At 46.0% G+C, this 90,646-nt stretch carries 73 protein-coding genes and 1 pseudogene; 45 read left to right on the plus strand and 29 right to left on the minus strand.

What is annotated here, in order from left to right; genetic code table 11:
- Positions 1-1,739: hypothetical protein (locus Q0307_RS14660; protein ID WP_298661557.1), on the minus strand; the 1,739-nt coding region annotated here is incomplete at its 3' end.
- A gap of 40 nt (positions 1,740-1,779) precedes the next feature.
- Positions 1,780-2,586, minus strand: a complete 807-nt coding sequence (locus Q0307_RS14665) for a TatD family hydrolase (RefSeq protein WP_298661558.1) — start codon at positions 2,584-2,586, stop codon at positions 1,780-1,782.
- Between the two features lie 321 nt (positions 2,587-2,907).
- Between Q0307_RS14665 and Q0307_RS14670 the strand changes: the two genes are divergently transcribed.
- The 4 genes from Q0307_RS14670 (at position 2,908) to Q0307_RS14685 (ending at position 5,416) form a co-directional block, all read left to right on the plus strand.
- The gene (locus Q0307_RS14670) at positions 2,908-3,528 is read left to right on the plus strand and encodes a LysE/ArgO family amino acid transporter (RefSeq protein ID WP_298661559.1); all 621 of its coding nucleotides are present in this window, start codon (positions 2,908-2,910) and stop codon (positions 3,526-3,528) included.
- A gap of 149 nt (positions 3,529-3,677) precedes the next feature.
- The gene (locus Q0307_RS14675; protein WP_298661560.1) at positions 3,678-4,304 is read left to right on the plus strand and encodes a DUF599 family protein; all 627 of its coding nucleotides are present in this window, start codon (positions 3,678-3,680) and stop codon (positions 4,302-4,304) included.
- A 312-nt stretch (positions 4,305-4,616) separates the two neighbouring features.
- The gene (locus Q0307_RS14680; protein WP_298661561.1) at positions 4,617-4,979 is read left to right on the plus strand and encodes a hypothetical protein; all 363 of its coding nucleotides are present in this window, start codon (positions 4,617-4,619) and stop codon (positions 4,977-4,979) included.
- A 116-nt stretch (positions 4,980-5,095) separates the two neighbouring features.
- Positions 5,096-5,416, plus strand: coding sequence for a hypothetical protein (locus Q0307_RS14685; protein WP_298661562.1), 321 nt, complete (start codon positions 5,096-5,098; stop codon positions 5,414-5,416).
- Positions 5,417-5,429: 13 nt separating this feature from the next.
- Here Q0307_RS14685 and Q0307_RS14690 read toward each other — a convergent pair whose 3' ends face one another.
- The 3 genes from Q0307_RS14690 to Q0307_RS14700 form a co-directional block, all read right to left on the minus strand.
- On the minus strand, positions 5,430-6,197 hold the full coding sequence (locus Q0307_RS14690; RefSeq protein ID WP_298661563.1) for a DNA-binding domain-containing protein: 768 nt from the start codon (positions 6,195-6,197) through the stop codon (positions 5,430-5,432).
- Entirely contained in the window at positions 6,184-7,008 is an 825-nt protein-coding gene (locus Q0307_RS14695; protein ID WP_298661564.1) for a DUF692 domain-containing protein, read from the minus strand. Before Q0307_RS14695 ends, Q0307_RS14690 begins: the two co-directional genes overlap by 14 nt.
- A gap of 85 nt (positions 7,009-7,093) precedes the next feature.
- Positions 7,094-7,351, minus strand: a complete 258-nt coding sequence (locus Q0307_RS14700; protein WP_298661565.1) for a DUF2282 domain-containing protein — start codon at positions 7,349-7,351, stop codon at positions 7,094-7,096.
- Positions 7,352-7,810: 459 nt separating this feature from the next.
- Between Q0307_RS14700 and Q0307_RS14705 the strand changes: the two genes are divergently transcribed.
- Together Q0307_RS14705 and Q0307_RS14710 are read left to right on the plus strand one after the other, a co-directional pair.
- Positions 7,811-10,504 carry a DUF5979 domain-containing protein gene (locus tag Q0307_RS14705; RefSeq protein ID WP_298661566.1) on the plus strand — a complete coding sequence of 898 codons (2,694 nt, stop codon included), beginning with the start codon at positions 7,811-7,813 and terminating at the stop codon, positions 10,502-10,504.
- A 106-nt stretch (positions 10,505-10,610) separates the two neighbouring features.
- Positions 10,611-12,590 carry a lysyl oxidase family protein gene (locus Q0307_RS14710; RefSeq protein ID WP_298661567.1) on the plus strand — a complete coding sequence of 660 codons (1,980 nt, stop codon included), beginning with the start codon at positions 10,611-10,613 and terminating at the stop codon, positions 12,588-12,590.
- Positions 12,591-12,647: 57 nt separating this feature from the next.
- Here Q0307_RS14710 and Q0307_RS14715 read toward each other — a convergent pair whose 3' ends face one another.
- Together Q0307_RS14715 and Q0307_RS14720 are read right to left on the minus strand one after the other, a co-directional pair.
- On the minus strand, positions 12,648-13,358 hold the full coding sequence (locus Q0307_RS14715; RefSeq protein WP_298661568.1) for a response regulator transcription factor: 711 nt from the start codon (positions 13,356-13,358) through the stop codon (positions 12,648-12,650).
- Entirely contained in the window at positions 13,327-15,813 is a 2,487-nt protein-coding gene (locus Q0307_RS14720) for a cache domain-containing protein (protein WP_298661569.1), read from the minus strand. The genes Q0307_RS14715 and Q0307_RS14720 overlap by 32 nt, the downstream gene beginning before the upstream one ends.
- Positions 15,814-16,000: 187 nt before the next feature.
- Between Q0307_RS14720 and Q0307_RS14725 the strand changes: the two genes are divergently transcribed.
- The 12 genes from Q0307_RS14725 to Q0307_RS14780 all read left to right on the plus strand — a co-directional run bounded on the left by Q0307_RS14725 (position 16,001) and on the right by Q0307_RS14780 (position 29,827).
- Positions 16,001-16,771 carry an ABC transporter ATP-binding protein gene (locus tag Q0307_RS14725; protein WP_298661570.1) on the plus strand — a complete coding sequence of 257 codons (771 nt, stop codon included), beginning with the start codon at positions 16,001-16,003 and terminating at the stop codon, positions 16,769-16,771.
- The gene (locus Q0307_RS14730; RefSeq protein WP_298661572.1) at positions 16,768-17,484 is read left to right on the plus strand and encodes an ABC transporter ATP-binding protein; all 717 of its coding nucleotides are present in this window, start codon (positions 16,768-16,770) and stop codon (positions 17,482-17,484) included. Before Q0307_RS14725 ends, Q0307_RS14730 begins: the two co-directional genes overlap by 4 nt.
- A 30-nt stretch (positions 17,485-17,514) precedes the next feature.
- Positions 17,515-18,717 (plus strand): ABC transporter substrate-binding protein, encoded by a 1,203-nt coding sequence (locus tag Q0307_RS14735; protein ID WP_298661573.1) that lies wholly within the window; start codon positions 17,515-17,517, stop codon positions 18,715-18,717.
- Positions 18,718-18,794: 77 nt separating this feature from the next.
- On the plus strand, positions 18,795-19,682 hold the full coding sequence (locus tag Q0307_RS14740) for a branched-chain amino acid ABC transporter permease (protein ID WP_298661574.1): 888 nt from the start codon (positions 18,795-18,797) through the stop codon (positions 19,680-19,682).
- A 3-nt stretch (positions 19,683-19,685) separates the two neighbouring features.
- Complete coding sequence (locus tag Q0307_RS14745; protein WP_298661575.1) at positions 19,686-20,618, plus strand: branched-chain amino acid ABC transporter permease; 933 nt, start codon at positions 19,686-19,688, stop codon at positions 20,616-20,618.
- A 22-nt stretch (positions 20,619-20,640) separates the two neighbouring features.
- Positions 20,641-22,272, plus strand: a complete 1,632-nt coding sequence (locus Q0307_RS14750; protein ID WP_298661576.1) for an acyl-CoA synthetase — start codon at positions 20,641-20,643, stop codon at positions 22,270-22,272.
- Positions 22,273-22,400: 128 nt separating this feature from the next.
- Entirely contained in the window at positions 22,401-23,153 is a 753-nt protein-coding gene (locus Q0307_RS14755; protein WP_298661578.1) for an electron transfer flavoprotein subunit beta/FixA family protein, read from the plus strand.
- Between the two features lie 17 nt (positions 23,154-23,170).
- The gene (locus Q0307_RS14760; protein ID WP_298661579.1) at positions 23,171-24,100 is read left to right on the plus strand and encodes an FAD-binding protein; all 930 of its coding nucleotides are present in this window, start codon (positions 23,171-23,173) and stop codon (positions 24,098-24,100) included.
- A gap of 16 nt (positions 24,101-24,116) precedes the next feature.
- Entirely contained in the window at positions 24,117-25,781 is a 1,665-nt protein-coding gene (locus tag Q0307_RS14765; protein ID WP_298661580.1) for an electron transfer flavoprotein-ubiquinone oxidoreductase, read from the plus strand.
- 191 nt (positions 25,782-25,972) lie between these two features.
- Positions 25,973-27,616 carry a long-chain-fatty-acid--CoA ligase gene (locus tag Q0307_RS14770; protein WP_298661581.1) on the plus strand — a complete coding sequence of 548 codons (1,644 nt, stop codon included), beginning with the start codon at positions 25,973-25,975 and terminating at the stop codon, positions 27,614-27,616.
- An 18-nt stretch (positions 27,617-27,634) separates the two neighbouring features.
- Positions 27,635-29,404: an acyl-CoA dehydrogenase gene (locus Q0307_RS14775; RefSeq protein WP_298661582.1), complete on the plus strand. Its 1,770-nt coding sequence runs from the start codon at positions 27,635-27,637 to the stop codon at positions 29,402-29,404.
- A gap of 9 nt (positions 29,405-29,413) precedes the next feature.
- Positions 29,414-29,827, plus strand: coding sequence for a MaoC family dehydratase (locus tag Q0307_RS14780; protein WP_298661583.1), 414 nt, complete (start codon positions 29,414-29,416; stop codon positions 29,825-29,827).
- Between the two features lie 47 nt (positions 29,828-29,874).
- Here Q0307_RS14780 and Q0307_RS14785 read toward each other — a convergent pair whose 3' ends face one another.
- Positions 29,875-30,219 carry a cystatin domain-containing protein gene (locus Q0307_RS14785; RefSeq protein ID WP_298661585.1) on the minus strand — a complete coding sequence of 115 codons (345 nt, stop codon included), beginning with the start codon at positions 30,217-30,219 and terminating at the stop codon, positions 29,875-29,877.
- A gap of 148 nt (positions 30,220-30,367) precedes the next feature.
- On the opposite strand from Q0307_RS14785, the gene Q0307_RS14790 reads away from it, so the two are divergent.
- Positions 30,368-31,636, plus strand: coding sequence for an SUMF1/EgtB/PvdO family nonheme iron enzyme (locus Q0307_RS14790; protein ID WP_298661636.1), 1,269 nt, complete (start codon positions 30,368-30,370; stop codon positions 31,634-31,636).
- Positions 31,637-31,813: 177 nt separating this feature from the next.
- Positions 31,814-32,413, plus strand: coding sequence for a Uma2 family endonuclease (locus Q0307_RS14795; RefSeq protein ID WP_298661586.1), 600 nt, complete (start codon positions 31,814-31,816; stop codon positions 32,411-32,413).
- Here the strand turns inward: Q0307_RS14795 and Q0307_RS14800 are convergent.
- Entirely contained in the window at positions 32,406-33,272 is an 867-nt protein-coding gene (locus Q0307_RS14800) for a LysR family transcriptional regulator (protein WP_298661587.1), read from the minus strand. The two genes, Q0307_RS14795 and Q0307_RS14800, sit on opposite strands and share 8 nt — an antisense overlap.
- A gap of 102 nt (positions 33,273-33,374) precedes the next feature.
- On the opposite strand from Q0307_RS14800, the gene leuC reads away from it, so the two are divergent.
- From leuC to truA, 7 genes are all read left to right on the plus strand, one after another.
- Entirely contained in the window at positions 33,375-34,778 is a 1,404-nt protein-coding gene (leuC, locus tag Q0307_RS14805) for a 3-isopropylmalate dehydratase large subunit (RefSeq protein ID WP_298661588.1), read from the plus strand.
- Positions 34,779-34,790: 12 nt separating this feature from the next.
- Positions 34,791-34,937, plus strand: a complete 147-nt coding sequence (locus tag Q0307_RS14810; RefSeq protein WP_298661589.1) for an entericidin A/B family lipoprotein — start codon at positions 34,791-34,793, stop codon at positions 34,935-34,937.
- A gap of 11 nt (positions 34,938-34,948) precedes the next feature.
- A complete protein-coding gene (gene leuD, locus Q0307_RS14815) occupies positions 34,949-35,587 on the plus strand; it encodes a 3-isopropylmalate dehydratase small subunit (RefSeq protein WP_298661590.1) in 639 nt (212 codons plus the stop codon).
- 9 nt (positions 35,588-35,596) lie between these two features.
- A complete protein-coding gene (gene leuB / locus Q0307_RS14820) occupies positions 35,597-36,676 on the plus strand; it encodes a 3-isopropylmalate dehydrogenase (protein WP_298661591.1) in 1,080 nt (359 codons plus the stop codon).
- A gap of 97 nt (positions 36,677-36,773) precedes the next feature.
- Positions 36,774-37,790, plus strand: a complete 1,017-nt coding sequence (locus tag Q0307_RS14825; protein ID WP_298661592.1) for an aspartate-semialdehyde dehydrogenase — start codon at positions 36,774-36,776, stop codon at positions 37,788-37,790.
- A 249-nt stretch (positions 37,791-38,039) separates the two neighbouring features.
- A complete protein-coding gene (locus tag Q0307_RS14830) occupies positions 38,040-41,630 on the plus strand; it encodes a FimV/HubP family polar landmark protein (RefSeq protein WP_298661593.1) in 3,591 nt (1,196 codons plus the stop codon).
- Between the two features lie 60 nt (positions 41,631-41,690).
- On the plus strand, positions 41,691-42,476 hold the full coding sequence (truA, locus tag Q0307_RS14835; protein ID WP_298661594.1) for a tRNA pseudouridine(38-40) synthase TruA: 786 nt from the start codon (positions 41,691-41,693) through the stop codon (positions 42,474-42,476).
- On the opposite strand, the gene Q0307_RS14840 is transcribed toward truA, so the two are convergent.
- Positions 42,473-42,991, minus strand: a complete 519-nt coding sequence (locus Q0307_RS14840; RefSeq protein ID WP_298661595.1) for a hypothetical protein — start codon at positions 42,989-42,991, stop codon at positions 42,473-42,475. The genes truA and Q0307_RS14840 overlap by 4 nt on opposite strands.
- Before the next feature lie 163 nt (positions 42,992-43,154).
- On the opposite strand from Q0307_RS14840, the gene Q0307_RS14845 reads away from it, so the two are divergent.
- The gene (locus tag Q0307_RS14845; protein WP_298661596.1) at positions 43,155-43,682 is read left to right on the plus strand and encodes an NUDIX hydrolase; all 528 of its coding nucleotides are present in this window, start codon (positions 43,155-43,157) and stop codon (positions 43,680-43,682) included.
- Between the two features lie 69 nt (positions 43,683-43,751).
- On the opposite strand, the gene lon is transcribed toward Q0307_RS14845, so the two are convergent.
- The 8 genes from lon to Q0307_RS14885 form a co-directional block, all read right to left on the minus strand.
- Entirely contained in the window at positions 43,752-46,127 is a 2,376-nt protein-coding gene (gene lon / locus Q0307_RS14850; RefSeq protein ID WP_298661597.1) for an endopeptidase La, read from the minus strand.
- Between the two features lie 3 nt (positions 46,128-46,130).
- Positions 46,131-46,535, minus strand: coding sequence for an Hsp20/alpha crystallin family protein (locus Q0307_RS14855; RefSeq protein WP_298661598.1), 405 nt, complete (start codon positions 46,533-46,535; stop codon positions 46,131-46,133).
- A gap of 103 nt (positions 46,536-46,638) precedes the next feature.
- The gene (locus Q0307_RS14860) at positions 46,639-47,661 is read right to left on the minus strand and encodes a hypothetical protein (protein ID WP_298661600.1); all 1,023 of its coding nucleotides are present in this window, start codon (positions 47,659-47,661) and stop codon (positions 46,639-46,641) included.
- The gene (locus Q0307_RS14865; RefSeq protein WP_298661601.1) at positions 47,658-47,903 is read right to left on the minus strand and encodes a hypothetical protein; all 246 of its coding nucleotides are present in this window, start codon (positions 47,901-47,903) and stop codon (positions 47,658-47,660) included. Before Q0307_RS14865 ends, Q0307_RS14860 begins: the two co-directional genes overlap by 4 nt.
- 84 nt (positions 47,904-47,987) lie before the next feature.
- Positions 47,988-48,788 carry a hypothetical protein gene (locus Q0307_RS14870; protein ID WP_298661603.1) on the minus strand — a complete coding sequence of 267 codons (801 nt, stop codon included), beginning with the start codon at positions 48,786-48,788 and terminating at the stop codon, positions 47,988-47,990.
- A gap of 248 nt (positions 48,789-49,036) precedes the next feature.
- A complete protein-coding gene (locus Q0307_RS14875; protein WP_298661604.1) occupies positions 49,037-49,219 on the minus strand; it encodes a hypothetical protein in 183 nt (60 codons plus the stop codon).
- Between the two features lie 84 nt (positions 49,220-49,303).
- The gene (locus Q0307_RS14880) at positions 49,304-50,308 is read right to left on the minus strand and encodes a hypothetical protein (protein WP_298661605.1); all 1,005 of its coding nucleotides are present in this window, start codon (positions 50,306-50,308) and stop codon (positions 49,304-49,306) included.
- Positions 50,305-51,249, minus strand: coding sequence for a hypothetical protein (locus tag Q0307_RS14885; protein ID WP_298661606.1), 945 nt, complete (start codon positions 51,247-51,249; stop codon positions 50,305-50,307). The genes Q0307_RS14880 and Q0307_RS14885 overlap by 4 nt, the downstream gene beginning before the upstream one ends.
- Positions 51,250-51,613: 364 nt before the next feature.
- On the opposite strand from Q0307_RS14885, the gene Q0307_RS14890 reads away from it, so the two are divergent.
- The gene (locus tag Q0307_RS14890; RefSeq protein ID WP_298661607.1) at positions 51,614-53,329 is read left to right on the plus strand and encodes a proline--tRNA ligase; all 1,716 of its coding nucleotides are present in this window, start codon (positions 51,614-51,616) and stop codon (positions 53,327-53,329) included.
- A gap of 22 nt (positions 53,330-53,351) precedes the next feature.
- On the opposite strand, the gene Q0307_RS14895 is transcribed toward Q0307_RS14890, so the two are convergent.
- Both Q0307_RS14895 and mobA read right to left on the minus strand, forming a co-directional pair.
- Positions 53,352-55,145, minus strand: a complete 1,794-nt coding sequence (locus tag Q0307_RS14895; protein ID WP_298661608.1) for a bifunctional molybdopterin-guanine dinucleotide biosynthesis adaptor protein MobB/molybdopterin molybdotransferase MoeA — start codon at positions 55,143-55,145, stop codon at positions 53,352-53,354.
- Entirely contained in the window at positions 55,142-55,738 is a 597-nt protein-coding gene (mobA, locus tag Q0307_RS14900) for a molybdenum cofactor guanylyltransferase MobA (RefSeq protein WP_298661609.1), read from the minus strand. Before mobA ends, Q0307_RS14895 begins: the two co-directional genes overlap by 4 nt.
- A gap of 823 nt (positions 55,739-56,561) precedes the next feature.
- Here mobA and Q0307_RS14905 point away from each other — a divergent pair.
- The 10 genes from Q0307_RS14905 to Q0307_RS14950 all read left to right on the plus strand — a co-directional run bounded on the left by Q0307_RS14905 (position 56,562) and on the right by Q0307_RS14950 (position 73,398).
- On the plus strand, positions 56,562-58,976 hold the full coding sequence (locus Q0307_RS14905; RefSeq protein WP_298661610.1) for a leucine-rich repeat domain-containing protein: 2,415 nt from the start codon (positions 56,562-56,564) through the stop codon (positions 58,974-58,976).
- 128 nt (positions 58,977-59,104) lie between these two features.
- The gene (locus Q0307_RS14910) at positions 59,105-59,431 is read left to right on the plus strand and encodes a COR domain-containing protein (RefSeq protein WP_298661637.1); all 327 of its coding nucleotides are present in this window, start codon (positions 59,105-59,107) and stop codon (positions 59,429-59,431) included.
- A gap of 18 nt (positions 59,432-59,449) precedes the next feature.
- Positions 59,450-60,109: a TIR domain-containing protein gene (locus tag Q0307_RS14915; RefSeq protein ID WP_298661611.1), complete on the plus strand. Its 660-nt coding sequence runs from the start codon at positions 59,450-59,452 to the stop codon at positions 60,107-60,109.
- Positions 60,110-60,191: 82 nt separating this feature from the next.
- Positions 60,192-60,980, plus strand: a complete 789-nt coding sequence (locus Q0307_RS14920; RefSeq protein ID WP_298661612.1) for a BPSS1780 family membrane protein — start codon at positions 60,192-60,194, stop codon at positions 60,978-60,980.
- 265 nt (positions 60,981-61,245) lie between these two features.
- The gene (gene gfa / locus Q0307_RS14925) at positions 61,246-61,926 is read left to right on the plus strand and encodes an S-(hydroxymethyl)glutathione synthase (RefSeq protein ID WP_298661613.1); all 681 of its coding nucleotides are present in this window, start codon (positions 61,246-61,248) and stop codon (positions 61,924-61,926) included.
- Positions 61,927-62,074: 148 nt separating this feature from the next.
- A complete protein-coding gene (locus Q0307_RS14930; RefSeq protein ID WP_298661615.1) occupies positions 62,075-63,442 on the plus strand; it encodes an efflux transporter outer membrane subunit in 1,368 nt (455 codons plus the stop codon).
- 9 nt (positions 63,443-63,451) lie between these two features.
- Entirely contained in the window at positions 63,452-65,173 is a 1,722-nt protein-coding gene (locus Q0307_RS14935; protein WP_298661616.1) for an efflux RND transporter periplasmic adaptor subunit, read from the plus strand.
- Positions 65,170-65,892 carry an ABC transporter ATP-binding protein gene (locus tag Q0307_RS14940; protein ID WP_298661617.1) on the plus strand — a complete coding sequence of 241 codons (723 nt, stop codon included), beginning with the start codon at positions 65,170-65,172 and terminating at the stop codon, positions 65,890-65,892. The genes Q0307_RS14935 and Q0307_RS14940 overlap by 4 nt, the downstream gene beginning before the upstream one ends.
- Positions 65,879-67,087, plus strand: coding sequence for an ABC transporter permease (locus tag Q0307_RS14945; protein WP_298661618.1), 1,209 nt, complete (start codon positions 65,879-65,881; stop codon positions 67,085-67,087). Before Q0307_RS14940 ends, Q0307_RS14945 begins: the two co-directional genes overlap by 14 nt.
- Positions 67,088-67,320: 233 nt before the next feature.
- Entirely contained in the window at positions 67,321-73,398 is a 6,078-nt protein-coding gene (locus tag Q0307_RS14950; protein WP_298661619.1) for an alpha-2-macroglobulin family protein, read from the plus strand.
- Positions 73,399-73,457: 59 nt separating this feature from the next.
- Here Q0307_RS14950 and Q0307_RS14955 read toward each other — a convergent pair whose 3' ends face one another.
- On the minus strand, positions 73,458-74,312 hold the full coding sequence (locus Q0307_RS14955) for an alpha/beta hydrolase (protein WP_298661620.1): 855 nt from the start codon (positions 74,310-74,312) through the stop codon (positions 73,458-73,460).
- A gap of 161 nt (positions 74,313-74,473) precedes the next feature.
- On the opposite strand from Q0307_RS14955, the gene Q0307_RS14960 reads away from it, so the two are divergent.
- The 3 genes from Q0307_RS14960 (at position 74,474) to Q0307_RS14970 (ending at position 78,313) form a co-directional block, all read left to right on the plus strand.
- Positions 74,474-76,030, plus strand: a complete 1,557-nt coding sequence (locus tag Q0307_RS14960; RefSeq protein WP_298661621.1) for an ATP-binding protein — start codon at positions 74,474-74,476, stop codon at positions 76,028-76,030.
- Positions 76,031-76,138: 108 nt separating this feature from the next.
- On the plus strand, positions 76,139-77,134 hold the full coding sequence (gene moaA / locus Q0307_RS14965; protein WP_298661622.1) for a GTP 3',8-cyclase MoaA: 996 nt from the start codon (positions 76,139-76,141) through the stop codon (positions 77,132-77,134).
- A 117-nt stretch (positions 77,135-77,251) separates the two neighbouring features.
- Complete coding sequence (locus Q0307_RS14970) at positions 77,252-78,313, plus strand: alkene reductase (RefSeq protein ID WP_298661623.1); 1,062 nt, start codon at positions 77,252-77,254, stop codon at positions 78,311-78,313.
- 57 nt (positions 78,314-78,370) lie between these two features.
- Here the strand turns inward: Q0307_RS14970 and Q0307_RS14975 are convergent, their stop codons facing one another.
- The 8 genes from Q0307_RS14975 to Q0307_RS15010 are packed head-to-tail and all read right to left on the minus strand — an operon-like array spanning position 78,371 to position 87,925.
- A complete protein-coding gene (locus Q0307_RS14975; protein WP_298661624.1) occupies positions 78,371-78,787 on the minus strand; it encodes a RidA family protein in 417 nt (138 codons plus the stop codon).
- A 21-nt stretch (positions 78,788-78,808) separates the two neighbouring features.
- Positions 78,809-79,648 (minus strand): tryptophan 2,3-dioxygenase, encoded by an 840-nt coding sequence (gene kynA / locus Q0307_RS14980; protein ID WP_298661625.1) that lies wholly within the window; start codon positions 79,646-79,648, stop codon positions 78,809-78,811.
- Positions 79,645-82,464 carry a kynureninase gene (kynU, locus tag Q0307_RS14985; RefSeq protein ID WP_298661626.1) on the minus strand — a complete coding sequence of 940 codons (2,820 nt, stop codon included), beginning with the start codon at positions 82,462-82,464 and terminating at the stop codon, positions 79,645-79,647. Before kynU ends, kynA begins: the two co-directional genes overlap by 4 nt.
- Positions 82,464-83,630, minus strand: coding sequence for an acyl-CoA dehydrogenase family protein (locus Q0307_RS14990; RefSeq protein ID WP_298661627.1), 1,167 nt, complete (start codon positions 83,628-83,630; stop codon positions 82,464-82,466). The genes kynU and Q0307_RS14990 overlap by 1 nt, the downstream gene beginning before the upstream one ends.
- A complete protein-coding gene (locus tag Q0307_RS14995) occupies positions 83,631-84,443 on the minus strand; it encodes an enoyl-CoA hydratase family protein (RefSeq protein ID WP_298661628.1) in 813 nt (270 codons plus the stop codon).
- Complete coding sequence (locus Q0307_RS15000; RefSeq protein ID WP_298661629.1) at positions 84,421-84,891, minus strand: MarR family transcriptional regulator; 471 nt, start codon at positions 84,889-84,891, stop codon at positions 84,421-84,423. The genes Q0307_RS14995 and Q0307_RS15000 overlap by 23 nt, the downstream gene beginning before the upstream one ends.
- Positions 84,888-85,643: an SDR family NAD(P)-dependent oxidoreductase gene (locus Q0307_RS15005; RefSeq protein ID WP_298661631.1), complete on the minus strand. Its 756-nt coding sequence runs from the start codon at positions 85,641-85,643 to the stop codon at positions 84,888-84,890. The genes Q0307_RS15000 and Q0307_RS15005 overlap by 4 nt, the downstream gene beginning before the upstream one ends.
- Entirely contained in the window at positions 85,640-87,925 is a 2,286-nt protein-coding gene (locus Q0307_RS15010) for a bifunctional salicylyl-CoA 5-hydroxylase/oxidoreductase (RefSeq protein ID WP_298661632.1), read from the minus strand. Before Q0307_RS15010 ends, Q0307_RS15005 begins: the two co-directional genes overlap by 4 nt.
- A gap of 160 nt (positions 87,926-88,085) precedes the next feature.
- Between Q0307_RS15010 and Q0307_RS15015 the strand changes: the two genes are divergently transcribed.
- The 3 genes and pseudogenes from Q0307_RS15015 to Q0307_RS15025 all read left to right on the plus strand — a co-directional run bounded on the left by Q0307_RS15015 (position 88,086) and on the right by Q0307_RS15025 (position 90,593).
- Positions 88,086-88,892: an alpha/beta hydrolase gene (locus Q0307_RS15015; protein ID WP_298661633.1), complete on the plus strand. Its 807-nt coding sequence runs from the start codon at positions 88,086-88,088 to the stop codon at positions 88,890-88,892.
- 81 nt (positions 88,893-88,973) lie between these two features.
- Positions 88,974-89,432, plus strand: a pseudogene (locus Q0307_RS15020) (Rpn family recombination-promoting nuclease/putative transposase); the annotation flags it as partial.
- Between the two features lie 99 nt (positions 89,433-89,531).
- Positions 89,532-90,593, plus strand: a complete 1,062-nt coding sequence (locus Q0307_RS15025; protein WP_298661635.1) for a transposase — start codon at positions 89,532-89,534, stop codon at positions 90,591-90,593.
- Positions 90,594-90,646 lie beyond the last annotated feature (53 nt).

A 90,646-nucleotide genomic window follows, 5' to 3' on the forward strand; every position in this document is an offset into this window, starting at 1 on the left:
TCATTGGCGAATTCATTAATCAGATGTTTTTCAACTCTTCTGGTGCATGACCCAAGATTTCTAAACATTTCATGCTCTAAAGTAGTTAAGCCTAGCAAATTACTTAGTTTTCTATTTGCTCCCATCATATATGCAGCAAGCTTTTGAGCTTGGCTACTTTCATGCAAAAAACTTAAGCGGCGGGTAAAAGAAAGTGCCACTCTTTCACTAGCTCGCACGATAAGTCGCTCATAGAAAAATTCTGCAGGTAAAGGCTCTAGCATCTGTTTAGCTAAGGTATTAGCAATAGCATGGGGTAATAATGCTCGCCATTGACCACGCTGTTGCAACAGTCCACGTCGTTTTAACTCTACTAAATACCTTGAAAAGGTCTGTATACTAACTTCAGCAAAGTTAGCTAATAATGCTAACTCTCCATCTTCTGCAAAGTTTTCTCCGTCAAATGAATACAACAAACTTGCTACTTGAGCACATTTTAGTAGCTCATCATTTTCTTGGTGCTTCTGATGAAAAAGGCGCGTGAATAAGGCTACATCACGCAATTGTGCAAGCTCACCACCACGTTCAGCGGTATCCGCAACTGCCAAAGCAACACGTGCGTTACCATCAGAAAACTCGACTATCCGATCTACATCAGTTACAGATAAAAGCCCGTAACACTTTTTAAGTAGTTTTTTAATAACATCTGGCGAGGCACTTTCTAAGCGATAACAACTAGTGCTTTCTGGAATGTCATCACGAATATCATATTCAATTGTGATTAGCCTCAATCGATTGCTTTGACGCTCAATGATATTGGTAAGGCTTGCATGTGTGTCTGAGCCGCAATTGTCAACAATGACCACTAAGTCAGCATTTTGGGCTTGCAAACTTTCCAGCATTTGTTGAGGTGTTGGGTTTGGCTCATCTGCTAGGTCTGTATAGATTACATTTTCTGGGGTTGGATATGCATATTCAGGGCAAACCTTAGCATCAAACAAGGCTTGTACTAGACGCGTTTTGCCTACACCCGATAAGCCAACTAAACGAATGGAGCTAGGTTGCTTTAGTTCTCCGCGCAACTGAGCAATAGCATGGGTTATATCAAAGCAATTAGTATTCGAATACGGTGTAAAAACTCTTGCCTTGTTATCAATGAAATATTCAGAAGTACTATCCTCTTCACGATAAGCCCAAGCGCCGTAAGGTTTCCACGCTTTAAATGGCTTGCAAATTTTATCTCTTAACCAAGTAGCGATAGAGGGATGATTCTCAACCCAATCAGCAATGCGGCGCGAGTCATAAAAATCCACCAATATATGTTGTTCAAGATTATGCTTTTTGAGACATTCACGCATTGTCTCAATGCGCTTCTGTAAAAGCTTATCAGTTATATAGTCTTTCGTGGATACTATGATGTAAGCACCATTCACCGCTCTGAGTTCAGCAATAATCTCCCGAATTTTTCCCTTTGGCTCCATTTCTTCATAAATCTTGGCTGGTCTGTAATTCTCAGCCTTAACTTGAAAAATAGTATTTTCTGCTTTGATAAAACCTTTTTTGAAAATTAATTCAGAATTAGCAAGTCGTATGTCGACCCCACCATCAGTGGCTGTATGTTCGCCACCCCATGTTACATGGACTTCAGATATACTTTGACTACGTAATTCTGCACGACATAATCTAGCTATAAGATTTTCTGCATCTCTACTGCTAAGTTCTTGAATAAATGAATGATCAATATCGAATATGATTGTCATAGCTAGCCCATGAGGAATTACTAGCTATTTTACCAGAATTTTAAGAATGCTCCCAAAACACCCGCAAACTATTCCCCCAAACTTGCGGTAATAAAGCTTCCACCGCTAAGCCTTTTACCCGCGCCACTTGTTCAGCAATAAATGGTAAGTATTTCGGTTCATTCTTCTGTCCGCGATAGGGTACTGGGGTTAAATAGGGTGCATCGGTTTCAAGCAGAATCTGCTCAACGGGTGTTAGGCTAATAATTTCGCGCACATTCTCAGCCGGTTTGAAGGTGCTAATCCCATTAAAGCCTAAACAGAAACCCTCCGTTAAACAGTATTCAGCGAGTACTTGGCTAGAGGTGAAACTATGAATCACACCGCGTTGTTTCATTAATCCAACAAAATTTTGCAGAATAGCTTGGGTGTCTTCGTCGGCTTCACGGGTGTGAATCACTACAGGCAGATTCAAATCAATGGCGATTTGCAATTGGCTTTCAAATACTTGGCGTTGCACCGCACGGTCAGAGTGCTCATAGTAGTAATCCAGACCAATTTCGCCAATCGCAAGCATTTTCGGGTGTTGGGCATTGGTGCGAATTTGTACGTCGACAGCGGGTGAGTATTCTTTCGCATCGTGCGGGTGAATCCCTTGAGTACCCCAAACTTGTTCGTGGCTTTGGGCGAGTTGCATGACTTTTTCGAGGTTGTCGGGTGACACGCCAATAGTAATAATTCGTTCAATATTCACCGCTTTGGCTGACTCCAACGCAGCTTGCAAAGCCTCACTTTCGAGGTAATCTAGGTGGCAGTGGGTTTCGATAATCGGGTGATGAAACACGGGGATTGCAGGTTTTTTCGACATTTCAATAGGTTCATTCGCGTAACATGACGCAGCGTATTGTAAAGCTTCAGGCTGAGATGGCAAATAAACGCCTTGGGATGAGCTTAGTTAATTTCTGTGTGACAATGAATTATTTGCCTAATTGGAATGAGGGTGCAATTTGGAGGAATCGACGTTAAACCAAGCTCCATGCCTAACTCAGGCTACCGCACGAAGCTTTCTGAAGAAAATATGAGGTACTGTGCTAAAGCCGTCACCCGCTAACGCAAAAAAGGTTTGAATTTACTTAATTTAATTCAGCTTGCATAGTAGGTGCAGTGAATTCAGCGACGGATTAGAGTCATGGTAACAGCAGTATTAAAAGGCTTTGGCATGGGTGCGGGTTTGATTGTGGCAATTGGCGCACAAAATGCCTTTGTGTTGAGTAGTGCTCTACGCAATCAGCATGTATTTATCGTCGCTGCCTTATGCATCTTAATTGATGCCGGTTTGATTGTGGCCGGTGTATGGGGTTTGGGTGCTTTGATTCAACAATTCCCCGCCTTATTACAAGTCGCTACTTGGGGCGGTGCGCTATTCTTATTGGTGTATGGATTTTTGGCCTTCCAACGTGCTGTGCATCCAAGTCGATTGAATGCGAATAGTCATACAGCACCCACCTTACAGGCAGCCGTTCTCACCACTTTAGCTTTGAGCTTACTGAACCCACATGTTTATTTGGACACAGTAATTTTACTTGGCAGTATTGGTGGGCAACTCCCCAAACCACAACCTACTTGGTTCGCACTAGGTGCAGTGTTAGCGTCTTTAACTTGGTTTAGTTTATTGGCTTGGGGGGGTAGACGCTTAGCGCCTTGGTTTGCGAATCCGCATAGTTGGCGTGTGCTAGATCTGATGGTAGGGGTAACGATGTGGGCGATTGCTTTGAGCTTAGTTATTAGTGGGATGAGTAATATTGCATAAATTTTTTGTTTGGGAAGCTTAAGTTTAAAGTTGGCTTCGCTTTACAATCATTAGAGGGTTCAATCAAAAAATTAATGAAGGCTAGCACGTGCACTTAACCAATTTAGAATGGATTTCTTTGCTGTGGTTTTTAGGCAGTTGGATTGGGTATGGACGCTATTCAGGCTGGACGCTATTCAGGCTTGAAATCCACGCATGGGCAGCGCTTGCAGGATGCTTTGCAGATTTATATTCGGCGCTGGATTGCACAAGTCGGGGAGCGTGACAATCGTATTGTTGATACCTCCATCATTGCCAATATTGAACGTAATGCTACTTTTATGGCTTCGAGTAGTTTGTTGATTATTGCTGGTTTAGTGACAGCAATTGGCTCGACTGAAAAATCCTTGTCGTTGTTTACCCAATTGCCTTTTGTGCGCTTTGATCCGCAAACTTGGGAGGTCGGTTTGATTTGTCTGACTCTCGCTTTTGCGTATGCTTTTTTTACCTTCACTTGGTGTATTCGGCAATGGACTTTTGCTTCAATCCTGATTGGCAGTGTGCCGAATGCAAATCAGCCGCATGATGAGTCCTTAGAGCAATCTTTAGGGCAGGTGATTAGCTTGGCGGTTTATCATTTTAATATGGGGCTGCGGGCTTATTATTTCAGTGTCGCTTTGCTGACTTGGTTTATTCATCCGCTGATATTTATGCTCGCCACCACTTGGATTGTGTTGGTGCTCTATCGGCGTGAATTTCATTCCAGAACTTTAAAAGCGCTAGCCTCGGGTTTGTGAGATTGGCATTGCGGCGAATCGTGAGCACTTGACCCGTATATTGGCTATATGAATGTCACAGAAATGGCAAAGAAAGCTGAGATACATGTCAAGGCTTTGGAGCGTAACTGTGGAAGCTTAACGCCTAAAAACGGTTTCTGACCTACTGGAATCCAACGAAGAACGCAGCAATCTTTGGTGAAGCCTAGGGCATAGTGTGTTTAGTATAGAGCTTTTAAATCCTACACAAATTCTAAAAGATCTTGCCTAATCAATTTTTTGGTACTAGATTGGAATCGGAAAGATCTTCTTTCACTGATGCGAGGCAGTATCATGAAGTTTCAATATCTAGCTCCTTGGGCAGCGTTTGCTTGTCTATTATTCTCCTCTCCCATTTCTTATGCTGCGCCTTTACCGTATGGCGAAGTGACCTGCAAATCTGGTTATGTGTGGCGCGAGGCACATGCTACCGATTATGTGTGTGTGACTCCGGCGGTACGTGCTCAAACTAAAGCCGATAACCAACAAGCGAATAATCGTCGCAGCCCCACAGGTGGGCCTTATGGGCGCGATACCTGTAAATCAGGTTATGTGTGGCGTGATGCTTTTCCCGGTGATCATGTATGTGTAGTGCCAGAAACACGTTCGCAAGCTGCTGATGATAATGCACATGCGGAAGAGCGTTTTGTACGCTGACTTTAGTAATCTGCTACCCGTTAGCGGGAACTGATTTCAATATTCAATTAATCTATGCTTCTATCAAGCATTGGCAGCCAAGTAATTAAGCTTGGCTGCTAGTTTTAGGAGCTAGTATGTCTAAAGTTTTAAGTTTAAGCCTATTTGCGGCGATCATTATGTTTGCGCAGGCAGCGCAAGCGATTGTCAGACCGATGACACCTGCTGAAAGTCAATGTGCTATTAAAGTCGATGAGCAACTCAAACAGCGTTATGGCGAAGCAGCACATTTACAATTTTCCCAATTCAAAGAGCAAACTCATCATAAGGTCTTCGGTAGCGGTCAACTCGTTAATGAAACTAAGACTTTGGGGCAATTGAGCTTCACCTGCTTAATGGATCCACAAACTGAAACTGTTAAACGCATCATCTTGCGTAAACTGATTAAGCCAGCGTAGTCAGCTAAATTGGCTAGTCAGTCGTGAAACTATAAATCCAGCCTTCTTGCATGGCTACACTAAATAGCCAAGGGAGTTGCTCAGCGAATTGCTCAGCAAGTTCACTCATCGTCGCTTGCTGCTGAAGGGTATTCAGAAAAGCCCAATCATCAGCGCTCAACGTGGTTTGATGTAAGCGGCGTTGCTCACGGAAAATTAGGACTTGTTGTGCTTCTTGTAAATCAATCTCTTCAAGGCGAGGTTTGTCGGGATACTCTTCTTGGTGAGCTAGCCAGATGGAGTGAATGGGGGTAGAAGAGCTAATTAGATGTGCTGAAGCGGGCAATTGAAAGCGTAGTTCTGCTTGTTGGGCTGCGCTCAACCCTTCTAATTGCGCAAAGTCACTAGCGACTTGATTGACCGTATGCCAAGCGGCATGTCTGGCCCATTCAAGCTTAGCCACCTCCACGATCCAGAGCATATCTTGTAGTGCGGGATGCTCGGCTAAATAGGTAACAAAGCCCGCACCATAATCGGCTAAAAACGGGCTAGTGGGTGGTGCTTGATCCATGAAGCTATGCGCAGTGCGGCCAAAAAACTCAGTGCCTACTAAGTCTAAACAAACCGGATAGAGCGACTCTAAATAATCGAGCAGAATGCCATGCGTGCTGTTCCGATAAATCCCCACGCGCTGTTCGCTGCTGAGGCTACCTTGTGCTTTGACTAGTTTTGCGGCTTCTGCTAATTGATCACGTTGGAAAAGAGCGCTAATCAAGCTCTGTTGGAGTTCAAGCAAAGGCATGAATATGTGCCTCCGTAGCTTTGTGGGCTTCTGCTAACAGCTCTTCTAAGCTTGGAATATTGTTATCCCATTCAATCAACGTTGGTAGTGCACCAAAGCGTTGTAGGGCTAACTTATATAAACCCCACACGGGGTCACTTACTGGATGCCCATGCGTATCTAATAAGTGGGTGCCTTTATCTTCGTAACCGGCTAAGTGAAATTGCTGTACATGCTCAATCGAAATTGAGTCTAGGTAACGACAAGGATCGAAATCATGGTTAAACGCACTCACATAAATATTGTTCACATCCAGCAGAATCTTACAGTCTGCCTCTTCAGCTACTGCAGTAATAAACTCCCATTCAGTCAGTGTTGACAGCTGGTATTGCAAATAACTGGAGACATTTTCAATTACTAAGCGGCGTTCTAAACGATCTTGCGCTTCGCGAATACGTTGCACTACATGTTTAATCGTTTCTTCAGTATAAGGCAGAGGCAATAAATCATGTGACACCCAACCATGTGCCGAAGTCCAACATAAATGATCAGAAATCCAAGCGGGATTGAGTTGATCGGCTAGTTTTTTTAAGCGCAGAAAATACTCACTATTGAATGGATCAGTTGCCCCGAGGGACATACCCACACCATGCATCGTCACAGGATAGTGCTGCGCAATTTCGATCGCATAATCCTGTTGGACGCTACCGGGGATTAGATAATTATCGGAAAGGATTTCTAGCCAAGGGATCGGTGGCTTTTCAGCAAGAATTTGGTCGATATGCTGAAAGCGTAAACCAATGCCACAACCAAGAATGGGGTTGGGAGTCATAGCACTTTGGGTAAATTAAATAAGGAAGTATGCAGAAAAAAAGCGAGATAAGCACCGATTACTTATCTCGCAACATGGAGAAACTTTATTCTTTAACTACGGTACCACCAGCGATTTTCTCGCAAGTGCCTTTAGGTAAAGTGATCCACTCTGCTGGATCGCTATCCTTAGCTGCTTTACCGGCACAAGAGTGGCCATTTGCACCACAATCATTCATACCTGCTTTAACGATGCCTGCACATTTTTCAGTTTCTGGCTTTTGATCTTCAGCGGTAGCCACACTTAGAGCGGCACTTAAGCCAATAGCCATTAAAGTAGCAGTGATGATTTGTTTGTTTTGCATGGTGTGTTGTCCTCATTAGGTTAGATAACTAAAAAATTCAAATCCCAAGAAGGTTGAGAGCTTCTTACTAAGCTTTACGTTTACTTTATCTTTTTAGATGCACTGAACATGATTTAACCAGCATTTATCTATAAGTAAGCTTTGCTTAGGTATAATGAAGTGCGCTAAAAAATAACACAAGGCTGTGCTGAAGGGGAGTACAGCTCATCTAGTTGAATGACATAATGGTATTAAGGAATGGGTACTAGCGGGCAAGTGGGGCTACTGATATTGCTGTAGATAATGATTTAGGGAGGCTATAGTTCATAGTAAAAAATTTACTATTCTTTGCTCCTCCGTAACGTTTATACCGCCTATTCCACCTAAAAAATTGTTAGATCTATACAAGACAACACGTTGCTCGATTCAAGTGGCCTGAGCTAGATGTGCATGTAATAAATTATAAACGGTAGATAAGCAATGACTAAAACTAAAAAACGAATGTCTTGTTTGGGTGTTTGGTACTTAGGGGGGGGCTTACTTCTTTTTGCCTACCAAGCAAGGGGGGAGGATTGCTCCGCGCTTGGCGGCATCGTTAATACTTATGCACCTGTAGGCAATATAGCCGGTAGCGTAGTAACGATCGGAGCAACCAGTGGTGCAGCGGCAACCTTTGCGGTGGGGGATCATGTCGTTTTGCTGCAAATGACTGGTATTCCACCTGTACAAACGGGTAGCAACATGGGCAAGTATGAGTTACGTACCGTTACTGCGGTAAGCGGTAGTAGCATCACTCTGTCTTCCATTACCAACACTTACTCTTTTAGTACTGAGAAAGTGCAATTGGTGCGTGCGCCGAATTGTACAACTGGCACAGTGAGTGCGGCCGTCACGGCCAAAGCGTGGGACGGCATCACAGGGGGTGTGGTTGCTCTTAAAGGTGGCACACTAACCCTCAATGCCGATATTGATGCTACAGGTTCAGGTTTTTCTCAAGCTAACCCACCTACCACTACCGTAACCACAAGCCTGAGTACAGGACAAGGCAGTACAGATGGTAGAGGCGGGAATGCTCATGCCACGTTTGGGGGATTTGGAGGGGGAGGCATGGGTGGCGGTGGTGGGACTGGAGATAGCACCACAGGAAGAGGAGGTGCCAATGGTGGGAGCGTCTACACCACAGCAAATGGGTACAATCAAGTCGCTCCTTGGACACCCGGACACTATACGGCTGGTGTGGGAGGGGGCGGTGGCATCTTTGGTGGTGGTGGTGGTGGTGGTGGCGGTGCCTATGTCAATAGAAGTGGTGGTGGCGGCGGTGGTGGCGTCAATGGTGGAGGAAGTGGTGGAAGTGCTGTAATTTCTGGTTTTACTGCGGCAGGTGGAGCTGGTGGTGGCGAGGGAGGAAGTGGAAAAGATGGGAGCTATGTCTTAACCCCAGCTGACGGCGACATAGGCGGTGGTGGCGGCGGCGGCGGTGTTAAAGGGATTGGAAATGGTGTCAATGCTGCTTGTAGTGACAGTTGTGGCGGCAGTGGTGGTGGTGGATATGGCGGTGGCGGTGGGGCTGCTTCTGGATGGTCGGGCGGCGACGACAGCTACGGCGGTGGCGGCGGCGGGTCGTGGGCTGGGGGCGGTGTGTCAGGTAAAGGAGGATCTAACTATCCGCAAACGGCTGGTGCTGGAAACAACCCCGTTTCTATTCCGATCACTAATATCAATCATTACCTGAATACCACACAACCACGTTTGATGATGGGGGGCGCTGGTGGCAATGCTCGTTGCCAAACAGAAGGTTTGGGCGGGGGTATAATCATACTAGAATTTGCTAGTGTTGCAGGTAACAATTTTGGAATAAAAGCTAACGGCGAATCAAAAGGTCTTCCACCTAATTGTGTGACTTCAAATCTCAATTTTGGTACTGGTGGCGCAGGTGGGGGAGCTGGTGGACAAATGTCTCTTAATATCCAAAATTTTAGCTCTGCTACACTCTTAGAGGCTAAGGGCGGTAAAGGTGGAGACGCTAATAATGCGGCAACAGCTCACGGTGGGGTGAGTGGTGCAGGTGGGGGCGGCGGCGGTATTTGGGTCTATGGCAGCAGTACTTCTACTAATACAGGGGGGCAAACGGTAACTATTGCCAATACCAACCTCAATAGTGCTGGCGCTATAGCTGGAGGACTGGCAGGAGCAGATACCAATAACCCCAAAAACAGTCTGCGCACTGGCACTGGCGGCGCTGGTGGGAATGGCTTCATTGTGATGAGTTCAGATCCCCCTGCTTGGCCAGCTTGCACGCCACCAAGTAGCATAACAGCCTCTGCCATAGAGGCTACGTGTAGTGGTGATACGGCTAATGCAGATGGGATGCTTACTTTAAGTGGTGCTTTTACAGGATTACGCTATCAGTATAGCACAAGCGCTATGTTTACCCCCCCGGGTACACCTGCAGCTATCACTGCCATTCCATTAGATGGCAAAGTGGCTACGACACTCCCAAATCCAACAGGCACAACAGAAACTTATACCGTGCGCATTTATGATGCGATAGGCGATACTTGTTATACCGATGTAAATGCTACCTTAAATCAAGTAAAGTGTGTGCTGCCCACAGGTTCTCTAAGTGTTCAAAAGTTAGTATCAGGTGCACCCAGTGGCTTTGTAAGTCCAAACTTCTCGTTGGTAGTAGATTGCTCGGACAATAGTTTTGATCAGACTTTAACCTTAGCCAATGGTGCAAGCCAAACGATTGCTAATATTCCCGTGGGCACGACTTGCACCGTGAGCGAACCCAACCAACCTGCTGCACCCACTGGATATAAATACACAGCAGCGGTCGTCAACCCGAGTGGAGCACAAACCATCACTGCTGGGGCTACGGCCAGCGTGAGCGTGACCAATCCTTTAAATCCCTTAGAAGTAGATATTGCTTTAAGTAAAACGGTGGATAAGACCACTGTTCACTGGGGAGCTACGGTGACCTACACTTTGACCGCTACCAATTATGGTGCTGATCCTGCTAGTGGGGTAGTGGTTACTGACAAACTACCTAGTAGTTTGAGCTATGTCTCACACAGTGGGGGTAGTTATGATCCAGTCATTGGCGAATGGGTGATTGGCTCGTTAGGAGTCGGGGAAACTAAAACCCTAACTCTGACCGCGACAGTGCAATAAGACCCTCTTCCCGCTGCTTCGCGTAGTGGGAAGCGCTGCTTTTAAAGCTTGCATAGCTGGAAAGTTGGCTTAATAATCCAGCGTTTTTAAGCTTCAAGAGCCAGTCATGCTTAGCAATTTTTGGCTACTGATCAGTCTCTCTCTAATCTTATTAGGGGGAGGCAATTTCAGTTTTGCAGCGGAATCACCGGCTTATCGGATTGATTTTAAAATTGATCCACCAGTAATTGAACGCAAAACCGATCAGTATGCCTTGGTAACGGGTAAGGTGTTGAATAATGCAGATGCTAGCCCTAGTGGACTAAGCTATACCATCGAACTCAAGATTGAGGGAGGCCCTGCTCAACAGTCAAGCTTCAGTTTGCCACCTAAAGCAGCACGTGGTCTGAGCCGTTTTGCCAATAACTTAGAGCCACAAATCGGTATCGATGGTGGGACAAGCGCTTTAATGCTAAGAGTTTTAGGTAAAGTTGGGCAGGGAAATGACAGTGAAGGGCGGGGCTTAGAGTTTTATCGCGACCCCTCAAGTTCGATGCTCGTGCGCTTACGGGTTGGCGAGGGAGATCGTTATAGCCTGCACAATCTACGTTACACCCTGACCGGTATCGATGCTGTCCTTGGTGGGGATTGTCCGCTGGCTAATAAACCTGAACCCAATAACCCTTTATGCGGAAGCTCCTTTATTGATCGTGTGGTTGTGCTTAGTAGTGGTGGGCGCAATGCTTACACCTTAGTTGACCCTCTACAGACCGGTGTCGTCGCTGACACCCTTACTGCGCAATTGAACGATACCGATAACAGCGGTCGCCCTGACTACAGTGAAGATCGTCGAGTCACTGCAGAGAGTGCGCGTGGTAATGTAACAGTTTTTCATCCTACCGAACTTGGCAGTCAGCTCGAGTTTCGTTTCCTCGATGCGGGTAAAGGTATCGACGGTGATCCCGATGGACTGCATGATTTTGATGCCCCTGAACAAGCGATAGGTTTAGCATCGGGCATTACCTTTGATTTAATCAAAAAGCCGAACCTCATCAGCTCTGTTTCAGACCCTAAACTAGCCAGCATTCAAGGCTTAATATTTGCTGATGCCAATGCTAATGGGGTACAAGATAAGGGGGAGCAGGGCATAGAAGGGGTAGTGATAGCTGTCTATGAGCCAGACGGAATAACTGAAGCGCTTAACAAAACCTTCAGCAATTCTAAAGGACAGTATCAACTGAAGAATCTCCAACCCAATCAAACCTATCGACTCGAAGCACAGGTAAAACTACCTGCCTTAGTTGGAGAAGGCAATCTGACCCCTTTACGCCTTATTCGCAACTTGACTCCCACAGCAGCGAGTCTTAGTCAACTAGACTTTGCAGTTTGGCCGTTTGAACTCAAATTCTTAGCTCGTTCAGATGCCTTATTGTTACCTGATTTGCAACCATTATTGAGTTATCCAGTACCAGCTTATCTGCCAGAGGCGGCTCGCCAAGACATCTTGCGTAGTTATCCGGGAATGGAGCAATGGTATGTCGATACCAAAACCCGACCTGGGCGAGTATTCATTCGTTTTGGTACTTTAGCCTTGAATCTTGGTCAAGGGCCTTTGCATGTATTGGGGGCAGGGTCAGTGGATAAACCTGAAGTTTATCAGCGTATTTATACACGCAATGGAGCCTATATACAGCAGAAAGTTGGTTCATTAGAACAACATCCTAGTCATGATCATGTGCATATTGCGGCTTTTGAGCGTTATAGCGTCCGAGATTTTAAAACTAAAACCGTGCTAGCCAGTGCTGACAAAGTGAGCTTCTGCCTGACCGATGTATTATGGTCAATTCGGCCCGAACTGACACAGACTGCCCCCATCGCAACAGTGCCGTTAGGTTGGAGTTGTGGTGCCTATGAGCAAAGCATTAATGTGGGTTTTAGCGATTACTATGGCCCCGCGATTCCTGACCAGCTAATTGATGTAACCGACCTACCCGATGGTAGTTATTGGCTAACTGTTGAGGTTAACCCTACCAAGAAATTACGTGAAAGTAATTTTGAAAATAATAGAGTGGATTTAAAAATTGACTTTGATAACCCCCTGAAATGATGTGCCACCTAAAGCTATGCTCACACTTTATAAGTGTAGGATCTGAAATTTTTCTAATCATACCCAAATGACATCGGTCGTCAGCATATAGCCGATGCCATAAACGGTTTTAATCAGGCGTGGATTTTTAGGGTCGGCTTCTAGTTTCTTGCGAATGCGCGACATGCGCACATCAATACAGCGGTCAAAAGCAGCATCACGATCTTGCATCAACTGCTCACGTGAAAGAATCTGCCGAGGGGCACGCAACAGCGTTATTAATAAACCTGCTTCGGCAGCACTTAACACTTCGCAATGTCCTTGTTCATGGGCGAGAGTTAGCGTGCTGACATGAAAAGTCCAAGCATCGAAACTGGCTTGTTGAGCTTGTGGACTATCATTGAGTATGGCTGCCATTTTATCCAAACGGCGTAGAATGCTATTAGTACGCGCGACCAATTCGCGTGGGTCAAAGGGTTTGCTGATATAGTCATCAGCACCGAGTTCTAATCCTAACACCTTATCGGTGAGGCTATCTCGACCCGAGAGGATAATAATCCCCATACTATTGTTATTCATGAGTTGCTTGACTAGATTAAGTCCATCCATATCTGGCAATCCTAAATCAATGATACAGATATCCGGTTGCTGCTTTTTTAATGCATAAAGAGCTTGTCCGCCAGTACGAAAATTTTGGGTTTGATGGCCATAGCGAGCTAGCTCATGGGTCACTAGCTTACAGATATCGGCTTCATCATCAATCACATAAACCAGTTTTCCGGCCTTCATGAGCTTCTCCTCCTTTAGCGGCACGCCAGAGTGCAAGAGCCAAGCTTGCTTGATCGAATGGCTTGCGCAGTAAGGGGAAGTCTAAGCTGGGTGAGTCTTCTGGGTCAATTGTTGGTGAATAGCCACTAATCAGTAGGATTAAACTCTGAGGTTTAAGTTGATGCAATTGTGCAGCGATAGACTTACCATCCAAGCGCCCGGGCAGCATTAAATCAGAAATCAAGCCATCTAAACTTGGAATCGTTTGAATCAACTGCACCGCTTCAGCGGCATCAGCAGCCTCTAAAACATTCACCCCTAAATCTAATAATTGACTACGCACCACGGCGCGCACATCGGCATTGTCATCTACAATTAGTAAGAGCTTGCCCGCTAATAAAGTTTTTATTTCAGAAGTATCAACGGGGTCAGCTAAATGGTTAGCCATTGAGGTTTCACTATGAATCGTAGGCAAAAGTAGCGTAATTTCAGAGCCTTGTGGACTGGTTTGAATACGAATATAACCTTGGGATTGTTTCACAAAGCCATACACCATACTTAAACCTAAACCAGAGTTAGTATTCCCCGTTTTGGTGGTATAGAACGGCTCATAAGCGCGTTGATAAGCATCTTCACTAAATCCCGTTCCTGTATCGCTAATTGTGAGCGCTACATAAGTACCTGCTCTCACCGGCTCATCAAAAGCATCTAAGGACTCACAGACAAGCAGCGTTTCAGTTTTAAACTTTAATTGTCCACCTTGCGGCATGGCATCGCGGGCATTCAAAGCCAGATTAACCAAGGCATTTTCTAACAAACTTACGTCCACCCGCAGGTAGGTATTCGGTGAACGCGCTTGATAAGCCAAGTGAATCGAGTCGGGTAAGGAGCCATGTAATAGCTCGACGGTTTCGCTAATCCGCTGTTCAATTGCAACCGTTTCAGTTTGCAGGGATTGCCGCCGCGCAAAGGAGAGGAGGCGATGGGTAATATCTGCGCCACGACGAGAGGCACGAATCGCGGGGCTGAGTAATTCATCTAAGCCTTCCACTTTTGCATAGCGATCACGGGCTAAGAGTAAGTTACCTAAGATAATCGAAAGTAGGTTATTGAAGTCATGCGCTAAGCCACCGGCTAATTGGCCTACAGCACTCATGCGTTGCGCGCGTGCATTGGTTTCTAATAGCTCTTCGGTGCGCTGTTTGACTTGGGTATCCAGCGTGTCGATATTATCTTTTAAACGCTCCACCATGCCATCAAAGCTAGAAGCGAGTACGCCCACTTCATCTGCAGTTTTAATCCCACTTTTAGCAGATAAATCACCAGAGCTGACGCGCTGTGCCGTGGCTGCTAATTGCTCTAAAGGTTGGGTGATTCGATTCACGAAGAAATAGGCTAAGCCTAAAGCAGCGAGTAAAGTGATAATTGCTAAAGTCAGAATGCGGCTACTGAGTTTATCTGAGCTACTACTCAATTCAGCTAGGTAGACCGTGGAGCAGATATACCAATCAAAACCCTGCAAATGCCGCACCAGTGAAAGCTTCTCGTAGACATAGTTACCCGGGTCATCCGGTTTATCCCATAAATAATGTAATTCACTGCCCGTATCGGCAACACGTTTCAAATCATCCGCAATTTTGTTTTGGCTGAGTGGATTAATCAGCTCAGCAATATCTTTCTGATCAATATTCGCATTAGGGTGAATCAGCATCTGATTATGTGCATCAAAAATGAAGAGATAACCGCTTTTAGCCACTTTAATCTCATTGAGTGCAGTGCGTAGTTCGTTAATTGCACGGTCTTTACGCTGCTGAATTTCTTTTTCTAAATCATCCAGAAATACACCTGCACCAATCACTATGCCCCATTCTGGATAGTTTTTGACATAGGAGTATTTATCTAAAGCTTGTGCACCCGTGGGGCGGAGCCATTGATATTCATAGAAGCCTGCACCATCGCGAATTGCATTTTTTATTAAATTAGGCACGATAGGAATGCCATTGGCATCTACCGTATCCTGCATATTTTGCTGATGAAAACGTGGATCAGGATGCGAAAGCATTTTCCCCTGATAATCCGCGATCCAAATATAGTCTTGGTTGCCATAGTTAAAATGGCGAATTGTTTCATAAGCTTGGGCAAGGGTTAGTTCGCGATTTTGACCTCGCTCTTGCGCGGTTTGTAACACGCTCTTGAGGTAAGACTCAGTGATAGAGACAGCCACTTTCAGTTGCTGTTGATGAGATTTTAGGGTTTGGGCACGATAATCCTCAACATTCACATACATCCGACTAGCCAATTCAAACACATTGTTTAGGGCAGTGCGGCTAGCATTGCGTTCAATCTCAAATACAGTCTGCTTAATCAGCGGTACTGAGTACATATAAATAAACACAAAAGTAGCTAGCAAAATGCTCAATAGCAGCAAAAAGAACTGCCTTGATAAGCGTGAATTTAAAGGTTTAAGCCGATACATGCCCTGCTTCCTCGGTAAGCTAGACGTCAACAGTACAAGCAAAAAGCTTTACTCGCCTAGTGCTAAGTTGAAGAAATTCAAGGTTTTTAAGGTATTTTTGCTGCGCAACAATTCGTTACATTCTTGCAATACTGTCGCAAACATCTGGCCTTAAGATCAGCTCGCAAGTGATTGGAGGAGCCAATACGTGAGCGAGCAAATTATTTTGGAAACTCGAAATCTGACCAAAGGTTTTAAGGGTTTCACGGCGGTGGATAAGGTCAATTTACAGATTCAGCGCGGCCATATTCATGCCCTGATTGGCCCCAATGGTGCGGGCAAAACGACGGTGTTCAATCTACTGACTAAATATTTGATCCCCACTTCTGGGCAGATTTTGTTCAATGGCAAAGATATTACGCCGCTGGAAGCTTCCAAAATTGCGCAATTAGGTTTGGTGCGTTCGTTTCAGATTTCTGCAGTATTCCCCAAGCTCACTGTCTTAGAAAACGTACGGATTGCGCTGCAGCAAAAAGAAGGCAATAGCTTCCAGTTCTGGAAATCCGACAAAGTTTTAAATCGCTTAAATCCGCGTGCGGAAGAGTTATTGGCGGCAGTAGGTTTATTAGATTTTGCTAAAGCCACCACCCTCGATTTGCCGTATGGACGTAAACGTGCTTTAGAAATTGCCACCACCTTAGCACTAGATCCTGAAATGCTGCTTTTAGATGAACCCACTCAAGGGATGGGTCATGAAGATGTGGCAGTCGTCGCGGCTTTAATTAAAAAAGTTTCAGCAGAGCGCACCATTCTAATGGTCGAGCACAATCTGCATGTGGTTTCACAGCTCGCGGATCGGATTACGGTTTTACAGCGTGGTGCAGTGCTAACCGAAGGCGACTATGCCACTGTCTCAGCCGATCCACGGGTGAAAGAAGCTTATCTTGGCGTAGCCGCTGATGCAGAGGTAGCAGCATGAAAATAGGCCACGGTGATGAGAAATTAAGAGTCAGTGATCTACATGCGTTCTATGGCGAATCACACATTCTGCATGGTATTGATTTGCATGTAAATCGAGGCGAACTAGTCACCCTACTAGGGCGTAATGGCTCAGGTCGTTCTACGACCTTGAAAGCCATTATGAACATGGTGGGACGGCGCAGTGGCAGTATCAATATTAATGGCACAGAAACCATTGGCTTACCCGCGCATCGGATCGCTCATTTAGGCATGGGCTTTTGCCCTGAAGAGCGCGGGATCTTTTCTAGCCTGAATGTGGAAGAAAACTTGTTGTTGCCGCCGACAGTACGTAGCGACGGTATGAGCTTAGATGAAATCTATCAAATGTTCCCCAACTTATATGAGCGTCGTACTAGCCAAGGCACACGTCTATCCGGTGGCGAACAGCAAATGTTGGCCTTAGCGCGCATCCTGCGCACGGGCGCGAATATCTTATTGCTGGATGAAATCACTGAAGGCTTAGCGCCCGTGATTGTGAAAAAGTTGGGCGAAGTCTTAGGCCAACTGAAGCGCAAAAATTTAACCATTCTATTAGTTGAGCAAAACTTCCATTTTGCAGCACCCATCGCAGATCGGCATTACGTGATGGAGCATGGGCAAATTGTGGAAGAGGTTCAACAGTCTGAATTAGCAGCAAAAACTGAATTATTAAACACCCTACTTGGGGTGTGATCATTTATTAGATTGGAGAAGAGGAAAAGTATGAAAAAGGTTTTATTAGCAAGCGCAATTGCCCTGAGCCTAGCACTAACCAATGCTCAAGCTGAAGGCATTTCCGATGATAAAGTAAAAATCGGTGTCTTGGCCGATATGGGCGGCACTTATGCGGATGTCTGCGGTAAAGGTTGTGTGGCTGCTGTGGAAATGGCGGTGGCTGATTTTGGTGGCAAGGTTTTAGATAAAACCATTGAAGTGGTGTCAGCCGATGACCAAAACAAGCCAGACGTTGGCTCAGCCATCGTGCGTGAGTGGCTGGATAAAGACAAAGTTGATGCAGTTGGCGGGATTGTCGCGTCTTCAGTCGGTTTAGCTGCCGCTAAAGTCACTAATGAAGCAAAAAAACCTTTATTAATTTCAACGGCAGGTAGTACTGCATTCACAACCAAACAATGCTCACCCTACAACGCGCACTGGACTTATGACGTGGTTGCTTTAGCGAATGGCACGGTGAAGCCTTTGGTCGCAGCCGGTAAGAAAAAGTGGTTCTTTATCACGGCAGACTATGAATTCGGTCATGCTTTGGAAAAAGTATCAACCGGCGTTATTGAAAAGAATGGTGGCCAAGTAGTCGGTAGCGTGAAAGTGCCTTTAGGGACGACAGATTATTCTTCGTATATTCTCCAAGCGCAGTCTTCTGGGGCTGACGCAGTGGCTTTAGCCAATGCCGGTAAAGACTTTGTGAACTCTTTAAAGGGTGCTAGTGAGTTTGGTTTAAGCAAACAAGCTACCATGGTTGGTTTGTTAGTGTTCTCCTCAGATGTACAAGCCTTGGATCCTGCGTTGATTGCAGATATGCGTTTGACCACTGGTTTCTATAGTGAAATGGATGACAAAACCAAAGAATGGTCGAAGCGCTTCAAAGAAAAATTTGGTAAAACCCCAACGATGGGTCAAGCCGGAGCTTATTCGTCCACCATGGCTTATCTGAATGCGGTCAAAGAAGCTGGTACAGATGAGGGTGAGGCAGTCATGGCGAAAATGAAGGCAACTAAGCCAGATGATTTCTTTGCACGCAATGCCGAGTTCCGTGCCGATGGGCGCATGGTGCATGACATGTATCAAGTGCGGGTAAAGAAAGCGGATGAGCGTGCGAATGAAGATGACATTTTTGCTCTAGAGCAAACCTTAGCAGGCAATGATGTTTATCTGCCGATGGACGACGCTTGTAATTTCAGCAAAAAATAACCCCAAGTGTATAGCCCTAGCAGTGAGTCTCTCCTCCTAAATCTGCTAGGGCTCATACCATCAGCAGAGTAGTGTTTATGGATACAGTTTTCGGTATCAATCCGGTCGCTTTGTTTGGGCAATTGCTGGTTGGGCTGATCAACGGCTCATTTTATGCACTGCTCAGTCTAGGACTTGCGATTATTTTTGGTCTTTTACGCATTATCAATTTTGCTCAAGGCGCCTTGTATATGATGGGCGCGTTCTTCGCTTGGTTGGGTTTAGAGTATTTAGGGATTAATTATTGGTGGGCTTTGCTGATTGTGCCACCTGTGGTGGGTTTAATCGGTATTCTAATTGAGCGCTTTTTAATTCGCCCGATTGCCCATGAAGATCATTTGTATAGCTTGTTGCTTACCTTCGGGGTAGCGTTAGTTTTACAGGGTGTGTTCAATCATCTCTTTGGCTCTTCTGGTAAGCCTTATTCTATCCCCGAGTCCTTACAGGGTGTCGTCAATTTAGGTTTTATGTACCTGCCGATTTATCGCGGTTGGATTATTGTCATTTCATTATTAGTCTGTTTCGGGACTTGGTGGGCGATTGAGAAAACTAAATTAGGCGCTTATTTGCGAGCAGGTACTGAGAATGCGCGTCTTTTACAAGCTTTCGGGATTAATGTGCCGTTGATGGTGACCTTGACCTTCGGTTTTGGTGTGGCTTTAGCAGGTCTAGCGGGTGTTTTAGCTGCACCTATTTATTCAGTCAGCCCCGATATGGGGGCCAATATCTTAATCGTAGTCTTTGCAATCGTGGTCATCGGTGGAATGGGCTCGATTGGTGGGGCAATCCTTACTGGTATTGGCATGGGAGTGATTGAAGGTTTAACCAAATACTTTTACCCCGAGGCTTCCAATACGATTATTTTTATGGTGATGGTCGTGGTCTTATTAATTAAGCCTGCTGGCTTGTTTGGAAAGGAGGCTTAAATCATGGAAATGCTGAAATCGAATAAGTTCAATATCGTTTTGCTAGCTTTAGCCTTAGTGATTCCCTTAGCTGTTTACCCTGTGTTTTTAATGAAGGTCTTATGTTTTGGGTTATTTGCTGCAGCCTTTAATTTAATGTTGGGTTTTGTGGGGATGTTGTCCTTTGGACATGCAGCTTTTTTAGCTATGGGGGGGTATGTCACTGGCTATTTAATGTCAAACGCAGGCTTAACCCCTGAAATTGGTATTCTTTGTGGGACTTTTGCCTCAGCAGTTTTGGGGTATTTATTTGGCAATTTGTCAGTTAAGCGTGAAGGCATTTATTTTGCAATGGTGACTTTAGCTTTATCACAATTACTATTCTTCTTTTTCCTACAAGCACCGTTTACTGAGGGTGAGAATGGCTTACAGGGGATTCCTCGCGGTCATTTATTTGGTTTGATTGATTTGAATCATAATCTATCGATGTATTATTTTGTACTTGCAGTGTTCTTATTAGGTTTTTGGTTAATCTATCGAACTATTCATTCACCCTTTGGGCAAGTACTAAAAGCCATTCGTGAAAATGAACCACGGGCTATTTCGCTTGGCTATAATGTACGTCAGTATAAATTAATGGCCTTTGTGATCTCAGCCGCCTTGTCGGGTTTGGCCGGATCGACTAAAGCCTTAGTATTTCAATTGGAATCTCTGACCGATGCACACTGGCATATGTCCGGTGAAGTGGTACTGATGACCCTAGTGGGCGGGATGGGCACGATCTTTGGACCCTTGGTAGGTGCTGCAGTGGTAGTTGGGATTGAAAACTTTTTTTCAGGCGGGGAATTAGGGACTTATATTCATATCATTATGGGCTTGATTTTCATCGTCTGTGTCTTGGCTTTCAGAAGTGGTATCGTGGGTGAGTTTAATAAATTCGTAAAGAATAACTTTTAATCGGACAGGAGGAGTCTGAGCGATGTCTGATCGGAATATTTATGAACAAGGTTTGGATCAAGTAGCCGCCAATTATGAGCCGTTGAGCCCCTTAACCTTCCTAGAGCGTGCAGCTTCAGTACACCCGAATAAAACCGCTGTCGTGCATGGTGCTGTACGGCGTACTTGGGCTGAAACTTATAAGCGTTGTCGGCAATTAGCCAGTGCTTTACAGCAAAAAGGCATTAGTGTGGGTGATACCGTCTCCATTATGTGCCCGAATTTGCCTGAGCATTTTGAAGCACATTTCGGCGTGCCCATGGCCGGTGCAGTGCTCAATTCTATCAATACGCGCTTAGATGCTCCCGCTGTAGCTTTCATTCTTGAGCATGGCGAAGCCAAGATTTTGATTACTGAACGTGAAATGGCACCGATTGTGAAAGAGGCACTCAAATTAGTCGCTCATCCACCTTTCGTGATTGATATTGACGATCCATCCTTTGTCGGTGGCGAGTTGTTGGGGGCGATTAATTATGAAGATTTCATTGCACAAGGTGATCCTGCGTTTGCATGGCAGAGCCCCGAGAATGAATGGAATGCGATTACTTTAAATTACACCTCAGGTACAACGGGCAATCCTAAAGGTGTGGTTTATCACCATCGTGGAGCTTATTTAAATGCAGTCAGCAATGCGCTTTCATGGGGAATGCCTAGTCGTTCGGTGTATTTGTGGACGCTGCCGATGTTCCATTGCAACGGGTGGTGTTTCCCGTGGACAGTGGCAGCAGTCACTGGGGTGAACGTGTGCTTGCGGCATGTACGGGCAGATAAAATTGTTGAATTAATTAAGCAGGAAAAAGTGGATCATTTCTGCGGTGCGCCAATTGTATTAAGCATGATCAGTGGCTTACCAGCTGAGCAAAAAGCAGGGATTGACCATGCTGTTAAAGTCATGACAGCCGGTGCTCCACCGCCCGCCGCAGTGATTCAAAGCATGGAAGAAATGGGTTTTGATGTGATCCATGTGTATGGCCTCACCGAAACCTATGGCCCTTGTGTGGTTTCTGAGTGGAATGATGAGTGGGACAATCGTAGTATTGAGGAAAAAGCACGTTTAAAAGCGCGGCAAGGTGTGCGTGCACCAATGCAAGAAGGCTTGATGGTGGCTGATGCTGAAACCCTAGAGCCAGTGCCTAAAGACGGTGAAACCCTAGGTGAAGTTTTCATGCGTGGTAATATTGTCATGAAAGGTTATCTGAAAAATCCACCGACGACAGAAGAGTCCTTTGCGGGTGGCTGGTTCCATTCCGGTGATTTAGCAGTTTGGCATGCGGATGGGTATATTGAGATCAAGGATCGCTCCAAGGATATTATTATTTCAGGAGGCGAAAATATTTCTTCTATTGAAGTAGAAGACGTTTTATATAAGCATCCCAAGATTCAAGATGTAGCCGTGGTGGCTAAGCATGATGAGAAGTGGGGCGAAGTACCTTGTGCATTTATTCGATTGGTCAGTGATGCTGAAATGACTGAGCAAGAGGTTATCGATTATTGCCGCGAAAATATGGCTCGCTTCAAAATCCCGAAGAAAGTTATCTTCGTAGATTTACCGCGCACCTCGACGGGTAAGGTACAAAAGTTTATCCTCCGAAAGTGGGCTGATGAAGCTAAATAAATCGCTCCCAACAGACAATGTCTCTAAAGAGAGGGTCTCGGCTTTGTTGCGGCAAGAGAGAGGTTGCAACAAATTGCCAGCTTAGTCAGTTCGCTTTGAAGGTCAATTAAATTTAAAGGTTAGCTAAGATGAAGATATTGGTAGCAGTCAAACGCGTCATTGATTACAGCGTCAAAGTACGCGTGAAAGCAGACAACAGTAATGTTGATCTGACGAATGTAAAAATGTCGCTCAACCCGTTTTGCGAAATCGCTGTGGAAGAAGCATTGCGTTTGCGTGAAGCAGGTAAGGCTACCGAAATTGTTGTGGTCTCTATAGGGCCTAAAGCGGCACAAGATCAAATCCGTACAGCCCTCGCGATGGGTGCTGATCGTGGGATTTTCATTGATGCTGGCGATACTGATCTCAATTCGCTCAGTATTGCTAAGCTGTTGGCTAAAGTGGTGCAAGCTGAGCAACCCGGTTTAGTACTCTTAGGTAAACAAGCGATTGATTCCGACAATAACCAAACCGGTCAAATGCTGGCTGCCCTCTGTGCTTATCCACAAGCGACTTTTGCCTCTAAGGTAGTTGTCGATGGTGATACGGCTACGGTCACGCGTGAAATTGATGGTGGTTTGCAAACTTTGCAATTAACCCTGCCTGCAGTAGTAACGGCTGACTTACGTTTAAATGAACCACGCTATGTCAAACTTCCTGACATTATGAAAGCGAAGAAAAAGCCTTTAGCGGTGACTAGCCCATCTGAAATGGGTGTGAATGTGGCTAATACTATCACTTTAGTTCGCGTAGATGCGCCAGCCGAGCGTAGTGCAGGGATTAAGGTCGACAGTGTTGATGCGTTAATCGATGCACTGAAAAACAAAGCTAAAGTCATTTAATGGAGAGGAGCGACAGCATGAGTAATTTAGTTATTGCCGAACACGACAACCAAAATTTAAAAGCGTCTACTCTCAATGCCATCACTGCTGCGAGCAAAATCGGCGGTGATATTGATGTCCTAGTCGTTGGTAGCAATTGCCAAGCGGTAGCACAAGCCGTGGCTGCGGTTGCTGGCGTGTCTAAAGTACGGGTGGCTGATAATGCCGCTTATGCGCATCAGTTAGCCGAAAATACCGCGCAATTGGTGGCTAGCCTAGCCCCCGCTTATACGCATCTATTAGCCCCTGCCACCCCAGCAGGAAAGAACTTAATGCCACGGGTAGCAGCTCTGCTCGATGTCAATCAACTCACCGATATTATGGCTGTGGTTAGCCCAGATACTTTCAAGCGCCCTATTTACGCAGGTAATGCGATTGCCACAGTGCAAAGTAGCGACAAGATTAAAGTGATGTCCGTGCGGATCACCGCCTTTGATGCAGCCGCCACAACTGGCGGTAGTGCTGCGATTGAAGCTGTGAACGACGTTTTTACGGCAGATAAAACTAAGTTCATCGGTGAGGAAGTGGCGAAATCGGATCGCCCTGAATTGACCTCAGCGAAGATTGTTGTCTCTGGTGGTCGTGGCGTTGGTTCTGCAGATAATTTTAAAATTATCTATGCCTTAGCGGATAAATTAGGTGCAGCGGTGGGCGCAAGCCGGGCTGCAGTAGACGCAGGTTTTGTCCCGAATGATATGCAAGTGGGGCAAACCGGTAAGGTGGTAGCACCTGAGGTGTATATCGCGGTTGGGATCTCTGGAGCGATTCAGCACTTAGCGGGTATGAAGGATTCGAAAGTGATCGTGGCGATCAATAAAGATCCTGAAGCACCGATTTTCCAAGTGGCAGATTATGGGTTAGTCGCTGATTTATTTGCGGCTGTGCCAGAAATGACTGGCAAACTTTAAGCTTAGGTAGGCACAGATGGATACTACCGAGATTGAACGCGACTCAATGGAGTTTGATGTCGTGATCGTAGGAGCGGGGCCTGCAGGCTTAGCTTCAGCGTGTCGCTTAATGCAGTTAGCCAAGGAAAATAACCAAGAGCTAACGGTCTGTTTAGTGGAAAAAGGCTCAGAAGTGGGCGCCCATATTCTTTCGGGTGCGGTCATCGAAAGCCGTGCGATTGAAGAGCTCTTTCCGAATTGGAAAGAGCTGGGTGCTCCCTTAAATGTACCCGTTAAACGTGATGAATTGTATTTACTCAGAAGTGAAACGGCTTCCGTTAAAATCCCGAATGCTTTCATTCCAGCCACTATGCACAACGAAGGCAATTATGTAGTGAGCCTTGGCAATGTTTGCCGCTGGTTAGCTGAGCAAGCGGAAGGTTTGGGTGTTGAGGTATTCCCCGGGTTTACTGCCAGCCAACTGCTATTCAATGAAGATGGCAGTGTAGCGGGTATTATCACTGGTGATATGGGGGTCGGGGTCGATGGTGAGGCTAAAGACAGCTTCACACCCGGTATGGAGCTGCGTGCGAAATACACGATCTTTGCCGAAGGTTGCCGTGGTCACTTAGGCAAGCAGTTGTATAGCCAATTCCAACTGGATGCTGACTCCGATGCCCAGCATTATGGCATTGGCATTAAAGAGCTTTGGGATATTGATCCGAGTAAGCATGAAGAGGGTTTAGTCATTCATGGTTCGGGTTGGCCTTTAAGTGGTGGTACCAGTGGTGGTTTCTTCCTCTATCACAGTGAAAATAATCAAGCCGTAGTGGGACTGATTGTCGACCTGAACTATAGCAATCCTTATGTGAGTCCTTTCGATGAGTTCCAGCGCATGAAGCATCATCCGTTGGTTGCTAAATATCTCGAAGGTGGCAAACGGGTGGCTTATGGAGCACGGGCGATTGCCAAAGGCGGTTTTAATGCTTTACCCAAAATGCATTTCCCCGGTGGTTTATTGGTCGGTTGTAATGCGGGCACGCTGAATTTTGCAAAAATCAAAGGCACACATACCGCGATGAAAAGCGGCATGTTAGCGGCTGAAGAGATTTTTGCGGCGCTTCAAACGGGTGATACGGGTGGCAAAGACTTAACTGGTTATGACGAGCGCTTCCAAAACTCTTGGGTGTATGAAGAGTTAAAAGCGAGTCGCAATTTTGGTCCTGCTTTGCATAAGTTTGGTTCTTTGCTGGGTGGTGCTTTCAACTTTATCGACCAGAATATTTTTGGTGGTAAGTTGCCAGTGACTCTGCGCGATGATCATCCTGATTATGCACAAATGCGCCCAGCCAGTGAATTCTCGCGGATTGATTATCCTAAACCAGATGGCAAGTTGAGCTTCGATAAATTGAGTTCGGTGTTTTTATCGAATACCAATCATGATGAAGATCAACCTTGCCATTTGCGCTTAACAGATCCCTCGATTCCGATTAGCAAAAACCTGTCTTTATACGATGAACCGGCACAGCGTTATTGCCCTGCCGGTGTGTATGAAGTGCTAGGTGAAGGTGCGAGTGCTCGCTTCCAAATCAATGCACAGAACTGCGTACACTGCAAAACCTGTGATATTAAAGACCCAGCACAGAATATCACTTGGGTAACTCCCGAGGGTGGTGGTGGCCCGAACTATCCGAATATGTAGTCGGGTTTAACCAAAGCAAAGTGGCAGTCGTTCCTGCCACTTGAAGCTAGCAAAGTCCTACTCGCCTTGGCCTAGCGGTGGGGTATCAATAGCAAAAATTGAATGTGAGACAGCGGAGGAGTGAAAAAGCTTAGATAGCGAGCGCATTATCCTTGCGCCCAAAAGCCCAATTTAGCTTGGAGGAGACACTTATGTTAGGCCAAATGATGCAAAGACCCTTGCTCATCGGTTCTTTATTAGAACATGCAGAGCGTTATCATGGGGCGACCGAAATTATTTCCGTCAATACCCGCGGCGGAAAGACAAGAACACAATGGGCAAGCGTTGGAAAACGTGCCCGTCAGTTAGCCAGCCAATTAGAAAAAATGGGGATCCAAGTCGGCGAATGTTGCGCCACTTTGGCTTGGAACAATCATCGCCACTTAGAAATTTATTTTGGAGTTTCCAGCAGCGGGCGGGTTTGCCATACCATCAATCCGCGTCTGTTTCCTGCGCAACTGCAATACATTATTAACCATGCTCAAGATCAGGTACTGTTTTTCGATAAAACCTTCTTGCCTTTGGTTGCGGGTTTACGTGAGCAATTACCAAGTATCAAAGCCTATGTATTGTTGGATGTAGCAGATGAGGAAGTGAAAGCGCAACTGCCCAAGGTCTTGTTTTATGAGGAACTGATTGCCGCAGGAGACAGCAGTTATCAGTGGCCGGAGTTGGATGAAAATGCTGCCTCTAGCTTATGTTATACCTCAGGTACGACCGGTGACCCTAAAGGCGTTTTGTATTCGCATCGCTCCACTGTCTTGCATTCACTCGCAGTGAGTTTGCCAGATAGTTTAAATATCTCTGCGCGCGATTGTGTGATGCCTGTTGTGCCGATGTTTCATGTGAATGCTTGGGGCATTCCCTATGCCGCCGCACTAACAGGTGCGAGTTTGATTATGCCGGGGTCTGGTTTAGATGGTGCAAGCTTACTAAAACTCATTGATGAAGAGCAGGTGACAGTGGCTTTAGGTGTTCCCACCATTTGGCAAGGCTTGTTAGGCGCGATTGAAAAGTCGGGTTCACAAGTACCCAGCTTGAAGCGCACGGTAGTGGGCGGTGCGGCTTGCCCACCCTCAATGATGGCTAAATTCCGTGAGTATGGGGTGGAGACCATTCATGCTTGGGGGATGACTGAGCTAAGTCCGGTTGGGACAGTGAATGCGCTCCTGCATAAGCATGAAAGCCTCACTGTTGAAGAACAACATCAACTGCGCTTGAGTCAAGGCCGTCCTGTGTTTGGGATGGAGTTACGCCTAGTGGACGATGAAGGCGAGGTGCTCGAACACGATGGCAAAACCCAAGGTAATTTGCAGTGTCGTGGGCATTGGGTGGTGGATACTTACTTCCATGTCGAGCATAACGCTTTAGACGATGGGTGGTTCTCAACCGGGGATGTTGCTACCCTTGATGCCGATGGCTATATGAATATTCGTGATCGCTCGAAAGATATTATCAAGTCGGGTGGTGAATGGATCAGCACGGTGGAGCTAGAAAATATTGCTCTGGCGCATCCTGATTTAATTGGCGCAGCAGCAATTGCCACCAAACATGAAAAATGGGATGAGCGCCCCTTATTAATTGCGGTACGCCGTGAAGGTCATGAAGTGTCCACGGCAGAAGTGCTCGCCTTCTTCGATGGAAAAATAGCGAAGTGGCAAATTCCCGATGATGTCATTTTCGTGGAAGCATTGCCGCTGAATGGAACCGGTAAATTAATGAAAAATAAGCTTAGAGAGCAGTATGGCGAGTATTTATTGCAAAAAACTGCCGACTCTAAGCCTAGTAAGATGTGAAATCCTAAGGAGTTTGAAATGAGTTATACCCATCCCTATCAGGATGCTGATTTTGTCCTGCGCCATGTAGTGAAATTTGATGAACTCTGTGCGGATGCGGGGCTAGACGAAGCCAATATGGATTTAGCGGTCGCGGTGCTTGAGGAAGCAGGCAAAATGGGCAGTGAAGTGCTAGCTCCCTTAAATTGGAGTGGCGATCAGGCGGGTATAAGTCTGGGTGCGTATGGGGGGCAAGAAGCACCGGGTTTCAAAGAAGCTTATCAGCAATTTGCAGAAGCCGGTTGGTTATCCTTAGGCGCAGAACCCGAGTTTGGCGGGCAAGGTTTGCCGAATGTGTTGAATACGGCGGTGAATGAGATTTGGCAATCCGCAAATATCTCCTTTGCCCTTTGCCCGATGCTCAGCATGGGGGCGATGGAAAGTATTGGTCACCACGCGAGCCATGAATTGCAGTCTACCTATTTGCCTAAAATGGCGAGTGGTGAATGGACGGGCACAATGAATCTAACCGAGCCGGATGCAGGTTCTGATTTAGCCGCCGTGAAAACGCGCGCAGTGCCGAATGGTGATCATTATCTGGTGACAGGTCAGAAGATTTTCATCACTTGGGGTGATCATCAAATGACTGAGAATATCATTCATTTGGTGCTAGCACGTTTACCAGATGCGCCTGCTGGGGTGAAAGGTATCTCCTTATTTGTCGTACCGAAGTTTTTGTTGGATGCTGAGGGTAACCCGGCTGAACGCAATGCGGCTCACTGTTTATCGGTCGAACATAAGCTGGGTATCCACGCTAGCCCAACCTGTGTGATGGAGTTTAAAGACGCGATTGGCTATATCATCGGTGAGCCAAACAAAGGCTTATCCTATATGTTCACGATGATGAACCATGCCCGCCAAGCGGTCGGTTTGCAGGGGTTGTCGATTTCTGAGCGAGCGTATCAACAAGCTCGCGTATTTGCACGGGAGCGCTTGCAAGGTACTCGTCGTGATGGCTCACGGATTCCGATCATTGAGCATCCAGATGTACGCCGCATGTTGATGGTGATGCGTGCTAGCAATGAGGCGATGCGCGCTTTAGCCTTAGTCGCTGCTGCTGAAGTAGATCGTGCTAAGCATGCGGCTGATGTAGATGCTAAAGCGCAACATGCAGGTCGGGTTGAATTACTTACTCCCATCGTGAAGGGCTGGCTCACTGAGTTATCCCAAGAAATGACTTATCTGAATATTCAGATTCATGGCGGTATGGGCTTCATTGAAGAAACAGGCGCAGCGCAACATTATCGTGATGCACGGATTCTGACCATTTATGAAGGGACGACGGGCATTCAAGCCCTCGACTTTATTGGCCGCAAAACTCTAAGCGATCAAGGGGCTGCCTTAGCTTTGTATCTAGCAGAAATGCAGGTAACGGCTGAAGCCTTGCGCGCTGACAATAATTTGCCAGCGAGTATTGTCGAAGGTTTAGAGTCTGCGATTGAGCGGGGCGTAATGGCGCGTGAGTGGCTGTTAAAATCAGCATCGACTGATGTAAATTTAGCTGGTAGTGCCAGTGTGAACTTCTTAATGCTATTTGGTTATTTAAGTGGTGGCTGGTTAATGGCGAAAGAAGCAGCAGTTGCTCAAGCTCAATTAGCAGCCGGTGAAGGTGATGCACAGTTCTTGAAAAACAAGCTGATCACTGCCCAATTCTATGCCGAGCATTTATTGCCACGTACTCAAGCTCACTTAGCGGCGATGCTGGCAGGTAGTGAAACGATCATGGGTTTAGCAGAAGACGCATTTTAGGAGATTAAGATGCATAAAACCTTTCAAGTTGGCGATAAAGCGGCACGCAAACATACCTTCACCGATGCGGATGTGCACCAGTTCGCAGATTTAACTGGCGACCATAACCCGGTGCATTTAGACGCTGAGTTTGCAGCGGGTACGCAATTCAAAGCGCAGATTGCACACGGGATGTTGGTTGGCAGCTTATTCACTGGGATTCTGGGTGAAGAGTTGCCCGGCCCCGGTTCGATTTATATGGCACAAAACTTGAGCTTTAAAGCGCCGGTTTATTTAGGCCAAGAAGTGACTGCAACGGTGGAAGTGACCAGCATTCGTGAAGGCAAGGGTATTGTGAGCTTTGATACCACAGTCACGGATCAGGAGGGTAAAGTCTTGGTGAAAGGCGATTCAGTGATGTATGTGCCTTGGTTGAAGGCTTAATTCGCTAAAAGTCTACCCCTCCATTGGAGGGGATGGCTTGAAAACAATTACTTCTGCGTCAAACTCATATTACCCTGCAAATCTTTATAGACTACGACCTTATGTTTAGAGCCATCTTGTAGCTCAAGGCTCAGTTTGTAATTCATCCCTGCCACCACTTGTTGTTCAGCTTGGGTGACTTTTCCTAGTAAACCACCTAAGCTTTGCGCAGCGAACTGAGCGGCATTCTGCACTTCTGCATCATTGAGATCCACAGCGGAATAGCCACCTACTATCTGTGGCTGGGTTGGAGCTGGAGTACTTGGCTGTGGAGTTGTCGAAGTTGGATTGGTATTGCAAGCTGTTAATAGGCAACTGATCACAAAAACAAAACAAGCAGCTAATTTTTTCATCGAAATTTCCTTGTGGATAAAAACGCTATCTAAGCTAAATAATTGAGCGCTTGTCAATCGACTTAGCTGGCTTTGCCCTGTACATAAATTCTGTTATTAATACAGTATCCGCATTTACCCTTAACAAAACCTTATACCAAAAATTTTCATCAGTTATGCCCGCGATCAAAGTCATGGCGAACGCTTAGCCGCCGAAACGCAGCAGCAATTGCTCGCGGCGGGCTTTGAGGTTTTCCGCGATGTAATAGGTTTGAAGCCCGGCGATGTTTGGTATCACAAATTAGAGTTTGAATTAGAAACTAGTGATGCGGTGGTGCTGATTGTTTCCGAGAAAGTACGCACCTCGAAATGGGTACACAATGAAATCAGCATGGCACAGGAGCTTAATTTGCCAGTGATTCCAGTGTTTGCAGAGAAAGTACGTTCGCCTTTGTGGTTACGGCATTTGCAGGCTTTGGATTTTTGTACGCAAACCAATTGGGTTTTGCTTATTGAGGCTTTAGCTAGCCAACTGAGTTTCCCATCACCCTCTAGCTCCCTCTCCCGTCGAATAGTGGAGAAGGAACAACCAACCTCTAATAGCCCCTCTAATTCTGGTACAGGGGATGGAGTGAAGATAAAACCTGCTTGGGCAAGTGCTTCAGGTACAGATGAATATGGAGTTTACGCAGATTTAACGATACCTTTTGAGAAAAAAGGGTTTCTTTTCTTGAAGAAGGCTGATGTTGTGGTGCAGCGTTTCCGCTTTATCGAAGCTGGGACATTTTGGATGGGTTCGCCGGAAGATGAGGAAGGGCGTTTTGCTAGTGAAACCCTGCATCAAGTGACTTTAAGCCAATCTTTTTGGTTGGCAGATACAGCCTGTACTCAAGTTTTATGGCAAGCCGTGATGGGTAATAATCCTGCTTATTTTAAAACTAGCTTACAAAACCCTGTTGAACAGGTGAGTTGGAATGATGCGCAAGTGTTTATTCAAAAATTGAACCAACAAATTTCAGGTATAGCGGCTCGACTGCCTACTGAGGCGGAATGGGAATATGCCTGTCGAGCGGGAACAAACAGTGCTTTTGGGTTCGGTGGAAAAAATGATTTGGATACCACTAAGGCGAATTATTCGGGTCAGTGGGATGACTTTAATGTGAGTGGTAAGACAGTAGCTGTAAAAAGTTTCGCTCCGAATCCTTGGGGCTTATATGAAATGCACGGCAATGTTTGGGAATGGTGCGAAGATGGTTATGCCGAGTATCCACTGCAAGCGATCATTGACCCACGCGGAGCGCCTGCAAGTTCTGCCCGTGTGCGGCGCGGCGGGTCGTGGAGCAATTTCGGCTGGAGCGTGCGTTCTGCCTATCGCCGCAGCTACGCGCCCGACGACCGTTACGACGACCTTGGTTTTCGTTTAGCCCTAGGTCATTGAGTTCAGGGCGGCGGAGCCGCAGAGCGCCAAGGCCGCGTAAGCCGTGGCAGGCGCGTTACGGAGTAGCGCTAGCAGCGGCTGAAGCAGACAGGGCGCTGGGGGTGAAGGGGGTGTCCCCCTGCGAGCTGAATCTGCGGTATACTGAGTAAAGCAAACTGATTTTATGCAGGTTCTTTGATGTACTCCAATCTTGCCCACCAAGCCCTTACCAGTGAAACAGCTTATTTAAGTGCCGAAGCACAGTCCAGCGACAAGCACGAATACCTCAATGGTTGGGTCTACCCACTGCATTGGAATCCGATTACCAATATGGCAGGTGCAAGCGATGCACATGTCAAAGTCACTGGCAATGTGCATTATGCATTCAAAACCCATTTACGCGGCAAAGGCTGTGGTTTGTATGCCTCCGATATGCGCGTAAAAATTAATGCAAAAGACAAGGCTTATTTCTACCCCGATGTCATGGTGACTTGCGATCCAGCCGATCAAATCCGCGATACCATGAAAGAGTCGCCGCTTTTGATCGTTGAAGTGCTGTCACCCAGTACCGAAGATTATGATAAAGGTGGAAAATTTGCTGTGTATAGACTGCTCAGCAGTTTGCGCGAATATGTGCTGATCGACCCCAGCGAATATTTAGTAGAAATTTTTCGCTTGAATGCGCATCAGCGTTGGGAGTTATTTACGTTTGAAGGTGCGGAGAGTGCAGTAGAGTTTGCTAGTATTGGTTTAATAGTCCCCATGCTTGCTTTGTATGATGATGTAGTTTTTAACTAAACGCCTGCAATATCCCCAACATCCCCCGTGTTGCATTCGATAGTGTCCGCTTGCGATGGGTAATTACGCCTAATTCACGTTTCAATTGGAGCGGTGTTTCCACAATCACCAATTGCTCATTTAATAAAGTATGCGGCAGCAGCGACCAACCAAAGCCTGCACTTACCAGCATTTTTAAAGTTTCTAAATAATTGGTGCTGACATAAACATTCAGTTGATTTTCTAAGTGTCTCAAGGCTTGGCTAATAATTTGATAGGTATAAGTATCTTTGCTCGGCAGAACACAGCGGTGCTGCACAAGTTCTGCTAACGAGACCTTACCCCTTTGACTTAGCATGTGTTGTCGGCTGGTGACGATATGAAGTTGATCCGTCCAAATCACTTGGGCTTGTAATTGCTCAGGTAAAGCATTCGGCAGTGTCGCAATCGCCATTTCTAATTCACCCCGCTCGACGGCTTGGCAGGCTTGTTCCGAAGCGACAAAGCGTAAGTCCAGTTGTACCGCAGGATAGCGCTGGTTGAATGCACTTAAAGCGGGTGGCAAGCGATGTAAGCCAATATGATGGCTCGTACCCATCGTTAAAACGCCATGAACATCACTAGAAAGGTTAGAGGCAAGACGGCGAATGTCTTCAAGTTCCGTACGTAAAGCTTGTACTCGTGGCAATAAAGCCCGACCTGCTTCGGTTAAAGTCACTTTGCGATTAATACGGTTGAAGAGGGCTGTGCCAAGTTCTGCCTCAAGGGCGCTAATGCGTTTGCTGATCGCTGGTTGGCTAAGGAATAAGGCATCAGCCGCCAGTGAAAACGATTGATAGCGGGCGACTTCGACAAAAGCAATGAGTGCGTGTAATTCCATACAAGTATTCTAATCAAGAATGTATTAGATGAAAAATATGAATTTTATTTATCAAAGAGCTGATGATATTCTGCACTGCGTCAACATTCCAAGGAGATCCCTGTGGCTGGAAAAACCCTCTATGATAAAGTCTGGGATGCGCATGTGGTGCGGCAAGAAGCCGACGGTACTTGTTTGCTGTATATCGACCGCCATTTGGTGCATGAAGTCACCTCCCCACAAGCTTTTGAAGGCTTGAAAATAGCAAAACGCCAGCCGTGGCGTACTGCCTCGATGGTTGCTGTGCCTGACCATAATATTCCTACCAAAGATTTAGATCAGGGCATTACTGATCCAGTATCGCGTCTGCAAGTGGAAACGCTGAATGAAAATTGCCGTGATTTTGGCGTGACCGAATTTAATCTCGGTGATCCACGTCAAGGTATTGTGCATGTGATGGGGTCAGAGCAGGGCGCGACTTTACCCGGCATGACGGTGGTCTGTGGTGATTCGCATACCTCTACGCATGGTGCTTTCGGTGCTTTAGCACATGGTATTGGTACGTCTGAAGTTGAGCATGTGATGGCCACCCAATGTTTGATTCAGAAAAAAATGAAAAACATGCGTGTCAATGTCAACGGCAAAGTAGGCTTTGGCGTAACGGCTAAAGACATTGTACTTACGATCATTGGCGAAATCGGCACTGCCGGTGGTACAGGTTATGCGATTGAATTTGCTGGTGAAGCGATTCGTGATCTGAGCATAGAAGGGCGTATGACCGTCTGCAATATGGCCATCGAGGCTGGTGCGCGGGCAGGCATGATTGCAGTCGATGACACCACGATTGAGTACGTGAAAGGTCGTCCTTATGCACCTAAGCCCGAACAGTGGGAAGCGGCAGTCAGTGCATGGCGTGATTTGCATTCCGATGCCGATGCGGTGTTTGATTGTGAGGTCAATTTGGATGCAGCTAGCATTAAACCACAAGTCACTTGGGGGACTTCCCCAGAGATGGTCTTAGCCGTGGATGGAATTGTGCCTGACCCAGCCAAAGAGACTGATCCGGTGAAAGCGAATAGTATTCGTGCTGCACTCAAGTATATGGGTTTGGAGGCGAATACTCCGATTGACCAAGTGCAAGTGGATAAAGTTTTCATCGGTTCGTGTACTAATTCGCGTATAGAAGACTTACGCGCCGCAGCAGCAGTAGCCAAAGGACGTAAACTGGCTTCTAATATCAAGTTGGCTATGGTCGTTCCGGGTTCGGGTTTAGTCAAACGCCAAGCTGAGCAGGAAGGTTTAGATCAAATTTTCTTGGCGGCTGGTTTTGAGTGGCGTGAACCGGGTTGTTCCATGTGCCTTGCGATGAATGCAGATCGTTTAGAGCCGGGCGAACGTTGCGCTTCCACTTCTAATCGTAACTTTGAAGGTCGCCAAGGGCAGGGCGGTCGGACGCATTTAGTCAGTCCGGCAATGGCTGCGGCTGCGGCTGTCACTGGACATTTTGTTGATGTTCGTCAGTTATAAAGGAGACAACTCATGAAAAAACTACTCGCTATCGCTTTGTTAATCCCTTTCTTCATGACTTTATCAGGCTGCAACACGATTGCAGGTGCTGGTAAAGATGTGCAAAAAGCTGGTAAAGCTATTGAGAAAGAAGCCAAAGAAACCAAGAAAAAAATGTAAGGGAGTGATACATGGAAAAGTTTACTGTCCATCAAGGTTTAGTCGTGCCATTAGATCGAGCCAATGTTGATACGGATGCCATCATTCCTAAGCAATATTTGAAATCGATTAAACGCACGGGTTTTGGCCCGACCTTATTTGATGATTGGCGTTATACGGAGCCGGGCGAACCCGGAATGGATCACAGTAAACGTGCCGTGAATCAAGACTTCGTACTCAATTTCCCGCGTTATGGGGGAGCTTCTATCCTGATAGCGCGGGAAAACTTTGGCTGTGGCTCGTCGCGTGAACATGCGGTGTGGGCTTTAGATGATTATGGCATTCGTGTGGTTATTGCGCCGAGTTTTGCAGATATTTTCTTTAATAACAGCTTCAAAAGTGGCTTACTGCCGATTTATTTGGATGCTGCCAGCGTGGAGCGCTTATTCAAAGAAGTGGAAGCTAATCCGGGCTATCAATTGACGATTGATTTAGCGGCACAGAATGTCATCACGCCAAGCGGTGACAAGCTCGCTTTTGAGATTGATGCATTCCGCAAGTTTTGCTTATTGAATGGCTTGGATGATATTGGCCTGACTTTGCAACACGCCAGTGATATTCAAGCGTATGAAACTAAGCGCAAACAAACCGCGCCTTGGTTGTTTAATTAGAGGTTTACTATGACGAAGAAAATTCTTGTTCTGCCCGGTGACGGTATTGGGCCAGAAATCGTTGCCGAAGCCATGAAAGTGCTAAATCTGTTCGCGGATGAAGGCAGCTTACCTATGGAGGCTGAATACGCGCATATTGGCGGAGCAGGCTATGATGCAGAAGGTAAACCTTATCCAGAAACGACTCAGAGGCTTGCAAAAGCAGCAGATGCGATTTTGCTCGGTGCGGTCGGTGGCCCTAAATATGACACCCTAGATCGTCCTTTGCGCCCTGAACGCGGCTTATTAGCGATTCGTGCTGATTTAGGTTTATATGCGAATTTGCGTCCTGCGATTTTGTATGAAGAATTAGCCAGTGCTTCTTCGCTCAAGCCCGAGTTAGTCGCTAATTTGGACATTATGATTGTGCGCGAGTTGACGGGTGATATTTATTTTGGTCAACCACGTGGTATTGAGACTTTACCGAATGGCGAGCGGCGCGGCTTCAATACAATGGTCTACACTGAATCCGAAATCGAGCGCATTGGACGCACGGCTTTTGATACAGCAATGAAGCGTGGCAAAAAGTTGTGCTCGGTGGATAAGGCCAATGTGCTTGAAGCGACTGAGCTGTGGCGCGAAGTGATGATTCGTATCGGCAAAGATTATCCAGAAGTCGAGCTAAGCCATATGTATGTCGATAATGCGGCGATGCAACTGGTTCGTGCACCTAAGCAATTTGACGTGATGGTGACGGGCAATATTTTCGGCGATATTCTCTCCGATGCTGCAGCCATGCTGACCGGTTCGATTGGTATGTTGCCGTCCGCCTCCTTGAATAAAGCTGGTGTGGGGATGTATGAACCTATTCATGGTTCTGCCCCGGATATTGCAGGCAAAGGTATTGCTAACCCCTTAGCGACGATTTTGTCCGTCGCGATGTTGTTGCGTTATAGCTTGAATCAGCCAGACTTAGCAGCACGAGTGGAGGCTGCGGTGAAGCAAGTCTTAGCACAAGGCTTCCGCACCGGCGATATTTACACAGAAGGCTGCGAAAAAGTGGGTACTGCGGCGATGGGTGATGCAGTTATTTCAGCTTTACGCAGCTAAATTGTAAATTTTTCGCTATACTAAGCCCCTGTAGTAAAGCCCTCAGTCTCGTTTTTGCAACCGGCGAGCTGGGGGCGTTTTTTTTGAGGACGATGAAATGACTAAAACCTATGATGTTGCTGTGGTGGGGGCGACGGGTCTGGTGGGTGAAACCCTGCTGACCTTATTGGCTGAACGCAATTTTCCGGTAGGTCAAGTCTATGCTTTAGCCAGTGAAAATTCGTTTGGCAAAGAACTCGAATGTGGGCGCAAAACGCTAGATGTTGAAGAGCTAGCTGAGTTTGATTTTTCTAAAGTGCACTTGGCATTTTTTGCAGTGGACGCGGCACTTGCTGCTGAATATGTACCACTGGCTACTCAAGCGGGTTGTACTGTGATCGATAACTCTACGCACTATCGGAATAATGTTGAAATTCCGCTGGTGATCCCTGCAATCAATCCAGAAGCACTAGCGGGTTATAAAAATAAGAATATCATCGCTAGTCCGGGTAGTTCTACCATTCAACTAGCGCTGGCTTTAAAGCCAATCTTGAATGTCGCTAAGCTTATGCGCATTCAGATACTTGCTTGTGAGGCGGTATCTGGAGCAGGTCGTAGAGCTGTAGATGAGTTAGCAGGACAAACTGCTAGTTTGTTAAGTGGACGACCTGTTGAGTCAAAAGTTTTTGAAAAGCAGATTGCCTTTAATCTTTTACCACAAGTAGGTGATCTAATAGAGCAAGGTCATACTCAACAAGAGATGAGCTTGTTAAAGGAAATACGTCGAGTATTAGCTCAGCCTAATTTACCCCTTAGCCCGACAGTAATTCGTGCTCCGGTGTTTTTTGGAACTGTGCTTGAGATGTATTTTGAAACAGAAATCCAGTTGCCGCTCACTCAATTAGAGTCTGTATTAGAAAATGCTAAAGGCTTAGAAGTGTTCGCGAAACATGGTGATTACCCGACTCCTGTGGTGGAGGCTGCTAATCATGATCCTGTGTATGTAGGTCGTATTCGTGCTGATTTAACACAACCAAATGGCCATCATCTATGGTTGGTGAGCGATAATGTTCGCGGAGCTGCTCTCAATAGTGTGCAGATTGCGGAATTACTTGTGCAAACTGGTTTAAAGTGAAGCTTATCGGTTAATTCAGCACAAATTAATTCGACCCTGTAACAATAAGGCGAAGCAGAGAATTCTTATCAAATTGGTGAGAGTACCTGTTGACCTTGGGAAGATTGCTTGCTGTAAAGCACTGATATATAGTTGAATGCTAACAATACCAATAAATCACTATTCATCCAGAATTCTAAATCTAAGGGCTGACGCAAACTCAGGGGATGAACAGAGATGCAACCGTTGCACTAGTAAAGGGGAATCGCAGTGAAAAAACAGGCTCTAAGTATAGCCGTGATGATCGCGGGTGCATATCCTGCGGCGTCGAACGCGCTGAGTCTTGGCGATATCGAGTCAAACTCCAACCTGAATCAACCACTGCGTGCTAAGATCGAATTACTCGCTGCGGGTGTGCAGGACGCAAAGCAGTTACAGGTTCGCTTAGCGCCAGCTAGCGTGTTCAATCGTGTTGGTATTGAACGCCCAGCCTTTTTAGATAGCTTACGCTTTTCTACTAGTGTGCAAAATGGCAAGCCAGTGATTTTGGTGAGTTCGGATAGACCGATTACTGAGCCATTTGTCAATTTTCTCTTGGAAGTGAGCTGGCCGCAAGGGCAATTATTAAAAGAATATACGGTGATGCTGGATCCACCCGTGCTGATGCAACCCGGTAATACTGTGGCAGGCAATGAAGCCGCTGTGCGCGCTGAGCCGCGTGCAAATGGTACAGTCAATCGTCCCGCTCCTGTTGTACCGGTACAGCCAGAATCAGAATTACTAGCAGATGCGCAAGCACCTGTGCAAGAAGTAGCTCCACAAACAGCGCGTCAAGTACGGGTGCAACAACAGCCGCGTCGTGCTGCACCGAATCGTCAAGCTAGTCAGCAGCGCGCAGCAACTCCTGCTCAAAGTGGCAGCCGTACTTATCGTGTACGCCCCGGTGATACGCTCTTCAAGGTTGCTAGCCAATTAAGTCAGCCGGGTACTAACATCGATCAAATGATGATGGCCTTGTATCGAGCTAATCCACAAGCCTTTATCGATGGTAATATCAATGGTTTGAAATCCGGTGTGACTTTAAAAGCACCTGCCTTACGTAGTACTCAGTCGGTTAGCCGTGCAGAAGCACGTCGGCAAGTGCGGCAACATTATGTAGATTGGAAGAGGATCCGCGCTAATGAAGTGGCAAGAGCAAGTGTTTCTGAAGCGCCTGTTAAAGAACGTCCAGCCAGTCGCCCAGCCAATGATAATGCTCGCTTAGAAGTACTAGGCAACAAAGAGAAAGCGGGTGGCAATGAGCCAGTCGTTGCCGGAGCGGGTAAAGAGCGCTTGGCCAATCTAGAAAAAGAATTAGCCTTAGCGCGTGAGTCTTTATCAAGCCAACAACGTGAAAATACGGATCTTAAGTCACGGGTTGATGAACTAGAAGCAATGTTACGTAAGAAAAATCGTTTAATTACCTTACGTGATGAGCAATTGGCTGAGCTACAGAAATCCATGAATGGCGGCAAGCCTGTCGCAGGTCAAACACCAACGACTGAAGCTAATCTTGGGTCTAAGCCAATTGAGTCGCAACCTGCAGAAGCTAAGCCAACTGAACCCGTTGTAGCTCAGCCAGAGCCAACTACGACTACACCGCTAATTAATGGGCAAGCACAGCCCCAACCGAATCCAGATTCACCCACTGCTCAGACCAACGGCAGCGATATTCAGAATTATTTGGGTAATGCCACTAATAATAATGAAGTCATGCGTACTAATCCTGAGCAGCAGCAAGCCGGTATGCCTGATAGTCAAGGCAATGCGCTGATGACTCCAGCTCAACGTGCAGCGGCAGCGGCAGCAGCACTCAATGGCGACTTAAATTCTAATCCACAAAATGGCAGTAATTTACCGAATGGTACTATACCTGATCCGACTCAGCCTAATCCTGCACAGTCAGGTACAGCACTGAATCCAGCGAATCCGGTCAATCCAGCACAGCCTGATCCACAAGCGGCTGTACTACAACCGGCTGAACCTACGCCGGTTACACCGCCTGCAGAAGTTCAAACACAACCCACTGAACCGGTAAAACCTGCTCAGTCACCTTTTGTAGATGCACAAGGTGGTGATGATTTAATGAGTATGTTGACTTCACCCTTAGCATGGAAGATCGGTGCAGGTGCTTTACTCTCCTTATTATTGTTAGCTCTATTAGCACGGTTCTTGGGCAAACGTAAATCTACTCCACCTCGTGAGCCTGAGTTTAATGAAGCTCAATTTGGTTTAGATGATAATATTCCACCGGTGCATACCAATAATGCAGGCGGTGTCGACTTCTCTGATTTGGGCAAAGAGTTAGATAAGGCTGAACAAAAGCGTCCCACCTTTGATGAGGTGGAGGATGATCCGTTTGGTGTCAACTTAGGCAATACGCATCAAGGCAGTAAAGCTGAGCCGATGAGTCATACAGCGGTTAAAACAGCGGATCAGTCTGAAGATGAAGACGAAGTGTTGATGGAGGCTAATGTCTATATCGCTTACGGTCTGCATCAACAAGCCGAAAGTGAGTTGAAAAAGGCTTTGGAGAAATATCCAGATCGTTTGGAGTATCGCCATAAACTCTTAGAAAACTATTTCGCTGCTAATAACCGTGAAGCCTTTGATGAGCAAGCACAGATTTTTGCGAATAGCCGCAATGCAGATCGCCAAGGAAAGTTGTGGAAAGATGTGATGACTTGGGGTGCAAAGATTAGCCCTGATAACTCACTGTATAGTAATGGTGCTGCTAGCGGTTTGGGTAAAATGGCTGCGAGTGGTGCAGCTATCGGGGCAGCAGTAGCAGGTGTCGCAGGCTTAGCAACACGTGACGTCCAAGCAGATGAGCATAAATCTGAACTAGGTTTCAATGCACCAGATGATCATAAGGTGAGTTTAAAAGATGATTTAGCCGCAGCACTGAATGCTTTAGAAGATGACGATCTCAACAATAATCCTAAGCATGATGAATTTGATTTCAACCTAGATGATTTTGATACTGAGTTAAATACTAAGTCGAATGTAGCAGCTAGTGGTTTGGATACTGGGTTTGCTAAATCGGGTCGTCAAGATTTCCAAGCGGCAGAGACCGCCTTATTAGCGGATGATGACCTTGATTTCAACCTAGATGATTTAGTCGGTAATTCAGCGAATGAGCAAAAGTCTAGCCCAAGCCATGCGTTGAATAAGCATGATGAGTTGGATTTAGAGGGTTTAAGCTTTGATGCCCCACTCGATTTAGACCGGCCAATAACTGCAGCTAAAGCACCTGAGCCAGCGATGGATGATCTTGATAATATGTTGGACATGGACTTTGACGAGCTGACTAAAACGGTCGATGCTCCCAAAGTTGCTTCAGCTGCGGATGAGTTGGATGATGGTAATCTGCTTGATTTCGATCTAGATCAATTGACGATGGATGCTGAGCCAGCTTCTGCAACGGGTAAAGCCGCTTTAGCAGCAACTGGGGTTGCGGCAGCGGCCTCTGCGACCAAGGCAGCGGATAATGTTACTAGTTTGAATCTGCATTTGGACAAAGATACCGGCATTAAGAAAATCCTGCCGCAGGATACTTTCTACACAGCGCCGGATGCAGTTCCTGCGAATCCAGACGATGATTGGTTAGGGGATATTGATGAAGCTTTATCCTTCCTCGATATGCCAGAAGAAGAATTGGATCTGCATGAAGCGCATATCAGTACGAAGTTAGATCTGGCGCGTGCTTATTTAGATATGGGTGATATTGAGGGTGCGCGCTCCACGCTGGAGGAGGTCATGGTCGAAGGTAATGATAATCAACGGCGTGAAGCGGAAACCTTACTCCATCAAACGGGTTGAGACTTCAATCTATAATCGTTATAAAGGCCGACTTGTTCGGCCTTTTGTTTGTTGGAACTCATGAAATTAGCAGCTTGTGTAGAATATGATGGAACCGCGTTTTGCGGCTGGCAACGCTTAAGCCATGCCAGCACTGTGCAAGCCTCGGTGGAGCACGCACTTTCAGAAGTAGCTAATGAAAAGATTGATGCCGTCTGTGCGGGACGTACCGATAGCAGTGTGCATGCTAATGGGCAAATCATCCATTTTGAAACCAACGCTGAACGTCCTATGCGGGGTTGGTTATTTGGCTCGAATGTCAAATTACCGGATGGTATTGCTTTGCGTTGGGTACAACCCGTGGCGGCTGATTTCCATGCTCGTTTTTCTGCCATTTCACGTCGCTATCGTTATATTATTTTGAATCGTTGGGCTAAGCCGGCCATCTTAAAAAATAAGGTCGCTTGGTATCATCACCCTTTAGATGCCGAGTTGATGCATGTAGCTGCACAAGCTTTAGTCGGTGAGTATGATTTTTCGAGCTTTCGGGCTTCCGGTTGCCAAGCCACTCATGCGCGCCGTGCAATCCGAAGCTTGCAAGTCAGTCGGCGAGACGATTTCATTTATATTGACATTGTTGCCAATGCTTTTTTACATCATATGGTGCGTAATATTGTCGGTTCACTATTGGAAGTAGGTAGCGGTGAGCGAAAGATTGAGTGGATGGCTGAGCTATTAGAGCAACGTGATCGCACCTTGGCAGGGATGACTGCGGCTGCCTCCGGTTTATATTTTGTCTATGTGGAATATCCCGCGCATTTTGGCTTGCCAGCTAGTTATATTCTGCCAGAGTTTGCTTTAAGTTAACGGTTTGGAGTCCTAATTTTCTCTGCAGCCGTTTGGAGTAGCTGCTCAATTTGCTGAAAAAATTCAGGCTTAGGTGGTGCATTAGGGCGGCTGAGATAGACTAATTGCTGCTCATTCTCTCCTAAACGAATCGTTAATTTTTCGCTATAAGCCCGATCTGCGCTAGCTTGGCCTTGCGCAACTTTCAGCGTAGTGGCTGCAGTTTCCATCAATTTTTGTTCACTAACTAGCTTACGCAGGTTAGTTTCGGTTTCTGCGTCTAAAGGAGCGCTAACGGTTTTCAAATCTGTTGGAGTCCAGCAAGGGGTACTTTTAAACCATTGTGCACAACGGTTTTCCGTATCTTCAAAATAAGTATAGACGAGTTGACCTTGCTCTAATTTTATATCGGTGTAGCTGCCTTCCGTGCTAGTGAAATAATGCAGTACTAAAGCTTCTTCCATCGGCAAACGTTCACAAGCCGTCAGTAATAAGACAACTATAGTGAAGCTAAGACTAGTTGGCAGCAGTTTCATAACAAATGTGCACCGTGGACGAGACTAAAGTTACTGCTTAGAGTCTCTTGGGGATTTAATAGTTCGAGGTAAAGATTCTTTAATAACGGATTTTCTAGGGATTAAGTTAGCTTAAGCTGAAAACGCGTTAAAATGCTGGCTACATTTGTTTAGAGGAATAAACATGAAATTCTGTAGCACTTGTGGGGCTAGGGTCAGTTTAAAAATTCCTGAGGGTGAAGATCGCCAGCGGCATGTTTGTGATGCCTGTAATACGATTCATTATCAAAATCCCAAAATTATTACGGGTGTTATTGTCACGCATGGCGAGCAAGTTTTACTCTGTCGTCGCGCGATTGAGCCACGTTATGGCTTATGGACGTATCCCGCAGGCTTTATGGAAAATGCTGAAACCTCAGCCCAAGCCGCTGCCCGCGAAGCTCAAGAAGAAGCGCAGGTTGAATTAACGAATCAACGTTTATTTAGCCTAGTGGATGTACCGCATGCTAATCATGTGCATGTAATTTATTGCGCGGAATTAGCCAATGAAGTGTATGGCGCCGGTGTAGAAAGTTTGGAAGTGCGTTTATTTAACGAAGCTGACATACCGTGGAGTGAGTTAGCCTTCCAATCAGTTCACCGAAACTTGGAACTATTTCTTGCGGATCGCCAACAAGGCCAGCAACAAGTGCACCATATTCAGTTTGCTTAACAAAAGACCCTAGCCCGAAGGCTAGGGAATCTCAGTGAGAGCAAAGTCCATGCTAATGAAACTGAGTGTTTAAGCTGCAATAGAACGTTCGTTCGCTGCACAATCTAAGGCTGCAGCCATCGCATCTTCAACCTTCTCCATAAAGATAAATTGCAGTTGCTTGCGAGCATTTTCCGGCACCTCTTCAAGATCTTTACGGTTACGTGCGGGGAGCAACACGGTATGAATGCCTGCGCGTAGGGCGGCTAAGCATTTCTCCTTCACCCCACCGATTGGTAAGACCAAGCCCCGTAGGCTAATTTCACCGGTCATCGCCACATCACTACGTACACAACGCCCAGTTAGTAGTGAAACTAAAGATGTGAACATCGCCACGCCTGCACTGGGGCCATCTTTAGGGATAGCACCTGCAGGCACGTGTAAGTGAATGTCATGTTCATCAAATAGTTTTGGATCAATCCCTAAACTCTGTGCACGTGACTTTACCAAACTCAAAGCGGCTTGAGCGCTTTCCTTCATCACATCGCCGAGTTGTCCAGTAATAATCAATTTACCGTGGCCGGGCATTTTGGTGGTTTCAATAAACAGAATATCACCACCGACAGGTGTCCATGCCAAACCGGTTGCTACCCCCGGAATGCTGGTACGCATCGCAACTTCGCTTTCAAAGCGCTTCGCTCCTAGAATGTCGAGTACTTCGGACTCACCAATTTGAATGGGAGATGAAGCACCTTCGGCAATTTGCATCGCCACGCGGCGCAGTAAAGCACCAATTTTCCGATCTAAATTACGTACTCCAGCTTCACGTGTGTAATCACCGATCACACTGCGTAAAGCAGACTCAGTGATAGTCACTTGCTCTGGTTTTAAGCCATTGGTTTCCAGTTGACGCTTGACTAAATAGCGCTTAGCAATCTGGACTTTTTCCTCTTCGGTGTAGCCCGGCAGTTCAATAATTTCCATCCGATCACGCAAAGGTCCTGGAATCGAATCCAGCACATTGGCAGTGGCAATGAAGACGACTTGGCTTAAATCAAAGGGTTGCGCCAGATAATTATCACGGAAGGTACTATTTTGCTCAGGATCGAGCACTTCCAGCAAGGCTGCTGAAGGATCGCCGTGATAGCCGCCGCCCCCCAATTTATCAATCTCATCCAGCATAAAGACCGGATTGCGTGTACCTGCTTTGCGTAAACCTTGAATAATATTACCCGGCAAAGCACCTAAATAAGTACGCCGATGTCCACGAATTTCTGCTTCATCATGCACACCACCGAGGCTACCACGTACAAATTTCAAGCCCATCGCGTGCGCAATACTTTGCCCCATCGAGGTTTTACCCACGCCGGGAGGTCCCACAAAGCACAGAATCGGGCTGCGCCCTTGCGGATTGAGTTTGCGCACTGCTAAATATTCTAGAATGCGCTGTTTGACCTTTTCTAAGCCAAAATGCTCGTCATCTAAAATCTGTCGGGCTTTAGCAATATCAATATTCTCCTCATCAACTTTGCTCCACGGTAGGTTTGCAAGCCAATCTAAATAGGTACGCACCATCGAGTATTCGCCAGAGGAATCTTGCATTTGCTCTAAGCGGCGTAATTCCTTTTTCGCATGTTCATCGACTTCTTTGGGTAGCTTTGTTTCTTCTAAAGCACTACGTAACTCCTCAAGCTCAGCACTGTTATTGTCGTCCTCGCCTAATTGCTTACGAATCGCTTTCATTTGCTCGCGCAACATGTATTCGCGCTGCCGCTCATCCATTGAAGCTTTAGCTTTGCTGTCGATTTCGCGGGTAATTTTTAGCACTTCATGTTGCTTACGCAGTAATTCGGAAACCCGCTCTAAACGTTCATTCAGGTCAGTGACTTCCAGTAATTGCTGTTTTTCAGCCGGAGTCATGTCCATAAAGTTGGCAATCAAATCAGCTAAAGCTCCGGCATCACTGATATTTTGCAACGTTTGAATCACGTCATTCGGTAGTTGCGGTAAAAGCTTCGCCACCTCAATCGCTAAACCTTGCAAATAACGTCGACGAGCTTCGAGTTCTAGATCATCAGATTTAGGATCAGGCATTAAACTTACCTTTGCCGCTAAGTACGGCGCATCGTGGAGATAGTGCTGGACTTTAAAACGTTCTTCACCTTGCACTACTAAATGGTGAGTGCCTTCTTGGGTGGTGACATAACGCAATACATTAACGAGAGTACCGACCTCATATAAATCTTCAGCGTCAGGCTCATCATCATTGGGGTTACGTTGCAGCATCAAACCAACACGCCGATTAGTACGCATCGCTTCTTGCACCGCGTTAATCGTGGTTTCACGCCCTAAGGTGATCGGGGCAATCACGCCGGGAAACAACACCACATTACGAGTTGGTAAAATTACTAGTAAATCGTCAGGCAGCTTAATGCCGGCCTGTACGGCTGTTAATTCTTCAGTCATGGCTTAAGCTCCTAGTTTATGTAAATTGATTTGCAGACAGCCATGCTGAAGTTGATGAGTGACTAACTCATAGCGTCCTGCAGGTAAGGTAATACGCCGTTCAAAATGCCCATACGGCAACTCTAATCGATGAATCTGTGCGGCCTGAGCTAAAGAAGGTAAGGGGCGAAAGCCACTGACCACTAAGCTGCCGCCATTGAGATGTACCTCAATGCGCTGCGCATCAACACCCGGTAAAGCGATGGTCAAATACAAGGCTTCTGGTGTTTCAAATAAATCAATCGGTGGCTCCCAACTCGGCTGGCGAACGGCATTAATGGGTCGAAAGAATTGCCGCTGTAGACGTTCAGCCTCGGAGAGCAGTTCACAAGCCTCGACCCACATTAAATGAATAGGATGGGATGGCATTACTGGTTCTCACTGTACGTATTATCTGGAGCTACCCGCTGTAACTCCTACTGATTTAGTCAACTAATGTGGGCAGTCTGAAGGATTTCAAGAGGGACGTTCTTTAATGCTTATTTTTAGGTGCTGGCTTGCTTGACTCTATGCTATTGCAAAGATCAATCAATGGTTTAGCTTCGTACTTCAGTAATACATCGAATAGCTTCTGGAAGTTGTCAATTTTAACCGGGTCACCCTCTATTTTAGCTTCAGCGAATTCATGAGCATAAAGATCATAAACACTTTTGGCGTTTTTATCTTGACCAGAACAGGCCTTTTTTAAAACCTTATCCTGATCTTGATTGGCGAAATTACGTTCATCATCGGTGATATAAATCGTATTGGGGTCAGCACCATGTTCTATGAGACTTTGTAAGATATGAGCTAAAGGCATCGTTCGTGTAGGGGAGTACTTCAATTCTGGGGGGAGTCCTAGACTAGAGTATCCACGGCTGGCACCACAAATATTGAAAATGGGGAAGTATTCTTCGCCTTTAGTTTTAAGATTAGGATTAGCTTGATACTTTAGAAGTGTATCTAACATTCTCACATCACAACGATCAATGGCTATTGAGAGAGGATAAGTGCCTGCGGCATCACGCTCTAAGTTCTTATCGCCTTCATTAGGGTTAACGCCCGCTTGTAAGACCATTTCCATCGCTTGATCGCGCGCTGAGTCAGACATTCTTGGGGGTCTACAATGTTGAAACCAGCTAAGAATATTAGAACTACCTTCTTGATTATAACAATGTAAATTCAAACCATGTTGAATATAGCGTTGAATAGTTATGTTGTCACAATCGGCAATGGCATTCAAAAATACTGTGGGATGAAAAGCGGATGAAGGATTCTCTGCAAGCAATTCTACAAGATATTCTTGGCTTTTTGTCTTATTCATAGGTATTGGATAATAAACCTTAGTTACATGAGGATTATTCCACTCCTGTAGCTCTAGTGCTTTTAGTGTTGGTAAGTTAAATTGTTTAATAGATTCATCTTTTCTATAGTGAATTTTTGAGCAATCCTCAGCATAAGCAAAGAACGAAAATAAAAAAATTAAAATTATTAAATAGTATTGATAATGATTCATTGATTGGCTCCTAATTGTTTTTTTCTAATTTCCATGTTTTCTTTTTTAGGTCTTTGAGTTTCTAATGTAATAGAGTTAATACTATTTGGTATCGTGTTAATTTCCCTAAAATGCTGAGCATTAATCGCAAAGTCATGATTATTCTCAATGGTATTATTAATAATAAAAACAGGTATCGGTTGCTGATCTTTAGGCACTTTAGGGGAGGTATTTCTATAAGGACTATCCGCTTCATGATGCACATTAATGGCTTGATACCAAGTGCCATTACCTATACTGAGTTCATTATTGCGAATGCTGCTGTTCTAGTTGGAGGCTTTTAGTCTTTACTCATCCTTCAAAGTCTGACAAAGATCAATCAAGGGTTTCGCTTCATATTTTACGAGTATATCCATAAGCTTTTGGTAATTACTGATTTTTACAGGATCGCCTTGGACTTTAGCCTCTGTGAATTCTTGAGTATAAAGGTCATAAACACTTTTGGCGTTTTTATCTTGACCAGAACAGGCCTTTTTTAAAACCTTATCCTGATCTTGATTGGCGAAATTACGTTCATCATCGGTGATATAAATCGTATTGGGGTCAGCACCATGTTCTATGAGACTTTGTAAGATATGAGCTAAAGGCATCGTTCGTGTAGGAGGATAGTCCAGTTCAGGGGGTAATCCTAAGCCAGAGTAGTTACGATTCGTACTACAAATATTAAGAATAGGGAAATATTCTTCGCCTTTGGTTTTAAGATTGGGATTAGCGCCATAGCGGAGGAGAATATCGAGCATACTGGTATCACAGGCTTGAGTCGCATCGGCAATCGGGTAAGTGCCTGCGGCATCGCGCTCTAAGTCTTTCTTGCCTTCATTGGGATTAGCTCCGACTTGTAAGAGGCGTTCTAGTACTTGATTGCGTTGAGCCTCGCCTTGAATACGGCAAGCGGTAAGAAAGTTAAGTAGATTACTATCACCTTCTTGAGTGTAGCACCGTAGAGAAAGTCCATAATTAAGATAGATATTGATATTCTCAAAGTCACAAGTGCCAATAGCATGTATTAAAATACTGGGATCAATTTGATTGATCGGTGTTTTTTCTAATAAATCTATTAGATGTTTTTGACTCTGCTCACGTGTCAAAGGAAAAGGGTAGAATTTTTCTGATTCCAGATGGTATTTATATGTTTGTAGTTCTATAGCTTTCTGAGTAGATATATTATATTGATGAGGATATTTGCTAGTTAATAGTTGTATGCTAGTACAGTGAGCATCAAATGCAAATGTATTAGTATGTATTGTGGATAGTATAAGAGTGCTAAGGAGTTTTTTCATTTTTTCACATCCATCTGTAGCTTTCTCACTGTCATATTCTTAACACGACCTCTATTTTATAATTCTCGTGTCTGTAGAATATTTGGATCAGTCTGGGTTTTTTCAAGATGCTGAGCATTAATCGCAAAGTCATGATTATTCTCAATGGTATTATTAATAATAAAAACAGGTATCGGTTGCTGATCTTTAGGCACTTTAGGGGAGGTATTTCTATAAGGACTATCCGCTTCATGATGCACATTAATGGCTTGATACCAAGTGCCATTACCTATACTGAGTTCATTATTGCGAATGCTGCTGTTCTAGTTGGAGGCTTTTAGTCTTTACTCATCCTTCAAAGTCTGACAAAGATCAATCAAGGGTTTCGCTTCATATTTTACGAGTATATCCATAAGCTTTTGGTAATTACTGATTTTTACAGGATCGCCTTGGACTTTAGCCTCTGTGAATTCTTGAGTATAAAGGTCATAAACACTTTTGGCGTTTTTATCTTGACCAGAACAGGCCTTTTTTAAAACCTTATCCTGATCTTGATTGGCGAAATTACGTTCATCATCGGTGATATAAATCGTATTGGGGTCAGCACCATGTTCTATGAGACTTTGTAAGATATGAGCTAAAGGCATCGTTCGTGTAGGAGGATAGTCCAGTTCAGGGGGTAATCCTAAGCCAGAGTAGTTACGATTCGTACTACAAATATTAAGAATAGGGAAATATTCTTCGCCTTTGGTTTTAAGATTGGGATTAGCGCCATAGCGGAGGAGAATATCGAGCATACTGGTATCACAGGCTTGAGTCGCATCGGCAATCGGGTAAGTGCCTGCGGCATCGCGCTCTAAGTCTTTCTTGCCTTCATTGGGATTAGCTCCGACTTGTAAGAGTCGTTCTAGAGCCTGATTTCGCTCTATTTCATTAGGTTTGCGACAATTACTTAAAAATCCAATGATATTACCTTGGCCTTCTTGGGTATAGCAGTGTAAGGATAGCCCATGATCAAGATAAATGGCTATGTTTTCAAGGTCACAGCTACCAATAGCGTAGCGTAATATAGCAGGGTCTAATTTATCTACTGGATTTTTGTGAAATAGGTCAATTAAATATTTTTGACTTTGTTTTTTTGTTAGATTAGATGGATAGTATTTATTCTCCTGTTGCTGGTTATCATAATTTTGTAACTCTATTGCTTTTTGAGTCATTATATTGTATTGAGTAGGGTATTTGTTAGTAAGAGGTATTTTTTTAGAGCAAATATGATTAGAGGCAAAAATATTTGTACTTAATGAGAGTATACATGCTATCTTCATAAAGTTAATCGCTAAATACTTCATTTTTTAAAGCCCATTTTTTCGACTGGTAGTCTATTGCCGGTTTGCTTTATTCTGAATGAGTTATCAATTTCATGTATATCGGTATAGTGCTGAGCATTAATCGCAAAGTCATGATTATTCTCAATGGTATTGCCAACAATAAAAACAGATATCGGTTGGTTGTCTTTAGGCACTTTAGGGGAGGTATTTCTATAAGGACTATCCGCTTCATGATGCACATTAATGGCTTGATACCAAGTGCCATTCCCTATACTGAGTTCATTATTGCGAATGTTGCCACCTTTGGCATTCGTGACTTGAATACCGTCAGCATGTTGGGCTAAAACTCCATTAGGCAGTGTGACCGCTGCATCGGGTGCTTTGCTGGTCTTTTTTAATTGCTCATAAGGGATTGGCTCGTAGTTGGGGTGAATGCTATGAATATCGTTGTTACTAATCGTGTACTGACCAATATTTTTCAAGATAATGCCATCACGCTGGATATTTGAAATCGTATTATTATCAATAGTAATCTTTTGATGTGCAGTCTGCTCTGAAGGCTTATGGCTACTAATGCTAATTCCATCAGCCACCCCGGAGATCTGTGTATTAGTGATGTTTATGGTCGTGGGTTTATCACTCAGCACGACACGAATACCCGTCTCAGACTCAGGTAATGCTCTAACTTGCGCAGAGTTTAAGTCTTTATTTCCAATATCTAAGTGATCCAAGGTTAGTTGTGAAATATTGGAAGCATTAATTCTTTTTATGTTTGGCGGTGGCTCTTGCCCATTTAAAGTAATGCTTTTATTGATAGTAATCGTTTCATAGTTACCAGACGGTACTACCAAGGTGCTACCTTCAGTAGCATTATCAATTTGTGCTTGTAGTTCAGTAGTGGGGTCTGAGGCTTCAACTGATTGTATCGTAGCATCGAGTAAAGGCTTGATAATACTTTCCACGGGCGCTTTAAAAAAGCTAGTGAAGTTATCAACCAGTGATTGTTGGGGAGTAGCGAATCCCCTAGCTGGGTATATATCCCTCTTCGTAGAAACTCCAGATATTTGCATTGTTATATTCCCTATCTTTTAAAATTCCTTTGTTTTTAAGCTTAGCTAATTTAATTAGTTTTAAATTTCTCTACAGAGCGGGTGCATGAAAAATCAGGATAAGCGGTAGGGTTATCCAAGAGCAGTGTTTAGGGTTTTTGGCTGGAATCCAAGGTCTACGCGCTGACAGCTCACCGATTCCGCGCTATCATGTTTCTACTCCAACCGCCTTCTGCGGTTTTGTTTTTTGCTGCATTTAATAACGGATTTTAAGTCGATGCGTGTATCTCAATTTCCTTTGTCCACTCTACGTGAGACGCCTGCTGATGCTGAAGTCATTAGCCATCAACTAATGCTACGTGCTGGTCTGATTCGCCGCACGGCTTCAGGACTTTATACTTGGATGCCGTATGGTTTACGTGTCTTGCATAAAGTCGAAGCGATTGTGCGCGAGGAAATGGATAAGGCCGGTGCTGTTGAAGTCTTAATGCCTGCGATTCAACCCGCTGAACTGTGGCAAGAGTCAGGCCGTTGGGAACAATATGGCCCTGAATTATTGCGAGTTAAAGATCGACATGAGCGTGAGTTTTGTGTAGGGCCAACCCATGAAGAAATCATCACCGATTTAATGCGTCGGGAGCTAAATAGCTATAAGCAACTACCCGTTAACTATTATCAAATTCAAACTAAATTTCGTGATGAAATCCGCCCACGCTTTGGGGTAATGCGTTCACGCGAATTTATTATGAAGGATGCTTATTCTTTCCATTTAACCCAAGACTCTTTGCAAGCAACTTATGACGCGATGTACGCAGCCTATTGCCGTATTTTCGAGCGCTTAGGTTTGAGTTTCCGCCCTGTGGCTGCAGATAATGGTTCGATTGGTGGCAGCGGTTCGCACGAATTCCATGTGTTGGCCTCCTCTGGTGAGGATGACATTGTGTTTTCGGATGCTAGCGATTACGCAGCGAATATTGAAAAAGCGGAAGCCTTAGCGCCAACGGGTGAACGCCCTGCACCTAGCCAAGCAATGCATAAAGTGCATACGCCGAATACTAAAACGATTCAAGCCTTGGTCGATAATTTCCAGTTACCCATTGAAAAGACCATTAAGACTTTAATCGTCGAAGCCTCTGCAGAAAGTGAAGCAAAGTTTGTCGCCTTATTAATTCGTGGTGATCATGAGCTGAATGAAATTAAAGCTGAACAGCAACCCGAAGTGGCCAAGCCGTTACGCATGGCGACTGAAGAAGAGGTGCGCTCAGTCATGGGAGCAGGCCCTGGTTCTTTAGGCCCAGTGAATTGCCCCATTCCAGTGATCGCAGATCGTACCGTGGCAGTGATGAGTGATTTTGGCGCAGGTGCGAATATTGAGGATTATCACTTCTTTGGGATTAACTGGGAACGTGATTTACCTTTGCCCAAGGTCGCTGATCTACGCAATGTAAAAGCAGGTGACCCAAGCCCTGATGGTAAAGGTACACTCTCCATTGTGCGTGGGATTGAAGTGGGGCATGTGTTCCAACTCGGTAAAAAATATTCTGAAACCATGAATGCCACCGTGTTAGATGAAAATGGCAAAGCACAAACCATGCTGATGGGCTGCTATGGGATTGGTGTGACTCGTGTCGTAGCGGCTGCGATTGAGCAAAACTACGACGAAGCCGGGATTATCTGGCCGAAAGCGATGGCACCGTTTCAAGTTTCGATTGTACCTTTGAATATGCGTAAATCCGAGGCAGTCGCACAAGCCGCAGAAGCTTTACACACCCAATTGCAAGCAGCCGGAATTGAAGTACTGCTCGATGATCGTGATATGCGCCCCGGTGCTATGTTTGCAGATCATGAGCTGATGGGGATTCCACATCGGGTGGTTATTTCTGACCGTGGTTTGCAAACGGGTAACTTAGAGTATAAAGCGCGTCAAGGTGGTGAAGCCGAACACGTGGCTAGTGCTGAAATCCTCAGTTTCTTACAAGCTAAACTCGCTTAAACGCTTATTCAAGTGCAATCTTTTAGGTTTTAAAAGGTTGCACTTTCACCCAATCGCCTTGTTCCACGCCTGCATTATCCTCATCTAAAATAAGGTAGCAATTAGCACGACTCATGGACATGAGTATGCCTGAGCCTTGTGCGCCCGTGGTGCATACTATCAAGCCACTAGCGGGGTCTTGCTCGTAAATAGCCCGCAAAAATTCGGTGCGTCCCGGTTTCTTTGTTAGTTTCTGTGCAGATCGCGCTTGTACGACTAAGGGCTGGTAGTCCGTTTCTCCCGCTAAATATAACAGTGCAGGTTGAACGATTTGCTGGAAGGTCACCATGACCGCTACCGGATTACCCGGCAAACCAAAAAATAGGGTTTCACCTAGTTTGCCAAACGCGAGTGGACGACCGGGCTTAATCGCAATTTTCCAGAAGTCAATTTCGCCTAATTGATCGAGAATATGTTTGGTATAGTCTGCTTCACCTACGGAAACACCACCGGAAGTGATGACCACATCGGCACTTTCAGCCGCCATTTTAAAAGCAGCTTGCAGGGCTTCAGGCTGATCTTTAACAACACCCAAGTCCACTATATCCAAACCTAAGTTTTTAAGCATCCCGAACAAGGTGTAACGATTACTGTCATATACGCAGCCCTTATCCAAAGGCTCGCCGATTGAGCGTAACTCATCACCCGTTGAAAAAAAAGCGACTCGCGGTGCACGATAGACTTTTACTTCAGCGATTCCCAAAGAGGCAAGCAGGCCTAAATCAGCCGGAATTAAACGTCGACCCGCTTCAAGTATGGTTTGGCCTTGAGCAATATCCTCACCTTGAAGTCGCACATTTTGACCTTGCTTGTGCCCCGTGCCAATCCTTACGGTGGATGCATCCACGAGTTCAGTGTGCTCTTGCATCACCACGGTATCCGTACCCAGCGGCATAGGCGCACCCGTCATAATGCGTATACAGGAATCTGCAGGGCATTCAGTTTCAAACGGATGTCCTGCGAAGGCAGTGCCTGCAATTGAGAGGCTTTTCATGGCATCTGTTGGCAAATCAGCACCGGCTAAAGCATAACCGTCCATAGCCGAGTTCGTATGGGCAGGTACATTAATGGGCGAGATAACATTTTCAGCCAGCACTTGACCCAAGGCTAAACGCAGCGATTGTTTGATCACCGTTTTGATCGGTGTAATTGCTGCCATAATACGGGTCTGTGCTTCTGCTAAGGACAGGCTAAATGGCTCACGCGCATCAGCACAGCTTGGGGCAGTGTTAATCTCTGTAGCAGTTTGAGATTTCTGTCCGACTACTTGCTCCAAAATAAACGCTGCAATCGTAGAGGCTTGCTGCAAATCTAATTGGGTGATTTGTGCATTGGCTAAATCAAGTGGAGTGTCACTCGCAATTGCAATGATTTGTGGGTCATTCGGAAAGAGTAAAGGATTACCAAGAGCAGGGCGGTGGATTTCAATTTTCGGTAGGGTTTCATGCTTGAAACCTTCCACTAAAATCAAGTCAATAGCATTTTGATTGACCAGTTCTAAAGCGGATTTTAAAGAAACTTCGGTGGTTTCACTCTTTTCAAACAGCACGGCTCGCGTTTTCTGTGAGGCCAAAATCACTTGATCAGCACCTGCGGTTTGAAAACGGAAGGTATCTTTGCCGGGTTGGTCAAGCTCCACCTTATGATGCGCATGTTTGATCACTGCCACCCGTAAACCTTGGGCGCGTAACAGCGGAATAAGCGCAGTAATTAATGTCGTTTTCCCGGTGCCGCTCCATGCGCAAATACCAACGATAGGAATGGATCTTGAACTCATAGGCGGCCTTCCTGTAGTGCTTGATAATGAGCGGGAGTATTAATATTTTGGAACATGATAGCAATATCACTACAGTTCACGGTAGCCATGCGCTGTTGTTGATACCAAGCGCGTAATTGACGCTCACCACGTGCCAAAAATGCCTCCAAATTCGGCAGTAACGCTACAGAGACTAAAGCGTAAGTAGGCTGTAATTGCTTACCATCATGTGCAACCACTAAATCCGCGTTGAAGGTATTCAAAGCCTGCAACATGCGTGCGGCAAAATCAGGGGCAAGATAAAAGCTATCACAGGGAATCGTGAGAATATAAGGCGTTTTCACCGTATGCATTGCCGCCGTAAGACCTGCTAACGGGCCTTGGTGCTCAGGCGTTTGGTCACTAATGACCGGAAATCCGTAGCTTTGATAAATAGCCTGATTGCGGTTGGCATTAATCACTAGACTGCTTAGCTGAGTTTGAAAAGCAGTAATAAGATGTTCAATCAAGGGACGGCCTTGCCATTCAATCAAGCCCTTATCTAAACCACCCATGCGGCTACCTTGCCCACCTGCGAGAATGACACCGGTGACTTGTTCTTGTTTGATGCTCATGCTTTGAAGTTTGCACTGAATAAAAGAGGGAAGTCTATCTTAGCGGAAGTACTTGGGTTGTAGCAGCTTAGCAGTAAAAAGCTGCATCTAAACGACTCAGACCAGCGCAATGGTCGCTGGACGGTCTGCTGCGCAGGCGTTGGCTTAATTAGGTTTTTTCTCAATCCATAGAGACATTTTGTTAAGCCAAGCAACTTGTTGCGCAAAGATGGTTTTACTACACTTAAAAAGTAAAACCAAGCAGATCACATACCATGCATAAAGTCAGTAGCAAACGCCAAGTCACTTTACCCAAATTACTGGGTGAGCAAATGGGTATTTTTCCCAGTGATTAAGTGGAAATTTTTGAATTCAATGGCAGGCAAGTTGATGGTGATTAAAAAAATCAGGGGTAATAGTACTGGAAGTTTAAAGCATCTCAAGCTACGGAGTGCGATTACTGACAAGGAGTCCTTGTAGGATGCGCTCAATGATCGCCATTGATACCAATGTATTGTTGCGCCATCTTTTGTAAGAGAATGAGGCTCAGTCTCCGCTAGCAACTCGATTGTTTGAGCAAGATAAAAAAATATTAATTACCGAGGAAGTAAACTTAACCCTCCTGATTTTGCCGATACTTTGTTTATTCATAAGGCTAAACAAATAGCTAAGCAATGCGGGTAGACATTAGAAGCGGTTTTCAGTTTTGATATTGGGGCATTAAGGGTGCGGGAGACACAGCATCCTTCAGTTAATCCTCTCTAATCAAGCAATAGATGATTGGTTTGAAGGCGCTGACTGTTCCGGTTACTATCGCTACATCCCCTCTGCTGTTTAACTGCTTATGTCTATGACTCCCTTAGAAATCGCTCTCAAACAGATTGAAGACTGTCGTCGTACTCGTTGGAAATCATTGGATTTGAGGTGGCGCTGTGTAGGTATAACAGAAATACCAGAGCAGGTGTTTGAGCTAACTTGGCTGGAAAGCTTGGATATATCAGGGTGGGCAATTTCGACAGGCAATATTCAAATCATTCCTCCAGCTATTCAGCGATTAACCAAACTAACGAAATTTATCTGCGATCGCAATCAGATCAGTGACTTAAGTGCTTTGAGTGGATTGTCATGCTTACAAGAACTCAATTGTAGCGATAATCAAGTCAGCAACTTAAGTGCTTTAATTGGCTTGTCATGCTTACAAAAACTCAACTGTAGTGACAACCGGATCAGCGACTTAAGTGCCCTGACTGGTTTATCGTCGTTGCGAGAACTCGATTGTGGAAATAATCAGATTAGTGATTTGAGTGCGCTGAGTGGTTTAACGTCCTTGCAAAGACTACATTGTGCTTCTAATCAAATCAGTGACTTGAGTGCACTCAGTAGTTTATTGTCCTTGCAACATCTGTCTTGTTGGAGCAATCAGCTTCAGGATTTAAGTCCATTAAGCGGTTTGTCGTCTTTGCAATGGCTTTCTTGTGGAATTAATCAGATTCAGGACGTGAGTCCTCTAAGTCGGTTACTGTCCTTGCAACATCTGTCTTGTTGGAGTAATCAGATCAGTGATTTGAGTGCACTAAGTGGCTTGCTGTCCTTGCAAAAGCTAAATTGCGGGAGTAATCAGATCAGTGATTTGAGTCCTGTAAAGAGTTTGCTGTCCTTGCAAAAGCTAGATTGTGAGAACAATCAGATCAGCGAGTTGCAACCATTAAATGGTTTACTGTCTTTACAGTACCTAAAGTGTGGCCATAATCAAGTCACTGATTTAACCTTGACTAATTTACCTGCCTTAAAAACGCTGGATTGTAGTAATAACCATATCCGTGAAATGCGTCTGAGTGGTTTGTTGTCTCTGCAAAAGCTTAATTGTAGTAACACACAAATGATTGACCTGAATACGCTGAGTAAACTAACTATGGTTAATCAGATCAGTGATTTAAGTTCATTAAGTAGTCTAACGGCTTTGCAAAGACTGGATTGTGACCATAATCAGATTCGTGATTTGAGTCCATTAAGGAGTTTATTTCATTTGGAATGGTTGAGTTGTGAGGGCAATCAGATCAGCGATTTGAGTCCGTTGAGCGCTCTGCACGCTTTGGAGTATTTGAGTTGTGGTAGCAACCAAATCATTGATCTAAGTGCACTTAGGGAAATGTCTTTTTTGCAAACTTTGTCTTGCTCCATGAATCAAATTATTGATTTAAGTCCACTGCGTAGTTTGTTTGTTCTGCAATATTTACACTGTAGGCATAATCAAATTTCTAACCTAAGTCCAATTAGTGGTTTGAGGTCTTTGCAAACTTTGGACTGTGATCATAACCACATTAAGGATGTGTCAATACTTTATAGTTTTGTAATGTCTGGGCAGCTACAAAGGCTCAATTTGTCGAGCAATCCAGTAGTCGGAGTGCCTTCTAACCTAACAGAAACCAAAGGTTCAGAGTTTATATATGCTGGTTGTTTAAATAATTTCAGAAACTACTGGCAAGACCTGTCCAAAGGCTCGGCTAAGCATCAGCAGTTAAAGATACAGTTGGTTGGCAATGGTCGGGTCGGCAAAATGACCTTGGCTTATGCACTAGAACATAGGCAGGCTCCTAGTGAAGACTTCAAATCTACCCACGGTATTGTCATCAAAGAGCTTCAGCAAGCTTGGGCGGGGGAGGAGGAACCAGTCACCTTACAAGTCTGGGATTTTGGTGGGCAGGAAATTTATCATGCGACTCATCGCCTATTCCTCTCAGATGATTGCTTGTATTTATTAGTATGGGCCGAAGCAACCGAAGAGCAAGCTGATGAAACCTGCCACCCAGTGAGTTATTGGCTTGAGGCTATTCATGATCTTGCACCACATAGCGCAGTGATTTTAGTCAAAAACCAGATTGACCGTTCCGACCGTTTACCTGCCCGACCCGCTGAGCTGACTGCAGATCTGCCGGGGGTTAAACAAATTCGCCAGGATGTAAAAATTTCTGCCATGCAGTATCGTGGGTTACCTGCTTTGCGCGGTGCAATTGAGTCGGTGCTTGAGGAGTTGAAGCCACGTATCTGTTTAGAGTTACCGATCTCATGGCTGCAAGTCCAAGAAGAGTTAAAGCACCTAGATGAAAAAGCGATTCCTTTCGCTCAGTTCCAGCAACTTTGTATTAAGGCAGGTGTGAGTGATCCTCGCTGGTTTGCCAATTATCTACACAAAACCGGAGTCTTGTTTACCGTGCTGGTGCTTTCCAAGATCAGCTTATTCTTGACCAGAATTGGGTAATTCAGGCAGCTTATCGAGTGTTTGACCCCCAAAAGCAGCGCAGCTTGATTGAAGATGATCTGAAAGGCTGTTTCAAAGGTCGACATACTCACTTCATTTGACCTGAAGTCGATAGCCTTGAGCGGGAAATCTATCTTGATTTCATGCGTAACTGTGGTATTTGCTACGAGCCACACCGCTATCAGAATTTTCAAGCCAATAAACCCTTCGCTGAGCGAGAGTTCATTATTCCTGCTTTATTACCTTTGAGCAGTAAAGCCAAGGCGGCATGGGGCAGTACTCGTCGAGAGGATTGGCAACTCGACATCGAATATCCTTTCTTGCACCGCAGCATTATTGAACGCCTTGTCCTGCGTCTTGGCGAAACCTATGAGAGCGAACCGTGGCGTACAGGGATTTTCTGCCAGACTCAGCTAGGTCAAGTGCTGCTAGAGTGTGAATACAGCAATAAATAGCAATCGACTCAGGGCCGGTTGCGTTTTCAATTGCGTGGCAATCGACTCGAGCAACTGGTCGTTGTCTTGCGTCAATTAGTCAGGGCAATCAGCCCCCATCGTCGCTATACCGAATACTTGAGTCAAGCAGGCGCACAGCCTGTGTTGTTGCCAGAACTCAAGGAAACGGACGCAACTGAGCGTCAGCTAGAGGAAACTAAACCAGTGAATCACACCATTAAGCTGTTTATTTCGTATTCTCACGCCGATGAAGCGTATAAAAAAGAATTAGAACTCTGCCTGAAAAACATCAAACGGCGCTTGCCTTTAGAGTATTGGGATGATCGGCAAATGTTTGCAGGTGAGTTAATGGATGAGCAAATTCTACAGCGGCTAGAGGTCGCTGATGTGGTGGTACTGCTAATCAGTAGGAATTTCTTTGCCTCAGATTATTGTTTTAGTATTGAAATGGAAAAAGCACTGAAGCGCTACGAGCAAAAACACAATCAGGTTATTCCCATAATTATTCGTGCCACTGATGACTGGCGTGAATTCGAGATTGGTAAAATTACCGCTCTGCCTACGGACGGCAAACCCTTAAACCAATGGGAGGATAAGGACGAATTCTGGGCGGATGTTCAGCAAGGTATTCGTCAGCAAGTCGAAAAACTGTTACAGCGTAAAAGCCCTTTGATTTAAGATGCTTGTAGAAGCTTTTGCTTAAGCTACAGACATTATTAAATTCAAAACCCACCTATAAACACAATAAGGATTTTAACATATGAGTGAACTTGCCAATCCATACTCGCCGCCACGTTCCAATGTTCGTTTGCCAGAGCAGCCGCTTGCTACTTATCAATTGCTAGCTGAGCCACGTGCAGTTCCGGCAGTTATGGGCTTTAAGTGGATAGGTAAAGGCTGGGGTTTGATGAAGCCCGATTTAGGCATGTGGATTTTGATGCTGCTGACAGTGATGGTTTTCAATATTTTGATTTCTTTTCTGCCTTTTATTGGTGGGATCGTTACCACTTTACTGAGTCCGGTATTTGCAGGCGGCATGCTCATGGCACTTAGAGGCGCAGAGCAAGGTCAGCGGGTGCAGTTTTCCTCACTATTCGCTGGCTTTTCTACTAGGTTTGCGCCGTTACTTGGCTTAGGCGCTTTAAATCTAGCCATGTGGTTGATAGTAGTTACCTGCTTGGGTGTGCTGTTTTGGAGTTTTTTTGCGATTTATGGCGCAGATGTCGCTACTGTGGATCTACCATCTTCTTTCTCTTCCACTGCGGTATCACTAGCTGTGTTATTGGGCTTCATCGGCTTTGCAGTGATTAGTATGCTGTTATGGTTTGCAACTCCTCTAGTAGCTTTGCAGGATGTACCGGTTTTCAAAGCTTTAGGCATGAGCATGACAGCTTGCTTACGGAATATTGTGCCTTTATTACTCTATAGCCTAGCTGCCTTTGGCTTGATCCTCTTAGGCATTCTACCAATCGGTCTAGGTTTGTTAATCGTTTTCCCCTTATTACTCGCTGCGTTTTATAAATCCTATCAACAGATTTTCTTGAAATAAGCGTGCTCAGTGATTGACTAACAAGGCTCTGAACTAGAGCCTTGTTGTTTTTCTTAAAGGCAATAAAGCTCAATAGTTCACTGCTTTAAGTAACCTACATACATAAAGTACGAATTTTTTGTATCCATAATCATTCCATAGCCTATTTTTGGACTGAAATGAATGTTCATTCTAAATTAGGTGTATACTCTCTCTAATCAAGGGTGTTCACCTTTGAGATCCTATTGCTTTAGGAAGGGTTTTCTTCAATCCCGGAGGAGAGTGAATGATGAGCTATTTTAGTAATCTGTTAGCCGCCTTAGTTGGGCAAGCTCCAGAAGCGCCGCCCGCTCCAAGTACTTATACCCCCACAACGTCTAATACTCCCACGATTCGCTATAGTCATGTCAAATTACATCCACAAGTGGATAATGGGGTCGCCAAAGCAGGAGCTGGTTTTAGTGGTGGTACTTTGAAATGTCTGTGCCCCACCGATAAGGTTGAAGTACAAGTCTCCGCGCAATCGGCTCACAATCATATTTGCGGTTGTACTCAATGCTGGAAGCCTAAAGGGGTTTTATTCTCACAAGTCGCTGTGGTGAGTAAAGATAAGCTCAAAGTCACTGCGCATGAGTCTAAACTAAGCATTGTTGACCCTAGCCAAACGATTCAGCGCTATGCTTGCAAAGACTGCGGCACACATATGTATGGACGCATTGAAGATACGAGTCATCCGTTTTATGGCTTAGATTTCATTCACACTGAATTATCCGATCAGAAGGGCTGGGATCCGGTGAATTTCGCAGCCTTTGTATCGTCCTTGATCGAATCAGGTACGAAGCCAACCGATATGGCGAGCATTCGTGGGCGGATTCATGAGCTAGGCTTAGAATCCTATGATTGTTTGTCACCCGTGTTGATGGATGCCATTGCTGCCCATGTAGCGAAGAGCAAGCATCAAGCATAAGTTATGCCCAGAGTTTCTTAATCCCCCAACCCAGTGAGTAGTTGGGTTGGGGCATCTTTACATACTTTTACATTCCTCTAACCCACCTTTACAGCAATCTCAGGCAGACTAAGCCTCATCAAAAACTAATTTAATGGCGGTTGAATTGATGAGCTTGCGACTTCGTCCAGCGGTGCTAATCGTATCAGTTTGTTTAGCTTTAGTGGCTTGTGCGCCGATGACTGAAACCAGCAAAACACCCCAAGCCGTGCAAACAGCCAATAACTCATTAGCCACTGCAAAAACCCAGCGTGCATCCATTCAAGCAGCGTGGTGGCAAAAGTTTAATGACCCACTCATGACTGCTTTGATTCAAGACGCTTGGCAAGCTAATCCGGATTTAGCCTCTGCCAAAGCGAGTGTGAAATCAGCACGCGCACAAGGTGTCATTGCGGGCGCGAGTTTATTACCTAGCCTGTCTTCGAGTGCTTCAGCACGGACGGCCAATGGTTCAGGGACGAGCCTTTCAGCGGGGATGGATGCGAGTTGGGAATTAGATATTTTCGGAGCGAATCGTCTAGCGAGTGCCGCTGCCCAAAGTGACGTGAAAGCGGCAGAGGCCAGTTATGAAGATGTGAAAGCTTCTTTAGCCGCTGAAGTGGCGAGTGCTTATGTGAATTTACGCCTAGCCCAAGCGCGTTTAGGTGTCGCTCAGCAGAATAGTCAGTCGCGCAAAGAAACGGTCAATCTGACGAATTTGCGTCAACAAGCGGGTTTAACCAGTGGCTTAGAAGTTGAGCAATCCAAACTGAGTTTAGGTCAGACGCAAGCGCAAATTCCAGCACTTGAAGGGACTGTGGCACGCTCTAAATATGCACTAGCCATCTTAAGCGGCAAAACTCCAGCCGCTTTAGATCAACGCTTAAAAGTAGCTAAGCCGATTCCGAATGCGACGCGGCGTTTAAGCGCAGAAATCCCTGCCAATGCTTTACGCCAACGTCCGGATTTACGCGCGGCTGAATATCGAGTCGCAGCGGCAAGTGCACGCATGGGGGAGGCAAAAGCCAATCTTAATCCAAGCTTTAATTTAGGTGGCTCTTTAAGTTTAACGGGTAAAAATCTAGGCGATTTATTGGATATTAATAGCTTGGCGCGTTCACTCTTGGCCTCGATCAGTGCACCACTGTTTGATGGTGGGCGCTTAAAGCAGCAAGTAGTCGTGCGCGATGCCGCTTATGAGCAAGCGGTCGCCACTTACCAAAAGACCATCCTCAGCGCTTTACAAGATGTGGCGAATAACTTTGCCACGCTCGCTGCTTTACAAAAACAGCAGCCGATTTTAGCGCAGAATCTGCAATTAGCGCGCAGTGCTGAAAATCTAGCGCGTCTTAGTTACAACGCAGGCACTGCGGATTTCCAAAATGTGTTAGATGCTCAGCGCTCAGTCTTGAGCGCGCAGGAAAGCTTATTATCTGCACAAGCTGATTATAGCTTGGCATTGATTCGCTTATATAAAGCCGTAGGAGGCTCTTGGTAGTTAATTATCATGACTAATACAAAAACCACGGATTCAGTCAAAGCGGTTTTGGGCAAGCCTGCGGGTAAAAAGGGCGGTTTCGGCAAGACATTCATAAGCCTAACGCTGCTCGCGGCCTTAAGTGGCGGTGGCTATTGGTATTATCAGCAATATCAGGCCAAGGGTGGGGTGAAAACTGCAGCACCGGCGTATCAAACTGAAGCACTCAAACGGGACGATTTAAATATAACCGTGACTGCGACCGGCAATTTGCAGCCTATGAACAAGGTGGATATTGGTACTGAGCAGTCCGGCACAGTGGCCGAGGTTTTGGTAGATGCGAATGCTGTCGTCACGACAGGACAGGTGTTAGCTAAGCTCAATACTGATCAATTGGAAGATAATATTACCAAAGCAGAAGCGGCTTTAATCACTGCCGAATCTAAAGTCGCGCAGGCAAAAGCTCAAGTCACGCAAGCGGATGCCAATATCCTGAAAGCGGAAGCGAGTATTCAGCAAGCCCTTGCCAATGAGCGTCAATCGAGCGCGCAAGTTCAGCAAGTAGGTGCACAAGTTCAACAGAATAACGCCCAGCTCCAACAGGCGAATGCACAAATTCAAAGTGCAGACGCGCAACTTGCACAAGCTAAGGCAAGCACGACTGAAGCGCGTGCGAATCTAGGGCGTTTACAGGCTTTATATAAAACGAGTGGGGGCAAGTTGCCTTCTAAGGCCGAGTTAGATACGGCTCAAGCGGCTTTACAGCGAACTCAAGCTGCCGAGCAAGCCGCTAAATCCAGTGCCGATTCTGCAAGGGCAAATGCAGTAGCAGCACGGGCGAGCATTTCTGCCTCCCAAGCGAATGTCGAATCTGCAAAAGCTGGCTCTGGGGCTTCTAGTGCTAATGTATCTGGCTTACGGGCCAGTGCTGCGGCGACCAAAGCCGAAAAGCTAAGTGCCCAAGCAGCTCTTGAAGCTGCGCAAGCCGGAGTTAAAGAGGCGCAAGCGAATTTACGCTCTGCTCGAAGTAATTTAGCGAAAGCGACAATTATTTCACCGATTGATGGGGTGGTGTTAACGCGCTCTGTGGAACCGGGGCAAACTGTCGCGGCTTCTTTATCTGCACCTACGCTATTCGTACTGGCAGAAGATCTGCAACAGATGGAGCTGCAAGTCAGTGTCGATGAGGCGAATGTGGGGCAAGTGAAGGAAGGGCAAGAAGCCGAGTTTACTGTCGATGCTTGGCCGGGGCGTAAATATAAAGGCAAGATTAGCTTGGTGAGTTTAGGCTCAACCCTGACAGATAATGTGGTTTCCTATTTAACCAAGTTGAATGTAGACAACGCCGATTTAAGCCTACGTCCCGGCATGACCGCGAATGCGATCATTAGTACACAATCGCGTAAAGATGTCCTGTTAGTGCCGAATGCTGCCTTACGCTTTAAGCCAGCTAGCCCTGAAGATAGTGCTGCAGGTACAGGACAACAGTCGGGTGGTTTGGTAGCACAATTAATGCCGCGTCCACCGATGCAGCAAAATCGACAGCGTGGACAAGGCCAAGGAGCAGGGCGTGGACAGGGGCAAGGTCGACGGGGTGGGATGGGCGAAATCTGGATACTGAAAGACAGCCAACCCACAGCGGTGAAAGTAAAGATTGGTTTAAGTGACAGCAAATCCACTGAAATTTCAGGTGACGAGCTGACTGAAGGAGCCTTGGTGATCACCAGTACGAGCACAGGTAATAAGCCATGACGGGTGTCTCTGAAAAGCTGATTGAGCTATGTGGTATCACTAAAACCTATGGACAAGGCCAAGCGCAGTTCCAAGCTTTAAAAGGGATTGATTTGAGTATTAATACGGGTGATTTTGTCGCGGTGATGGGACCAAGTGGCTCGGGAAAATCCACTGCGATGAATATTCTCGGTTGTTTAGATGTGGCCACTAGTGGGGTCTATCACTTCCGCGACGTGCAAGTCGAACAACTGGATCGGAATCAACGTGCACTGTTACGTCGTTATTATTTTGGTTTTGTATTTCAAGGCTTCAATTTATTAGCCCGTACTTCCGCACAGGAAAATGTCGAGCTACCGCTTTTATATCGTGGAGAGTCGACAAAGGCTCGACATTTAGCCGCCCACGCAGCCCTAGAAAAAGTCGGCTTAACCACTTGGGCTGAGCATACTCCAGCAGAATTATCCGGTGGTCAGCAACAACGGGTGGCGATTGCAAGGGCGATTGTAACTAACCCCGTGTTGCTACTAGCGGATGAGCCAACGGGTAACTTAGATACCAAACGCAGCCATGAGATTATGGAGCTGTTGGTATCACTGAATCGCGATCAAGGTATTACTGTATTAATGGTCACACACGAACCTGAAATGGCTGAATATGCAAAACGTATTGTAACTTTCGTCGATGGCAATGTTGCTGCAGACAAGTGGCAAGCGGGGCGTGGCTATGTTTTGGAATAGTTTGCTCCTCGCGATGCGTGAAATCCGTCGCAATTTATTACGCTCTTTCTTGACAATTTTAGGGATTGTAATCGGTGTTTCGGCAGTGATTACCATGGTTACACTTGGTAATGGCGCGACTCAAGCCGTGAAAAATCAGGTCTCCAGTTTAGGCAGTAATCTCCTGCAGATTCGTACTGGGCAACGCTTGATGGGACCCGGTGGTGGCGGTGGTGCGCCAGCATTTAAGCTAGATGATATTGAAGCAATTCGTAGTTCAGTGAATGGGTTAAGTGGTGTAGCACCCCAAGTAAATCGTACGGCCACAGTGGTTTCAATGGCTAATAACTGGTCAACTAGTGTGACAGGTACGACAAATGATTTCTTTACAGTGGGCAACTGGAAACTAGCTTCTGGGCGCAGTTTCACGGCGCAAGAGGAACAAGTAGGCGCTTCGGTGTGTATTTTGGGTGCCACTTTATATAAGCAACTGTATGCGAATCAAGAACCTTTAGGGGAAATGCTGCGGGTGAAGAATTTCTCCTGTGAAGTCATTGGTACACTAGAAGCCAAAGGCCAAGCCGCCATGGGACGTGATCAAGATGACACGCTGGTGATGCCACTACGTACCGTGCAACGGCGTTTAACAGGGAATCAGGATATTTCCTCAATCCAAGTCTCCGCACAGAACGAAAGCGAGATTAGTAATGTGCAAACGCAAATTACCGACTTATTACGTGAGCGCCGGCGTATCACTGAAGGCATGGACGATAACTTCAATGTACTCGATACTCGTCAGTTGGCTGATGCTTTATCAGGTACTACTAAAGTCATGACTACACTCTTAGGTGCAGTGGCTTCTGTGAGTTTATTAGTCGGTGGTATTGGGATCATGAATATCATGCTCGTATCAGTCACTGAACGTACGCGTGAAATCGGGATTCGCTTAGCGATTGGTGCTTTGGAGCGCGAAGTTCTCATGCAATTTTTGACCGAAGCGGTGATGCTTTCAGCGCTAGGAGGTTTGATTGGGATTATCCTCGCAACAATAGCCTCGTACTTTCTTTCTGGCTTAATGCAAGTACCTTATACCTTCAACGTAGCGATTAATTTAGGTTCTTTCTTCTTCTCTGCAGGGATTGGTGTGCTGTTTGGCTATATGCCTGCTAAACGAGCTGCACGTTTAGATCCGATTCAAGCACTGCGTCACGAATAGCCTCTCGATTAAATCTCATTGATTATGCCCTGAGTCTTGCAGGGCGCTGTTCTATATAAGTCCTGATTTTTCTAGCTCACTTATTCTTCCAATCTAAGTTTTGGAATTAACAGCTATCTGAACTTATTAAAGGTAGGTATATTCTAAGTTAGCAAGTGCGAGTTGTTGGTAGCGCTAAATCTTCGGTGCTGCTGAATGGTATCTCAATCAATAATATAAAAGGCAGAGTGATAATGTCCTTGCTGCAAAAAATAAATTTCATGGCGATTTGTATAGTGATGAGTATTAATCCTGTCATTGCAGCGGAATTAGAGCCTATCCAAGGCACGCCTGCTTTAACTGAGTTTCCAGCACGTATTAGCGAAGACTCCAGTCGTGCTAGCAAGCCTGCCGACGCTATGATAGTGGTACAGCCTCAAGCCTTGAGTGCTGAAGAAACTAAGACGCTCCTTGGTCGTTTACCACCCTTACCCATTACTGAGGATGAAAAGCCGTTTGCTCTGCGCCCTGCAAGTGAGCCTCCCCCTAAAGTCGGCGTGACCCTAGAGCAAAGTTTTCCACCGTCACCGAATACTAGCTCAATACCGCCAAGCACTAAAACAGGTTCACTAAGTATTACCCGTTATGCACCGCAAGGTGAAGTACCGGTCGCCCAGCAAATTAGCATTTCGTTTGATCGACCGATGGTCGCAGTTTCGACACAGACTCAAACCCTAGTCGAGTCTGTGCCTGTTAAGATGACGCCGACGGTAGAAGGTGCTTGGCGCTGGGCAGGAACGCAAACCCTAGTTTTTGAAGCTAAAGGCGGTGTGCGTTTACCCATGGCGACGGAGTTTAAACTCTCAGTGCCTGCTGATACGCAAGCGGCTGATGGGTCACGTTTAGGTCAAGCTTTAGCTTGGAGTTTTAAAACCCCCAGCTTGAAACTAGAGCAAAGTTATCCAAGTGGTGATGCCGTAGCACTCACACCTATTTTATTTTTAAGCTTCAACCAACGCATTAATCCCCAAGCGCTCTTATCTTACATTCAGGCAGAGGCGAAGGGGCAGCCACTGAAATTACGCTTAGCGGCAGCAGATGAAATTAAAGCTGTACCAGAGTTAGACTCTTTGATCAAGCAAGCCTTACCTGAGCAATATTTGGTTTTAAAGCTAGAGCAGGTTCTGCCACCGCAAACTCAAGTAATTGTCAAGTTGGCTGCCCAAGCGCCCTCAGCAGAAGGCTCACGCTTAGCACCCGCACAAAATTTATATAGTTTCAGTACCTATGCGCCTTTGCGGATGACTGAAAAGGCTTGTGGCTACGCAGAGCGTTGCACTCGCTATGATCCTGTTAGTTTTCAGTTCAATAATGAACTCGCACCCGAACAGGATTTAAACCAACTTATCAGTATCAGCCCTAAGCCTACTAAGGTGAGTATGCAGGCGAATGCTAATGGTTTGTGGATTCAAGCACCTTGGCAAGCCGATACCAGTTACACGATTACCTTAGCGGCTGAATTACGAGATAGCTACGGGCAAATTTTAGGGCGGCCGCAAAAATTTAGTTTTAAAGCCTCTAAAAGTCCTGCAAGTTTAAGTCTGATCGATAAAACACTGCTAACGCTTGATCCGAATTTACCGGCTGAGCTACCTGTGTATACGAATAATTTTAAAACGCTCAAAGTGACCATTCAGCAGGTAGCCCCCAGTGATTGGCCGAGTTATATCAAACTCTTGCAAGCGCTGAACAGTCGCCAAGCGCCAGCACCTTTTAAGCTCCCCGGTAAAACCGTCAGCTCGCAAACGCTCACCCTTCAAGAACAAACAGATACGACGGTTGTTACCCCAATTAAACTGGAGTCATGGTTGAAAAATGGCAAACTAGGACATTTACTAGTATTGATTGAGCCGGGAGAGGCGAGTGTTAAACCCCGAGCCATTGATGGCGAACCCCAGCCGCGTTTAGTTTGGGTACAAGGTACACAGATGGGCTTAGATGCTTATGCGTATAGCCGACAGCTTTTGGTTTGGGTCGGTGATCTGAATACAGGCAAGGCTTTGGATCAAGTCCGTTTGAGTTTACATAGCTCAGCTTCTAAAGAAATTAGCCAACAAGCAGCGGATCCCCAAGGCTTAGCCAAGCTGGATTATCTGCAAAACCCGCCTAATCCAGAGACTGTGCTGCCCGTTACTGAGCCAGAACCAACGATACGCTGGTTAGAGGCTCAGCACGGTGAAGATCTGGCCTTATTGCCCGAAAGCGAATATCTATGGGCGGCTAATTCATGGCAGCCCACGCCCGCCTCGACTCAGTGGCTTTGGTATGTCGTGGATGATCGGCATTTGTATCGACCCAATGAGCAAGTCCATATCAAAGGCTGGTTGCGTAGCCGTGATGCTAGCCCTGCTAGCCCCTTAACTCTGCCTAAGAACCTGAAGCGTTTAAATTATGAGGTCTTAGATAGTGCAGGTAATAAAATTGCGGAGGGTAAAGCGCCCTTTACTGGTTTAGGTGGCTTCAATTTAGATTTCAAATTGCCCGATACGCCTAATTTAGGTGCAGCGACTCTTAGTTTGACGGTTCCAGATCAGCCTGAAATGATTGCTTATAATCATAGTTTTGAGATTCAAGAATTCCGCACCCCAGAGTTTGAGGTCAAGACTGAACTGATTAATCCAGAGCCTTATTTGGGGAATACAGCGATTCATTTAGCCGCCAATGCCAATTACTACGCAGGTGGTGGTTTGGCAGCCGCACCAGTGAATTGGCGCTTGAATGCTAGTCTACAAGCTTATACTCCACCCAATCGGGATGAATGGGCGTTTGGCTTGGTGCAGCCTTATTGGCTGCGCGTGTGGATGCCACCCAGTACAACGGTTTCTGCGGATTTTCAAGGCAAAACCGATCAAGCAGGCCGTCAACAATTACTGATTCAGCCGGAGTTATCTAAATATCCGTTGCCAGTATCAATGGCTGCCGAAGCACGGGTCAGCGATGTGAACCGGCAAGAGTGGGTGTCTTCAAGCACTTGGTTGATTCATCCGAGTGAAGTTTACGTGGGTTTGAAAACAGACAGCTATTTCGTTGAACACAACCAGCCACTTAGTATTCAAATCATTACGACGGATATCGAAGGCAAGGTGCTAGCGAATACTCCCATCGTGGTGGAGCTAGGCATAGCCGATTTGACTAAAGATGCGAATGGAGCAGTCTTAAAAAATCCACAGCGTTGCATGGTGCAGTCTGATACTAAAGGTTTAGCACAGTGTGAGTTCAAACTGGAAGAAGCGGGGCAGTATCAAATCACTGCAACCACGATGGATCAGTCGGGGCGGCGGAATATGACGCGCATTACGCGCTGGGTGAGTGGTGAAACGGAAGTTGAAACGCCGACTGCCAGTACGGTGGAAGCGCAGCAGCTACCCATCATTGCCGATAAAGAGATTTATGCTCCGAATGAAACAGCAAAACTCTTAATTCAAGCGCCGTTCAAAGATGCTGAGGGTTTATTGCTGATGAATCATAACGGTTTGCTGAGTGAGCAGCGTTTTAACATTCAAGGCAATAGCCATATTTTAGAATTACCACTGAAAGCCGAGTGGCTGCCTAATGTGCAGGTGCATATTGAATTAACGGGCAAAACGGCGCGTTTTACGACAGATAAAACCCAGTCCTTACCAGAGCGTCCTGCCTTTGCCACTGGCAATTTAAACTTAAAGATTTCTAAAGCAGAGCGGGTGTTGAAGGTAGAGGTAACTCCAGAAAAGGATACTTTAGCGCCTGCTGAAGAAACACCAATTCATCTAAGCATTCAAAATCAACAAGGCCAAGCTGTGGCGAATGCAGAGGTCGCTTTAATCGTGGTGGATGAAGCCATTCTTGCGGCGGGTAATTATCAATTGACTGATCCTTTAGAGATTTTCTATCCGCTAGCTGAAGCTTACCTACAACCCCAAGCCCTGCGTACTTCCGTTTTAGTGCCCAATCTAGCGGAGCTGAGCAAGGATAAGAGCGATGTATTCATGCAGGGTGAACAAGCGAATTTGGGTGGAGCTGCTAGGGTTGCTGCCTTTATCGTACAACCTAGGGCAGTCATGCGCAGTCGCATAGCAGCCGAAGCCAGTAAAATGGTTATGTATGCGGCGGCTGATGCGGCCGCTAGCCCAGAACCCAAGACGGCAGGTGCAATTAATTTACGCACGAATTTTAATCCACTCGCCGTTTTTGTCCCGAACTTGCAAACGGATGCCAATGGTAAAGTCAGCACGACGATTAAATTGCCGGATAATTTAACGCGCTATCGGATCATGGCTATCGCCGCGCAAGATGCGATTTATTATGGTAAAGGTGAGTCGCATTTAACGGCTCGTAAGCCTTTAATGGTACGCCCTAGTGCGCCCCGCTTCTTGAACTATGGCGATAGTTTTGAATTCCCTGTCGTGTTGCAAAACCAAACGGATCAAGCCTTGCCCGTTAAAGTGGCTTTGGGCGCGAGTAATTTAGAATTAACCGCTGCTCAAGCTTATGCGTTTGAATTGCCTGCCAATCAGCGTGTAGAAGTACGCTTCCCCACCAAAACCTTGCAAGCAGGGCAAGCCCATTATCAAATTGCAGCGATAGCGAATGATTTAAGTGATGCCGCAATGGGGAGCTTGCCTGTGTGGACGCCTGCCACGACGGAAGCTTTTGCCACTTATGGGGTTTTAGATCGAGGTGCGATTAGCCAGCCGCTAGCAACCCCTAAAGCCGTCATCCCAGCGTTCGGTCAATTGGAAATTAGCACAAGTTCAACGGCTTTACAGTCACTGACGGATGCTTATCTCTACCTGCAGGGTTATCCGTTTAGTTGCAGTGAGCAGGTCGCTTCGCGAGTTTTGAGCACTAGTGCTTTAAAGGATGTGTTGCAAGCCTTCAAGACTAAAGATTTACCAGACCCTGAAGCGATTCAGCAAAGTATGCAGCGTGATTTGGCCTTGCTGGTACAACGGCAAACGCCAGAGGGTGGCTTTAGCTTGTGGGAGCGTGGGCAGGACTGGCCTTACGTAACCGCACATACAGTCCATGCTTTACTACGTGCTAAGGCTAAGGGCTATACAGTGAATGAGCAAGCTTTAGAAATGGGCTTGAACTATCTGCGTCAGCTAGAACAGTACTTCCCCGATGACTATTCCAAGGAAGTACGCCACTACATTAAGGCTTATAGCTTGTATGTCCGTGAGCTGGGGGGTGATCAGGATCGTGCAGCCGTTTCAAGCTTAATCACGCAAGCTGGCGGTGTAAGTCAATTGCCAAGTGAAGCTTTAGGTTGGCTTTTAGCGGTGTTAGCCAATGACACCACCGCGACGCAACAACGCCAAACCTTAATACGCGAGCTAATGAACCGCAGCACTGAAACTGCCTCAGGTGCAGCGATTAAGGCCGAGCTGAACACCGGCGGTTATTGGGTAATGCATTCTGAGCGTGCGGTGAATGGCATTGCGTTGGAAGCTTTAATTAAGGCTCAACCTAAATCCGATTTGATTCCTAAATTAGTTAAAGCTTTACAGTCTAAGCGCACCCAAGGTCATTGGGGTTCTACGCAGGACAATGTGTTTGTTTTGTTAGGCTTAGATCAATATTTCCAAACTTATGAATCCCAAACGCCTGATTTTGTGGCTAAAGCGTGGCTTGGAACTGATTTTGCGGGTGAGTACCGCTTTAAAGGCCGCTCAACTGAGAGCATGCAAACTGAGATCCCCATGGAGTGGCTCTTAAAAGGTGAGGCTCGCCGTGATTTAGTCTTGGCTAAAGAAGGGGAAGGGCGCTTGTATTATCGTTTAGGATTAAATTATGCCCCGCAAGACTTAGAGTTGCAGCCTGCTGAACATGGTTTTACGGTTACCCGCCATTATCGCGGTTTAGATAAGCCAGAGGATGTGAAGCAACATGCAGATGGTTCATGGCAGATTAAAGTGGGGAGCCGCGTTGAAGTGACTTTGATGATGCAAGCCAATGCTGAGCGCTATCATGTAGCCTTAGTGGATCCTTTGCCTGCTGGTTTGGAAGCTGTGAATCCTGCTTTAGCGGTAAGTTCGCAGCAAATACCTGAAAATCCTGAACTTGCGCCTATACCTTTTAGTTGGCGGGGTAGTTGGTATGAGCAGCAAAACTTACGGGATGAGCGCGTAGAAGCCTTCACTTCTGTATTACCAGAAGGCGTTTATACCTATCGCTATATTGCTAAAGCCACTACACCGGGGATTTTTATAGTACCTCCAACTAAGGCTGAGGAAATGTACGCTCCTGAAACCTTTGGACGTAGCGCTTCAACCAAGGTAGTCATTCAATAATAGTCGTTTAAGGTTAGATAGTTGGGTGAGGTTTCATCGCTTCACCCCCATTTCCAGCATTAAAGCTGATGCTTAGCTAAAAAGGTGACAATATCCCGATAGCTTGGATTCAAACCGCGTAAAGGCTTAGCGAGGCTGGCTAGTACTCGCACGTGCTCTACGTTCGGATAAATGTGCAGCTCCACTGATACCTTGGCTTGCTGCAAAGCCTCAGCAAAACGTCGGCTATGTTTAGGCAGTACACGCTCATCGACTTCACCGTGCAATAGTAAAGTGGGCGGGACGTATAGCGGCAGATTCAACGTCGGATTCACGTCTTGTGGTTTAGCTTGACCAAATACTTGCGCGACTTCTGTCAATTCGAGTGGTAAATCATAAGGGCCTGCTAAGCCAATTAAGGCTTTCACTGGAGTTTTTACCTTGAATTTTTGTAGATAGGGTGGTTTGGTCGCTAAGAGAGCGGCAGCATGGGCACCGGACGAATGCCCCATTAGAATAAAAGGTTGTAAAGGTTCACCCAGTAGACTGGTGGCATTCATTTCTAAATGAGCAAGCGCTTGAGCCACATCCTCGATGATTTCTGGATATTTAACGGTAGGATAGAGTCGATAGTTGGGAATAATGACCGGATGCCCTAAAGCCGTTAAGGCTTCGGCCACAAATAAGAAATCTTCTTTGCTGCCACTACGCCAAGCACCACCAAAGACAAATAAAATCGGGGCTTTACCCGCATGTTTTTGCTTGGGCAAATAAATGTCCATGCGTTGGCGCGCATGATTACCATAAGCCTGTTCATGCAGCTCAAAGCCCGATTTAGGAATAGTCGCATTCAAAACTTTAGCCGGTGCCAAAGTGACACAACCAGCAGCGAGCGCTAACAGAAAAGCAGATAAGCCAATAAGTTTGAGTTTCATCCACTGACTATAGATAAATCTGTTTCAAGTTGCGCAAAGGCTGAGATTTTTTAGGGGTAGTAGTGGTTTGCTAGCTTGGGCACGAGTTTAGAGCAAACTAGCTTAGTGATAGGGTGATGCATGCTAAACTAGGCTTACGCCCAATTAGGTCTTAGCCCACTATGACAGCACGTAAAAAACTCCCCATCGGTATCCAAACCTTCGCCCGTATTCGAGAAGAGGGTTATTACTATGTCGATAAAACTCATCTAGCACAGGAGCTAGTGAATGAGGGCGTGCATTACTTTCTCTCGCGTCCGCGCCGTTTTGGTAAAAGCCTATTTTTAGACACGCTCAAAGAACTGTTTGAAGGGAATGAACCGTTATTTAGAGGTTTAGCCATCCATGATCAATGGGATTGGTCAGTTCAGTATCCGGTATTAAGAATTAGTTTTGGCAGTGGGAATTTTAATGAAGTAGATTTTCTAGCAAAAAGCCTAGCTGAGCAATTGACAGTATTGGAACAACAGTGGGGACTTTCTGCTGTCTTTGAAACGGCATCAGGACGGTTTAAATCACTGATTCAACAGGTGGAGCAGCAAACCCATTTACCTGTAGTCATTCTAATAGATGAATACGACAAACCAATATTAGATGCACTGGAAAACCGTGACTTAGCGAGTGCGAATCGAGATTTTTTACGCGGATTTTATAGCACCATTAAAGATTACGATGCCAAGATCAAATTTAGTTTTCTCACGGGCGTGACGAAATTCTCCAAGGTGAGCTTATTTTCAGGTTTGAATAACCTCAAAGATATTACCCTAGATAAACGTTACAGCACCCTATGCGGTTATACCGATCAGGATATAGATACTGTATTTGCAACAGAGTTAGCAGGCTTAGATCGAGACAGTATTCGCTACTGGTATAACGGCTATAACTGGCTAGGGGAGGGAGTCTATAACCCCTTCGATGTCCTGAATCTATTTGATCGCCGCGAGTTTAAAAACTACTGGTTTGAAACCGGAACGCCCGCCTTCCTGATTCGCCACTTAGCCAATAACCAATTCTTCACCCCTCAGTTAGAACAACTTCAATCGGATGAAGCTTTACTCTCGGCTTTTGACATAGAACACATCAGCAATGAGGCGCTGTTATTTCAGACGGGCTACCTCACCATTCACCAAGTCGAACAACCGATGCTAGGTTACTGGTTTTACACCTTAGGTTATCCCAACCATGAAGTGAAAAGCAGCCTCAACACGAGTTTACTCAGTGCCTATGGAGTTAATGAAAGCTTGGCACTACGTAACCGCATTACCCTGATTAAAATTCTGCAACGCAATGCTGTAGAAGAGCTACAAGGCTTATTCCACGCTTTTTTCGCTAGTATTCCGCATCAATGGTATGACAGCAGTCGAGGGATCTTAGCGCATTACGAGGGTTACTATGCCTCGATCTTTTACTCCCATTTTGCCGCGCTGGGGATCGACACCATTGTCGAAGATAGTTCGAGTTTGGGGCGCTTAGATATGGCGGTCAAATTCAATGGGCGCATTTACTTATTTGAATTCAAAGTGATTGAACATAGTTCTGAGGGTGAAGCGCTCCGACAAATCCATGACAAGCGCTATGCGGATAAATATCGGGCATTGAATCAGCCCTTATATTTAATCGGGGTGGAGTTTAGTAAGATCACACGTAATATTGTGGGTTTTGCGATTGAGCAGGGGTAGAACAACGGGGCAATAAACACGTACAACTCCTAGCAAACTCTCTGTTTAGTCAAAAAAAGGGTAATATAAACACCCAGACTAGCCAGACTAAACCGTTAGGAGGAAACCATGTCCGAGCAGCAATTGATAGATCGTTTTGGGCGGCGTATTAATTATGTACGTTTGTCAGTCACCGATCGTTGCGATTTTCGCTGTGTATATTGCATGGCAGAGGATATGGTGTTTGTCCCACGTGAACAGCTACTCACTTTAGAAGAAATGAGCCGGATTGGCCGCGCGTTTGTGCATTATGGGGTCAGCAAAATTCGCCTTACGGGGGGCGAGCCACTGACGCGGCGGAATGTGCTGCAACTTTGTGAAGATTTAGGGCAGCTAGACGGTTTGCGCGATTTCACGATCACTACTAATGGTAGCCAGTTGCCCAAGTATGCCGCTGCTTTAAAGCAAGCAGGTATTACCCGCATTAATATCAGCCTCGATACGCTCAAGCCAGATCGTTTTAAAGCACTGACGCGCACCGGTGAAATTGAGCAGACTTTAAATGGGCTTGAGGCTGCCTTAGCGCAAGGCTTCAAGCGCATTAAGCTTAATGCCGTAATTTTAAAAAATCGTAATCATGATGAAGTGATCGATTTAGTTGAATTTGCCCGTGACAAGGGCTGTGATATTTCCTTTATTGAGGAAATGCCTTTGGGAGTGATCGGTGATCATGATCGCGCTGAAGCTTATTATTCCAGCGATGAAATTCTAAGGGATTTACGCACACGTTTTGATTTGCAGCCGATAGCTGAGCAAACCGGTGGACCTTCTAAGTATTATTCTTTTCCAGATTATCCCAGCCGTGTGGGGTTTATTTCGCCGCATAGTCATAATTTCTGCGGGGATTGTAATCGGGTACGTGTTACGGCAGAAGGGCGCTTGCTCTTGTGCTTAGGGCAGGAACATTCGGTGGATTTGCGGCGGGTGCTGCGTGCCCATCCTTTAGATGATCAACCTCTCTATGATGCCTTGGAAAAGGCTATGCAGATTAAACCACAAGGACACGAGTTTAATCTGCAAGCCAAGCCAGTCTTATTTCGGCATATGAATGCAACTGGCGGTTGAGTAACAAGCATGACTGTTCTAACTTTGCAGCTAACCCTACGAAAACTCTAGCCTTTTGGCAGGTTTGAAAGCTCAGTCTATGCTTTGGGCACAGAAAATAACCAAGCCAGGATAATTATGAAGCTTTTTGAACCACTACAACTCGGCTCGCTGACGATTCCTAACCGGATGCTGATGGCGCCCCTAACCCGCATACGTGCAGGTATGGAGCATTTGCCTAACGCTTTGATGGCTGAATACTATGCACAACGTGCTAGTGCTGGCCTAATCATCTCCGAATGCACCATGATTCTGCCGAATACCTCAGCTTTCATTGCTGAGCCGGGCATTTATTCAGCCGAGCAAGTCGAAGCTTGGAAACAAGTGACTGCAGCCGTGCATGCGAAAGGTGGGAAAATTTTCCTCCAAATTTGGCATGCAGGACGGGCAGCGCATCCCAATATGTGTGATGGTCAGCAGCCAATTTCAGCTAGTGCGCTGGCAATTGAAGGTGATACACACACTCCACAAGGTAAAGCTAATTATGTGATACCGCGTGCAGTGCAGGTTGAGGAAATTCAAAGTTTAGTCAAAGCCTTCGCAGATGCTGCCCGTAAGGCCATTCAAGCAGGTTTCGATGGGGTAGAGGTACATGGAGCGAACGGTTATTTGATTGACCAATTCCTGCGTGATGGCTCGAATAAACGCACAGACAATTATGGCGGTTCAGTTGAAAATCGTTCTCGTTTCTTGTTTGAAGTACTCACGGCCGTTGCTGCTGAAATTGGTAGTGAGCGGGTAGGGTTGCGCTTATCGCTCTTAAATAGCTACAACAGCATGATTGATAGCGATCCGGCCGGTTTAGCTAGTTTCTTAGGCGAGCGTTTGAATGAGTTCAAGTTAGCTTATGTTCACATGATGCGTAGTGATTTCTTCGGCATACAACAGGGCGATGTACTTACCCCGATGCGTGCCGCTTATCAAGGTGTGATCATCAGTAATATGGGCTATAGCGCTGAAGAAGCTGAACAAGCAATTGCCGATCGTCAAGTTGATGCAGTTGCGTTTGGAACGGGCTTCTTAGCAAATCCTGATTTGCCAGAGCGGATCCGTACAGGGGCGGTTTGGAATGCACCAAATCCGCATACCTTCTATACACCAGGGCCAGAAGGCTATACGGATTATCCGTTTTTAGGCTGATTGTTTTAGTGGAGGGCTAGTTGCTGTTTTCAGGTAACTAGCTTTTAAAATACCGTTTTACTCCGGTAAGACCGCTGTCGCCTCAATCTCCACTTTTGCCCGATCTTCAATTAAAGCGACCACTTGCACCATCGCCATTGCCGGAAAATGTGCACCTAAAATCCGTTTATAAACGCGCCCAATTTCACGTAAATTGGCAAGGTATTCATGCTTGTCAGTGATATACCAAGTGAGACGCACGATATGTTCTGGTTTGGCGTTGGCTTCGTTGAGAACTTCAACGATATTTTTTAAGGTCTGCTCGATTTGGCCTACGAAATCATCGGTCTCAAATTCTTGTTGTCCATTCCAACCGATGTGTCCGCCTAAAAATACCATGCGGCCTTTTGCCACTACGCCATTCGCATAGCCAATCGCAGGTTTCCAATGTTTGGGATGTAAAAATTCATGGGTCGTTTCCAGCGTTTGTTTCATTGTTTTATACCTTCACGAAACTTATAAAATAGTGCGTACATGCCAAAGCTCAGGGAAGAGTTCAACTTCCAACATCCGCCGTAAATAGGAAACCCCACCCGTGCCACCTGTACCCCGTTTGAAGCCAATAATACGTTCTACCGTGGTGACATGATTAAAACGCCAGCGTCGGAAGTAATCTTCAAAATCAACTAGTTTTTCAGCGAGTTGATATAAATCCCAATAGCGTTCGGTGTTTTGATAAACCACTTTCCACGCTTGCATCACCGCATCGTTCGCTGCATGGGGTAGGCGTAAATTCCGTCCTAGCACTTCTTGCGGAATGGGAATACCTGCTTTAGCGATTAAGTTTAAGGCTTCATCGTATAAACTGGGTTGCGCCAGCTCATTTTCTAGTAGCTGTAAAATATCTGGGTGATGCTCATGCGGGCGCAGCATCGCTGTATTCCGATTGCCAAGGATATATTCAATCTGCCGATATTGATGCGATTGAAAGCCCGAACTTTGCCCCAACTGCTCACGAAATTGCGTATATTCGCTTGGCGTCATGGTGCGTAGCACCTCCCAAGCATTATTGAGTTGTTCAAAAATCCGCGCGACCCGTGCCAGCATTTTAAAGGCATTCGGCAAACGGCCAGCACGCAAAGCTTGGCGAGCGGCTACTAATTCATGCACAGCCAGCCGCATCCATAACTCTGAAGTCTGGTGCTGGATAATAAATAGCATCTCATCATGCTTATTCGTCAGCGGCTTTTGAGCATTTAATAGCGTGTCGATCTGTAAATAATCGCCATACGACATGCGCCCATCAAAAGACATTTGTGCGCCTTCATGAGCTGGATCATAAGGGGTATTCGTCATGTTACGGCTGCCTTTTGCTGATATTCAGGTTTATCCCACAAACGCTCATTCATGACTTTGGCGAGTATTTCCACTGCTTGCTTGACATCAGTCTCATCGATGTAAAGTGGGGTAAAGCCAAAGCGAATCGAGTCAGGTGCACGAAAATCACCGATGACACCCTGCGCAATTAAGGCTTGCATCACCGCATAGGCTTGTGCAAAACGGAAGGAAACTTGGGAGCCACGTTCTTCGGGATTACGTGGGCTAGACAGAGTCAACATCGGGCATTTCTCTTCTACCAACTTGATAAAAAGCTCGCTAAGTGTGATCGATTTGCCCCGCACTTCCGGCATAGTCACTTCATCCCAAACATTCAAGGCGGCCTCTAAAGCAGACAGTGCTAACACAGGTGGAGTCCCTACACGCATCCGCTGAATGCCTGCTGCAGCTTGATAATTTAAGTCAAAGGTAAAGGGCGTAGTATGCCCCATCCAGCCGGATAAAGCGGGTAAAGCCCTATCGGCATGTTTAGGCGCAACATAGATGAAAGCAGGTGAACCAGGGCCACCATTCAAATATTTATAAGTACAGCCCACTGCAAAATCAGCTTTAGCTTCAGTTAAATGGACGGGCACTGCACCTGCAGAATGCGCCAAATCCCAAATCACAATAATGCCCTGCTCATGTGCTTTGGCGGTTAAGCGCTTCATATCGTGCATGCGTCCAGTGCGATAATCGACATGCGTGAGCATCAACACCGCTACACTCTCATCAAGCATGCCTTCGACCATTTCGGGCTCAGGTGTTTTGAGTACATGACCTTGACTCAGTGATTTCAGTAAGCCTTCCGCCATGTATAGATCGGTCGGGAAATTGCCACTATCCGATAAAACCACTTTGCGTGTTGGATTCAATGCGAGTGCAGCGGCCAAGGCTTGATACACCTTGATCGACAAAGTATCACCCATGACAACCGTGTTATCCAGTGCGCCTAGCAGTTTGGCAATACGATTACCGACTCGACGTGGCTGCTCAAACCAACCAGAGGTATTCCAACCGCGAATCAATTGTTCACCCCATTCTTGCTCGACCACTTTATCCAAATGTGCTTTCACGCTGGTCGGTAAAGGGCCTAAAGAATTACCATCCAGATAAATTATGCCCGTTGGCAGTTGGAAGTAAGTTTTAGTTTTTACAAAATCGGTGGTGTTTGCGGCTTGCTGCGGACGTAATTTAAAGCGTTGAATCTTGCCGGTGGCGGTTTTTGGCAGGGCATCCGTGAAGACAATCGAGCGGGGGTATTTATAAGGTGCGATGCTTTGCTTCACATAATCTTGGAGTAGTTTAATCGTGCTTAGGTCACGCGGTATATCGGCCTCAAGCACGACATGCGCCTGTACAATGAAACCACGATCTATATCAGGCGCACCTACCACAGCACATTCAACGACATAAGGATGCCCGAGTAAAACAGCTTCGACTTCAGGTCCGGCAATATTATAACCAGACGAAATAATCATATCGTCATTGCGTGCTGCAAAGTGAAATAGACCTTGCTCATCTTGAATAAAGGTATCGCCCGTAATATTCCAGCCAGCTTTTACATAATTTACTTGGCGTTTGTCCGCTAAATAACGGCAACCAGTCGGGCCACGCACCGCCAAATGCCCCGGCTCACCCCTTGGTAGCTCTCGCATCTGCTCGTCAACAATTTTGGCTTCATAACCAGGGACGGGATAGCCTGTCGAACCTGCTTGTGCAGAGTCAAAGCGATTGCTAATGAAAATATGCAGCATCTCAGTTGAGCCAATCCCATCGAGCATGGGCTTGCCGGTTTTCTGTTGCCATTCTTCAAACACCGGCGCTGGTAAGGTTTCCCCTGCTGAGACTGCACAGCGTAAGGAGGATAAATCAGCCCCTTCGTCCATCGCCCGCATCATGGCTCGATAAGCTGTGGGCGAAGTAAAGCAAATAGTCGCTTTATAGGTCTCAATAATCTGGATCATATTGGGCGGTGATGCGGTTTCGAGTAGGGTTGCGGTCGCACCATAACGTAAGGGAAATACTGCTAAGCCACCTAAGCCGAAGGTAAAAGCCAAAGGTGGAGAACCGACAAAAATATCCTCAGGGGTGACATTTAAAACTTCCTTGGCATAACTATCTGCAATAATCAGCAGATCGCGGTGGAAATGCATGGTGGCTTTCGGCTCACCCGTCGTGCCTGAGGTAAAGCCGAGCAGGGCTACATCATCACATCCAGTCTGTACTGAAGTAAATTTAACGGGCTTGCTTAAAGCTGCGCGATCTAGTTCAGCATCGTGATTAGCAGTACCGTCAAAACCCACAACATATTTTAAGTAGTTACTAGTTTTGGCGCATTCAGTGAGTTCATCCATTAAGCGGGTATCGCACAAAGCATGCGTAATCTCGGCTTTATCGACGATTTTCTTTAATTCACCTGCACGAAGCATAGGCATAGTATTCACAACCACGGCCCCGGCTTTGGTAGCTGCTAACCAGCAGGCAACTAAAGCCGGGTTATTAGCGGAGCGAATCAAAATCCGATTACCGGGTTTAATACCTAAGTCTTCAATCAAGACATGAGCGAGGCGATTCGTCCAATCGGCTAATTCTTTATAGGTACGTTGGCGGCCATTACCAATCAGTGCAATATGGTCACCGAACCCCTTATCGACCATTTTATCGGTCAATTCTATTGCGATATTCAAATACTCAGGATATTGGAATTGATCAAGTAAAAAATCAGGCTGTTGGTCTTCGGGTGGCAAATGATCGCGGGTGAAGGTATCTATATGGCCTGTCGGTCCGAGCATCACAATCCTCCTTGCTCAAAATTAAGCAATGTTTGGCGAGCTATGACGGTTTTTTGTACGTCTGATGCACCTTCATAAATGCGCAAGGCACGAATTTCTCGATAAAGGCTTTCAACAATCGTGCCTTTACGCACGCCGTCGCCACCGTGTAATTGCACTGCCATATCAATCACTTGCTGGGCTGTTTCGGTGGCAAATAGTTTGGCCATCGCCGCTTCACGGGTGACACGAGCAGCGCCTTGGTCTTTGCTCCAAGCAGCGCGATAAATCAGCAAAGCGGCTGCATCAATAGCCAACGCCATATCCGCAATATGGCCTTGCACCATTTGCAAATCAAACAACGGTGCTCCAAATAATTGCCGCTGCTGGCTACGTGCTAAAGTTTCATCCAAAGCACGCCGTGCAAAACCTAAAGCAGCCGCTCCAACGGTAGAACGAAATACATCCAGTACTGACATGGCAATCTTAAAACCATCCCCCCGCTTGCCAATCAAACTCGTTGCTGGCAAACGAATTTGATTGAAGCGCAAGCGTGCTAATGGGTGAGGTGCAAGGGTTTCAATCCGCTCAACAACTTCCAAACCTTGACTATCGGCAGGCAAAGTAAAGGCCGAAATGCCACGCGCACCGGCTGCTTGTTCGGGGCTTTCAGTGCGAGCAAATACGACATAGACATCCGCAATGCCACCGTTGGAAATATAAGTTTTTTCGCCACTGAGAATGAAGTTTTCACCATCCCATTGTGCGGCGGTAGTCATGCTAGCGACATCCGAACCTGAAGCAGGTTCAGTGAGGGCAAAGCCTGCAATGGCTTGACCTTTGCGGGTTTTATCCAGCCATTGTTGTTGTTCAGGCGTGCCAAACAGGCTAATTGCGCCCATCCCTAAGCCTTGCATAGCAAAGGAAAAGTCGGCTAAACCATCGTAGCGTGCGAGGGTTTCACGCATTAAACACAGGCTACGGACATCCATGCTTTCGCCAGTTTTAGCGCCAGTATGTTCTAAAAAGCCCGCAGCACCCAGACTTTGCACTAAAGCTTGGCAGGCAGCATCTGTGTTATGGTGATCTGCGGGCAAAACTTGTTGGCACCAAGCTTTTAAGCGCACTGCTAGTTCTCGGTGCTTGGTTTCAAAAAAAGGCCACTGCAGGAAGCTTGAATCTGCCATTTAGTTACCCTCAAAAACGAGTTTTTCCTTATTCACAAAGGCATGATAAGCGCGCTCAAAATCTTGAGTTTGCATACAAATTGCTTGCGCTTGTGCTTCCGCTTCAATCGCTTGCTCGGGCGACATATTCCACTCATGCGCCAGTTGGGTTTTGGTAATGCCGTTCGCGAAACTAGGGCCAGCCGCAATGCGTTGCGCTAATTGTAAGGCTTGTGCTTCTACTTCGCTGGGAGGATACAGTGAGTTAAAGAAGCCCCATTGATAGCCTTCTTCTGCACTCATCATCCGTCCGGTATAGAGCAGATCCGCCGCCCGACCTTGACCGATAATGCGGGGCAGAATCGCACAAGCGCCCATATCACAGCCCGCTAAACCTACCCGAGTAAATAGAAAGCCGGTCTTAGTTTCCGGCGTGCCTAAGCGCAAATCGGAAGCCATGGCAATAATCGCACCTGCACCCACACAGATACCTTCCACCGAGGCAATAATCGGTTTATTACAATGCAGCATGGCTTTGACTAAATCGCCAGTCATGCGGGTAAAGGCCAATAAAGCCTTCATATCCATTTGTACCAATGGGCCAATAATTTCATGCACATCGCCCCCTGAACAGAAATTGCCGCCATTGGAAGCAAACACTACCGCATCCACATCGTCGGCATAAGCCATGGCGCGGAAGGTATCTCGTAACTCGGCATAACTATCGAAGGTCAGTGGATTTTTCCGCTCAGGCCGATCTAGGCGAATCAGTGCCACTCGACCTTGCATCTGCCAACGAAAATGTTTAGGTTCAAGCGAGGCCATGCTCTTCATGGGCGGTCTCCTTGTGTGTATGTGCTTTTAGTAGATGGAGTAATTGTTCAATGGCTTGAGGGCTAAAGTCTGCGAATAATTCATTCACTTTGGCTTCGTGTGCTTTGGCCATTAGCGCAAATTGCTGTTGACCTAGTTCAGTTAAAGACACCCGCAAACTGCGTCGATCATTAGCTTGTTGCTCTCGAGTGGCTATTCCATCCTGCACCAAGCGGTCAACAACGGTGGTGACATTGCCATTTGAGACTAACAGATAACGTGATAGCTCAGTCATAGTCAGACCTTTAGGTGCACGATCTAAAGCAGCCATGACATCAAAGCGTGGCAAGGTCGTATCATGTTCCACCCGCAAGAACTCTCTGAGTTCAGATTCAGTGCTGCGTGTAGTACGCAAGATCTGTAGCCATAAACGTAAGCGTTGCTTAGAGCTGGAATCGTCCTTATTCATACTTCTCCTCCGGCAATCGCCAGTGCTTGCCCATTAATGCCTTCCGAACCGGCTGTACATAGCCATAAAGCGGCACTAGACACTTCAGACGGTTGAATTAAGCGCTGCTGTGGATTAGTTGAGGCTAAAACAGCAAGCGCTTGTTCACGGCTGCGTCCGGTTTTCTGCATAATATTGCTGACACTACGCTCGGTCATTTCAGTATCGAGAAACCCCGGGCAGAGCGCATTCACGGTAATGCCTTGAGTCGCGACCTCCAAGGCCAAAGAGCGCACCAAACCAATTGCACCATGCTTAGCCGCTGCATAGGGAACTACATAGGCATAACCTTTTAAGCCAGCGGTTGAAGCAACCACAATTAAACGTCCCCAATGACGCTCTTGCATTTGCTTTAAGCCTTCGCGTAGGGTCAGAAATACCCCGGTTAGATTCACGGCTAGCATATTTTGCCAAGTCGTTAACGATGTTTTAGCTAAAGGTGCTGATTCAGCCGTACCTGCATTTGCAATCACAATATCGACCAAACCTGCCTGTGCAAATAAGCTTTGCACGCTAGCTTCATCCGTCACGTCCGCAGCAATAGCACGAATAGCACTACGTTGGGCGGCGACTTGTTCTAAAGCCTGTACACGTCGTCCGGTGATAATCACGTCAGCACCTGCTTCGGCAAAAGCTAAAGCCATATTGGCTCCTACACCTGAACCTCCACCCGTAATCAGTACCCGTTTGCCAGCTAAGCTTGGAGTGCTCATGCGTGAATTGTATCCTTAGGCCGATCTTTAATCCGTAATAACTGATCACGTCCACCCCGATAGGGATCAGGCCATTTTTCTTCTAAGTCATTAATTTGCATGGCTGCATGCAGTGTCCAATAAGGATCAGCTAAATGCGGACGTGCTAAGCAGACTAAATCCGCCCGACCGGCCATCAAAATCGAATTTACATGATCCGGTTCGTAGATATTGCCTACGGTCATGGTCTTAATGCCGGTGTCATTCCGAATTCGATCGGAGAAGGGCGTTTGGAACATACGCCCATAAACCGGCTTTTCTTCTTTGGTGACTTGACCAGCGGATACGTCAATAATATCAGCCCCCGCCGCATGGAAGAGTCGCGCAATCTCGACCGCATCTTCTGGAGTAATACCGGCATCACCCACCCAATCATTGGCAGAAATCCGCACCGACATGGGCTTATTGGCTGGCCACACCGCACGCATGGCTTTAAACACTTCGATTGGATAGCGCATGCGATTTTCTAAACTCCCACCATATTCATCGGTGCGCATGTTAGTCATTGGCGAAATAAAGGAGGAGAGCAGATAACCATGTGCAGCGTGCAGCTCAATCATATCGAAACCTGCGCGCTCAGCCATTTGTGCGGCTGCTACAAACTGATTGCGTACATCGTCCATATCTGTCCGATCCATCGCTTTGGGCACTTGGTTTTCAGGTGTCAGCGCAATAGCAGAGGCAGAAATGAGCGGCCAATTCCCAGAGTCTAAGGGCGCATCAATCTGTTTCCAGCCGAGTTGAGTAGAGCCTTTACGCCCGGAATGTCCGATTTGTGAGCAAATTTTTGCAGCGGTTTCTTGATGGACGAAATCAACTAAACGCTTCCATGCAGCTTCATGTTCAGGTGCGTATAAACCGGGGCAGCCCAGTGTAATACGCCCAGTTGGGCTAACACAGGTCATCTCGGTATAGACTAAGCCCGCACCACCTTTAGCCCGTTCTGCATAATGCACAAAATGCCAATCAGTCGGGCAACCATCAATGGCCTTATACTGCGCCATCGGTGAGACGACGATACGATTTTTCAACTGCATCTCGCGTAATTGAAAAGGGGCAAACATCGGCGCACGCTTTGAGCCGGGATTGCTGGCCTGTGCTTGGAACCAACGTTCCGCGCTTTCTACCCAGTTAGGGTCACGCAAGCGTAAATTTTCATGACTAATCCGCTGCGAGCGGGTGAGCAAAGAATAGTTGAATTGTACCGGATCAAGATCTAAATAACGCTCGACCTGTTCAAACCATTCCATGGAGTTGCGTGCAGCAGATTGTAAGCGTAATACTTCCAGACGGCGCTCTTCTTGGTAGCGCTCGAAAGCTTGCTCCATGCTGCTTTCACTGTGTAAAAGATTGGCTAGGGCAATGGCGGATTCAATCCCCAACTTACTGCCCGAACCAATCGAAAAGTGTGCCGTTGCTGAAGCATCACCGAGAAGAACGATATTTTTATAATGCCATTTTTCACACAGGACACGCGGGAAGTTTAGCCATGCAGAGCCGCGCAAATGGCGTGCATTACTAATCAAGCTGTGTCCAGCTAAATAGTTTTTAAAGATACACTCGCAGGTGGCAATGCTTTCATCTTGGGTCATGTCGCCAAAGCCGAACTTACTCCAAGTTTCCTCTCCACATTCGACAATGAAGGTCGCAGTATCCGCGTCAAACTGATAAGCATGTGCCCAAACCCAGCCGTGTTCGGTATTTTCAAAAATGAAGGTGAAAGCATCGTCGAATTTCTGGTGCGTACCTAGCCAAACGAATTTGCAGAGTCGCACATCAATATTCGGTTGGAAGTGATCGGCTAGAGCAGTGCGGGTTTTGGAGTTTAAACCATCGGAAGCGACCACTAGATCATACTCATGCCGATAATGATCGGCGCTTTCAGCTTCAGTAGAAAACTGGATGTTAACGCCAAGCTGTAGGGCGCGAGCTTGTAAATCTAAGAGGAATTGTTTACGCCCGATGCCACAGAAGCCGTGACCTGAAGAGACGGTTCTGACACCCCCGTGATAGACTGCAATATCATCCCAGTAAGCGAAGTGAGAGCGAATGACTTCTTCACTGACTGGATCATTGGCACGGAGGTTGTCGAGGGTTTCATCCGAGAGAACCACACCCCAACCAAAGGTATCATCCGCTTTATTACGCTCAATCACCGTAAGATCGTGGGAAGCATCCCGAAGCTTCATACTAATGGCAAAATATAAACCAGACGGGCCACCACCAAGAACTAGAATCTTCATCGCTCCAACCTCTTCTCTAAGTTGATAACAATTAGCATGGCACTCATTGGTATAAATTTCAAGCTTAAAATATTTATATTTAAAATAAATCCTAGACCTTGACTTGAAGCAGATATACCTCTAACTATAAGCAAATACACAGTAGTGGGGGAGAAGCAGGATGATCACCGACTGGGACGATGCGTATAGCAATGGCGCTTATATCGAGCATGCCGAAACTTATCCTAAATTCTGGGCAGATTCAGCCGCACACTTTCGTACAACAGCGCGTGCTGAGTTAGATATTGTCTATGGAGCAGGTGAGCGTGAACGCTTCGATTTGTTTTATCCTGAAGGTTCCCCAAAAGGCTTAGCGGTCTTTGTGCATGGTGGTTATTGGCTGGCTTTTGATAAGTCTTCGTGGTCTCATTTAGCCGCTGGTGCAGTTGCACAAGGTTACGCGGTTGCTTTGCCCAGTTATCCGCTTGCACCCCAAGCGGCTATTCCAGCAATCACTCAGAAAATTACTCAAGCAATCACCCAAATCGCTCAACTGGTCAAGGGGTCGATTCATCTAGCAGGGCATTCGGCAGGTGGTCATTTAGTCACACGCATGATCTGTAGGGATTCGACCTTACCTGAAGCGGTGCAGGCACGCATCAAAAGCGTGGTCTCAATCAGTGGGCTGCATGATTTACGCCCCTTAATGCGCACGGCGATGAATCAAAAATGGCAACTAACCGCTGAAACCGCAGCGCAAGAAAGTGCGGCTTTACACGCGCCCTTAGCGAATATTCCAGTCACTTGCTGGGTGGGGGCTTTAGAGCGTCCCGAGTTTTTGCGACAAAATGATTTACTCGCCAATATTTGGACTGGCTTTGGGATTGACATTCGGGCGCATCGCGAAGCAGGGCGACATCATTTTGATGTAGTTGCGGATTTGGTGGATGTGGACTCTGGGTTAGTGAGTGCTTGGTTAGGTTCTTAACTGAATAGTTCTCTATGGTCTAGAGCCTGATGATTTCATGCTAAACTTAGAGCCATATAAGCCTTTATAGGACAGTTTGGTATGCAATCCGTTTACCTCAATCCCTTAACTGATTTTGGTTTTAAGAAGTTATTTGGTGAAGAGCCACATAAAGACTTGTTGATCAGTTTCCTTAATACTTTGTTACCTGAACGTCATCAAATCGCTGAGTTGCAATACACCAAAAATGAATATCAAGGCATTAGCCAAATGGATCGTAAAGCGATTTTTGATCTGAATTGCATGAGTAGTACGGGTGAGCGCTTCATTGTCGAGCTGCAAAAAGTGAAGCAGACATTTTTTAAAGATCGCAGTATTTACTACTCAACCTTTGCGATTCAGGAGCAAGCCCAACGGGGTGAATGGGATTATCAGCTAGAGGCGGTTTATACCATCGGTATTCTTGATTTCATGATGGACGATGAACAACAGGAGGTGATCTATCATGCTCAACTCAAAGATCAATTAAATCGTGTGTTTTATGAAAAGCTAAATTTTATCCTCCGCGCCGTAAGCCCCCGTCCTTCAGGTCGGGAATATAAGGCGTATCGGCGCTAGCCGATCTATTCACAGGTTGTGCCGTTTAGTAGAATCAAACCGATGAAAACCCTGAAATTGCGTATCAAAGACCGACATGCTCCAGTGCTTAATCAGTTAGCCACTGAAGTGAATTTCGTCTGGAATTACGTTAATGACTTGTGTTTCACTCATCTCAAAAGAACAGGGAAGTTTTTTAGTACTTACGACGTAGCCCAATATACAGCGGGTGCATCGAAAGAATTAAAGCTGCACAGCCAAACCATTCAAGCCGTTACCGAAGAGCTGATTACCCGACGCAAACAATTCAAAAAAGCGAAGTTGAATTGGCGAGTTTCTAATAAGCAATCGGCTCGACGGTCTTTAGGCTGGATACCTTTCAAAAAATCAGCGGTTAGATACGGTGATGGTTTTGTCCAATACGGAAAGCAAACCTTTAAACTCTGGGATTCCTACGGTTTAGCTCACTATAGCGTGAAAACCGGTTGCTTTGTCGAAGATGCCAGAGGTCGTTGGTATGTCTGCTTAGTGGTGGACAATGCGCCTAAACTGGAGTCGACAGGTACAGAGGCTATTGGTATAGACCTCGGTCTTAAAGACTTAGCCACCCTTTCCAATGGCAAGAAGTTGAAAGCGGATCGGTATTACCGCCACTATGAGCAAAAACTAGGAATCGCTCAGAGGGCTAGAAACAAGAAGAGAGTCAAGGCGCTGCACGCCAAGATTAAGAACACAAGACAGAACCAACTGCACCAGTTTTCCACTGAATTAGTCAAAGCCTATGCTGCTATTGTCATTGGCGATGTTAGTTCAAAAGCCCTAGCTAAAACCAAGATGGCCAAATCCGTGTTAGATGTGGGTTGGGGTAGTTTCAAAACCATGCTCCGGTATAAATGCGAGAACGCAGGGGTAGGGTTTGAGGAAGTGAATGAAAGATACACCACCCAAGCTTGTTCGTGTTGCGGCGCTATTAGCTCCAACAGTCCGAAAGGTAGAGCAGGCTTGCGAATCAGAGAATGGTCTTGCCCTGAGTGTGGGGCACTGCATGATAGAGATGTCAACGCAGCCAAGAACATTCTCGCGCTCGGACATGAGCGTCTGGCAGCAGGAATCCTCGTCCTTTAGGGCATAAGTATCTACACAAATCCCCGGAATTTCTTGATAATCGGGGATATGAG

Source organism: uncultured Thiothrix sp. (assembly GCF_937873765.1).
Taxonomy (GTDB): domain Bacteria; phylum Pseudomonadota; class Gammaproteobacteria; order Thiotrichales; family Thiotrichaceae; genus Thiolinea.

Coding starts and splice junctions, on each gene's coding strand:
- Q0307_RS14920 (WP_298661612.1), top strand. CDS start 60,192: ATGAGTGAACTTGCCAATCCATACTCGCCGCCACGTTCCAATGTTCGT.
- Q0307_RS14665 (WP_298661558.1), bottom strand. CDS start 2,586: ATGTCGAAAAAACCTGCAATCCCCGTGTTTCATCACCCGATTATCGAA.
- Q0307_RS14685 (WP_298661562.1), top strand. CDS start 5,096: ATGTCTAAAGTTTTAAGTTTAAGCCTATTTGCGGCGATCATTATGTTT.
- lon (WP_298661597.1), bottom strand. CDS start 46,127: ATGACTGAAGAATTAACAGCCGTACAGGCCGGCATTAAGCTGCCTGAC.
- Q0307_RS14710 (WP_298661567.1), top strand. CDS start 10,611: ATGCTTAGCAATTTTTGGCTACTGATCAGTCTCTCTCTAATCTTATTA.
- Q0307_RS14935 (WP_298661616.1), top strand. CDS start 63,452: ATGACTAATACAAAAACCACGGATTCAGTCAAAGCGGTTTTGGGCAAG.
- Q0307_RS14840 (WP_298661595.1), bottom strand. CDS start 42,991: ATGAAACTGCTGCCAACTAGTCTTAGCTTCACTATAGTTGTCTTATTA.
- Q0307_RS14995 (WP_298661628.1), bottom strand. CDS start 84,443: ATGAAGAGCATGGCCTCGCTTGAACCTAAACATTTTCGTTGGCAGATG.
- Q0307_RS14955 (WP_298661620.1), bottom strand. CDS start 74,312: ATGAAACTCAAACTTATTGGCTTATCTGCTTTTCTGTTAGCGCTCGCT.
- Q0307_RS14960 (WP_298661621.1), top strand. CDS start 74,474: ATGACAGCACGTAAAAAACTCCCCATCGGTATCCAAACCTTCGCCCGT.
- Q0307_RS15000 (WP_298661629.1), bottom strand. CDS start 84,891: ATGAATAAGGACGATTCCAGCTCTAAGCAACGCTTACGTTTATGGCTA.
- Q0307_RS14905 (WP_298661610.1), top strand. CDS start 56,562: ATGTCTATGACTCCCTTAGAAATCGCTCTCAAACAGATTGAAGACTGT.
- Q0307_RS14785 (WP_298661585.1), bottom strand. CDS start 30,219: ATGAAAAAATTAGCTGCTTGTTTTGTTTTTGTGATCAGTTGCCTATTA.
- Q0307_RS14880 (WP_298661605.1), bottom strand. CDS start 50,308: ATGAAGTATTTAGCGATTAACTTTATGAAGATAGCATGTATACTCTCA.
- Q0307_RS14860 (WP_298661600.1), bottom strand. CDS start 47,661: ATGAATCATTATCAATACTATTTAATAATTTTAATTTTTTTATTTTCG.
- Q0307_RS14745 (WP_298661575.1), top strand. CDS start 19,686: ATGGAAATGCTGAAATCGAATAAGTTCAATATCGTTTTGCTAGCTTTA.
- leuD (WP_298661590.1), top strand. CDS start 34,949: ATGGAAAAGTTTACTGTCCATCAAGGTTTAGTCGTGCCATTAGATCGA.
- Q0307_RS14755 (WP_298661578.1), top strand. CDS start 22,401: ATGAAGATATTGGTAGCAGTCAAACGCGTCATTGATTACAGCGTCAAA.
- truA (WP_298661594.1), top strand. CDS start 41,691: ATGAAATTAGCAGCTTGTGTAGAATATGATGGAACCGCGTTTTGCGGC.
- Q0307_RS14690 (WP_298661563.1), bottom strand. CDS start 6,197: ATGCCTTTGCTTGAACTCCAACAGAGCTTGATTAGCGCTCTTTTCCAA.
- Q0307_RS14800 (WP_298661587.1), bottom strand. CDS start 33,272: ATGGAATTACACGCACTCATTGCTTTTGTCGAAGTCGCCCGCTATCAA.
- Q0307_RS14705 (WP_298661566.1), top strand. CDS start 7,811: ATGACTAAAACTAAAAAACGAATGTCTTGTTTGGGTGTTTGGTACTTA.
- Q0307_RS14780 (WP_298661583.1), top strand. CDS start 29,414: ATGCATAAAACCTTTCAAGTTGGCGATAAAGCGGCACGCAAACATACC.
- Q0307_RS14845 (WP_298661596.1), top strand. CDS start 43,155: ATGAAATTCTGTAGCACTTGTGGGGCTAGGGTCAGTTTAAAAATTCCT.
- Q0307_RS14750 (WP_298661576.1), top strand. CDS start 20,641: ATGTCTGATCGGAATATTTATGAACAAGGTTTGGATCAAGTAGCCGCC.
- Q0307_RS14720 (WP_298661569.1), bottom strand. CDS start 15,813: ATGTATCGGCTTAAACCTTTAAATTCACGCTTATCAAGGCAGTTCTTT.
- Q0307_RS14675 (WP_298661560.1), top strand. CDS start 3,678: ATGGACGCTATTCAGGCTGGACGCTATTCAGGCTTGAAATCCACGCAT.
- Q0307_RS14810 (WP_298661589.1), top strand. CDS start 34,791: ATGAAAAAACTACTCGCTATCGCTTTGTTAATCCCTTTCTTCATGACT.
- Q0307_RS14770 (WP_298661581.1), top strand. CDS start 25,973: ATGTTAGGCCAAATGATGCAAAGACCCTTGCTCATCGGTTCTTTATTA.
- Q0307_RS14890 (WP_298661607.1), top strand. CDS start 51,614: ATGCGTGTATCTCAATTTCCTTTGTCCACTCTACGTGAGACGCCTGCT.
- Q0307_RS15010 (WP_298661632.1), bottom strand. CDS start 87,925: ATGAAGATTCTAGTTCTTGGTGGTGGCCCGTCTGGTTTATATTTTGCC.
- Q0307_RS14945 (WP_298661618.1), top strand. CDS start 65,879: ATGTTTTGGAATAGTTTGCTCCTCGCGATGCGTGAAATCCGTCGCAAT.
- Q0307_RS15015 (WP_298661633.1), top strand. CDS start 88,086: ATGATCACCGACTGGGACGATGCGTATAGCAATGGCGCTTATATCGAG.
- Q0307_RS14795 (WP_298661586.1), top strand. CDS start 31,814: ATGTACTCCAATCTTGCCCACCAAGCCCTTACCAGTGAAACAGCTTAT.
- Q0307_RS14990 (WP_298661627.1), bottom strand. CDS start 83,630: ATGGCAGATTCAAGCTTCCTGCAGTGGCCTTTTTTTGAAACCAAGCAC.
- Q0307_RS14700 (WP_298661565.1), bottom strand. CDS start 7,351: ATGCAAAACAAACAAATCATCACTGCTACTTTAATGGCTATTGGCTTA.
- Q0307_RS14975 (WP_298661624.1), bottom strand. CDS start 78,787: ATGAAACAAACGCTGGAAACGACCCATGAATTTTTACATCCCAAACAT.
- leuB (WP_298661591.1), top strand. CDS start 35,597: ATGACGAAGAAAATTCTTGTTCTGCCCGGTGACGGTATTGGGCCAGAA.
- Q0307_RS14855 (WP_298661598.1), bottom strand. CDS start 46,535: ATGCCATCCCATCCTATTCATTTAATGTGGGTCGAGGCTTGTGAACTG.
- Q0307_RS14895 (WP_298661608.1), bottom strand. CDS start 55,145: ATGAGTTCAAGATCCATTCCTATCGTTGGTATTTGCGCATGGAGCGGC.
- Q0307_RS14940 (WP_298661617.1), top strand. CDS start 65,170: ATGACGGGTGTCTCTGAAAAGCTGATTGAGCTATGTGGTATCACTAAA.
- Q0307_RS14695 (WP_298661564.1), bottom strand. CDS start 7,008: ATGACTCCCAACCCCATTCTTGGTTGTGGCATTGGTTTACGCTTTCAG.
- Q0307_RS14930 (WP_298661615.1), top strand. CDS start 62,075: ATGAGCTTGCGACTTCGTCCAGCGGTGCTAATCGTATCAGTTTGTTTA.
- Q0307_RS14730 (WP_298661572.1), top strand. CDS start 16,768: ATGAAAATAGGCCACGGTGATGAGAAATTAAGAGTCAGTGATCTACAT.
- mobA (WP_298661609.1), bottom strand. CDS start 55,738: ATGAGCATCAAACAAGAACAAGTCACCGGTGTCATTCTCGCAGGTGGG.
- moaA (WP_298661622.1), top strand. CDS start 76,139: ATGTCCGAGCAGCAATTGATAGATCGTTTTGGGCGGCGTATTAATTAT.
- kynU (WP_298661626.1), bottom strand. CDS start 82,464: ATGCTCGGACCGACAGGCCATATAGATACCTTCACCCGCGATCATTTG.
- Q0307_RS14950 (WP_298661619.1), top strand. CDS start 67,321: ATGTCCTTGCTGCAAAAAATAAATTTCATGGCGATTTGTATAGTGATG.
- Q0307_RS15025 (WP_298661635.1), top strand. CDS start 89,532: ATGAAAACCCTGAAATTGCGTATCAAAGACCGACATGCTCCAGTGCTT.
- Q0307_RS15005 (WP_298661631.1), bottom strand. CDS start 85,643: ATGAGCACTCCAAGCTTAGCTGGCAAACGGGTACTGATTACGGGTGGA.
- gfa (WP_298661613.1), top strand. CDS start 61,246: ATGATGAGCTATTTTAGTAATCTGTTAGCCGCCTTAGTTGGGCAAGCT.
- Q0307_RS14735 (WP_298661573.1), top strand. CDS start 17,515: ATGAAAAAGGTTTTATTAGCAAGCGCAATTGCCCTGAGCCTAGCACTA.
- Q0307_RS14760 (WP_298661579.1), top strand. CDS start 23,171: ATGAGTAATTTAGTTATTGCCGAACACGACAACCAAAATTTAAAAGCG.
- Q0307_RS14715 (WP_298661568.1), bottom strand. CDS start 13,358: ATGAAGGCCGGAAAACTGGTTTATGTGATTGATGATGAAGCCGATATC.
- Q0307_RS14670 (WP_298661559.1), top strand. CDS start 2,908: ATGGTAACAGCAGTATTAAAAGGCTTTGGCATGGGTGCGGGTTTGATT.
- Q0307_RS14740 (WP_298661574.1), top strand. CDS start 18,795: ATGGATACAGTTTTCGGTATCAATCCGGTCGCTTTGTTTGGGCAATTG.
- Q0307_RS14775 (WP_298661582.1), top strand. CDS start 27,635: ATGAGTTATACCCATCCCTATCAGGATGCTGATTTTGTCCTGCGCCAT.
- Q0307_RS14825 (WP_298661592.1), top strand. CDS start 36,774: ATGACTAAAACCTATGATGTTGCTGTGGTGGGGGCGACGGGTCTGGTG.
- kynA (WP_298661625.1), bottom strand. CDS start 79,648: ATGACGAATACCCCTTATGATCCAGCTCATGAAGGCGCACAAATGTCT.
- Q0307_RS14970 (WP_298661623.1), top strand. CDS start 77,252: ATGAAGCTTTTTGAACCACTACAACTCGGCTCGCTGACGATTCCTAAC.
- Q0307_RS14680 (WP_298661561.1), top strand. CDS start 4,617: ATGAAGTTTCAATATCTAGCTCCTTGGGCAGCGTTTGCTTGTCTATTA.
- Q0307_RS14765 (WP_298661580.1), top strand. CDS start 24,117: ATGGATACTACCGAGATTGAACGCGACTCAATGGAGTTTGATGTCGTG.